Annotated in this window: 90 protein-coding genes, 6 tRNA genes, 2 rRNA genes and 2 pseudogenes (2 of these 100 cut by a window edge); 38 read left to right on the forward strand and 62 right to left on the reverse strand. The window is 54.1% G+C overall.

Annotation, left to right across the window (positions count from 1 at the left end; genetic code table 11):
* From AABA21_RS22945 to AABA21_RS22970, 6 genes are all read right to left on the reverse strand, one after another.
* On the reverse strand, positions 1-723 hold the 5' portion of the coding sequence (locus AABA21_RS22945; RefSeq protein ID WP_338253929.1) for an MEDS domain-containing protein. It extends 18 nt beyond the left edge of the window; the window shows 723 of its 741 coding nt (coding positions 1-723); it begins with the start codon at positions 721-723; its stop codon lies off the left edge, out of view.
* Complete coding sequence (locus AABA21_RS22950; protein ID WP_338253930.1) at positions 713-1,075, reverse strand: hypothetical protein; 363 nt, start codon at positions 1,073-1,075, stop codon at positions 713-715. Before AABA21_RS22950 ends, AABA21_RS22945 begins: the two co-directional genes overlap by 11 nt.
* A gap of 4 nt (positions 1,076-1,079) precedes the next feature.
* Positions 1,080-1,481 (reverse strand): NUDIX hydrolase, encoded by a 402-nt coding sequence (locus AABA21_RS22955; protein ID WP_338253931.1) that lies wholly within the window; start codon positions 1,479-1,481, stop codon positions 1,080-1,082.
* A gap of 541 nt (positions 1,482-2,022) precedes the next feature.
* Positions 2,023-3,012 (reverse strand): uroporphyrinogen decarboxylase family protein, encoded by a 990-nt coding sequence (locus AABA21_RS22960; protein WP_338253932.1) that lies wholly within the window; start codon positions 3,010-3,012, stop codon positions 2,023-2,025.
* A 17-nt stretch (positions 3,013-3,029) separates the two neighbouring features.
* Entirely contained in the window at positions 3,030-3,749 is a 720-nt protein-coding gene (locus tag AABA21_RS22965; protein WP_420917211.1) for a response regulator transcription factor, read from the reverse strand.
* Between the two features lie 2 nt (positions 3,750-3,751).
* Positions 3,752-5,341, reverse strand: a complete 1,590-nt coding sequence (locus AABA21_RS22970) for a sensor histidine kinase (RefSeq protein WP_338253934.1) — start codon at positions 5,339-5,341, stop codon at positions 3,752-3,754.
* 145 nt (positions 5,342-5,486) lie between these two features.
* Between AABA21_RS22970 and trmD the strand changes: the two genes are divergently transcribed.
* Both trmD and AABA21_RS22980 read left to right on the forward strand, forming a co-directional pair.
* Complete coding sequence (trmD, locus tag AABA21_RS22975) at positions 5,487-6,248, forward strand: tRNA (guanosine(37)-N1)-methyltransferase TrmD (RefSeq protein WP_338253935.1); 762 nt, start codon at positions 5,487-5,489, stop codon at positions 6,246-6,248.
* 185 nt (positions 6,249-6,433) lie between these two features.
* Positions 6,434-6,676 (forward strand): hypothetical protein, encoded by a 243-nt coding sequence (locus AABA21_RS22980; RefSeq protein WP_338253936.1) that lies wholly within the window; start codon positions 6,434-6,436, stop codon positions 6,674-6,676.
* Positions 6,677-6,785: 109 nt separating this feature from the next.
* On the opposite strand, the gene AABA21_RS22985 is transcribed toward AABA21_RS22980, so the two are convergent.
* Entirely contained in the window at positions 6,786-9,755 is a 2,970-nt protein-coding gene (locus AABA21_RS22985; RefSeq protein WP_338253937.1) for a DNA translocase FtsK, read from the reverse strand.
* 28 nt (positions 9,756-9,783) lie between these two features.
* Here AABA21_RS22985 and AABA21_RS22990 point away from each other — a divergent pair, with 28 nt between their 5' ends.
* On the forward strand, positions 9,784-10,029 hold the full coding sequence (locus tag AABA21_RS22990; protein ID WP_338253939.1) for a hypothetical protein: 246 nt from the start codon (positions 9,784-9,786) through the stop codon (positions 10,027-10,029).
* Positions 10,030-10,811: 782 nt separating this feature from the next.
* On the opposite strand, the pseudogene AABA21_RS22995 reads toward AABA21_RS22990, so the two are convergent.
* The 6 genes and pseudogenes from AABA21_RS22995 to AABA21_RS23025 all read right to left on the reverse strand — a co-directional run bounded on the left by AABA21_RS22995 (position 10,812) and on the right by AABA21_RS23025 (position 20,458).
* Positions 10,812-12,421: pseudogene (locus AABA21_RS22995) on the reverse strand (ribonuclease J).
* 414 nt (positions 12,422-12,835) lie between these two features.
* Entirely contained in the window at positions 12,836-13,360 is a 525-nt protein-coding gene (locus tag AABA21_RS23005; protein WP_338253943.1) for a hypothetical protein, read from the reverse strand.
* 54 nt (positions 13,361-13,414) lie between these two features.
* Positions 13,415-15,193 (reverse strand): phospholipase D-like domain-containing protein, encoded by a 1,779-nt coding sequence (locus tag AABA21_RS23010; protein ID WP_338253944.1) that lies wholly within the window; start codon positions 15,191-15,193, stop codon positions 13,415-13,417.
* Positions 15,194-15,213: 20 nt separating this feature from the next.
* A complete protein-coding gene (locus AABA21_RS23015) occupies positions 15,214-16,581 on the reverse strand; it encodes a CCA tRNA nucleotidyltransferase (RefSeq protein ID WP_338253945.1) in 1,368 nt (455 codons plus the stop codon).
* A gap of 268 nt (positions 16,582-16,849) precedes the next feature.
* On the reverse strand, positions 16,850-19,003 hold the full coding sequence (gene ppk1 / locus AABA21_RS23020; protein WP_338253946.1) for a polyphosphate kinase 1: 2,154 nt from the start codon (positions 19,001-19,003) through the stop codon (positions 16,850-16,852).
* Between the two features lie 201 nt (positions 19,004-19,204).
* Positions 19,205-20,458 (reverse strand): lactate racemase domain-containing protein, encoded by a 1,254-nt coding sequence (locus tag AABA21_RS23025; RefSeq protein WP_338253948.1) that lies wholly within the window; start codon positions 20,456-20,458, stop codon positions 19,205-19,207.
* A 288-nt stretch (positions 20,459-20,746) separates the two neighbouring features.
* Here AABA21_RS23025 and AABA21_RS23030 point away from each other — a divergent pair, with 288 nt between their 5' ends.
* Positions 20,747-21,142 carry a hypothetical protein gene (locus AABA21_RS23030; RefSeq protein ID WP_338253949.1) on the forward strand — a complete coding sequence of 132 codons (396 nt, stop codon included), beginning with the start codon at positions 20,747-20,749 and terminating at the stop codon, positions 21,140-21,142.
* A gap of 184 nt (positions 21,143-21,326) precedes the next feature.
* Here the strand turns inward: AABA21_RS23030 and AABA21_RS23035 are convergent, their stop codons facing one another.
* The 3 genes from AABA21_RS23035 to AABA21_RS23045 form a co-directional block, all read right to left on the reverse strand.
* Positions 21,327-22,520 carry an FIST signal transduction protein gene (locus AABA21_RS23035; protein WP_338253950.1) on the reverse strand — a complete coding sequence of 398 codons (1,194 nt, stop codon included), beginning with the start codon at positions 22,518-22,520 and terminating at the stop codon, positions 21,327-21,329.
* Between the two features lie 196 nt (positions 22,521-22,716).
* Complete coding sequence (locus AABA21_RS23040) at positions 22,717-24,525, reverse strand: M3 family oligoendopeptidase (protein ID WP_338253952.1); 1,809 nt, start codon at positions 24,523-24,525, stop codon at positions 22,717-22,719.
* 201 nt (positions 24,526-24,726) lie between these two features.
* Positions 24,727-25,191, reverse strand: a complete 465-nt coding sequence (locus AABA21_RS23045) for a hypothetical protein (RefSeq protein WP_338253953.1) — start codon at positions 25,189-25,191, stop codon at positions 24,727-24,729.
* A 319-nt stretch (positions 25,192-25,510) separates the two neighbouring features.
* On the opposite strand from AABA21_RS23045, the gene AABA21_RS23050 reads away from it, so the two are divergent.
* A complete protein-coding gene (locus AABA21_RS23050) occupies positions 25,511-26,038 on the forward strand; it encodes an NUDIX hydrolase (protein WP_338253954.1) in 528 nt (175 codons plus the stop codon).
* On the opposite strand, the gene AABA21_RS23055 is transcribed toward AABA21_RS23050, so the two are convergent.
* Together AABA21_RS23055 and AABA21_RS23060 are read right to left on the reverse strand one after the other, a co-directional pair.
* The gene (locus AABA21_RS23055) at positions 26,025-29,003 is read right to left on the reverse strand and encodes an ABC transporter permease (protein WP_338253955.1); all 2,979 of its coding nucleotides are present in this window, start codon (positions 29,001-29,003) and stop codon (positions 26,025-26,027) included. The two genes, AABA21_RS23050 and AABA21_RS23055, sit on opposite strands and share 14 nt — an antisense overlap.
* Positions 29,004-29,020: 17 nt before the next feature.
* Entirely contained in the window at positions 29,021-32,101 is a 3,081-nt protein-coding gene (locus tag AABA21_RS23060) for an ABC transporter permease (protein WP_338253956.1), read from the reverse strand.
* A gap of 500 nt (positions 32,102-32,601) precedes the next feature.
* Here AABA21_RS23060 and AABA21_RS23065 point away from each other — a divergent pair, with 500 nt between their 5' ends.
* The 6 genes from AABA21_RS23065 to AABA21_RS23090 all read left to right on the forward strand — a co-directional run bounded on the left by AABA21_RS23065 (position 32,602) and on the right by AABA21_RS23090 (position 42,889).
* Positions 32,602-33,243, forward strand: a complete 642-nt coding sequence (locus tag AABA21_RS23065; protein WP_338253957.1) for a helix-turn-helix domain-containing protein — start codon at positions 32,602-32,604, stop codon at positions 33,241-33,243.
* Positions 33,244-33,565: 322 nt separating this feature from the next.
* Positions 33,566-36,274 (forward strand): transglycosylase domain-containing protein, encoded by a 2,709-nt coding sequence (locus AABA21_RS23070; RefSeq protein ID WP_338253958.1) that lies wholly within the window; start codon positions 33,566-33,568, stop codon positions 36,272-36,274.
* 788 nt (positions 36,275-37,062) lie between these two features.
* A complete protein-coding gene (locus AABA21_RS23075; protein ID WP_338253959.1) occupies positions 37,063-39,354 on the forward strand; it encodes a transglycosylase domain-containing protein in 2,292 nt (763 codons plus the stop codon).
* Positions 39,355-39,666: 312 nt separating this feature from the next.
* A complete protein-coding gene (locus AABA21_RS23080) occupies positions 39,667-40,689 on the forward strand; it encodes a Gfo/Idh/MocA family protein (RefSeq protein WP_338253960.1) in 1,023 nt (340 codons plus the stop codon).
* A 46-nt stretch (positions 40,690-40,735) separates the two neighbouring features.
* Entirely contained in the window at positions 40,736-41,776 is a 1,041-nt protein-coding gene (locus AABA21_RS23085; protein ID WP_338253963.1) for a helix-turn-helix domain-containing protein, read from the forward strand.
* A gap of 111 nt (positions 41,777-41,887) precedes the next feature.
* The gene (locus AABA21_RS23090; RefSeq protein WP_338253965.1) at positions 41,888-42,889 is read left to right on the forward strand and encodes a Gfo/Idh/MocA family protein; all 1,002 of its coding nucleotides are present in this window, start codon (positions 41,888-41,890) and stop codon (positions 42,887-42,889) included.
* 63 nt (positions 42,890-42,952) lie between these two features.
* Here AABA21_RS23090 and AABA21_RS23095 read toward each other — a convergent pair whose 3' ends face one another.
* The 6 genes from AABA21_RS23095 to AABA21_RS23120 form a co-directional block, all read right to left on the reverse strand.
* Positions 42,953-43,633, reverse strand: a complete 681-nt coding sequence (locus tag AABA21_RS23095; RefSeq protein WP_338253967.1) for a response regulator — start codon at positions 43,631-43,633, stop codon at positions 42,953-42,955.
* 55 nt (positions 43,634-43,688) lie between these two features.
* The gene (locus tag AABA21_RS23100) at positions 43,689-45,119 is read right to left on the reverse strand and encodes a HAMP domain-containing sensor histidine kinase (RefSeq protein ID WP_338253968.1); all 1,431 of its coding nucleotides are present in this window, start codon (positions 45,117-45,119) and stop codon (positions 43,689-43,691) included.
* 126 nt (positions 45,120-45,245) lie between these two features.
* Positions 45,246-46,808 (reverse strand): response regulator, encoded by a 1,563-nt coding sequence (locus tag AABA21_RS23105; protein ID WP_338253969.1) that lies wholly within the window; start codon positions 46,806-46,808, stop codon positions 45,246-45,248.
* Entirely contained in the window at positions 46,805-47,866 is a 1,062-nt protein-coding gene (locus AABA21_RS23110; protein ID WP_338253971.1) for a sensor histidine kinase, read from the reverse strand. The genes AABA21_RS23105 and AABA21_RS23110 overlap by 4 nt, the downstream gene beginning before the upstream one ends.
* A 5-nt stretch (positions 47,867-47,871) precedes the next feature.
* On the reverse strand, positions 47,872-48,237 hold the full coding sequence (locus AABA21_RS23115; protein WP_338253973.1) for a response regulator transcription factor: 366 nt from the start codon (positions 48,235-48,237) through the stop codon (positions 47,872-47,874).
* Between the two features lie 2 nt (positions 48,238-48,239).
* Complete coding sequence (locus AABA21_RS23120; RefSeq protein ID WP_338253975.1) at positions 48,240-49,781, reverse strand: ATPase domain-containing protein; 1,542 nt, start codon at positions 49,779-49,781, stop codon at positions 48,240-48,242.
* Between the two features lie 474 nt (positions 49,782-50,255).
* Here AABA21_RS23120 and AABA21_RS23125 point away from each other — a divergent pair, with 474 nt between their 5' ends.
* The 4 genes from AABA21_RS23125 (at position 50,256) to AABA21_RS23140 (ending at position 54,463) form a co-directional block, all read left to right on the forward strand.
* Positions 50,256-50,969 carry a hypothetical protein gene (locus AABA21_RS23125; RefSeq protein WP_338253976.1) on the forward strand — a complete coding sequence of 238 codons (714 nt, stop codon included), beginning with the start codon at positions 50,256-50,258 and terminating at the stop codon, positions 50,967-50,969.
* Positions 50,970-51,004: 35 nt separating this feature from the next.
* A complete protein-coding gene (locus AABA21_RS23130) occupies positions 51,005-51,787 on the forward strand; it encodes an ABC transporter permease (RefSeq protein WP_338253978.1) in 783 nt (260 codons plus the stop codon).
* A gap of 140 nt (positions 51,788-51,927) precedes the next feature.
* Positions 51,928-52,803, forward strand: a complete 876-nt coding sequence (locus tag AABA21_RS23135) for an ABC transporter ATP-binding protein (RefSeq protein WP_338253979.1) — start codon at positions 51,928-51,930, stop codon at positions 52,801-52,803.
* A 631-nt stretch (positions 52,804-53,434) separates the two neighbouring features.
* Positions 53,435-54,463 (forward strand): helix-turn-helix domain-containing protein, encoded by a 1,029-nt coding sequence (locus tag AABA21_RS23140; RefSeq protein ID WP_338253980.1) that lies wholly within the window; start codon positions 53,435-53,437, stop codon positions 54,461-54,463.
* A gap of 37 nt (positions 54,464-54,500) precedes the next feature.
* On the opposite strand, the gene AABA21_RS23145 is transcribed toward AABA21_RS23140, so the two are convergent.
* The 5 genes from AABA21_RS23145 to AABA21_RS23165 form a co-directional block, all read right to left on the reverse strand.
* Positions 54,501-55,052, reverse strand: a complete 552-nt coding sequence (locus AABA21_RS23145) for a GNAT family N-acetyltransferase (protein ID WP_338253981.1) — start codon at positions 55,050-55,052, stop codon at positions 54,501-54,503.
* A 19-nt stretch (positions 55,053-55,071) separates the two neighbouring features.
* Positions 55,072-55,350, reverse strand: a complete 279-nt coding sequence (locus tag AABA21_RS23150; protein WP_338253982.1) for an Lrp/AsnC family transcriptional regulator — start codon at positions 55,348-55,350, stop codon at positions 55,072-55,074.
* A 289-nt stretch (positions 55,351-55,639) separates the two neighbouring features.
* On the reverse strand, positions 55,640-56,602 hold the full coding sequence (miaA, locus tag AABA21_RS23155) for a tRNA (adenosine(37)-N6)-dimethylallyltransferase MiaA (protein WP_338253983.1): 963 nt from the start codon (positions 56,600-56,602) through the stop codon (positions 55,640-55,642).
* A gap of 14 nt (positions 56,603-56,616) precedes the next feature.
* The gene (locus tag AABA21_RS23160) at positions 56,617-58,320 is read right to left on the reverse strand and encodes an MFS transporter (RefSeq protein WP_338253984.1); all 1,704 of its coding nucleotides are present in this window, start codon (positions 58,318-58,320) and stop codon (positions 56,617-56,619) included.
* Positions 58,317-58,928, reverse strand: a complete 612-nt coding sequence (locus AABA21_RS23165) for a serine/threonine protein kinase (RefSeq protein WP_338253985.1) — start codon at positions 58,926-58,928, stop codon at positions 58,317-58,319. The genes AABA21_RS23160 and AABA21_RS23165 overlap by 4 nt, the downstream gene beginning before the upstream one ends.
* 542 nt (positions 58,929-59,470) lie before the next feature.
* Here AABA21_RS23165 and AABA21_RS23170 point away from each other — a divergent pair.
* The 4 genes from AABA21_RS23170 (at position 59,471) to AABA21_RS23185 (ending at position 61,717) form a co-directional block, all read left to right on the forward strand.
* On the forward strand, positions 59,471-60,766 hold the full coding sequence (locus AABA21_RS23170; protein ID WP_338253986.1) for a hypothetical protein: 1,296 nt from the start codon (positions 59,471-59,473) through the stop codon (positions 60,764-60,766).
* A 61-nt stretch (positions 60,767-60,827) separates the two neighbouring features.
* A tRNA-Leu gene (locus tag AABA21_RS23175) sits at positions 60,828-60,907 on the forward strand.
* Positions 60,908-60,977: 70 nt separating this feature from the next.
* Positions 60,978-61,051, forward strand: a tRNA-Val gene (locus AABA21_RS23180).
* 294 nt (positions 61,052-61,345) lie between these two features.
* The gene (locus AABA21_RS23185; protein ID WP_338253987.1) at positions 61,346-61,717 is read left to right on the forward strand and encodes a response regulator; all 372 of its coding nucleotides are present in this window, start codon (positions 61,346-61,348) and stop codon (positions 61,715-61,717) included.
* 191 nt (positions 61,718-61,908) lie between these two features.
* On the opposite strand, the gene AABA21_RS23190 is transcribed toward AABA21_RS23185, so the two are convergent.
* From AABA21_RS23190 to AABA21_RS23205, 4 genes are all read right to left on the reverse strand, one after another.
* Positions 61,909-62,670 carry a methyl-accepting chemotaxis protein gene (locus tag AABA21_RS23190; RefSeq protein WP_338253988.1) on the reverse strand — a complete coding sequence of 254 codons (762 nt, stop codon included), beginning with the start codon at positions 62,668-62,670 and terminating at the stop codon, positions 61,909-61,911.
* A gap of 164 nt (positions 62,671-62,834) precedes the next feature.
* A complete protein-coding gene (locus tag AABA21_RS23195; protein ID WP_338253989.1) occupies positions 62,835-63,950 on the reverse strand; it encodes a sensor histidine kinase in 1,116 nt (371 codons plus the stop codon).
* A 246-nt stretch (positions 63,951-64,196) separates the two neighbouring features.
* Positions 64,197-64,787, reverse strand: a complete 591-nt coding sequence (locus tag AABA21_RS23200) for a LysR family transcriptional regulator substrate-binding protein (protein ID WP_338258467.1) — start codon at positions 64,785-64,787, stop codon at positions 64,197-64,199.
* Positions 64,684-65,106 carry a LysR family transcriptional regulator gene (locus AABA21_RS23205; protein WP_338253991.1) on the reverse strand — a complete coding sequence of 141 codons (423 nt, stop codon included), beginning with the start codon at positions 65,104-65,106 and terminating at the stop codon, positions 64,684-64,686. The genes AABA21_RS23200 and AABA21_RS23205 overlap by 104 nt, the downstream gene beginning before the upstream one ends.
* Positions 65,107-65,248: 142 nt before the next feature.
* Between AABA21_RS23205 and AABA21_RS23210 the strand changes: the two genes are divergently transcribed.
* The 4 genes from AABA21_RS23210 (at position 65,249) to AABA21_RS23225 (ending at position 68,521) form a co-directional block, all read left to right on the forward strand.
* Positions 65,249-66,544: a multidrug effflux MFS transporter gene (locus AABA21_RS23210; RefSeq protein ID WP_338253992.1), complete on the forward strand. Its 1,296-nt coding sequence runs from the start codon at positions 65,249-65,251 to the stop codon at positions 66,542-66,544.
* A gap of 262 nt (positions 66,545-66,806) precedes the next feature.
* Positions 66,807-67,226 carry a cytidine deaminase gene (locus tag AABA21_RS23215; RefSeq protein WP_338253993.1) on the forward strand — a complete coding sequence of 140 codons (420 nt, stop codon included), beginning with the start codon at positions 66,807-66,809 and terminating at the stop codon, positions 67,224-67,226.
* Between the two features lie 75 nt (positions 67,227-67,301).
* Complete coding sequence (locus tag AABA21_RS23220; protein WP_338253995.1) at positions 67,302-67,712, forward strand: RidA family protein; 411 nt, start codon at positions 67,302-67,304, stop codon at positions 67,710-67,712.
* Between the two features lie 86 nt (positions 67,713-67,798).
* Entirely contained in the window at positions 67,799-68,521 is a 723-nt protein-coding gene (locus AABA21_RS23225) for a class I SAM-dependent methyltransferase (RefSeq protein ID WP_338253997.1), read from the forward strand.
* A 1-nt stretch (position 68,522) separates the two neighbouring features.
* On the opposite strand, the gene AABA21_RS23230 is transcribed toward AABA21_RS23225, so the two are convergent.
* The 9 genes from AABA21_RS23230 to AABA21_RS23270 all read right to left on the reverse strand — a co-directional run bounded on the left by AABA21_RS23230 (position 68,523) and on the right by AABA21_RS23270 (position 76,714).
* Entirely contained in the window at positions 68,523-68,681 is a 159-nt protein-coding gene (locus tag AABA21_RS23230) for a hypothetical protein (RefSeq protein WP_338253998.1), read from the reverse strand.
* A gap of 170 nt (positions 68,682-68,851) precedes the next feature.
* Positions 68,852-69,025 carry a hypothetical protein gene (locus AABA21_RS23235; protein WP_338253999.1) on the reverse strand — a complete coding sequence of 58 codons (174 nt, stop codon included), beginning with the start codon at positions 69,023-69,025 and terminating at the stop codon, positions 68,852-68,854.
* 171 nt (positions 69,026-69,196) lie between these two features.
* Positions 69,197-69,403, reverse strand: coding sequence for a hypothetical protein (locus AABA21_RS23240; RefSeq protein ID WP_338254000.1), 207 nt, complete (start codon positions 69,401-69,403; stop codon positions 69,197-69,199).
* Between the two features lie 118 nt (positions 69,404-69,521).
* Positions 69,522-70,103: an RNA polymerase sigma factor gene (locus tag AABA21_RS23245; RefSeq protein ID WP_338254003.1), complete on the reverse strand. Its 582-nt coding sequence runs from the start codon at positions 70,101-70,103 to the stop codon at positions 69,522-69,524.
* Between the two features lie 864 nt (positions 70,104-70,967).
* Complete coding sequence (locus tag AABA21_RS23250) at positions 70,968-71,219, reverse strand: hypothetical protein (RefSeq protein WP_338254005.1); 252 nt, start codon at positions 71,217-71,219, stop codon at positions 70,968-70,970.
* Positions 71,220-71,341: 122 nt separating this feature from the next.
* The gene (locus AABA21_RS23255; RefSeq protein ID WP_338254006.1) at positions 71,342-73,954 is read right to left on the reverse strand and encodes an FAD-binding oxidoreductase; all 2,613 of its coding nucleotides are present in this window, start codon (positions 73,952-73,954) and stop codon (positions 71,342-71,344) included.
* Between the two features lie 345 nt (positions 73,955-74,299).
* A complete protein-coding gene (locus AABA21_RS23260; protein WP_338254008.1) occupies positions 74,300-75,496 on the reverse strand; it encodes a sensor histidine kinase in 1,197 nt (398 codons plus the stop codon).
* A 245-nt stretch (positions 75,497-75,741) separates the two neighbouring features.
* Entirely contained in the window at positions 75,742-76,194 is a 453-nt protein-coding gene (locus AABA21_RS23265; RefSeq protein ID WP_338254009.1) for a MaoC/PaaZ C-terminal domain-containing protein, read from the reverse strand.
* Positions 76,195-76,264: 70 nt separating this feature from the next.
* Positions 76,265-76,714 carry an FAS1-like dehydratase domain-containing protein gene (locus tag AABA21_RS23270; protein WP_338254010.1) on the reverse strand — a complete coding sequence of 150 codons (450 nt, stop codon included), beginning with the start codon at positions 76,712-76,714 and terminating at the stop codon, positions 76,265-76,267.
* A gap of 208 nt (positions 76,715-76,922) precedes the next feature.
* Here AABA21_RS23270 and accC point away from each other — a divergent pair, with 208 nt between their 5' ends.
* The 3 genes from accC (at position 76,923) to AABA21_RS23285 (ending at position 80,102) form a co-directional block, all read left to right on the forward strand.
* Complete coding sequence (gene accC, locus AABA21_RS23275) at positions 76,923-78,275, forward strand: acetyl-CoA carboxylase biotin carboxylase subunit (protein ID WP_338254012.1); 1,353 nt, start codon at positions 76,923-76,925, stop codon at positions 78,273-78,275.
* A gap of 108 nt (positions 78,276-78,383) precedes the next feature.
* Positions 78,384-79,622 carry a beta-ketoacyl-ACP synthase II gene (gene fabF, locus AABA21_RS23280; RefSeq protein WP_338254013.1) on the forward strand — a complete coding sequence of 413 codons (1,239 nt, stop codon included), beginning with the start codon at positions 78,384-78,386 and terminating at the stop codon, positions 79,620-79,622.
* Positions 79,623-79,628: 6 nt separating this feature from the next.
* Positions 79,629-80,102 (forward strand): acetyl-CoA carboxylase biotin carboxyl carrier protein, encoded by a 474-nt coding sequence (locus AABA21_RS23285; protein ID WP_338254014.1) that lies wholly within the window; start codon positions 79,629-79,631, stop codon positions 80,100-80,102.
* A gap of 111 nt (positions 80,103-80,213) precedes the next feature.
* Here AABA21_RS23285 and ilvA read toward each other — a convergent pair whose 3' ends face one another.
* The 10 genes from ilvA to AABA21_RS23335 all read right to left on the reverse strand — a co-directional run bounded on the left by ilvA (position 80,214) and on the right by AABA21_RS23335 (position 91,834).
* The gene (ilvA, locus tag AABA21_RS23290; protein WP_338254016.1) at positions 80,214-81,488 is read right to left on the reverse strand and encodes a threonine ammonia-lyase; all 1,275 of its coding nucleotides are present in this window, start codon (positions 81,486-81,488) and stop codon (positions 80,214-80,216) included.
* A gap of 496 nt (positions 81,489-81,984) precedes the next feature.
* Positions 81,985-83,898 (reverse strand): R3H domain-containing nucleic acid-binding protein, encoded by a 1,914-nt coding sequence (locus AABA21_RS23295; RefSeq protein ID WP_338254018.1) that lies wholly within the window; start codon positions 83,896-83,898, stop codon positions 81,985-81,987.
* A gap of 10 nt (positions 83,899-83,908) precedes the next feature.
* Entirely contained in the window at positions 83,909-84,982 is a 1,074-nt protein-coding gene (locus tag AABA21_RS23300; RefSeq protein ID WP_338254019.1) for a hypothetical protein, read from the reverse strand.
* 43 nt (positions 84,983-85,025) lie between these two features.
* Entirely contained in the window at positions 85,026-85,634 is a 609-nt protein-coding gene (gene pdxT / locus AABA21_RS23305) for a pyridoxal 5'-phosphate synthase glutaminase subunit PdxT (protein WP_338254020.1), read from the reverse strand.
* A gap of 33 nt (positions 85,635-85,667) precedes the next feature.
* Complete coding sequence (gene pdxS / locus AABA21_RS23310) at positions 85,668-86,555, reverse strand: pyridoxal 5'-phosphate synthase lyase subunit PdxS (protein WP_338254021.1); 888 nt, start codon at positions 86,553-86,555, stop codon at positions 85,668-85,670.
* Between the two features lie 391 nt (positions 86,556-86,946).
* Positions 86,947-87,366 (reverse strand): type II toxin-antitoxin system PemK/MazF family toxin, encoded by a 420-nt coding sequence (locus tag AABA21_RS23315; protein WP_338254023.1) that lies wholly within the window; start codon positions 87,364-87,366, stop codon positions 86,947-86,949.
* Entirely contained in the window at positions 87,363-87,689 is a 327-nt protein-coding gene (locus AABA21_RS23320) for a hypothetical protein (RefSeq protein ID WP_338254025.1), read from the reverse strand. Before AABA21_RS23320 ends, AABA21_RS23315 begins: the two co-directional genes overlap by 4 nt.
* Positions 87,690-87,846: 157 nt before the next feature.
* The gene (locus AABA21_RS23325) at positions 87,847-88,695 is read right to left on the reverse strand and encodes an ABC transporter permease (RefSeq protein WP_338254026.1); all 849 of its coding nucleotides are present in this window, start codon (positions 88,693-88,695) and stop codon (positions 87,847-87,849) included.
* Positions 88,695-90,452 (reverse strand): tetratricopeptide repeat protein, encoded by a 1,758-nt coding sequence (locus AABA21_RS23330; protein ID WP_338254029.1) that lies wholly within the window; start codon positions 90,450-90,452, stop codon positions 88,695-88,697. Before AABA21_RS23330 ends, AABA21_RS23325 begins: the two co-directional genes overlap by 1 nt.
* 179 nt (positions 90,453-90,631) lie before the next feature.
* The gene (locus AABA21_RS23335; RefSeq protein WP_338254031.1) at positions 90,632-91,834 is read right to left on the reverse strand and encodes a helix-turn-helix domain-containing protein; all 1,203 of its coding nucleotides are present in this window, start codon (positions 91,832-91,834) and stop codon (positions 90,632-90,634) included.
* Positions 91,835-92,493: 659 nt separating this feature from the next.
* Between AABA21_RS23335 and AABA21_RS23340 the strand changes: the two genes are divergently transcribed.
* The 9 genes and pseudogenes from AABA21_RS23340 (at position 92,494) to AABA21_RS23385 (ending at position 103,367) form a co-directional block, all read left to right on the forward strand.
* On the forward strand, positions 92,494-93,336 hold the full coding sequence (locus AABA21_RS23340; RefSeq protein WP_338254033.1) for a DUF4397 domain-containing protein: 843 nt from the start codon (positions 92,494-92,496) through the stop codon (positions 93,334-93,336).
* 158 nt (positions 93,337-93,494) lie between these two features.
* On the forward strand, positions 93,495-94,115 hold the full coding sequence (locus AABA21_RS23345) for a class F sortase (protein WP_338254035.1): 621 nt from the start codon (positions 93,495-93,497) through the stop codon (positions 94,113-94,115).
* A 94-nt stretch (positions 94,116-94,209) separates the two neighbouring features.
* Positions 94,210-95,808, forward strand: a complete 1,599-nt coding sequence (locus AABA21_RS23350; protein ID WP_338254037.1) for a serine/threonine protein kinase — start codon at positions 94,210-94,212, stop codon at positions 95,806-95,808.
* A 581-nt stretch (positions 95,809-96,389) separates the two neighbouring features.
* Positions 96,390-96,472 (forward strand) — tRNA-Leu (locus AABA21_RS23355).
* A 34-nt stretch (positions 96,473-96,506) separates the two neighbouring features.
* A tRNA-Gly gene (locus AABA21_RS23360) sits at positions 96,507-96,581 on the forward strand.
* Between the two features lie 338 nt (positions 96,582-96,919).
* A complete protein-coding gene (gene tig, locus AABA21_RS23365; protein ID WP_338254038.1) occupies positions 96,920-98,359 on the forward strand; it encodes a trigger factor in 1,440 nt (479 codons plus the stop codon).
* Positions 98,360-98,426: 67 nt separating this feature from the next.
* Positions 98,427-99,700 (forward strand): annotated as a pseudogene (gene clpX / locus AABA21_RS39485) (ATP-dependent Clp protease ATP-binding subunit ClpX).
* A 75-nt stretch (positions 99,701-99,775) separates the two neighbouring features.
* A complete protein-coding gene (gene lon / locus AABA21_RS23380) occupies positions 99,776-102,382 on the forward strand; it encodes an endopeptidase La (protein ID WP_338254042.1) in 2,607 nt (868 codons plus the stop codon).
* 319 nt (positions 102,383-102,701) lie between these two features.
* Positions 102,702-103,367: a DUF4870 domain-containing protein gene (locus tag AABA21_RS23385; RefSeq protein WP_338254044.1), complete on the forward strand. Its 666-nt coding sequence runs from the start codon at positions 102,702-102,704 to the stop codon at positions 103,365-103,367.
* A gap of 134 nt (positions 103,368-103,501) precedes the next feature.
* Here AABA21_RS23385 and rrf (AABA21_RS23390) read toward each other — a convergent pair.
* Both rrf (AABA21_RS23390) and larC read right to left on the reverse strand, forming a co-directional pair.
* Positions 103,502-103,618: ribosomal RNA gene (rrf, locus tag AABA21_RS23390) — 5S ribosomal RNA — on the reverse strand.
* A 93-nt stretch (positions 103,619-103,711) separates the two neighbouring features.
* Positions 103,712-104,500 carry a nickel pincer cofactor biosynthesis protein LarC gene (gene larC / locus AABA21_RS23395; protein WP_338254046.1) on the reverse strand — a complete coding sequence of 263 codons (789 nt, stop codon included), beginning with the start codon at positions 104,498-104,500 and terminating at the stop codon, positions 103,712-103,714.
* A gap of 347 nt (positions 104,501-104,847) precedes the next feature.
* On the opposite strand from larC, the gene AABA21_RS23400 reads away from it, so the two are divergent.
* On the forward strand, positions 104,848-107,571 hold the full coding sequence (locus tag AABA21_RS23400) for a family 78 glycoside hydrolase catalytic domain (protein ID WP_338254047.1): 2,724 nt from the start codon (positions 104,848-104,850) through the stop codon (positions 107,569-107,571).
* 75 nt (positions 107,572-107,646) lie between these two features.
* Here the strand turns inward: AABA21_RS23400 and AABA21_RS23405 are convergent, their stop codons facing one another.
* The 6 genes from AABA21_RS23405 to AABA21_RS23430 all read right to left on the reverse strand — a co-directional run bounded on the left by AABA21_RS23405 (position 107,647) and on the right by AABA21_RS23430 (position 112,104).
* Positions 107,647-107,934, reverse strand: a complete 288-nt coding sequence (locus AABA21_RS23405) for a GlsB/YeaQ/YmgE family stress response membrane protein (protein WP_338254048.1) — start codon at positions 107,932-107,934, stop codon at positions 107,647-107,649.
* 214 nt (positions 107,935-108,148) lie between these two features.
* Positions 108,149-109,036, reverse strand: a complete 888-nt coding sequence (locus tag AABA21_RS23410) for a sugar phosphate isomerase/epimerase family protein (RefSeq protein WP_338254049.1) — start codon at positions 109,034-109,036, stop codon at positions 108,149-108,151.
* A gap of 616 nt (positions 109,037-109,652) precedes the next feature.
* Positions 109,653-110,609 carry a metallophosphoesterase family protein gene (locus AABA21_RS23415; protein ID WP_338254050.1) on the reverse strand — a complete coding sequence of 319 codons (957 nt, stop codon included), beginning with the start codon at positions 110,607-110,609 and terminating at the stop codon, positions 109,653-109,655.
* Between the two features lie 327 nt (positions 110,610-110,936).
* The gene (locus AABA21_RS23420; RefSeq protein ID WP_338254052.1) at positions 110,937-111,188 is read right to left on the reverse strand and encodes a YtxH domain-containing protein; all 252 of its coding nucleotides are present in this window, start codon (positions 111,186-111,188) and stop codon (positions 110,937-110,939) included.
* 86 nt (positions 111,189-111,274) lie between these two features.
* A complete protein-coding gene (locus tag AABA21_RS23425) occupies positions 111,275-111,673 on the reverse strand; it encodes a response regulator (RefSeq protein ID WP_338254053.1) in 399 nt (132 codons plus the stop codon).
* Positions 111,674-112,032: 359 nt separating this feature from the next.
* A tRNA-Lys gene (locus AABA21_RS23430) sits at positions 112,033-112,104 on the reverse strand.
* Between the two features lie 592 nt (positions 112,105-112,696).
* Here AABA21_RS23430 and AABA21_RS23435 point away from each other — a divergent pair.
* Positions 112,697-113,098, forward strand: coding sequence for a PPOX class F420-dependent oxidoreductase (locus AABA21_RS23435; protein ID WP_338254054.1), 402 nt, complete (start codon positions 112,697-112,699; stop codon positions 113,096-113,098).
* A gap of 163 nt (positions 113,099-113,261) precedes the next feature.
* Here the strand turns inward: AABA21_RS23435 and AABA21_RS23440 are convergent.
* Positions 113,262-113,336: transfer RNA gene (locus AABA21_RS23440), tRNA-Gly, on the reverse strand.
* 26 nt (positions 113,337-113,362) lie between these two features.
* Positions 113,363-113,479 (reverse strand): 5S ribosomal RNA (gene rrf / locus AABA21_RS23445).
* Positions 113,480-114,000: 521 nt separating this feature from the next.
* Between rrf (AABA21_RS23445) and AABA21_RS23450 the strand changes: the two genes are divergently transcribed.
* Positions 114,001-115,343 carry the 5' end (the start) of a GAP1-N2 domain-containing protein gene (locus tag AABA21_RS23450; RefSeq protein WP_338254055.1) on the forward strand. The gene runs 3,226 nt beyond the window's last position, so the window shows 1,343 of its 4,569 coding nt (coding positions 1-1,343); it begins with the start codon at positions 114,001-114,003; its stop codon lies off the right edge, out of view.

Raw genomic sequence — 115,343 nt, forward strand, 5'->3', positions numbered from 1 at the left:
GGCACATAAAAAACAATCGCGGGCGCGAAGCGCCCGCCAGACCTGCAATGCGCAGAGCAATCCCCCATCACATGGCGGGATTGCTCTGCCCCCCTTATCCTTATTGATGCGCAAAATTTTGAGCATATATTGTTCTGAGTTGAGATAATAAGGGTTACGCTTGATATATTTACCCACCACCGAGATAGGATGCAGCTTCAGCATCTCCACCACCAGGCTGGGCAGCAATTTACTATGATCATAATGCATGAGAGCGATAATAGGGGCATTCTGGAAAGTAAACACAGCATCAGAGGCTGCTTCATATTTGAGAATCTGTTCTGGAGTCGCGATATCTTTAGCCAGCCAGGTCATATCCATTGATATACGCACCGCCTGCCAGCCCTCGCGCAATGCTTGCGCGATAAAAGTCTGGTGAGAAGAAAGCAAGAAATAGGGATCGAAGCGCTTCCCATTGGCCAGAAACGTTTCCCGCTCTTCACATAAAACAAGTTGACCGGACTTGACTAGCTCATCCACATCAACTTGCAGTTTCTCTAACTCTTCGCGCAACTCTTGCACCTGCGCCGGGGCGGCCGCAAAGAGGCATTTTTCATTGAGCGACAGACCCACACGCAGCAGGCGCGCGGTCACGCTGGGTATCTCTACCACTTTGCTATAGAGCTGGCAGATATGCGAGCCAGGGGGTATACGCTCAGATTTGCCTTCAACACTAAGATCCATACCTACCTCCGCTGAAATCGCTGGTCCCTGCAGATTTTTGTGCCCTCTGTCGCTGGAGTTGGAACAAGCGGGCCGAGCGATTGATCATAAAGACCACAAACCAGGCCATGAGACCAAAAATGACGATACCTCCAACAAATACCAGAAGGAGAATCAACCCTATTTTCTGCAAAGACGCATTGCTACTGAATAACGCCACGATCGGCAATGTGCCAATCAGGAGGGCAACCGGAAAAATGGTGGCCCATGAGACAATGACCCTCACTTCCTGTGCACGAGTCAAAGGCTCTTCACCGGTATAGGGGAAGAGTACACGTCTCGCGAATTTAAAGCGGGGCTGGTATTCTTGCATATTGCTACTTCTGCCCTTCCTGTTGCCGATATTGCAACCAGCGCTGTAGCATTTCTTGGGCCTGGGATAAAATATGCACTTCGTTCTGATACGTCAGGCGGCGACTGGCTTCCTGTAAGGAGAACCACTGTACAAGATCGTACTCTTGATCATGTAATGCGGTATCACCACCCACTGCTTCTAGTAAGAAATGCCGCACCTGTTTGTGATAGCGCACCTGCTCACGTACAAATGAATACGAGATACTCCCGATATAAGCAATCAATTGTACCTGCAGGCCTGTTTCTTCCTGTGCCTCGCGTACTGCCACCTGCTCGATTGTCTCGCCTGGCTGAGGCGTCCCCTTGGGTAAGGCCCAGATACCGGCGTGGCTACGCCCCACCAGCACTACTTCCATAGATACCATCTTATCGAATCCTTCACCGTTATACCCGGACTCGCTATGATTCTGTGTGAAGTCTCTGTCAGGAGAGAGCAGAGGAGCAAGGCGAAACACAACGCCACCTGCCGAATAGGCCCGCATTGTTCTATATCGCTCCATTGCTCGCGGTATACCCTCTCTATTACCACCAAAGTGCGGCGCGAGTGCACTTATTGTGTTGTTCACAGAAAGGTGGGGATACATGCACCTTGAGCGCTTTGAGCGCTCCGCCCCCTCCCCCGCCACTCCCGCTTTACAGCGCGATGTACGGCCTTCTCTGCTATTTATTAGATACTACTATACAACATTTTTCGCCCCCACTGTGGCATAATTCGCTACTGATTAGCCAGGATGGGGAAAAAATTCTATCTGCTCTCAGCTATCTCTAACCAGATCACGCCGCCAACGAGACGACTTCTCACTAGAGCAAATAGTAAGACAGGTTTCGAATTTTAAACCACGTACGCCACACGTCCAATTCACCGTTGAGAATTATGAGGAAGTATAACGAATGCATCAGCAAGTGTCAAGATAACGCACGGCGCACGGCTTCCAGGTTCTTAACGGGTGTTTCAGGCGCGATAGCACAGCCGGGCGCCAGCAGTAATCCTTGCCCCCCTGTCTGCTCTAGCACCGCGCCAATCTCATCCTGTATCTGGCCTGGCGTCCCCTGCTTGAGGGTGGTGCGCTCATTGATGCCACCCATAACCGCTTTGCCGCTGCGCAGACGGCCGTCGCGCAGATCAGGATTCCCCTCCAATTCGGGCGCCCAGCTGAGCACCTGCACAGGATAGGAAGACAGCAGGTCGAAGTAGATGTGCGATCCACAGTTGTGCAGGATGTTGAACTTGCTGCGACTCTTGATGGCGTCCAGGAACTCAAGATCATACTGCTCGCCAAATTCACGATACTGGTCTTGCGTGAGCAGTCCCTGACTGGCCCAACCATTGGTGGCGTAGAAGATGCCGCTCGCGCCCTGCTCCAGGCAGGCGATAGCATAGTTGATCAGGGTTTCGGTAATGGTGCGTAAAGCGGTATGCAGCGCGCGCCGATCTTCACGAATGGTTAAGAGCACGGGCTGATTGTTGTCACCGGCCAGGTAACGGGCGACGCCGAGGGGACAAAAGATGGTCTGGACAAAGTAGGCATCATAGCCAACTTCGTGGTTCACCAGTTGCAGGACCCGCAGTTGCTCGCCCAGCGCACCCTGGTCCGGCTCCAGCGGACGAATGCGCTTCCAGTCCGACGCACTCGTAATAGGTGTATATTCACAGATGGGTGGCTGAAACTTGTGGCCCGAGGATCGATACCTGGCCTTCCAGCCTTCAACCAGGTAGGAGGCCCGTGGATTTACCTTGACATAGTCCCAGTCATAGCGATTGAAGTTTTCGGCGACCGCTTCAGATAAGGATTGCACTCCCCATTCGCGCTCATAGTCGTGTCCCCATACACTGACGGGAACCCGGTCGACCTTTTCGCCACGCAGGACTGCATCTACGCGTTCCTTCTTGTTCATCAAGCAATGCTCTCCTGTTAATCATCTAAGGCTTTAAAGCGATATCCGACGCCACGCTCGGTCAGAATGTATTGTGGATGCGCGGGATCCTTCTCAAGCTTTTGACGCAAATAAGTAATATAGAGACGCAGGTAGTGCGACTCATCGCGATACTCGCGTCCCCAGACCTTTGATAGCAATGTTTCGTGTGTGAGCAGGCGGCCAGCATTGCTGACCAGGTGATAGAGGAGCCGGTATTCGGTTGGCCGCAGGACGACTTTCTGTCCACGCACAATGACTTCACGCCGAGCAAAATCGATCGTCAGGTCATCGTCAACCACGATCTCGGTTTTGCGCGATGGAGGAGCCATCAGGGAACGGCGCAGGAGCGCTCGGATACGCGATAAAAGCTCACGGGGACTGAAGGGCTTGGCGATATAGTCGTCGGCCCCCAGGTCGAGGCCACGGATGCGGTCCTGCTCGCTCTGCCGTACCGTCAGCATGATCACCGGGACGGTCGAGACTTCGCGAATGGCTTTGAGGGTTTCAAAACCGTCCATCTCCGGCATCATGACGTCCAGCACGACCAGGTCGGGCAGATTCTCGCGTAGCTCATCCAAAGCTTCTATACCGTTACTGGCCTCAAGCACACGATAGTGCTCCAGTTCAAGATTCATGCGCACAAGATCGCGGATGCGCGGCTCATCATCCACGATCAAAATAGTCATGTCACGCTGATCAAATACTTCCTGTTCCATCATCAAAAAACCACCATCGGCAACGGCGCTTTCTCCTCACGCGGTAAACTAAACGAAAAAGTTGAACCCTGACGCAGGGTGCTTTCGACCCAGATGCGCCCTCCATGTGCCTCAATAATCGCTTTACAGATGTACAGACCCAGACCCGCTCCGGGCGTCGCCTGGGAAAGTGGCTCTCCCACACGGTGAAAACGGTCAAAGATCTGCGCCTGCTCACGCAGCGAGATGCCCATGCCTGCGTCACTAACGCTGACAATCACTTCTTCTCCGGTTGCATAGCAGGCAACGGTAATCTCCGCCTCACCTGGTGAGTACTTGACGGCGTTATCCAGCAGATTCTGGAGCACTTCTTCGATCCGTTCGCGGTCGGCCATGACGGCCGGTAGATGCGGAGGGATCGCAAGCTCGATCTTGACCTCGGGATGTTTGGCGCGCAGGCGCCGGGCCATACTGCGAATCAGATTATCCAGGTCGAGTGTGGTGATGTCCATCTGCAATCCATGCGCCTGAATGCGCGAGGCATACAGCAGGTTTCCCACCAGCTTGTTCAGGCGGTCCGCCTCTTCTTCAATCGCCACCAGGCGCGAGCTAATGGTCTTGCTATCAAAGCGGGCATCGGCGCGCGCCAGCGTAGATGCGTACCCCTTGATGATGGCGATCGGCGTTTGCAATTCATGTGAAATAACAGAGATAAAGGTTGAGCGTTGCTCCTCCTGCTGTAGCTCACGCGTCAGGTCGTGCACGTTTAAGATACCATTCATAGGCTCTCCACGCGCGGAACGGACACAGGAGACAGTGATCGCGACCGTGAAGCGCTGCCCATCGCGGGCGCTGATAACCATCTCGCGATTGACCACCTCCTGGCCCGCGAACGCCTGCAGGACCGCCGAATCCTGCAATCCCAGGTCGTTGCCCTGCCGATCCTTTGGTCGCAGCACTTTAATATAGAACTGCCCCAGTACCTCTTCTTCGCGCCATCCGGTCAGACGTTCCATGGCGGGATTGAAATCGATGATGCGTAGAGCGTTATCAACCGTCAGGATACCTTCGGTACTATATTCAAAGATAGCAGCCAGGCGACCCTGCTCTTTTACCAGGGACTGAGAATGCAGGGCGAAGCGCAGGCTACCCGCGAGTTGAGTCGCGAACAGGTGGAGCGCCGATTGATCAGCATCTTCATCACCGCTGTAACGCTCAAAACACGAACGCCGCGTGGCCAGGCGCAAGAAATACAGAGTTCCAAGTGGGCCCGCTTCATCATACAGGGCCAGCGAGCAACATTCAATCCCCCGCCCCTCTACCACTTCTTCCGCCAATCCCAATTGCCTGGCAATCTCTGGTGGTATCGTCTCTACAACGAGAGGATGCAATGTGCTCGGCTGCATGCTCTCCTGCACATAGGCCAGTAGAAACGGCACGGCATCCTTATCTAAATGATACAGTGTATATTCAGCACTACTCTGTGGGTCAAACGCCTCGTTTGAGACCACAAACACACCCGACTCGCCACGCAGCAATTGTATCGCTCGACCCACCAGAACCGTCATTTGATCGAGAGGATCTTCTACGTGCTGCGGCTGGGACCAAGACATAACAGACTCCGCGGTGGAAAATTATCAACTGGTCTTTCCAGGAACGAGGTATACGTCCGAAAAGCTTTTTGCATCCAGGCCATAGACTTGCCAGTACGAGGCAACGGTGTTATTGTAACACATATACGTAGAGGTGAGTAGACACATGCATTTCGACATTTTCACGCTTTTCCCCGCCATGTTTCAGGGTCCATTTACGGAAAGTATTCTGAAACGAGCACAGGAGCGAGATCTCTTGAGTATCGCTCTGCACAATATTCGCGACGTGACGACCGACCGCCACCATGTGGTCGATGATTATCCCTATGGTGGGGGGGCCGGCATGGTTATGAAGCCCGATCCCATCTTCAATGCCATTGAGGCGGTCCACCAGGGTGGACCCATCATCTATTTGACGCCCCAGGGACGGCTGTTTAATCAGCAGATCGCCCGCGAACTGGCCCAGGAGCCGCGCATCACCCTCCTCTGCGGCCACTACGAAGGCATCGATGAACGTGTCTGCGAACACCTGGTAACCGATCAGATCTCCATCGGCGACTACGTATTGACCGGCGGCGAGCTGGCGGCCATGATCATTGTGGACGCCGTCAGCCGACTGCAGCCCGGAGTCCTGACCGAGGGCTCGGCCGCCGACGAATCCCACAGCAATAACCTGCTGGAATATCCCCAATATACGCGCCCGCCCATCTTCCGCGGCTGGGGCATCCCTGATGTGCTGCTCTCGGGCCACCACGCCAACATCGAGCGCTGGCGCCGCAAAGAAGCCATTCGCCGCACCCGCGAGCGCCGCCCCGATCTCTTCGCCAGGCTCGACCTCAGCAGCAAACAGGACAAAAAAATTCTCAAGGAATTAGAAGAAGAGGCCCGGGCATCCACCCCCACCAACCCAACACCATATGGCGTTTAATATGTGGATGAAAATCGGGGGTGCAGAGCACCCCCGATTTTCATCCACATATTAAAAACTTGCGACACAGTTGAGACATCTCTGCAATTAAATTCCAACATTTCCCTTTTACACTATTAATATCACGAGAAACAAAAACCAGACAGCCTGCGCGGCTGCCATTCAGGTAAAGGGAAATAAGAACTATGCAACTATATGAATTTCTGCCAACAACTAACTTACAGCATAAAGAACCCATTGTATACGGTATGGTCAGAAAACTGGCTGATCTACAACATACGGTGATCTCTCATCTGCCAACCCAGAAATTAGCGGATGCCGCCATACAGCCGCCCACCACCGATCAAGACGAGATAGACTATAATACGGCATTGAACCTCTCTTCAGTGCCCATGCTGTACTGGGAGCAGCAGTCACAACTGCGATAGAGAGCAAAAAAGCGGCGCGGTCCATTAGTGGTCTTTACATCCAGAAGCAAAAAGGAAGCTCACAGGGCGCCATGGCGCCCTGTGAGCTTCCTTTTTGCTTCTGGATTATCTACATGTCCATTTCGTCATCGTCGATGGGCGGTGGATTATGAGAGAAGCGCGAAGCCTGGTTGCGCAGGAACTCGTTGCGCGCCTTCTCCTCATCCATAATGTCGTCGGCCTCATCGGCCAGGCTATGTCCATCGCCTCCGCCACGTGCACCATGGTCATAGACTTCGCGCGCGCGTCCTCCATCGACCGATTGGCCGATGATGCCATGCTGCTCTAACAGGTCGATCAGGCGGGCGGCACGCGAGTAGCCGATCTTGAGCCGCCGCTGGAGCAGCGAGATAGAGGCCCGGCCCTGCTCACGCACAACATCTTCTGCCCGGTCCAGCAATTCATCCTCAAGTTCAAACTCGTCGGGATGCTCGACTTTGAGTTCCCAGCCGGGCTCGGCCTGCGATTGCTCGTTGGCGGCCTGGGGATCAACGCCCAGGGCCAGCGCATGCTGCACAATCTGCTGACGCCAGAAGTCGGCCAGGCGTTGGGCCTCATCATCGCTCAGGAACGCACCCTGAATGCGCTCAGGGCGTCCCGCGTCGGCGGGCAGGTATAACATATCTCCACGGCCCAGTAGCCGCTCAGCGCCTCCCATATCGATAATGGTGCGCGAGTCAACCGCTGAGCTGACCATGAATGAAATACGGGTCGGAATATTGGCTTTGATCAGGCCCGTGATGACATCGACCGATGGACGCTGGGTGGCGACCACCAGGTGAATGCCGGTGGCGCGGGCCAGCTGTGCCAGGCGACAGATCATGCCCTCAACCTCTTCCGGCGCCGCCATCATCAGGTCGGCCAGCTCGTCGATGATAATAACAATGGCAGGCAGATTGTTTAGACTGGTGTCGCCCTGCGTCAACTTCTGGGCGCGCAGCTTGCGATACCCTTCCAGATTGCGCACACCAAGCTGTGAGAAGAGCCGGTAGCGGCGCTCCATTTCAGCAATGGCGTTTTTGAGCAGGGAAACCACTTTCTCGACCTCTACTACGACCGGTGAGAGCAGATGGGGGATGCCATTGTACATATTTAATTCCACCATCTTGGGATCCACCATCAGCAGCCGCACGTCATCAGGTGTGGACTGCATCAGGATACTGGCGATAATAGCGTTGATCATCACGCTCTTACCGGCTCCCGTGGCACCCGCGATCAGCAGGTGCGGCATCTTGGCCAGGTCGCCCACCCTGACCTGGCCCGCGACGTCTTTGCCCAGGCCAATCGAAAGCTTGGACTTGGCATTAGCAGCCTGGAACTCTTTGCTCTCCAGTACCTCGCGCAACATGACCAGACGGCTATTCTTGTTGGGAATCTCAACGCCAACGTAAGGACGGCCAGGCACAGGTGCCTCCATACGAATGGTCTTGGCCTCCAGCACCAGGGCCAGATCGTTCTGCAAAGCCATGATGCGGCTGACCCGTGTACGCGTCTCGTATACGATCTGCCCCGAAGCGTCACGCACCGGCACCATCTTGCCGCTCATCTCATCCACGATCATCTGTGGTCGGCCCGTGGGACGAATACCAAAGCGAATAATGGTTGGGCCTATGCTGATATCTTCCTCGCGTACATCGGCCTCCACACGGAAACTGCGCAGCGTATCCTGAATCAATTTGGCCAGCGCCGCCGTATCCTCGGAGTAGATCTGCTGCTTGGCATTATCGGGCGCCTGTAACACATCCAGCTTCGGCGGCTGCCAGCTGGACTTGATATTCGGCGTATTCATGCTGGCCACGGCATTGGCCATCTTTTTCGAGCCAGACCTCGATTTGGGGGCGGGCGGAATCACGGGCATGGCTACGCTGGCCTGCCGCTGTACCGGGGCGGGCGCCACAACTGGTGGATTGGGCGCTACCTGGCGAATCTTTCTACCAGAGTCGCGGGGATTTGGCTCCAGCAATAAGGGCTCATTTCCCGGTGCTGGCTGGAGCACGATATCATCATCGATCACGGTTTGATCATTATGATCATCAAATGTCAATCCCTGATGGTCATCAAATGACAACGCCTGCTGGTGCGCTCCCCGCGTCGCCCCTGTATGATCTGTGATATCTAATGGCTGCGGATCATGAACGCCTCGCGGCACCATGCTAACATGGTGCTTATGCAAATTAATATCGTTTAGCGGATCCTCATCATCAAAGTAATAATTTTCGTCTTCGTACTCGTATTGCTCGGGCTCCATAGCGATTGTCTTATCGCTATAGTCATCGTAGCTGTTGAAACCGTCATCGTAATAAATCTCTTCGTCCACCAATGGGGCCGCCGGCTGTGGCTGCTTCGAGGCACGAGCCGCCTGGGGCGCCTTGCCGGCACGCGATGCCAGTTGCCGCCGCGAAGGCGTCGATGGCAGCTCCAGCTCAGCCTCGGGCTCATCCATATCCTCGGAATCATCCAGAGCCGCTCGACTGGCCGCGCTATAGCGGCTGAACTGTGGCCGCTGGCCCAGAAAACGCGATGGGGCCGCCTCGGACTCCTCATCGTAATCATCTTCGCCACGAGGGCTATCGCCGATAATGCGCTCGATAAAGCGATATACCATCATCACATGGGCAAAAGTAATGCGGAACGTAAAAATCGTCACCACCAGGATAAGTCCGATAACCAGTACATGCCCGACCGCTGGCGGCCAGCCCTGGAACGGCATAGCCAGCACATCAGCCAGCGCGCCGGCGGTGAGCGGACCCATAATCAAGCGGCTCTCCAGCAGCACCAGCAGGCATAGTACCACCAGGCCAAATACCATCGAATTGCGAATCAATTTCTCATTGCGCAAACTCTCGTACAGCCGCGTCACCGCGAACAGCACAAAGCCAAACGACAGCACATATGCCGACCAGCCAAGAAAGACCAGAAAGAACTTGCCGATATTGCTCCAAATCGGTGCCGAACTAAGAACAGTCAAAGACGAGAATAAAAGTAAAGATAATACAAGTAATAATGAACTAGAAATGCGCTGCTGTTGATTTGGAGACAAACTATTCCACTTATCCAGTATAAACTGGATGAATGATCCACCTCTGGCATCACTGGGTACTGAAGGAGTTCGTGAAGACCTGGATGAACGGGAAGATGACGACTTACCAGTGCTCTTTCCCCCCGGGCCCCAGCATCCTGGCGGCCGCGTACAGCTTGTCTTGACGCACCACCACTCCCACTACTGCGCGAACCCTGCTTTGACGACGCAGAGTTCGAACGCTGTTCAACCCGTTGCGAGCTTATTGAACCTTGTCCCCCAACAGCTCGGCTAGCGCGCGAGTAGCCACGATCGAGGCTTGGCACGACCCTATCGCCCTTACGCCTCGCTTCTGCTTTGCGATCGCTGGCTGCCATGTTGCTGGTTCCCTCCTTTTCTAAGAGTCAGACAAGTGTATAATAGCCCAAATGTTCCACAGAAGCAATAGAAGATAGCTCGGACGTTCGCTGACAGAACGATGTAGAATCTATTTATGACGCATAATTCCTTTGATATTTCCACCACCATGAACCTGTTTTTCCTATCAATGACCCACTTGCCGGGCGTAATACAACCTATAAATATAAACAGTCTCCAGCCTGACAAATTACTGATTACATCAGACTCTCTATTACTATACGGAAACACGGCCCGTTTCGATGGATATACTATATTCAAGCCGCAATTTCCCATTATAAATGCACTTTACTTCCATTATATAGTAAGGGATTACCTTTGTCTCTCCAGGTATGGGCGCTTCGCGCCCAATTAATTGCTGTGGGTGGTGAAAACTGTGCTGTCGCACAGTTTTCACCACCCACAGCAATTAATTTTCCGCCGCGCCTATGGCGCTCAATTATCTCTGCCCCACCTGTTAACTTAATTGAGTGGGTAGCACAAAACCGGGCGGCTGCTCCACCTGTTAACTTAATTGAGTGGGTAGCACAAAACCGGGCAACTGCCCGGTTTTGTGCTACCCACTCAATTAAAAAATGCGGGCGCGAAGCGCCCGCCCCTAAAGGGGCACCAAAAGCAAAAAGGCGGGGGCCGCACGCGGCCCCCGCCTTTTTGCTTTTCTTATACTTCCATCACCATGGGCAGGATCATTGGACGACGGCGAGTTTGTTCGTAGAGGAACTCACTGAGCGTATGCTTAATCTTGTCCTTGACGAAGGACCAGTCGGAACCGCTGTGAGGACGCTTATCAAAACCATTGAGCGCCTCAAGGACGCGCAGGCGGGAGTTCTCAAGCAGTTCTTCTGAGTCGCGCATGTACACAAAGCCACGCGAGACGATGTCGGGGCCAGCCAGTGGCTGCCCACTCTCTTTATCGATGGTGAGCACGACCATCAAGATGCCGTCCTGCGACAGCACTTTACGGTCACGCAGGACGATCTGTCCGACACCACCAACGCTGAGACCATCCACGAACACGTTACCGGATGACACATGCTCTTTCAGCTTAATGGAGTCTTCAGTGACATCGATGATGTCGCCGTCTTCAGCCACGATGATATTTTCTTCAGGTATGCCAAGTGAGTAGGCCAGTTTGGCGTGCAAGATCAGTTGGCGGTATTCACCATGCACCGGCACAAAGAAGCGCGGGCGCAATAGACTGAGCATGAGCTTCAGTTCTTCTTGCGCGCCATGCCCGGATACGTGCACATTTGAGATGCCCTGGTAGAGGACCTCGGCCCCCTGCCGGAACAGGCTATTGATAGTGCGATGCACCATCTTCTCATTGCCCGGAACCGGGGTCGCGGACAGAATGACGGTATCCCCTGGCTGGATGCGAATCTGGCGGTGGTCCTGGTTAGCGATACGTGTCAACGCCGAGGTTGGCTCGCCCTGGCTACCGGTACAGACAATCACCACCTGCTCCGGATTAAACTTATTGATGTCCTCGGGTCGGATCAACATGCCCTTGGGCATATTGAGGTATCCCAATTCGATGGCCATCTGCACGTTATTCTGCATGCTGCGACCCATAAAGGCCACAAAGCGCTCATAACGCTGCGCGGTATCCAGTACCTGTTGCACACGTGAAATCAGGGATGCAAAGGTAGCAATCAGAATGCGACCCGGCGCATTAGCGAAGATCTTATCAAACGAATCATTGATGACTCGCTCGGACGGTGTATAGCCTGGCGACTCAACGCGGGTGCTATCACCCATCATTACCAACACACCATCGTTACCGATCTTTCCCAGTAAACCCAGGTCGGCCGGTTTGCCATCCACAGGAGTATAATCAAACTTATAGTCGCCCGTATGAACGACGGCACCAATCGGCGTGTGAAGTACAATACCAATGGCATCAGGGATGCTATGGTTAACCCGGAAAAACTCTGCGAAACAGGAACCAAGCTCTACCTGGTCGCCAGGAGCGATAGCGGTCACGGACACTTTATCCAGTAAACGGTGCTCTTTCAGTTTCACATTGATCAACCCCTGGGTCAGGCGGGTTGCAAAGATGGGGGGAAATCGAGCATCGGCAAAACATATGGGAGGGCACCTACATGGTCTTCATGACCATGGGTGATCAGAATAGCACGAATACGGTCTTTTTTATCCGCCAGATAGCTTGTATCTGGGATTACCAGGTCAACCCCAAACATCTCCTCGTCTGGGAACATCACCCCTACATCCACAATGATGATGTCTTCACCATACTCTACGACCATCATATTTTTGCCAACTTCTCCCAGCCCACCGAGCGGGACAAGTCGAACTTTTTCTGTTGTCAAGGTATAAACAACCTCCTATCCACAACATTAAACAATAAAAAGTGCTTTTTTTATATCTATCTCCACTCCTGCCTCTACCACAGGAGTAAAAGCCATATTCAGGCAATACGTTGCCATTTGAAGTGTATCATAACAAGGATGTATGCACAAGTTTACGCCATTTTTTTTATTTATTATAACACGTCAAGGACTCACTTTATGCCCGAGGGATATTTATTGGTAAGAAATAATGTATCCCCGCCTGCGGCGGGGAGAGGGGAAGGGAGATTGGTGGGAGACGCCCCCACACCCCCGGCAAGAGGGCCTGGCCGGCCCTCGTGCACCTCCCCGCTTTATGCCAGCTTTATATGAAGATTAATGGCCGGTGGCGCGCCAGACAGCGAAAGCGATGATGAGGAGGATGATCAGGGCGGCGACGCCAGCGATCATCCAGTATACTCGTCGAGGACTGGTATCAATCTTGCCGCCGGGCAGGTTCCGTTTGACGTGGGCGAGCTGCTGCTGCCGGCGCTGCTTGATGCGTTCGACGCGCTTCTGACGCTGGCTCTGCGCGGTTTGGGCCCGATCCTCGTCATTATCATAGCCCATACGCTCCATGCGGCGGCGCATATCCCGGTTATAGCTATCGTACTGTTGCTGCTGGGGATTGCTGGACTCGGATATCTGCCGGGGCTGCATGGACCTGGCACCTGGCACAGCGGTACCACCGACCGCTGGCCGTGCCCCTCTATGCTGATGACCTTTGCGAGGCTTCCCCGTGGGTCGAGCGGCCGAAGGCGTCAGGTTATTATTCACCGCTGACGCCGGCGCATTCTGTATCCCGGACGTATTCTGCTTACCCGGTCCCTTTTTACCCCCCGATGTGTTATTATCTGCCATATAAAAAACCTCTTTCTTGCACTGTGGCTAACGTTGTCGGCTTCCTGTTTCTCTCTAGGGCGCCGGAACCTCTGCGGCCCGCTCTTCAGGCGTGTCATCAGGGTTGTTCTTCTCAAAAGGGATATCCCCGTCGTTTAGATGCGTGAGCCATCCGTTGGCGGCACCTACCTCTATCCCATATACCTCTGCTAAATCATGCCGGATATAAGGGACAATATGGCCTGAGAGCCGCTGGCGCGCACGTACAGCCTCTAAATTTTTTTGAGCCTGCCGAGCCAGTAACGCCATCGCATCCTCGGGCTCTCCCACCAGTTGTTGCAAACGCTGCCACTCTGCCTGCAAACTGGCGTCCATCTCTCTCAGTTGCTTGCTCGGATCGAGATGACCCATGGTTTCAACTACACGAAAAAGCGTGTCTTCGTGTGTCAGGCCGAGGTGTTCAGCCATCAGGAGAACGCGCAGCCCGCGCGCCATGGTCGGATGCAGCAGAGCAACGTTGAGCTCGGCGTCGTCCCTCATTCCCCGGTTGTTGAGGTTGGCCGATCCTATTGTAACCCATTGATCATCTATAATGGCAAGCTTGGCATGGATATAGATTGGACGATAATAAATCACTTCTTCTTTCTGGACCGATGAAGCCAGTGTGTATACCTGCAGTTTACCAGATGTCACCGCCTCCGGTGCAAGGTCCCACAAAAATTTCAGACCGTCATCGGTAAAGTCGCGGCCCACGTTGGGGTTGTCCGGCAGGAGCATAGTGACGCTGACACCACGGTTGAGGGCCTCGGCCAGCGAAGTAAATAACTGCTCCATCACCTCGGTGGGCAGGCTCACCAGGGGCGTCTCCAATCCCAGGTAGGTGCGGCGCCATAAATATTGATTCTCCAGGTAGATAGAGCGTTGCGCCTGGGCAAACGCATTCTGATAAATATCCAGGATGGTAGCAATCCCATCTGGCGCGAACGAGTAGGTGTCCCGGGGAATCGTGCGCACGACCTGCATCTGGATCTTCTCAACCCGCGCCGGGGGAAGCAGATCTTCAGGCGCGGCCGCGGGCAAAAGATCCATGAAGCCTGGATCGCGACGCTTGAGCACATCGTTCCAGCGCTGGCAGAAATTGGCCTCGACGTCCGCCACGGCTGGACCCTCAAAGGTCAGATGCATATCGTGCCAGCCATGGGAGAGCTTGCCATTTTTGCGTACTCGCAACAGGTTATCGTAGATATGGCCCTTGGTGTCCCAGCGGTCGTACTCACCGTCCTGCTCACTCATCAGATCGATGCCGCCCACAAAGGCAATGCGGCTATCGACCGTGATGGCCTTCTGATGCAGCGAAGCGATGGGATGCTTGATGGTCATGTGGCTATCATCAAGCAGGCATTGAACGCCAACCGCCTCTAGAGCCTCCCTCACCTGTTTGGGTCCGGCAAGAAAGGGGATAGAGAGGGCATCCCACAGTACTACCCTCACATCGACTCCTTTGGATACGGCATAGCCCAGAACATTGACCACGCTTAGCGTGTCGCATTTCTGCCAGAATTGGATATCGGCCTCGGATAAGCCTTTGCCACGTAACCAACTTAGAAGATCCTCTTGCTCAGGCGAGCCATCTTCTCCCGCCCGGTGATGTTTCCCCCTGACCATCGGCAAGTCGGGCGATAAACCCCAACTCGCGATGTAGATCGTCTTCTGCGCGCTGAGGAAGCGATGGCACATCTCCAGCATCGTCATGCGGCCATCAATTAAAAAGGCCAGGCGCTGCATTTCTCGTACCGGATAATCAGTGGAAGACCACCATCCGGGATGGGTTACGAAATCCGTTTCTACACGCATACTATTGTATAACCTTCGCTTTACTGTTGTTCATTCATAATTTTTTTGGCGATCCTGGTGGCTTCCTCTTTGTCGTCGGCCGCCAGGGCGCCGTCAATGACCAGGCTTAAGAGATGGTCCTTCAGGGGACGTAGCCAGGGGCCTGGCCCCCGGTCGAAAAGTTCCATCAGCTCATTGCCATCAAGAGGACTGCGCAGGGGGACGCGCTCGGCCTCTTCTTTCAGATGCTGGCAGCGCTCGGCGAGCTCCTGTACACGTGCGGCGGCCCGATTGACCTTATCGATACGGTAGCTGGTAATGTCTGCCCGCGAGAGGTCCAGTAGATCGGGTAAGATATCACTGCTATCCAGCATCAACCGGCGCACCGCGCCGTCCGTCCAATCGGATGCGTAAGCGTTGGCCCGCATATGCAGTTTGACTACCTGGCTGACATTATGGATGAATTCGCGGTCAAAGTGCAGACGCTTCAAAATGTCGCGCGCCATGTGCGCACCTACATCTTCATGGCCGAAGAAATGGACCTTATTATCTTCAACGACCTTGGTGCGTGGCTTGGCGATATCGTGGAGCAGTGCTCCCCAGCGTGCTACCGGGCGGGCGGAGGAGCGCTCAACCACACGTAGCACATGAATATACACATCTTTGCTGGCCCGGCCAGTCGTGGGACGCTGGCTGACGCCGCGCAACTCCATCACCTCTGGAATGATCCATTCCATCAAACCCAGTCCCACCAGCAGGTCGAGGCCTTTGGCGGGGTGTGGTGAAAGCAGCAACTTATTCATCTCATCGCGAATACGTTCCCGGCTAATCTTCTGCAGAGTGCTGGCCTGCCTTACAATCGCTGCTCGCGTCCCGCTGTCGATCTCAAAGTCGAGCTGCGCGGCGAAACGGACAGCACGCAATAACCGCAGCGGATCTTCATTGAAGCGCTTATCTGGCTCATCGCCGACGGCCCGTAGGACATGATTCTCCAGGTCTTGTTGACCATTAAACAGATCGATGATGCGACCAGTAAGCGGATCACACGCCAGGGCGTTGATAGTAAAATCCCGGCGCGCCAGGTCTTCTTCCAGGCTATCCCCGAAACAAACCTCGGGTTTACGCGACTCTGGATCATAGCGTTCGGAGCGAAATGTGGTGATTTCAATGATGCTGTTTTCATAGTGGAGACGCACGGTTCCAAACCGCTCTCCTACCAGGACAACGGCAGTTGGATGTGTTGGAGCCACCAGGCGCTTGATCTCCTCGGGCCGGGCGTCCGTTGCCAGGTCACCGTCGTTTGACTGCCCCCTTTGCAGCAGGCCATCACGTACGGTGCCTCCAACAATATAGAGTTGTTTATGCTGGGCGCGAAAAATTTCGGCCAGCATTTTAATAGTTTCAAGCATACTAAAATCTATGTATCCGCTTCGTTTCGTTCGCAACTGCTGTGCTGATTTAGTGCACAGTTAGCTACGGTCTTAAATCGAGTATGGTAGTAATCCCATCGCAAATCTTACAATGGGACTATTGTATCATGTTCAGATAGCTTCTTTAAAGTGGCTCCCTTGTTATATATATGGGCTGACGCAAAAAACGCGCGTTCAACGCGCGTTTTTTGCGTCAGCCCATATATATAACTTTTGAGCGCCGAAGGCGCGAAACACAGGCACCTGGTTAAGAACTGGAAGGAATAGCACTGATGGTAGGACTGGTCTGCTCACCTTCTTCATTCAATTCGAATAAGGGATGATCTAAGAACCATTTCTGGCTGTCGAAAAGCGGCTCGCCATCCTTGGGGCGGATGGCCTGGTAGTTGCCGTCGGACAGCAGTTCATGGGCGTTGGCGTTATCGGCGAGGATGGGAATAACCATGCGCTCCATCAGGGCTCGCTTCATGCTCTGCGATTGCATGGGGAAGAGCACTTCTACGCGGTTGTTCAGGTTGCGCTGCATCATGTCTGCGCTGCCCAGGAATATTTCGGGCTTGCCGTCGTTGCCGAAGTAGTAGATGCGGCTGTGCTCCAGGAAGCGTCCGATGAGGCTGCGTACACGAATGGTTTCGCTGACACCGGGTACGCCAGGCCGCAGGCTACAGACGCCGCGAATAATCAGTTCGATCTCCACGCCGGCCTGCGATGCCCTGTAGAGGTGATCGATCACTTCCGGATCCACCAGGGCGTTCATTTTAAAGATCAGCCGTCCGTTGCCGTTTGTTTTGTGGAACTCGATCTCGCGCTCGATGCGCTCGATGATTCCCCGGCGCAGGCTGACCGGCGCCACCAGCAATTTGCGATACTCCCCCTGCCGCGAATAGCCGGTCAGCGAGTTAAACAGCGAGGTTACATCCATGCCGATGTCGGAGCGGCTGGTAAACATACATAGATCTTCGTAAATTTTGGCGGTTGCGGCGTTGTAGTTGCCGGTGCCCAGGTGGATGTAGCGCCGCAGACCATCGTCCTCTTTGCGCACAACCATGGCAACCTTGGCGTGGGTCTTGAGTCCCACCAGACCATACACAACGTGTACGCCCGCTCGCTCCAATTCGCGTGCCCAACCGATGTTGTTCTCTTCGTCGAAGCGCGCCTTCAGCTCTACCAGTACCGCGACCTGCTTGCCATTCTCAACGGCGTGCAGCAGGGCATTGACGATGGGGGCATTCGCTCCCACGCGATAGAGGGTCTGCTTGATCGCCAGTACCTGGGGATCTTCAGCCGCGGCACGAATAAAATCGACCACCGGATTAAAGCTGTCATAGGGATGGTGGAGCAGGATGTCGTGCTTCAGGATGGCTTCGAAGATATTTTCACTGTTGCGAATAATGGGCGGAACGCGCGGCGTAAAGGGTACGTCCTTCAGATCTGGACGTGTGATGCTATGGAGCTCCAGGACATCGCCCATGCCCAATGGACCATCGATGATCGTCAGGTCGTCCTCGCTGATCTCCAGGTTCTCTAGCAACAGACTGCGAATGCGCATGGGCATCGAGGGATTAACCGCCAGGTCGACGACAACCCCGAAGCGACGCTCTCGTACCTCTTGTTCGATATATTCCAGCAGGTCGGCCGCCTCGTCTTCCTGTAGCTCAATATCGGCATCGCGCAGGACGCGGAAAGGATAAGCTTCCCAGATCTCAAAACCGGGGAAAAGCATCTGCAGGTTGGCGGCAATCACCTGCTCCAGCCACACAAACGCGACCGCCCTGGGCTCCTCAGATGAGACCGGTACTGGCAGGAGGCGCGGCAGAGCCGGAGGCACCTTGATGCGCGCGAACAGGTCCTCCTGATCCTCGTTGGTGGAGGCAATGACGACCGCCAGATTCAAGCTGCGGTTGGAGATGTGTGGAAATGGATGCCCTTTATCTACGGCCAGGGGCGTCAGAACGGGGAAGATCTCGTTCTCAAAGTAGCGACGCATGGCATCACGCTGCCTGGCGTCCAGCTGCTCGTAATCAAGAATATGAATATGCTCCTGCCCCAATAAAGGCAACAGGACCTGGCGCCAGTAACGGCGTACTTCCTGGACTAGCGGGGCCAGGCGCTGGCGTACAGCGGCCAGCTGCTGCTCGGCGGTTTTTCCATCGGGACTGCGCGGCGCGATACGTGAATCAATCTGGTCCTTCAAACCGGCCAGACGGATCATAATGAACTCATCGAGATTGGTTTCAAAGATGGAGATAAATTTGACTCGCTCCAGAAGTGGATGACGGGCGTCCTTGGCTTCCGCAAAGACGCGTCGATTGAATTCAATCCAGCTTAGTTCTCGGTTGATATAAAGATCAGGCCTCTCCAAAGGAGAAGTGGCCGAGCTGTTCACTATTTGTTGGTCCATAAGATATTCCCCGCTCTGTTGGCGCCTGTACCTGAAATATTTTATCATGTATTCCGAAAATGTGGCAAACAGGCCTCTTGCTGTCAGGCGTTCCTTTTGTAACCGCATCGCATAGAAGCTCCTACGTATATTTATTTTTTAATCGCCATTGAAAATGGTAGAGTCTTTTCGCGGTCCTACTCAAGAATACGTGCAGCGTGTCTATTTGGTGAGTCGATACAGTACTTCTCCCGCGTTTGGTACCAGTAAGACGCCCTCGTCCTCTCTCCCTTCCCAATCACGGGGATTCAGCGTGCGATAATCAAGATAGCCTAGATTGATGCGTCGGCAGCGCTCTTCAGGAATACCGGTAGCGAGCGTCACTTGAATGCGCGGCCGCTCAATACCGCTCTCCGCGTCATAGGTGCCCGAGCCTTTAACATGGGTGCTGTGGGCCAGGATACCGCCCGGGATATCTTTGAAGCGATCCCATTGCTTCAAGAAGTAGTCGCGTACATGATAACCAATCTGGTCGATCAACTTCCCATGGGTATAGGAAACCTCTGTGATATGAGGGGCATAGATAATGACCTCGCCACCGTCGGCGATGGCCGGCTCGGTCTTATACATAGCCTTGGCCGCCGTCCAGAGATCGTCGTAGTGCTCGGATGCCATCGAGAGCACGCGCTTAAATGGCCGCTCGGTGTAGACGATATTCAGCTTTCCGGACAGGTCGGCCGCCTGCTCAAAAGCCTCGCGATACGTTCCGCAATAGAGACCATGGAGCTCGGGTCCCTTGACCACCAGCGCCAGGCATAGCAGGGGTACGTTGACGAACTCGGCCGCCCGGTGTATGACGCGTCGTACATGGGTATCCTTCACACCAATAGTGGCCATGCTGGTCTTGCGCGCGCCCAACCAGTGGGAGAAGTTGATGATGTCGGCTCCGGCGATGCCGGGAAACAGGTATTTGGCGCCGCCCGAAAAGCCGGCCACCTCGTGCGGAAAAACAGGACCACAGATGAGCAGCTGATCGTAATCGAAGATCATGCGGTTGAGCGTTACCGGCACCTCATCGTTGAGGGTTCCATCGGTAAGCTGCCGCGCCTCATCCGGCGTAATCACACCGATCGTCTTCAGTGTCTCTGGATCCGACCATTGGTGGTTATATATCTTTGTTTTGGGAAAACTGCTGGCTCGCTCTTCAGCGGAGACCCCCACCAGTTGGGCGATCGCGTCTTCAGGCATGGGCTGGTGCGTACCGAGCGCGATCAGATAATCCAGTCGCGACACGCGCGGTCCTAACTGCTCATAAAGCGCGCGAAACATCAGAGGAATAGGGGCGGTACGCGTCCCATCCGGGATCAATACCAGCACCCGCTTGCCATCCAGGGCCATCTCCGCGAATGTGCGCGCCAGGATCTGCCGCACATCCTCAGCGGTTAAAATCTCTGTTACTGAACCGTGTCCATCCATAGTTAATAACCTTTTTATCTTCTTGCGGGCATCGGGCAGCATAGCACCTGATACACAGAAATCTTTCTCTTAACTGCAAGTGTAACATAAAAAGATCACAGGTTCTCTCTCATCCACATGAATGATGACGCTGGCAGGATGAGAAGGAACTTTTGGCAACGCTATAGCGTTACATCTAAGATATCAACAAGATATCAACAAAATACCAATACAGCCTTTCTGCCAGAAGCGTCTGGAGAGACCACTCGCTCGCTATAGACAGAACTTGAACAAACAGGAAGGTCATCAATGACGAAGTTATGGGGAAGTGTGGCTCTGATTGCGGCTCTCCTATTAGGTGTGAGCATTATCCATCTCTGCGTTCAGACAACACAGGCGGACTCGCCATGTGTGCAACACACGCAGTACACAGGGACCATCGATAACATCGATGGCGTCCATAATACGGTCAGCCTGTATGATCCACAGCAAAAGACGGTGGACCCGGTCATGGGCCGCGTCAACATGGTTGTACATACCAATGCGACAACGCATATCTATATAGCACACGGGAATACCTGTCAGAGCGTCAGCCTGAAAGATTTGAAGCCAGGTCAAAAGTTGGAGGTGTGGCCTCAGGGGCAGACCATCGTTCAGATGTTTCCTTTGCCGCTGCGTGCGGCCACCATCGTAGTCACCTCCTAGCGGGAGAGCCCTGGGTGCGGGCGCAAGCGCCCGCACCCTTTATTTTATGGTGCGTGTGCATGTGTGGTGGTCGCGCAGTGCGCGACCACCACACATGCACACGCACCACATCTTTTTGGGGGCGAAAACATTTTTCTATAGTGGTTGTGTTTCCGATGCGCGTTGCGCATCGGAAACACAACCACTAATTTTCTTTATTTTGGATGATGAGGCCGAGGCTGGCGGTGAGGCCGTGGAGGAAGGTGCGTTTGCCAATGGGTCCAATTTCGCCGTTGCAAAAGAGTCCGCTGAGGGGCATCTGGCCGAATTCACGGGCGATGACACTGGCGTCGTGGTCCGGTACGCCAAACATGCCGACACCACGACCATTGCAGGTGCAGAGAATTCCGGCAATAGGCTGGTTGTCGCCGAGCTTTATCCTGGCCTGCGCCAGCAGTTCGTGCAGGTCGAGATCGGCTGAGGTAGCGTCGCGTAGCTGGAATTGAATAGTCTGGCCTACGCGCGACTGCGTTCCAATGGCCAGCGCGCCGGTACTACGATCAACCCCGAATAACTGGCGTACCAGGAAGCTTCCTCGTCCATAGTTGTCCTGATATTCGTCGGCAGCCAGCCCGACCAGCAGATTGCGCTGGGCGCGCCGCTGCATGTCAGGACTCAGAGTCTGCAGGGTGTCCACCAGCATACGATAGGCTGAACGGTTGGAGATGCCATCGATCAGGCCACCATCCAGCACGCTGGTGATCGTCCAGGCCTCGCCGATGGGATCGCAACCCTGAGAGATCAGGGGCAGAACCGTGTAATCACCGCCGATCGCCAGGGCGATGGCGCCGTCTTCATGCACCTCATCATTGTAGAAGATATAGCTCTCGCGCTCCTCGATATCGCCGGATGCCAGTCCACCGATCGTGGGCAGGCCGGGATAGGCCTGGGAGAATTTCTCCACCAGCATGTCGCCATCCATGTGAAACGGATCGGCGAACATAAACCAGGCATTGACCTCGTCGAGGGACACACCAAGCTGCTGGCGAAGATCCTGTGGACCCCGGCTGGCCTCAAGCATCTCCTGTGTCAGGCGTACAAGGCGCATGTGCGCGCCGGGTAAGGAGAGCGCCAGCAGGGAAATCGCCGGGAGATCTTCCAGTTCCTGATCGGAGCCGACAATCCCTTGCCCCGAACAGCCGATCAGAATAGGGGCCCCGGTCGCGCGCCGGACAATGCGTAACATAGTAGGGAAGTACGGGGCGAACTCAATATTCGCGAACAGAAAAATGGCGTCGGCGGTAATATCCGTAATCTGCGCCAGGGCTTGCTCCAGCGCCTGCTCCCAATCTTCATCTATAACAAGCGCGCTCAATGCGGCTGGTTTGCGTGCATCCATGGTTACTCCTCTATCAACCAGTACAGCAGGTGGAGGAAAAGACAAAATGACAGACGAAAGGCACCGCCGTCAACGGTGCCTTTCGTCTGTCTTGCAGAGCGTCCTCACGCGCCGACATGCGTCCTTTATTGTAATCTATGCCTGATCAGAACATTTGTTACATGTAAGTATCGCATACGACATCGCCGGGCCGCAATTAACTTTCCGCCTGGGTGAGCTCGCAGAAGGTGTCGATATCGCGACGTACAATATCCAGGCTGGCTGTCCAGAACGCCTCGGAATGCAGGTCAATGCCGAAATGCCCGGCCAGCGTGGCGGCATCGGCCAGTCCGGTAGACGAGAGCAGTTCATCATACCCCTTTTTGAAGGTCTCGGGATCCTGCTGATAGCGCGCGTAGAGCCCCAGTCCGAAGAGCAGACCAAACATGTAAGGATAGTTGTAGTACGAGAGCTCGCTACTATAGTAGTGACCTTTGACAGCCCACATGTAGGGATGCAGCGTCTGCTGATCCAACCCCTCGCCGTAGGTATCGCGCTGGGCCTGCAGCATGATCTCATTCAGTTCTTCAACCGAGAGCTCGCGCTGCTTACGGCGCTCAAAGACGTTTTGCTCAAACTGGAAGCGGCTGGTGATATCTACCACCACCTGGCCAGCGCCCTGGATGGAGGCCTCCAGGATGGCGATGCGCTCCTGGCGACTGGCGTTTTTGAGCGCGGCCTGGTTGATGATGGTTTCGCAGAAGATGCTGGCCGTCTCCGCCAGGGTCATGGGCAGCGTGCGCTGCAGCTCGGTGCGATTGCCCAGATTGAAGTTGTGGTAGGCATGGCCCAGCTCATGCGCCAGGGTGGTCACGCCATCGAAGTTGGGCTTGTAGTTGGTGAAGACGCGCGACTCATCGGCGCGCAGTGGGGTACAATAGGCTCCATCGCGCTTGCCGGGTCGTGGCTCGGCATCGATCCAGCCCTCGCGGAACGCGCGGGCGGCGAAGCTGGATAGGCACTCCGAAAAGGTGCCAAACTGCTCAACGATAAACTGCTCCGTCTCATTAAAGGACCAGACGCGATCGGTGGTGCCCAGTGGAGCGAAGATATCGTACCAGGCCAACTGGGGAATCCCCAAAGCGTGGGCCTTGGCGTGCATGTAGCGGCGGAAGTCAGGGAAGGAGGCGCGGGCCGCACGCAGCATGGCATCTAACGTCTCGCGATCGATGCTGTTGGTGAACAAGGAAGCATCCAGCGCGCTATCCCAGTGACGACGTCGGGCCAGGGTATTAACCTCGCCTTTGATGCTGTTCAGAGCGGCGGCCAGGGGAACCGCCGTCTCCTTCCAAGCCGCCAGCTCCGCTTCATAGGCGCGGCGGCGCGTCTCGCGCTGCGCGCTGGAGGCCTGGTTGCGCACTACGCTCATCGGCACCTGCTGCCGCTGCCCATCCAGCTCAAGGGTGACGCTGAGCTGCGAGGTGACATTGCTATGCAGTTTTTCCCAGGCGCGGCCAGCGCTGGTGTTTAATTCAGCGGCCAGCGCCTCTTCGGCCGGAGCCATCATATGCACTGACTGCTCTTTGGCGCGACGCAAGATATAAGCATGCTCGCTGGCAACCGTTGAATGGGCGATCAGGCGTTCAACATCCAGCGAACCAAGCCAGGCCGTCAGGCGCGTATCTAACTGCGACAGCGTAACCAGCGCGTTCTCAAGCTCGCTGGCCCGCGCCTGTGCCACCTCATCGCGCGAATTGGTGCTCACAAAACAGCTGATATAGACATACACAGTCGTGATATGCGCCAGCACCGCGTTATAGCGATTGATAACCTGCTCAAAGGTATGCGTAAGCTGGTCGTCAACGTTCAGATCATCGCGCTTCTCAATCCCAGAAGCATCGAACAACTGAGCCATGGAATTGATCTCTGCAATAACTGCGGCAAAATCCTGCGCGAACTCAGGCGAATCCAGGCCCGGATAAACCACATCCATATTCCAATGTGGCAGTGATTGCGTTGTCGTCACGGAGCATTCTCCTTTTCTCTCTCAATAAAGCTAATGTTTGCATTGTAACATGCAGGCCATATCAATGAGAAATGTTCGCCCCCTCCATAGGCGCCGAGCTCGCCCCATAGGTGCTGAGCTTGCCTCGGCTTACTCGCGCAAAACGAAACATCCAACAAAAAAGGAGCACGCTTACGCGTGTTCCTTCTGATCCTTCTGGTCTTAATTCTGGTTCTTCTGACCTTGCTGCTGATTTTTATGATCCGGCTGTTGGTCTGGCTGATCTTGTTTTTGATTGACTTTATCGGGCGCGCGCGAGGTCATGGGATCGACGGGGGTATTTTCAATGCTGCTATGCTCACGCGGGCGATCCATGTCACCAATGCTATGATTCGCCTGCCCCGGTGAGCGCCCACCCAGCGCACCCTGCTGCGGCTGATCATTGGCGCTGGTGGCGCCTGGAGATGCGTGCGTTCCCGGCTCGGAATGCTCTTCCGGAGATGTAGTGGTATCGTTATCCACTCCACGCCCCTTGCTTTCCTCATCGGGTACACCTGATGGTTGATTAGAAGGATACGAGGAGGCTTTACTGGGAATATTCCCGCCCCCCGCGCTGCCCAGATCCCTATCATTATCAGCCCGGTTCGTGTCTACGGTAGAGCCTTGCTGTCTATCCTTTTCCATCATAGTCAATCCTTTCTCCTATATTTAGCACATCTCTATTTTCTATGTTTTATTAATCACGTCTCACAGGCGTGTGTCGCTATCAAGGTGTAACAATGTTTCTATCATAGCATCCAGTTCATGTGCGAAGTCAACAAATAAAGCACAACTATAACAAAGACTCATGAAAAATTAATCTATGTCCTGAGACATTTGTCATTTGAGACCAAAAATGTTTCTTTTTAACGTTTTAAATCGTAAAAAGTGATGCACATTTTTTATGGTTAGGTACCGTGCATCCAGAGGCAATTATCTATCTAATTAGATGGAAAGGGACGTACTTATGACCATTACCGACAACCCACGTACAATGATCAAGTTTAAGACCCCCAGTCATAAGTTTACCTATCGTGTGGGTGGAATCGCTATTCACGAGGGGCGTGTACTCTGTCAGAAGGCCACACTTGATCCCCGGGGTGTGTTCTGGTTTCTGCCCGGTGGGCGCGCCGAGCTGGGAGAGAGCTCGCGGGAGACGCTGCGGCGCGAGGTACAGGAGGAGTTGGGAGAACAGGCCCACGTCGGACGCCTGCTCTACATAGTCGAGAACTTTTTTTCCGATGGCATAGATAATCATGAGATGGGCCTCTATTTCGAGCTGGCATTTCCGCCTGATTCGTATCTCTACCAGCAGGCGGAACTGTTTGAGCGGCCAGAGGAGATGGAGAACCAGCCGCTGATCTTCGACTGGCTCCCCCTGGCGGAACTTCCCCATCAATTGTGGGTTCAGCCGCACTTCTTCTGTACCGCTCTGCAGTCGCTCCCGGCCCATACGCAGCATATAATATTGCCCGATGGAGTCAGTCCTCGTTAAGACGCAGGGTCATGGCCATCGAGGGGCTGGAGACGATGCGTACCATCATCCCCAGCGCCAGGATGCAGATGGCTACCAGCAGGGCCAGGCCGATCCCCAGCAACGTTGGGACGATGATCTGGATCGGCGGGATGTTCTGCGCGAAGAAGAACTCATCGCTGGTAAGCTGCTGCCCCGGCGCACTGGTAAAGAGCAGCGCCGGTACCACCATCCACGAGAGCAGGGCACCAAACAGCACGCCCAGGATAATGGCGGTGGCATAGATGATGCTCTGCTCCCAGGTCAAAGTACTGGCGATGTTGCGCGGCGAGGCCCCCAGGGCGCGCAGGAGCGCGAAGTTCGTCAGCCGGTCGCGGGCACTGAGCCAGGATGCCACCAGGTTGCCGATCAATATCAGCAACAGGGCGACCGCCGGTCCCAGGGCAAGGATCCCCATCACCTCCAGGTATAGCGGCTCTTTGTGCAGTGTATCGACCATCTGCCTGCGATCGCTCATATTCGCGGTCTGAGCCTGCAGCGTGGCGCGAATAGTCTGCAGATCAGCCGCGTCATCGCTGCTGCGCAGCCAGATGGTCGATAGCTGAAATGCCTGGCCGCCATTCTTATTGAGTTGCGCGTTATAGATCGCTCCATAGCTCTTCGCATCCACCAGCACACCGATAGGTGTGGTCTGTGTCGGTATCTGCTGCACCATAGCCATCACCTTGAAATAGAAGGGCGTATCGCTATTATCTGGAGCGGTCAGGGTGAACTTATCCCCTATCTTCAGCGGATACTTCTGCTCGAACGATTGATCCACGATGGCCGGAATCTCTTTTCTACTGACAGCGTCCGCCCGTTTGGTGCTCAGTTGCTGCATCAGCGCGGCCAGCGACTGGCTGCTGTTATCAGCGGGCCACTCGGCCGCCTGCGCGTAGCTGTCGGCGTCGACGGCCAGCAGATTGACCTCTCCCTGCTGCTCGCCCAACTGCATCGAACTATGGGTCCCGATCGTCACCCCACGAACGCCTGAGAGATGCTGGAAGGGAGCTAGCTTTTGCGAGAGCGTGTCCAGGGTCGCGTTCGAGGCCAGCGTCGCCTGGAAGTCGGCGCCCACCGTGTGCAGGGCGACGTCATTGGCACGCTGCACCTGCGAGGCGTAAAAGATCAGGGCGAACATCGAGAAGGCGGTGGCCAGTGAGAGCAGCATGGTCATGCGCACCGATTGACGCGGTGAGCGCGATAGCTGCGCCAGCGCCACCATGGACGACGCGCCGCGACTGCGCCTGGTAGCCAGCCAGGAGCCCAGCCGCAATAGCGAGGGGAAGAAGCGTAAAAAGACCAGGATGGCCGCCAGGATAGTACAGACGGTACGTGCCAGCACCAGTGGCGAGAGCAGGACCAGGCGCAATTTCGCGTCCAGCGCGTTGGTATTGGTCAGATAGGTTGAGATAAGATAGCCAACTAGCATTAAAATGATAGCCATGATATCCAGGTTCATGCGTAGCCAGAATGGACGCCGGGTCGCGCGACTGGATTCTCGCCGAATCGCCAGCACATCCAACGAGGTCATATGGTTGATGGCAAACACCAGCACGACCACAACCACCAGCACCGTCACCAGCGCATAGCCACTCACCGAGAGGAGCAAGGGCCAGGGATCGCGCAGAACCAGATCGATAACAACATAATCCTGCGTCGGCAACAGCAAACGTCCCAGCAGGCGGCTCATCGGCAAGGAGAGCAGCGGACCCAGAATTAAGGCGAGCAGCGCCAGACCACATCCCTGCAGTAAGAGCGAGCCAAAGACCTGGCTGCGGCTGGCACCACGGCTGCGCAGTATAGCCAGCGCAGCCGCCTGCCGTTCGACCAGCAGGTCAGTCATCAGCGAGACAAAGTACAGCAGTAGAAGAAAGATCACCAGCATCAAACCCGTTGAGGGCAGTTGAGCGATCGCGATCTGGTCTCGGTACTGACTTAAATTGTTCGTGGGCACGGTAGTCTGGACACTGTCGATGCCATACTGCTGACTGAGCGTGTTATTGGTGCCGCCGGTGCCCTGAAAGACATTCAATGTTGTGAGCAGTGAATCCACCTGGTTGCTTTGAATAGCATCAGGATTGAGGGCATAGAACCACGATACATGCAACGGGCTGGCAATGGTTGTAAGCATACTGCTATCGACGCTCTGGCTCGCTCCCGGCTTATCGGCCGGTGGGATAAACTGCGATAGGGTAGAGATCAAGGTTTGATTGGCGGCCAGAGCGTAATAATTAATGCGCCTGTCGGAACTGTTCTTATCCGGGCGAGACGGGTTAAATGATATGCCGCGCCAGTAAGGCGTATTTTCGGGCGATTGGACCACACCCACCACCTTGAGCGGCAGTGAGATCTCTTTCAGCAGCGCATAGCTGCGCGTGATATCGACCTCAACATGCAGTACCGATCCCAATTGCGTATGCAGGCTCCGCATGGTTTCTGGCGTGAGCACGACTTCAATGGTCTGATCCTTGTCACTGGGAGTTCTGATCACCGCCTGCGGTAGCCGTCCACTTAACAGCTGTAGATGCTGGCGTCCCGCCGCCAGATCGGCCCCATTGAGGGTCAGGTTATCGCCAGTGATCTTAAACTGGTCCTTACCTGACGAGCCAACCAGCATCGGCAACGGGTCAGAAGACACCGAAAAGCGAGCCTGCCGCCGATCCTGGTAGCGGCTCAGTAACGAACCGGCATTGCCCCCAATGACGTTAGTCGCCGCCTGGATGCGATCCAAAAAGGGACGAGCTGTCTGTCCCGCCACGGTGATATTCAAATTATCCTGGCTGGTTCTGAGCTCACTGCGAAGGCCCGCGGTCGCGGCGATCTGCGCGTAGATCGGGGCTACACAGACAAAGACGACCGCCGCCAGTACGCCCAGTCCCACAATACAGAGCAGCCACTTTGTTCTGCGCAATTGCCAGGCGGCCAATGTAAATACCGAAGACATGAATAACCTCTTCCTAGTTAATCTTCGTTGATACGCAGGGTCCCGGCCAGGGACGGCCTGGAGATGACGCGCAGCATCATACTCAACGCCAGCACGCACACGACAATCAGAATAGCCAGTCCCACTCCCAGCAGGGTGGGCACGATGATCTGAACCGGCGGGATGCTCTGGGCCTGGTAGAATTGATCCAGGCTGCTCTGCGTATTGGGCGCGCTGGTAAAGACCAGCGCTGGCACGGTCATCCAGGAGAGCACAGCGCCGAAGATCGCCCCTAGTACGATGGCGACGGCATAGACGATCGCCTGCTCCCAGGCCAGAATACCGGCGATGTTGCGTGGCGTCGCTCCCAACGCGCGCATAATGGCGAAGTTGACCAGTCGATCGCGCGCCTGCAACCATGAGGCGATCAGACTCCCCAGCAGCACCAGCAGCAGCGCGACCAGCGGTCCCAGCGCCAGGATACCGATCAACTGGATATAGAGTGGCTCACGACGCAGGTTCTCGGTCAACTGACGTCGATCGTTGAAGGAGGCCAGCTGGAGCTGATCGCCGCTGAGCAATTCATGGCGAATCCGCGCCAGGCTGGTCGGATCATCCGTGGTGCGCAGCCAGATCTGATTGATGGACAGAGGCTGGCTGCCCACCGGGTTCACGAGTTTGTCGTAGAGCTTTTGGTAGGCTCGCAGATCGACCAGCACGCTCCCAGGCGTTGAGACAGCGGGCAGATAGTTGACGATCGCAGCGACTTTAAACGGGACCAGGTTGGTGCCATCGGCGCTGGCCGAAAGGGAAAAATTACTGCCCACACTGAGATGTTCATCGCTGGCCATGGCCTGATCGATCAGGGCGGGCACAAACTGATCGTGATCCTCGGAGGTCCGTCCTCGCGCCAGCAGCTCCATCAATTCTGGCAAGGGCTGCGCCGCATTATGGGATGGCCAGTAGGCCACGTTCTTATACGTATCGGTATCGACCGCCTGAAAATTGACATAGGTCTGTTGCTGGCCCAGATTGAGCTTATCGACATAGCCGACCGTCACCCCCTGCACACCCTGCAAGCGACTATAGGCGTGAATCTGATCCGTCATAGCGGCGGCATCCGGTTGATAAAAGAAGGTGCCAGAGAAATCAGCCCCGACAGTATTGCTGGCCTGATCACCGGCACGCTGAAATTGTGAAGCGGAAAAGACCAGCGCGAAGAGCGCGAAGGCGGTTGCCAGGGCGAAGAGCAGCGCCATGCGCAGCGATTGACGCGGTGCCCGCGCCAGCTGCGCCAGAGCCAGCACCGAAGAGACGCCCCGGTTGCGCCGCGTCGCCCAGCGCGAACCCCAATCCAGTAGATAGGGAAAGAAACGCAGGAAGAGCAGCAGCGCCGCGATGATCGTGCAGACCGCCCGCCCCATCACCAGCGGCGACAGTAAGACCAGGCGCAACTGTGGGTCCAGCGTGCCTGAAGTGGTGAGATAGTACGAGACGCCATAGCCGACTATCATGACTATGACCACAATTAGATCGAGCCGGAAGCGCAGCCAGAGAGGTTTGCGCGTCGAGCGCCCCACCTCGCGTCGCAAAGCCAGCACATCCAGCGCCGTCGCCTGGTAGATGGCCATCATCAAGGCCAGCACCACTACGAGTACGGTAAGTAGCCCCAGACCACCCACCGACAGGATCACGTGCCCCCAATCGGACAACACCGTGCTGATGGCTGCATAATCGCTGGCAGGCAATTGCAGGTATCCCAGCAAGGCGGTCACAGGAACGGCCAGGAACAATCCCACCAGCAACGCCAGCAGGCTCACCACGATCCCCTGCACCAGCAGGGCACCAAAGATCTGGCCACGTGTCCCTCCACGACTGCGCACGATAGCTAGCGCCGGCGCCTGCCGTTCCACCAGTAATCCGGTGATCAACGTCACAAAATACAGCAAGAGGCTAAAGATCATGATCACCAGGCTCAGCGCCGGAATTTGAGATACCGCCATCTGACCCTGATAATTCGTCAGCGAGTCGATGGGAGCGAATGTATGGATCTTTGTCAGACCATAGGCCAGCAACATGCTGTCCGTTGGATAGCGCCGATACTGAAATTCATGCAGCTGCAGCAGTAGCTCACCAAGCTGATCATTAGAAATGGCATGTACATTCAGCGAATAATACCAGGTGATATTCAAGGGATCGAGCAGCGGATGTGAGGGTTGCTGAACGGGTGTAATATCGTTGGATTGAAATTCTATTGGATCATGACTCGGTATATCCGACTGTGGAATGAAGCGCGCCAGGGTACTGATCAGTTCCTCATTGGAGACCACCGCCTTGTACGCGAAAGGACCATCAGGACCTGAATTTGCAGAAAGGTTGGATTTCCCCAGGCTATCACCGTGCCAGAATGGATCCTTCCCATCCATGTCACGAAAGATACCAACAATCTTCAGGGGAACAACGTGCCAGCCAGTTTGCTGGCTATTCGCTGACTGAGCGGTCCCCAACCGCGTATAGAACTGTGAACCCAGAGCCAGATTCATAGAGCTAGCCGTATCAGCGCTGACAGCGATCTCAATTGTGCTATCAGGATCACTATACGCCTTGACACGCGTATCTGGCAACCTGCCCTGGAGCAGCGTGACATGCTTGCCGCCCTTCACCGCCTCTATATCGGTACCTTCCAGCGATAGCTGATCCTGTAAAACCTTGCTCTCTTTAGCCAGAGGAGACTTCAAATATACAGGGAGAGCCGTAGCCTCAGTGACCATCTGCTGCTTGCCCTCATACAGATGGGTGCGCACAAAAGATGGCATATACATGCTAAAGCTATCGGTCACAGGAGCCAGGCTATCCCAGGACGGGATATTGTCCTGGCTAACAATAGAGATGCTGGCATTGCCGGGTGTTGAGTCAAGGGCCTCCTGCAGGCCTGCCGTCATCGCTACCTGTGTATACAGGGGCGCCACACAGACGCAGATAACCGCCGCCAGCACTCCCAATCCCACCACCAGAAGCAATCCTTTCGTACGTCTCAACTGCCACCATGCCAGCGGCACCACCGATGGCAACCAGGCACGCTTCCCTGCAAACTGCGCCTTCTGGCCAGAGCGTGACATAACAAAACCTTTCTATCCCAATCAGACTTTTCTCTTGCTAGCGCGTAGCGCCACCGCGCCTACGGTGTTTGGGAGTCGGTTACGTGTGATGCGACAGGAGCACTAATGAGCTCCTGTCGCATCACACGTAACAAAACAGTAGAGGCGCCTGCATTCCCCAGGCCCCGAAGCATTCTCAAATAATGATGTCAGGAACGATAAGCGTCCGTATAATAATAGTGCATATAATATATAAGGCGTATCACACCAGAATCTCACACGGATTTCAAAACCAGGGCAACCGCCCTGGTTTTGAAATCCGTGTGAGCAACGCAGGCATTCATCTAATTGTGAAGGAGTTGGTGCACCCACCTGTTGTATTGCACCAGCTCCTTCACAATTAGCGCGGAAGAGTTTAATCGTAGACTTGACGATATGGTATGAATTCCATACAATTCAAGCTACATGTTGAGCATTTATTAATTGTCTGGATAGGCTCTATATTTGCAGGAGGTAACGTGGTGACATCGCACACAGGAGAGGAGTGGCTAAGTTTACGCGAGGCGGCAGAGTTGTTGGGCATGCATCCAGCCACGGTGCGTCTCTGGGCTGATCGCAATGAGATTCCCTCACGGCGAACCAGCGGCGGCCATCGCCGCTTCCGCCGCGCCGATATCGAGGCACGTTTGCGCCAGGAAACTGAGCCCAAGCCCGATCCAGCATCAGTACTGCTCGTCCAGAGCGTGCTGGGACGCGTACGCTTTGCCTTTACTGACGGCACCCTGGATACCTTTCCCTGGTATCAACACTTCAATACCGCCGCACGCGATGCCTATCGTCGGCTCGGCCGCCGCCTGCTCGATCTCATGTTGCGTTCACTTAATGATGAGACACATCTCGACGATTTAAAGAAAGAGGCGGTCGAGTTAGGAACTGAATACGGCTCTATCACTGGCAACTCCAACGTACCACTCGCTGATGCCGTACGGGCCTTCCTCTACTTCCAGACGTTGATCAATGAAGGCATTCTACAAATGGCGGAGATACGCAGCGGCCGTGATCACGATATCTTCTGGATCAAAAGCTTCCACCAGGTACAGGCCATTACAGGCGAGATCCTGCCCGCCCTGATCGAAGCCACGCAACACCGGGGCGGCAAATAAGCATCAGCCTATAACATTGGTCATCAACTTTTCCGCGTATCCTGCTATTCTGCTATCCAGAAAAGGGTACACCAAAACTGTGCCGCCAATAAAAATACTTCACAAAAACGATACATTTTTCGTTCTACAACGTCTAATAAAGAGAGCAGAGAAACATCCTGGCATAATTTGATCACATAAAAAGCCCATTACTGTGCATAACATATCATGCACCAGAACAGCATAGACCGCGAACACAAGGGACGGCAAACAAGCGATCGGGCAATTGGGCCGAACACGCGGATATTCCTCTTGTCGAATAAATAAGGGAGGGTAACCTCTTATGGCAGGCGAACAGCAAGACCCCGAGGCTAATAAATCGTCGCGACATCATCATGAGGCTCGAAGGCGCGTGCGTCGAAAAGCAAAGAATGCCCAGCCGCCCCCCTCTACTCCCAACACGCCGGTCCCTAATACGCCGTCGCTCCCACCACTGCCGGTGACGCCGCCGATAGACAGACAGAATGCCGATGCGAGCGTCACGCAACCACCATCTGCTCAACTTCCATTCTATTACGCGGCACGCCAGGAGCGCATCAAGCGCGCCCGGCATTATCTTGAGCAGAAGAGCAGGTGGGAGCAGCGTCACTCGCGTTCCCAGGAATCTCAAGATGCGCGCTATTTACCGGCTGAAACGAGCCAGCTCGCCCCCTCTTATGTGCCCATTGAATACACGCGGGCGTCCGGCCGTAGCAGACCCCGACGACCGCTACGGCGGCGCAGGCTGCTACGTCACATCTCGCGCAGACATCTGCGCAGTAACCGCAAGCAGACACGCCGTTCATTTAATCGCTTCTGGCTGGGTGTCCTCGGTACAATCGGAGCCATCATCTTGCTCATCTTTACCCTCGCGGGCGCGGGCACCTATGCTACCTACCGCTTCTATAGCAGCACCAGCAGCTCATATAACAATCAGCTTTTATCACTACACGACCTGACGCCACGCGATAACCTGAAGATATACGATAGCAAGGGGGTCCTGTTCTCCCAGCTCACCGACCAGGGCATACATACCGCCGTCACCCTCAACCAGGTTTCGCCACAGCTGATCAATGCGACCGTCGCCACGGAAGACAAAAACTTCTGGAAGAACTCTGGCATCGACGTCTTCCGTATCCTGCAGGCCGCCATCCAGAATCTTGAGCATGGCCGGGTCATCGAGGGGGGTAGCACCATCACGCAACAATTGATCAAAAACCTGATAGTCGGCAACGAGGCCAGCCTGATGCGCAAAATGCAGGAGGTAGTCCTCACACCCGAAATCAATAGCCTCTACAGCAAAAACGATATCTTAGGCATGTACCTGAACACCATCTACTATGGTCACCAGGCATACGGCATTGATGCCGCCGCCAGCATGTACTTTGGATTGCAGGATCAGCCGGGCAAGCCTGCTTCATCTCAGCTCGACCTGGCGCAATCCGCCATGCTGGCCGGCATGCCCAGCTCACCCTGGCTCTACGATCCCAGCCTGCATCCCCAAACCACGTTCGACCGCTTCAACACCGTGCTGGCCCTGATGATTCGTGAAGGCTATATCACCCCTCAACAGGCACAAGCGGCGATCAAGGAGGCCCACAAACCAGGATTCTTTAAGGGTCCAACCAATCTAACCGATCGGGCACCACACTTCAGCCAGTATGTGCTCAGTCAGCTTGAGCAGCAGCTCAAGCTCTCGCGCAGTCACCTCTCGCGCTCGGGACTAAAGGTATATACTACGCTCGATATCAGTCTGCAGGACAAGATCCAGAAGGTAATGCAGAAGCATATCGCGGAACTGGCGGGACACAATGTGACGAACGCGGCCGAGGTATTGATCGACTATCACAACGGCGCCATTCGCTCCTTACTGGGCAGCCTCGATTATAATAGCAAGACCATCGATGGCAAGTTTGATGTGGCGACGATGGGCTATCGTCAGCCAGGCTCCTCGTTTAAACCCTATGTCTATGCAACTGCGCTCGAACAGGGCTACACGCCCGCGCAGGCCATTGATGATGCGCCGCTGACGATTGTTCTGCCACCAGGATCAAATCCGCCGACCTATGCACCCAAAAACTATGACCTGCTCTATCATGGTCACGTCACCATGCGTTGCGCGCTACAGAACTCATTGAATATCCCGGCCGTCAAAACCCTGCAGCACGTCGGGATCACCAACGCATTGAAGACGGCCAGGGACATGGGCATCGAACATCCCAAAGGAGACGCGGGCTACTCGATGGTGCTGGGTGGCCTGGACGTCAATCTCTTGGAGCACACGACGGCCTTCGGCGCCTTCGCCAATAACGGCAAGACCTTCCAGCCATACGCGATCGATAAGATCGTCTATACCTACAATAATAAAGTTATCACCCATCATACGAACGCGGGCAAGCAGGCCATCAGTCCCCAGGTCGCCTACATGATGACCAGCATGCTCAGTGACAACGAATCGCGCCTGCCAGAGTTCTTTGACTGCAATCCCTTGCAGATGTACTCAAACTCAGAATCACAGTGCTGGTCCGGCAATCGCGGCACCGTGCGACCAGCGGCCGCCAAGACCGGTACCACCAATGACTTCCGTGATAACTGGACCATGGGCTATACCTCGGACTTCGTTATGGGCGTCTGGGCTGGTAACAACGACTACACCCCCATGATCGACGTCACCGGCGTACAGGGCGCGGCCCCCATCTGGCACGACTCCATGCTGCTGGCCGAAGAAGGACATCCTATCCAGGACTTTGTCAATCCCGGCGGCTTAGACAGGGGTGAGATGACCTATCCAGATGGCGTCCATACCACCGACTGGTATCTGCCCGGCCACTATCCCACCTTCACCCAGACGGCGCAAAGCATTGACCCAACCGTACCTACCGTCACAACAAAACATCATAAACACCATCACCACACGGACACGTCCGTCGCCTCGAGCCATCCCTATTGCAGCAATTTCAACTTTGTCGCCCCCCCACCCAGCACATCCGCCCCCCACATCGGCTGGTGGTAATCCTTTAGATGCAGGTTTATTGGCACTTAGCCTGACGATCGAGGATTCAAGGGCGACCAGCCTCTCTCCCGCGAGGATGCAAGCGAGCAAGACCAAGTGGTCAGCCCCTCTCCCGCGAGGATACAAGGGGCTGGTCGCCCCTTGACTGGGGGTCAGTTGTGCCCCCAACGCCTCCTCTTCTCCCGCGAGGACGCAAGGGGCTGGTCGCCCCTTGACTGGGGTTTGGGAGTTGTGCCCCCAACGCCTCCTCCTCTCCCGCAGGGATGCAAGGGGCGGTCAGCCCCTTGACTGGGAGTTTGGGGGCTGTGCCCCCAACGCCTCCCCCTCTCCCGCCGCCCGTAGGGCGGCATGGTGTGGTCCAGGGGCTGTGCCCCTGAAAACCTGCGAGTTACCATTGATTCGCTTACGGCGTTACTATGGCAGGTAACCGTTTTGGCGCTATCGTTTAGCTATGTCTGGAAACATCCTTCATAAGGATATCTACAAACAAAAATAAGATATCCGCAAGATTCTACCCGTTCATTAGTAGAATCTTATCCAGCGATTATAAGCGGCGCGTATAATTAAAAGTGAAGACATGCGCTTTCTTTGACAAGAAAGTCGACGCCATTGCTATTAATCCTATGTATATGCGTTGCTCCATCTATGTTTTTTTCTACTCCATAGACATAGCCAGGGATGCTCCACACGAACGACAGGTGGCCGCATCGAACGAGCGCACGGTGTTGTATGTATGGGCAAAGGATTGTAGTAGTGAGTGAAGATAGGTTGTAGAAAGAGGTTTGGCCATGCAGACCGATCAGCATGTCGGAGCGAATCCTCCTGAAGAGGACCCAGGATTACAAGGGGCGGATGGTGCGCAACCACGCCGCCGCATCCCCGCCAGTTTACCACCACATAGCCAGGCCGCGATCGCCCAGCGCATGAACGATGTCCCGCCGCGATCAACGCCGGGTGTATTCTATACCGGCTCGCATCAAAGTATCCATCCATCCGGCTGGCGCACGCGGCGGCATATTAAACGCAAGAATCTGCGCCAGACGTTACACACAATCTCTCTTAGTGAGCGTATCGGAACTGGCACGCTGCTACCGATGGCGGCCAGCGTGTTTTCGACCTTCCTGATCATGGTGCTTATCTTTGTGACAGTGGTTAGCTTTATCAACGCGACCCATGAGCGATTTGGGGACAAAATTACGACGTTTGAGGATATCCTGCCCAAAGATAGTACACGCATCTACGATGCTCATGGGAAGCAGATCTTTCAGATGATGGATCAGGGGAAGCAGACCAGCGAGCCACTCAGTAAAATCTCTCCCCACCTGGCCCATGCCGAGATCGCCATTGAGGATCAAAACTTCTATAAAAATCCTGGCTACGATATTACGGGTATCCTGCGTGCCGCCATCGCTGATATGACCAGCAACAAAGTGGTCTCCGGCGGCAGCACGATTACACAGCAGTTGATCAAGAACAGCATTGTGGGCAATCAGGCCACCATGTTGCGCAAGCTCCAGGAGGTGATTCTCGCTCCCGACATCTCACGCTACTATACCAAAGAGCAGATCCTGCAGATGTACCTGAATACAACCTACTATGGCGAACGTTCTTACGGGGCCGAGGAGGCGGCCCATACCTACTTCGGACTGATGGACACGCCAACGCAAACGGCGGCCCAGCAGTTAGATATCGCCCAGTCGGCGATGCTGGCCGGCATCCCCAGTTCACCGATCGCGCGCGACCCCTTCTTACATCCCAAAGCAGCCTCAACGCGCATGCAAGAGGTGCTGCAGCAGATGTATAACCAGGGGTATATCACGGCGCAAGAACGCGCCGACGCCGTAACCGAGTCCCTTAAACCTGACTTTATCAAGCATGGTACGCCTCTGAACAACAGGGCCGCGCCCCATTTCGTCAATTACACACTGCGTGAACTGGCCAGCGACCTGCATGTGAAGATCAGCGATCTCTCTCGCGCGGGACTGGTGGTCACGACCACGCTGGACCTGAATCTGCAAAACAAGGTACTCAAGGTGGCCCAGAAGCACATCGCCGAGATGGCGCGGCAACATAATATGTCCAATGCCGCCGTGGTGGTGCTGGACCAGCACACGGGCGCCATTCGCACCCTGCTGGGCAATATCGATCCCAACAATCCCAAATACGGTGACTTTGACGTGGCCTCACAGGGTTATCGCCAGCCGGGTTCCTCGTTCAAACCCTACATCTACGCGACCGCCTTTGACGAGGGGATCAGTCCAGGCGAGACTGTGGAGGATGGTCCACTCACGATCCAGATGTGCTGTGGTCTGCCCTCCTATTCGCCGCACAACTATGATCAGCGCTACCATGGCTGGGTCTCCTATCGCTATGCGCTGCAGAACTCGTTTAACATTCCCGCCGTCAAACTGCTGCTGCGTACCGGCGTCGATAAGGCATTAAATATCGCGCAGGGCATGGGCCTGAGTACCTACGAGGGTGTACCCAACTACACCATGGTGCTGGGCTCGCTGGCCATCCACCTGATCGATAACACATCAGGCTACGCGACCTTCGCCAATGGAGGCATACGCGTCCCCCCGCACGCGATCAATACCATCAAAGATCAAAACGGCAAGCTGATTCTGCAGATCAAGTCCCATCCGGCGCGGGTGCTGCGTAAAGAGACCGCCTTTATGATTACAGACGTGCTGAGCGACAACGACTCGCGTATCTACGAGTTCGGCAAATGTAGCTCACTGGTACTGTATGAGACAACCATGAACCAGTGCTACGCCGGCCATCCAGGACCCATCCGGCCCTCCGCGGCCAAAACGGGTACCTCCAATGACTTCCGCGACAACTGGACCATGGGCTACACCACAGACGTCACAGTAGGAGTCTGGGCGGGCAACAATGACAACTCACCGATGATCGACGTCACCGGTGTCGACGGCGCCGGCCCCATCTGGCACGACACCATGCTGCTGGCGGAACAGGGGCAGCCCATCCAACCCTTCCCTGGCCCACCCGACACGCTAATCAAGAAAACCCAAACCTATCCAGGCAAAACAACCACCGACTGGCACCTTATCAAATAAAAAACCAGTGAGTGGAGACACCACGGCCGCGACGCGGCCGTGGTGTCTCCACTCATGAGAAGGGCTCATCCACTAAAGCGGGGGGTGCAGGGTCCTCCCTGCCGGGGTGTGGACGAGCATGCTGGGAGCATGCTCAAGTCCCCAACAACTTCCTCCCCCTCTCCCGCCGCAGGCGGGGATGCATATAAATTGATGAGCTTGTCGTAATCTCACATATGTGTGTCGTCTCATAAGATTGCAAAAAACTCTATTGGGAATGTAGAATTAAACTAAACCTTTCGTTACTAGTCGCAATTTCAAAGGAGAAGGGTGATGATACGTGTTGCAATGCTAAGCTTCTGGCATGTCCATGCACGTGACTACACACGACAGGCGCTTGAGCATCCCGAAACCCAGATCGTAGCCGCCTGGGACGAAGAGCCAGCGCGGGGCCGCGCCAAAGCCGAGGAGCTAGGGGTCCGTTTTTACGATGACCTGAATGAGCTACTGAGCCAGACCGATATCGATGCGGTCATAGTCGATACCCCAACCAATATCCACCACGATATTATGATCGCCGCTGCCAAAGCGGGCAAACATATTTTCACAGAAAAAGTTATCGCCACCACGCTGCGCGAGTGCAATGAGATCATCGCTGCGATCGAGCAGGCCGGGGTAAAGTTGACCGTTTCGCTGCCTCGTCTCAATGCTGGCTATACACAGGCCGTTCGCGAGATCATGCGCCAGAAACAGCTGGGCGAAGCCACCCTGGTGCGTGTACGCCTCTCGCATAATGGCGCCGTCCCAACCACCGACAATCCCAACGGCTGGCTACCGGCCCATTTCTTTAATGCCGAGCAGTGCGGCGGCGGCGCCATGATTGATCTTGGCTGCCACCCAATGTATCTGACACGCCTGTTCCTGGGACTGCCGGAAAGCGTCAGCGCCACCTATGGCTATGTCACCGGCCGCGAGGTCGAGGATAACGCGCTGGTCACACTGCGCTATCCCAATGGTGCTATCGGTGTGGTTGAGGCTGGTTTTGTAAATCGCTTCTCGCCCTTTACGATTGAGGCGCATGGAACCGAGGGAAGTCTCTTCTACGGCACACCCGAGGCCCAGCTGATTATGCGCAGTACCCAACCGGGTACCCCCGGAAGCGACCGCTGGCATACCATCTCACAACTACCAGCCGAGCTACCGAGCGCCTTCCAGCAATGGGTCGGTCATATTCAGCAGGGCACAACCGCCACTGAAAATGTCCAGACCGCCATTGAGCTCACCATGTTAATGGAGGCTGCCAACATCTCTGCCCGCAGTAATCAACCTGTACGACTGGATTCGTTGCAACGCTAACCCGGACTAGCTGAGAGACAGACAGACAGACAGAGGAGACACGGTGATGACTGTCGCAAAGGATCTGAGTCGATCGCGCCACCATATTTCGCGGAGAAACATGGGACCTTCACAATTTCAACTTATGCAGGCGGATCCCCAGGCGCTTGATCGCCTGGATATCCGCTTCCGCTGGGGGCACTACGGTATTCAGGTGCTCCGTTGCCACCTGACATCGTTGAAGACCGGCCATATTATCCAGGCCCATAAACACCGGGATTTCGAGTTTCACTTTATTCCCAGTGGCACCGGCACGGTAGTGCTGGACGATGGAGCCTATCCCGTTCACGCTGGCATGTTCTTTTTGACGGGTCCACACGTGATCCATCAGCAGGAGGCCAGCCAATGGGAGCAGCTGGATGAGCTGTGCCTGCATGTCGATATCGTCAAGCTTGATGATGCCTCGACCACCTCACCATCCGCTACGCCCTGGGGTGAAGAATGGGAGGTCGCGGAGGCAGAAGAGTGCATGCGCCAGCTGCATACGATGCAGGCCCATCCAACCGTCGACCAGTATGACGCCATGAGCTGGTTTTTGACCGCTTACCGCGCCTGGCACGATCGCGAGCTGGGAGCGTTCTCAACCATCAGGCAGGCGGTCATCCAGATCATGTTGCGCACAGCCCGGGCCCACCATGTCACCCAGATCAATACGGCGTTACCTTCCAGAGATATGAATGCATATCGGTACAGTCTGGCCACGCAATATATTCGCGATAACTACGCGCACCCGCTGACGCTGGAAGAGGTAGCCGAAGAACTGCACATCTGTGGTCGCCAGTTACAAAGGATCCTGGATGAGCAGGCCGAAGAAACATTCAGTGGTTACCTGGAACGCTACCGCCTGACGCAGGTCTGCATGGCGCTCACGCATTCAGACCAGACCGTTGAGCAGTTAGCCGGCCAGCACGGCTTTTCCAGTGGTAGCTACCTGCATTATGTCTTTAAGAAACGCATGGGGATGACCCCCCAGCAATATCGTGAGCAACAACGACTCAATCAACCCATGGATGGAGCTAGCTCTTCTCGATCTACCCCATCTCACTGATTCTATATATCTGTGGTATTCCATCTGGATACCCGCGCCCTGCTATATAAGAGCTTTTCCTATATGGCACCTATTGCTTGCACCAACGCATACTCAAGGAGGAAGAACAGCATGACGATCAAAGTTGGACTCATCGGTTGCGGAGGCATTACGGGAACACATATCAGAGGCTATCTGCGCATCCCCGAGCAAGTTAAAGTCGCCGCGGTCAGCGATGTCGTGACGGCGAATGCAGAGAAGCGCGCGCAGGAAGTCGGCGGAGCAGAAATCTTTAGCGACTATAACGAGATGCTGGCGAAGGCGGACATCGACGCAGTCGACATCTGCTTACCCCATCATCTGCATAAAGACGCTATTGTAGCGGCCGCCAATGCGAAGAAGCACATTCTGTGTGAGAAGCCCCTCTGTCTGACGGTGCAGGAGGCCGAAGCGGTACAGCAGGCCGTCTCTCAAAACGGGGTCACCCTGATGTGCGCCCACAATCAGCTGACCATGCCTCCGGTCGCCCGCGTCAAACAGATGATCCAGGAAGGAACCTTCGGCAAGGTCTACGAGCTTCGCACCACCGATAGCTTCTTCAATAAGTTCGATCCTAAAAACATGGGCTGGCGCGCTCAGCGTGCAATGATCGGCGGAGGCGAGCTGATCGACACTGGCTATCATCCCACATATTTGTTGCTCTACCTGGCCAGCAGCGAACCTGTAGAGGTCACAGCCATGCTCAGCAAGCATCGCCTGGAGTTCATGGATGGTGAGGATTCCGCCCAGGTGTTGGTACGCTTCGCCGATGGATCGGTAGGAAACATCGTGACCAGCTGGGCCTACGTGCCCGCCTCCATCACCGAGAAGTTCTCGCTGGTGGCGGAAAAAGGCAGCGCCTACAGCTATGGCAGCGATCTGTTCTACAAACTGAATGGTGAAGAAGAGCAGAAAATCGAACTGAGCAGCGTCGATACCTTTGCGGAAGAGATCAAAGACTTTGTTACCTGCCTGCAGGAAGGCCGTCGCCCGGTCAACACCGAGGTCGAAGGCACCAATGTACTCAAAGTTATCCTGGGTGCCTATAAATCGGTAGAAGAGAAACGCACCATTTCTCTGGCCGACATGGCATAAACCCTACCTCCGATTATGGTTCGGAACCCGCCTCCGATTATAGTTCGGAGGCGGGCTCCGAACCTATGGGTGGGGGGATTGTTTGGGGTGGACGATGCCGTGCTCCCAGGCGTAGACGGCCGCCTGCGTGCGGTCAACCGTGTGCAGCTTGCCCAGGATATTGCTCACATGCCCCTTGACGGTCTTTTCGCTGATCACCAGCTTTTCGGCGATCTCGGCGTTGCTATGACCGGCGGCGATCAGACGCAGGACATCCAGTTCGCGCTCGCTCAGGTCGGACGCCAGGTTGCGCGCCTCTTTCTTGACACCCTGAATCTCCTGCACGACCCTGGCCGCCACGCGGGGATGCAGTACGGATTCCTCACGCGCCGCCTTGCGAATGGTATCAGCCAGCTCATCCGGTCCCACATCCTTAAGCACATAGGAGAGGGCTCCGGCCCGCAAAGCCGGAAAGATATATTCATCTTCATGAAATGAGGTCAGAATAATCACCTTTGTGCGCGGACATTGCTGCCTGATACGCCGCGTGGCCTCGATACCACTGATGTCAGGCAACATCATATCCATCAGAACGACCGCCGGTTGGAGAGCACGCGCCTTCTCTACCGCGGACTCCCCATTATCGGCCTCCTCCAGCACCTGGATATCGGGCTGCAACTCCAGAAATACGCGCACCCCCTGGCGCACCAGCCTGTGATCATCCACTAATAAGACAGTGATCGCGTTCTCTAGCGTCTCCTGCATGCCTGCCTCCTTTCGCCGCCCTGCGCGATAGCGATATACCTATCTACAAATATAATTATACCGGCGTGACGGCACATTCGATATAGATCTGCGTACCTTTGCCGCTGGCGCTCTCGATCGTGATCTGTCCATCCAGTTCGCGGATGCGTTCCTGCATGGACAGCAGGCCCACGCCATGCTTCTCACGCCTTTCCATGTGAAAACCCCTGCCGTTGTCGCTGATACGCAGCACGACCACCTCTTCTGAACAGCGCAGCTGTACCTGTACCTGCGTGGCGTTGCTATGGCGGGCAACGTTCGACAGCGCCTCCTGGCAGACGCGGAAGAGCGCCTCCTCCAGCGCTGGCGAGATGACGCAGGTTCCCTCAACCTCAATGCTGGCGGCGATCCAGGTCTGCTCCTGCCACTGCTTGATATATGTCTGCAGCGCCTGCGCCAGCGATCTACCTTCCAGGGCGACGGGACGCAGTTCGCGGATCAGCGCGCTAAGCTCTTTCTGCACATCGCGCACCAGCTGCTCCATATCGTCCAGGCGCTGGCGCGCGGCGGCCACGTCCTTTCCCATCAAGAGGCGGATCGCGCCTACCTGCATAGCGACTACAAAGACCTGCTGCTTGACGCTATCGTGCAGATCGCGCGCCAGGCGGTTGCGCTCCTCCAGCGTCGCCAGCTGCTGACGCGTACGCAGAAACTGCTGCAGCTGCTCGGCCATAGTATTCAGCTGACGCGTTAGCTGGCCCAACTCATCCTCAGAAGGATCGACGGCGCGCGCCAGAAAATCCCCCTGACTCCACTGATTGGCTGCCAGCGAGAGGCGCCTGAAGCGACGGGTAAAGCCGCGCGCCGTCAGGAAACCAGCCACGGCACCGGTCAGCGCAGCCAGGATCGTGATCACGATCACATTGAGAATAAGCAAAGGTAGCAGATTGTTGAAGTTGGCAGAGAAGACCGCGTTCGTCAACTGATCGGAGCGCAAAATGATAGCGCCCTCAACCCGTTGCCCATCCACAATAGGGGCCATCAGGACAGAGGTATGCGGACCATCTTGAAAGGCCAGTCCCTGCCCGGCGTTTTTCCCCTGCAAGAGACGCTGCAATTGCTGCTGCTCGTCTTGCGAGAGCACGCTGTGTAACTGTGGCTGCGCATCTCCCCCGTGAGCAATCAAGACGTTGCCCTGCTGATCTACCACAGCCAGGAAACTAGCGCGAGAGTGTGATGACAGATCGGTTGCACCATTGCTGGTAATCTGCAGCCATTTCGCCAGTTCCGCATGATCTGGACGTCCATTGACAAAGAATGGTACCGCCTGGGTAGCTAAACTCTGCACATTATTCAGCCAGACGCGATCAGGAAAGGCGAAAAAGTAGATCAAAATCACAACTACGGTGATCACTTCAATCAAACAGACGGTCACCACCGTAGTCAACAGAGACGAGAGCGTCAGCTTCCACTGCAGCCGCTGTCCCGGCCGTCTCAACAACTCCATGCCTCCTGCTCCAATAAAAAACACGACTCATCTATTAACGCTTTGTATTATAATACATTTCATTTAGGAAGAGACGAGAAGCGGCCGTAATATCCGCATGTATACCAGGTTTTTACCTGGTGAAAGCTATTGGTGGGCATCGAGCAGGGAGTGTATCTTATCCAGCAGCACATCCAGATCAAAAGGTTTTTGCAGGAAGTCGCTGTAGGGATCAAGCATATCTTTTTGCTGCAGCTGGATCTGTTGATAGCCGCTCATAACCAGCATCTTTGCTTCGGGTTGCCTGCGGCGTATCTGTTGCTGAAATTCTTTGCCTTGCATTTTCGGCATCATAATATCAGCTATGATCAGGCATATGGTAGCGCTATGTTCCTGAAATAGCTGCAGCCCTTCTTCTCCATCGCTGGCCACCAGAAGGGTATACCCATCTTCTCGCAGAACATCACAGATAACCTGTTGCACGTCTGGATCATCTTCCACCACCAGGATCGTCGCTTTTCCAGACGTCTTCACGGCCGTCATCACCTTCTCTGGTACTTCAATCTCGTTGAGCATCGTATCTTCCAGCGCAATCTGCTCTGCTACCGGCAAAAAGAGGGCAAAACAGGTTCCTTCACCTGGCTGGCTGGTTACCTCGATAAAGCCGTGATGTTGCTGAATGATGCCATAGACCACCGCGAGGCCAAGACCGGTACCCTGACCGACACCTTTGGTCGTAAAGAAGGGCTCGAAGAGACGGGATAATGTCTCAGGAGACATACCTTCACCGGTGTCTGTGATGGTGATCTGCACATAAGGCCCCGGTTGGGTAGTGAAACGGGCATCCTGTTTACTCTGGTGAAGCTGGAACGAATGGGTCTGGATAGTTAATGTTCCTCCGTGCGGCATAGCATCGCGCGCGTTAATGCACAGATTCATAAGCATCTGTTCCAGCTGGGTGGGATCGGCATACAGATCGACGATGTCGGGATCCGGGACAAACTCTATCTTGATCGTTGGCCCTAGCAGGGTGCTTAAAAATCCCAATGTCTGGGTGATCAAATCATTGGGCTGGATACGTATGGGCTCTAAACGGCTGCCGCGTGCGAAAGTCAACAACTGTCGGGTCATGCGTGCCCCTTGTTCGGCGCGGGTGAAAATATGTCGGAAATAGTCTGCCAGCTCTGGCCGGTCTGAAGCATGCTTTATACCTTGTTGAGCATAGCCCATCATGCCTGCTAACAAATTATTAAAGTCATGGGCCAGGCCACTAACCAGCAGACCCAGGCTCTCCATTTTCTGGGCCTGTTGAACCTGTTTTTGCAAAATTTCATGTTCGCTCTGCAACTGTTGCCGTTTGAAAAACTCTTTGATAGCCAGTGGGAGCCTGGGGAGATGGGTCTTGAGCACATAATCGCTCAGGCCAAGCTTCATAGCTTCAACCGCTATCTCTTCACTGCCGGTATCTGTAATCATGAACACTGGTAGATCGGGGCGGCATTTCGCTACGAATTTGAGCACCTCAATCCCGTTGGTCCACTTGATCTGGTAATCGGTCAGTACAAAATCAAAATCTGGCTGCTTCATAATATCTAGAAAAGCCTGCTGGTTCGTTACTTCCCGCCACTGAATAGCCGGCCAGATCTGTTCCATCTTATGTTTAATTAACTGACGATCAAAAGGATTGTCATCAATGAGAAGGACTTTCATGTCACTCCTTTCGTGACCGAGCGCAACTCCAGCCAGAATGTACTCCCCTGCCCTACTACTGAGCTCACCCCAACGTGCCCTCCCATCAGGTCAACCACTTTGCGTACGGTGGCCAGCCCCAGACCAAGACCTTCATATTCTTCAACGCCATGCAGCTGGGTAAATGGCTTGAATAGATTGGCTATATTTTGCGAAGAGATACCAATACCATGATCCTCTATCTCCAGCCGATAGCTACCATGCAGCTTTACCGCGCGGATCTGTATGTCAGGGCGGTCGCCTGGTTTGATAAATTTGAGCGCGTTAGATAGGAGATTGGTGATGGCCATACGTAACAGAAGTGGTTGCCCCTCTACAGTTGGCAAAGGGGGCTCGATCATAATGTGAGCCTCTTGCTGTTCTATCGTTGAGGAAAGGCACTGGATACATTGCTCGACTAACAACTGAAGATCCACTTCCTGCGGCTCTCCTTGCGTATGTCCCACTCTAGCGAAGGCAACCAGGCCATCAATAAATTCCCGCATCTGTATTGTAGATGTGTGGATATTGGAGAGGTACTCTCTGCCTTTATCCGTCAGTCGTTCGCCCTCTTCGCTGGCGAGAATTTCCGCAAAGCCTTTGATGGCGCGCAATGGAGCGCGCAGATCATGCGTCATCGCGTGAAAAAATGACTCCAGATCGCTGTTGCGCAATTTCAGGGAGAGAGAAAGCTCTCGGGTGCGTACCAATATCTCTACTCGTGCCTGCAGCTCTGTTTTTTCCACCGGCAAACGAATCAGATCATCGATGGTCTTCCAGAGGTGGCGTGTAATCAACCCCACCTCGCGATAGGAGGCCAGGAGTATCACCGGCAAGAAGATCGGATCTTCTCTGGACCTATGGGCTTGGATTTCAGCCCAGCGCCGATCTAAGGCTGGTCCATCAATCAAACAAACATCAAATGCCTCTGCCAGCGGCACGCCGGATTCCTGTTGCATAACCTGGTAGCGCTGAGAGAGCCAATTGGCCAGCAATGTACGGTTTTGCCTGTTTTCAAGCAGGAGCAAAAGGCGTGTCATATTAGTTATTCTTCCACAAGGCTCTGAATGATGCCTATAAGTTCCTTAATGATCAATGGTTTGACCATGACGCCCTTTGCTCCATGGGTCATGCTGGCCTGCTGAACAGCGGCGCTCTGGCGTGGAGAGATGACCAGGAAAGGAATTTTAGCCGCGCGCAATTGTTCACAGCGCGGCCATATTTGACTGTCAAAACCAGCAATGTCTACCAGCGCACCCTTTGGTGCTGGCTCCTGAATAATAGCCTGGTCAAAGGTAGGGTAGTCATAGGCGGCAATGGCATCGTATCCCTCTTTTTCAAGAACATCAACCAGCAACTGTAGATTGCGCTGATTACTATTAACCAGCAAGATGGGGGCTTTTGCAACCATGGCTAGCTCTCCCTGTTAGCTTGTTCGATGAAGTGCAAATTGCCGGTCAGAATACCCTGAATACCCGTTAAAGGTTTGCCCACCTTGATACCATAACGACCAATTTCAAGCTCACGAATAGTGCGCTCAAAGCTTGAGAGGCGCTTTTTCAGGACGCCGATGGCGCGCCGCATTTCACCTCTTAGTTCCAGGTAGCGCAAAAAGATGATATTATCCGCCAGATAGGAGAGGCCGAATTCTGAGACTTTGAACTCACCAACAACCGAGGTTACCTCATTGACTAAAAGCACCGCGACTCCCATATTCTGGAGATATTTACACAACGCATGTAAAGGTTCGACCAGGTCATGTCCTTTGAGGGAGAGGCTATAGCCAGAAACACTATCAAGCATAACGATGCGCGAGCCCTGTTGCTCTACTTCCTGGCGTACGATGCGCGCGAACTCATCAGGTGTAAAACGCAATGGTTCGACCTGGTTTATCGCAAGGGTACCACGCTCCTGCATGGTACGCACTGGAATATTGATAGCCTCACAGCGATTTAATAGCGTCTCCTTGGTTTCTTCGAATGTATAGACGACCGAGCGTTCTCCTCGACCAGCGGCCTCTTTCATGAATTGCAAACCCAGGGTGGTTTTGCCGACACCCGTTGGCCCGGTGATCATGCTGATGGCGCCGCGCTCAATGCCGCCGTGTAACAATTCGTCGATCTCAGGTACACCCGATGAAATTTTCTCCTGAACATAGCTCTGGATGTGCATTTGCGGCAGTAACTTTGGAAAGACGTGCATGCCTGTGTCCGTCAGGCGCATCACATGACTACCCGCTTGAAAGTCGGAACCGCGAAACTTACTAACACTGATCGCACGGCTCTCAGGGTTAAAGTGCAAATGAATCACGCCATCACTCATAAACTGTAGATCATCGTCAGGTGAAGATACACTTCCTTCTGAGGTAAAGACCACAGTTGCCCCTCGTTCCATCAGGAAGCGTAAGAAGGACAATACCTGCTTGCGGAACTGAAAATCGTCTGGATTAAGGAAGCGGAACTGGGTCATGGCATCGAGAAAGACGCGTTGTGGACGCAGTTCTTCAACACTGGACATAATCCGTTGCGTAATTGGTTCGCGCTCAACCTCGGCGGGCGAGAATATATCATAGCTTTGCATCTCGGTAAAAAATGAGGCACTAGGCGAGAGATCCAAAAAGTGAATTTTATCCAGAATACTGTCGAAGGCCCGGGCGTTCTGGCGAATTTCCGCTTCCGGTTCACCCATTGTGATAAACAGACAGGTCTCTCCCCGTTCTACGCCCGCAGCCAAAAAATGCATTCCCAGTGTCGTCTTGCCACTACCTGGTCCGCCACGCAAAAGGTAGGCACGGTGCGCAACCAGACCACCATCGAGAATTTCATCAAAGCCCGTAACGCCCGTTGAAAGGCGAGGAATAGTGGAGGGCGAACTCTGTCGCGAGGTGGATTCTACATCCGCAGAAGTAGTAAATGGCAATGTCTCTCCTGGGAAACGGTTTTTACTCCTGTTCATATCGTAACCTCTTTTGAGAAATGATCGGCAGTCAAATAAAGCGAGCAATCAACCATTACTTGATGCACCTTTATGGATGATCCTGTTGGCACCGAGCTAAAAATGCATATCTAGTTGAACCATTATGAGGATAAACCTACCTGTTCCAGGCTGTCCCGGAGAGCTCCTATCTTCCCCAAAATAACAATTTACATAAAAAATGGATGCGTTACAACTCGATAAATATCACTTCCTTTATTATTTATGTGTCATTGTATCGCATCGTAATAAAATTCTCAATGTCATCATTTATGCTGCTGAGCAGTGCGATGCCGCAGTATGGGCGCGTCCATAGACGATATAGAACAGGTCTGGAGACGCATAAAAAAGACGCGACTTCAGCCGCATCACAACATCCACTGTTTCTTTTATTCTTTAGGCATGACAAGAAACACAACATTGGTTACATGCTAAAAATATTAAAGGGAAACAGCTATGAATAGACAATTATTGCGTTATGAACTGCACCTGCTGGGGATGAAGGTTATTCTGCCACCGCTGCTGGTTATCATGCTATTCGGTGTACTGGCCATAGTGCTCCATATATTGGGCGTCAACACCTCCCGTGCTTTGATGTCGGGTCAGGAGATGTTTTTACCGCTCGCCATGGGCGCGATCATAGCCGCCACCGGACTGCACGATCCGGCGCTGGAGTTGCAGCTGACGATGCCCACCAGCTATCGGCGCACGGCCATGTACCGCTTTCTGCTGGTGCTGATCTGGGCAGCCATTGTTAGCTTCCTGACCAATACGATCCTGTTCAGCTTCAAGCTGGGCTACCAGCCACAACAGATACAATCCTGGGCCCTCGTCTGGCAGTTTCTGGTGGGACAACTGATCTGGCTGGCCCCACTGCTCTGGTTTATGAGCGTAGGCTTCTGCATCACGATCCTGACCCACAGCATCTCGGCCAGCGGAGCTATCCTGGGCGGCATCTGGATCTTGCAGGCCCTGTTCATCAAAAATCTGCTGGAGACCAACCCCTGGGTCCAATCCTTTGTGCTCTTTCCTACCACATTGATGCCCGATGCGCCGTTCTGGCTCACCAATCGCCTGGAATTGCTGGCCTTCGCCATCATCCTGATCCCGGTCAACTGGCTACTCTTACTCAACAATGAAAGCATGCTCAAAAGCGCGACCGCTGAATAATACAGAAATGCTATCGTCTGAAAGGAATATCAACCATGTCTCTGTTCGCAACGTTCCTGGGAGCTTTAAAATACGAATTCCGCATGCAGGTGCGCCGCCCCTGGCTGTGGATCACGATGGGTCTCATCCAGTTAATCATCCTGGGCTTTATGTTCAGAACACCAGGCGTCCTGACCATGATCCAGCACCTCAAGGGCGCGCCGATTGTGGCCACCACGGCCTACTGGACCAATATCGTCAACTACCTGCTGCCGGTGGCGGTCGCCATCTTGATCGCTGACCGGCTGCCCCGCGATAAGCGGACGCGCGTGCAGGAGATTCTGACGACGCTACCGGGCTCAGCGGCGGGCCGGCTATGGGGCAAGTACCTGGGCAGTACGCTGGCGACGCTGCTGCCAATCCTGATCTTCTACATCCTGGGTATCCTGGTCATCTTTGTACAGACGCTCAACGCCTATGTGTTCCTGGTGGCCATCGCTACCTTCGCTACTATCATCTTACCGGGCATGCTGCTGGTGGGGGCCGCCGCCATTGCCATACCGGCGCTGATCTGGGTGCCGCTGTTCCAGTTCCTGTTCGTCGGCTACTGGTTCTGGGGAAACCTCTACAAACCACATGGCATCCCCACGCTGAGCGATACCATCCTCACGCCGGCGGGCGGCTATATGAGCCGTGGCTTCTTCGGGGTCACCGTCTTCCCGGTCGATCGGGCCAGCGCCGGGCAAGGGCTGCTCAGTATGCTGGTGCTGCTCGGACTGGCCGCGTTGATCATGCTCGCCCTGAACGGTTATCAGCAGTGGCAGTTGCGACACCAATAAATCAGGTAGACCCGACTATGGACCTGTCCAATAAACGCGACCGCAGACGCATCACAAATGAAAGGTTAACGACTATGCTATACACATCAACACCGATCGAAAAACGCAATATAAATGACGAGAAGAAGGATACACAATCAATGAACATTCAAATTCAGCAGCTTAATAAAATATATCGCGGCAATGTGCAGGCATTAAACAACCTATCGCTGGAGATCCCTCACGGTATGTTTGGTCTGCTGGGACCCAACGGAGCTGGCAAAACGACGTTTATGCGTATCCTGGCCGGCATTCTGCAGCCGACCAGCGGAGCGATCCAGGTCGGTCCTTACGACGCGACCACCCCCCAGGGCCGGCAGCAGGTACAACAGATACTGGGCTACCTGCCCCAGGACCTGGGGATGTATCCCGATCTCAGCGCGCGCGAATTTTTGGATTATATAGCGATCCTGAAGGGTCAGAAAGAGCCCAAAGTACGGCAGCAGCGCGTCGAGGAGCTGCTGGAAATGGTAGCCCTCAAGCACGTGGCGCAACGCAAGATCAAGACCTACTCGGGTGGCATGAAACGCCGTGTCGGTATCGCGCAGGCCCTGCTTAATAATCCACGCTTCCTGATCGTCGACGAGCCGACCGCCGGCCTCGATCCCGAAGAGCGCATCCGCTTCCGCAATCTGCTCTCGGACCTGGCCGGGGAGCGTACGGTCCTGCTCTCAACCCATATCGTTGAGGATATCGCGCAGACCTGCCGCAATATCGCCATGATGAAGTCCGGCCAGGTCATCTTCCAGGGTACGATCGCGCAGATGCTTGAACAGACCCGCGGTCATGTCTGGCATATCACCACCGATGGCCCACGGCCCGAGGGCAACTTCAGCATCGTCTCGACCAATCAGATGAGTAGTTCAACACAGTACCGCGTAGTTGGTACGCCAGCCAATGGGCTGCAGGCCATCCCGGCTGAACCCGGCCTCGAAGATGGCTACGTATGGTTTATGCACAACCAGCCAGCACGCTAGCACACCAATAAACAGCCGGTGGCACACGTTGCGATGCCACCGGCTGTTTATTGCTATGTTAAAAGTGGGGTGTCATTCATGTTTTTGCCAAAGAGAAGGCGACAAGAAACACGAAACGTCCCAAAAATCGAAACATCCCTCAAAAAAAGGAACGCCCCTGTAGGGTCGACCTTCAACGGTCGACCGGGCCGCGAGCGCCAGCGATTGCGGCCCCTGTACCCCCACAACACCGCTTCCCATGGCATCCATGCTGGCCCACGTGGTTCCCGAACGTGAACGTTGCACAGGCGTACCCAAAAGCGAACGTTCCTCCTGAGGTACCACGTGGGGCGAGATATTTTCCACGAGAAGCCGAACCGGCCGGGCACGTGGGCTGCCGTCGCTGGCGCTGGCAGCCCGGTCGACCGTTGAAGGTCGACCCTACACGGGCGTTCCGGTTTTCGGGGGCGTTCCGGTTTTCGGGGGCGTTCCGGTTTTCGGGAGTGTTCCGGGTTTCGGGGGCGTTCCGGTTTTTGTTGCCTTCTCTTTGGCAAAAACATGAATGACACCCTCAAAAGGGGGAGGGAGATACGTTTCTTTATTGGAAATGGTATACTAGAGATAGATCAATGCAGGAACGCAGGTGTATAGGATGGAAACCTCGAAACAGAAAAACTTCGCTGAGATCGTGAAGTATCAGCGGGAGATGCGTGGCTGGTCTCAGGCCCGCATGGCTGAAGAACTGGGCACGACCCCCAATCGCATCAGTTCATGGGAACGCAACGTTTCTGTCCCTTCCGCGTACTTCCGCGAAAAGCTGTGCTCGCGGCTGGACATGAATGTCCATGAGCTCGGGTTGCTATCCGAACCACCACCAACCACTCCGTCTATCGACCTCTCTGAAGACCAGGACCAGGCTATGACATTCAACCCGCCCATGGAGATCGGCGAGGTAGCCTCGGAAATCTCACTCACCGGTCCACGACCAGCAGCGCGCAAACGCTTATTTATCCTTGTTCCGCTCATCGCACTGATAGTAGTGGTCAGCGCCGCCTTCATCGCCTTTAGCAGTGGTTTTATCAGCATCACGCCATCCGATCCTTATGCTCCCCATACCGGCCACCTGGTCCTTAACAGTACTCTGCAGCAGCAGGATCCAGCCATCAACTGGCAGGAAGGAACCAATGCGAGCGATGCACGCTGTACGTTCAAAAATAATACCTATGTCGCCTATCAGCCTCAGACTGGTCGCTTCCATGCGTGCATCGCTCAGAAGACCGATTATAGCAATTTCGCGTATGAAGTAGAGATGACTATCGAGCAGGGGGAATTCGGAGGCATCGTTTTCAGATCAGAGGATGGCATAGATGGACGCTTCTATCTTTTCCGCGTCCACACCGATGGCTCATACTGGTTCTATCGCTTCGCCGACAACAGCATCGACCATGCCACGCTGCTTGACCAGGGTACCAGCAAGGCCTTCAACCAGGGGTTGAACCAGCCCAACCTGATCGCGGTGGTGGCGCAGAATGATGTCCTGACACTCTACATCAACCAGAAAGAGATCTCATCGGTCCATGATGGGGGCTATACACACGGGCAGATTGGACTGCTCGCAGGCTCAATGACCATGGGGCCAGGGGAAGCTGCCTTTAAGAACGTGCGCGTCTGGACCCTATAGAGGCCATACTATTATCAGTACCACGGAAAAAGAACGCTCAAGAATGGGGACGCAGGCTCTGCCACTCGTGGTCCAGCATGGCATACTGCAGGGTATCCCACCAGCGGCCCTTCAACCACTCGCTCTCGAGCTGTGAGCCCTCATAGCGCATGCCGATCTTCTCCAGCACATGTGCTGAAGCGATATTCTCCGCCAGGCAATAGGCCCAGATACGATGCAGTTGTAATTGCTCAAAGCCAAACGCCAGCAGTGCCAGCGAAGCCTCCGTGGCGTATCCATGGCTCCAGTAGCGGTGATCCAGCTCATAACCCAGATCAGCCACCTCAGCATGCGCGTGATTCATACGCAGGCCACAATTGCCGATCAGCTGATTGTTCTCGCGCAAAACTATTGCCAGTTGATACTTTTTCCGTGGATGCTCACGACTCCAGTTGATAAACATCTTGATCAGAGAGCGAACATCCATCTCAGTGCGATGCGTCCAGGGATTAAAGCGCAAAAATTCGGGATCGGATTGATACTCTAGTGTTGGCTTCCAATCTCGCTCATCGAAATCACGCAGTATAAGTCGTTCAGTATGCAATATCATAAAAATCAGGTGGCTCTATTTATTCAACGCCTAAATCCCACGCCTGCTGTAGATCGGCGCGTGAAAACACCTTAAAGCCCATCAATGTATGTGTTTTGGTGATGGTCGTCAATTTTAACATATGGTCAGTTACCACACTGGCCAGGTTCTCATAATTCTGGAAACGTAGTAAAGCAACCAGATCATATTCGCCAGTCACTGAATAGACCTCCGCCACACCTTTCACCTCTAATAAGCGCTGTGCGGTCTCATTCACAGTGCCACGCTGCACATTGATCAAGACGAGTGCGGTAACCATTGCTCTATTCCCTTTCTTTTCGCCACATATAAAAAGCATCAAACAGAATAATTTCTCATTATTATATCCTATGCGTGCGGTGTGTGTCTGCGATCCCTGACGGGCGCGCCTGCGGGGCGCCCGAGGTTTTAGGGGGTCCCGTGTGAAAAACAGCGCGTCAAGCGCTGTTTTTCACACGGGACTTTAGAAAGGAGGGGCTTCCGATCCATCATTCAAAAGAAATGCCAGTAATGTATAGTGTGGCTGGAAACGGGGCGCAGCTGCGCCCCGTTTCCAGCCACACTATACATTACTGGCGCGCCGCAGGCGCACTCTCTTTGGGATGAGTAAGAAAAGCCCGCACGGCAGCGCTCGCCCGCGCGACCAGATCCCCCTCTGCCCCATCGAGCCAGAGGATACGCTGATCGCGTCTGAACCAGCTTAGCTGACGACGCGCGAAATCATGGGAGGCATATTTGAGGCGCTGCACCATCTCGGCTTCGCTGGCGAACTCTCCTCGGAGCCAGCGGCTCACAAAGCGATATTCGAGGCCAAAAGAATCCAGGCGTTCGTGGCTCAGGCCCTTCTCCAGCTGCTCCTGCACCTCCGCTACCAGTCCCTGCTGTAGTCGTTCGTCGATGCGGCTATCGATCCGCTGATAGAGGACCTCGCGTGGCCATTGGATGCCCAGCAAGAGGCAGCGATACAGGGGTCGGGCGATTCTACGCTGCTGTGAGAAGGGCTTGCCGGTGACCAGGCAGACCTCCAGCGCCCGAATGACGCGGCGTGGATTTTTTCGATCGACGCTGGCCGCGCTCTGTGGATCAAGCTGTTCCAGTTCACACAAGAGATCTTCCAGGGGGCGGGACTCGAGCTGCGCGCGCAACTCGGGCTGCGGCTCAACGGTGGGGATATCAAAGTTGTCCACCACGGTCTGGATGTAATGCGGTGAGCCTCCTACCAGCAGAGGAAGGTGTTCGCGGCGCAAGATCGCGTCAATCGTAGCGATCACCTCCCGCTGAAACTGGGCCACGCTATAGATCTCCTCTGGCTCAACCACATCCAGGAGATGATGAGGAACCAGGCTCCTCTCGTGCGGTGTCACCTTGGCGGTCCCGACATCCAGGCCCCGGTAGACCTGGCGCGAATCCGCGGAGACGATCTCTCCATTAAACTGCTGCGCCAGCGCGATACCCAGCGCACTCTTCCCCGAAGCGGTCGGACCCAGTACCACCACCAGGTCCGGTCGCGCGACGTCTGTTTCGTTCTCCACGGCAATCCTTCTAGTTACAGGCGTTTATACCTCACCAGGTAATCAATCCTCTCCACCAATCCCACCATAATGCCTATCGCTAACAGGATACCAAATACTGTAAAGAGGCTAAACTCGAAACCGAAAGTCAGGAAGATACCCAGGATAGCGCCGACCAGCAGGGCCAGGATGATCATCATCAAGCGCGACTGCTGCGTTGAGGTCTGAACGCCCTTAATCAGGGCAAAGATCCATTTGTGTGGAGGGGTATAGACACCCGTGGTAGCTCCGATGGCGGCGATCGACAGCATCACGATCAATTGCACCCAGACTGGCGAGGCGCGTACCCCGACCTGCCAGATCAGTTCGCCCAGGCCAAGCAGCACCAGGGAACTGACCATCCCCGTCAAGGAACGGTTATAGACGCCCTCCGCGCGCCAGCTGCGTTCATAGCGCAGTACCAGCGCGCCAAAGGTAGAGGCCGGAATAGCGATAAACAGGATCAATAAGAACAAGGGATTACTGTTGTGCGCCGATGCGCTCAGTGAGAGCGGACGCAGCGGCGCCAACCAGGTATACGCCAGGCTGGCCAGCATAAAGGAACACATCAGCGTCAACAGCAGCTGCCGCCAGCGGCGTAACCGGCTCCCCATCGGCCAGGGGTCCCAGTCATTCATATTGCGAGTACCGTATTTGAGGTCCGAGGCGGGCGTGGACAGTGCTGGCGGCGTCATCACCTGTGATCTATTAACACCTGTGACGATCGGGACATCGTCCTGGCTATCCAGTTCGTCATCATCGTAGTAATCCAGATCAGCCCCATTGGTGCGTCCCGGATGGCGCTGGTTGCGCACAATAAAGCCCTGCACCTCCGCCTCAACCTTCACAATCACTTCGCGCTGCACATCATCATCCACCATGATCACAATCGTGCCGCTATAGTGATTCTGGCGCGGAAGCTGCAAGCTATTGACGCGCACACTGATCTCGCTCAGAGGCGCATCAAACATCGTCTGGCTCAACTGAATCCAGGAATCTTCGGTATGGATGGTTCCACTCACATCTTCGGCCGACTCATCTCCGATGGTAATCTTCAACGGCGCCGAGAGGCCGGGATACACGGTACCAAAGTCCAGCACGCGCGGACTGACCGGGACAGGTATGTGTCCCTTCTGCGTCTGGCGCTGCCGTCCGCTGGTTGCCTGAGTCACGGGAGGGGGAGTATAGGCCCGCGACGTTGGATTGCGTACCTGTACATTGACGTTGCTCACCGTATTGTTTAAATTGAAGTCGGGCGGCAGCATATAGCGACCGGGCCCCGCCTTGCTATAAAGCACCGCCTCGACAAACTTCTCGATCGCATCGACCGGATCAGCAACCGTCTGCGCCAGGCGATGGGCAAGCTCCGACAACTCGTCTTCGCCCAGGTCTAATAACCACGACTCGATCTCCTGATCTACCAGGTACTCGGCCGCTTCCTCGGGATAGGTCGCGCACAGGCGAGCCAGCTCCTCAGGGGTCGAAGCCACATCGCCGGTGGCAAAACCAAAGGTACCCACACCCAGTAACGCATGGCGGAACATCTCCACACTCTCATAGCGCTCACTCGGCTTGATGCTGGTCGCCTTCTCCAGCGCGCGGGCCACCATCGGAGAGATGCGCGGATTAATCGCACGCACATCTTCCAGGCCAAAGCCCTCATCCGACAAAGTATTGGTCAACAGGTGGAAGATCGTCATCCCCAGCGCATAGATATCCGAGCGCTCGTCGGTCTGCGCCTTCCCGTATTGTTCAGGGGGGCGTAGCCAGGCGTCCCTAAAATCTGCGTATCAGGCGCATTGGAGGGGCGGAAGAAACGCGCAATGCCAAAATCGATCAACTTGATCTGCCCGCTGCGCGACAACATAATGTTTCCCGGTTTCATATCGCGGAAAATGATGGGGGGACTGTGACTGTGCAGATAGGCCAGCACATCGCACAACTGGCGCGCCCAATCCAGCACGCGCCTCTCAGGGAAGGGAGCCTGATTGCGCTCCAGCAGTTCCTCTAGCGTAGATCCATCAATATAATCCATGACCAGGAAGTAACGATCACCCTGGGTGAATACACCATGCACAGTGGGCAGGTTGGGATGGTGCAAGGACCACAACATTTTAGCCTCAACCTTGAAGTTGTGGATGGTTTGTGGCTGCTCATTTGGTGGGATCAAAGACAGGCTCATCTCCTTGATGGCGTAGAGTTGCCCCTGCTCTTTGATATCCTTCGCCAGATATACCGCACCCATGCCACCTTTTCCAATCACCCGTTGGATCTGGTAGCGCTTATGAAGAAAGGTGCCGCGGTCCAAAAGACCGGATTGGTTTTTCGATCGGCCGCTGATTGTGAGCCCCCCATCTTTTCACTGCATTTGTACGGGATACGATATGTGCCCTTCAGTATAGCATAACCCCCTTAGGACCTACTACCTACTAGGACGGTAGATTACACCCTAAATTCCTGAGGCCTGTTCCAATTCAATTGCTCACACCCCCACTACTTATATGACTGTTCCTGTTGAGAATCATACACATAATTTGACGTAAAATATTGTCACAAAGTAAAACCTGCACAAGCATAAGTACTATCATCCCTCTACATGCGGGAGGTGCAGGAGGTCGGCTAGCCCTCCTGCCGGGGGTGGGAACACCCCCGGCAGGGAGGACCCTGCACCCCGCTTCCTCCGGAGGAAGCGGGGTGCAGGCATATTATACACATACTCATATCTACTATCAACGAATTATATTACATTTCTCGTTCACGAAAATGCACTCCTGGCAAACTATTATTTTATGCATCTGTTTATAATATCTCTAGCAAATGTTTGTAGTAGAGTTAAGGTTGGTATTTCGTATGACAAGCTTAATCAGGCAACGTAGTCGGCAAAAAACTCATCTATTATTTGCGTTCAGTTCGTTCCTTATCGTAGCTGGTGGGATAACAGGATTCCTCTGGCAGACACTAGAGAACGGTAAGGCGGCGGATATACAGGTAACTGGAGGACCCTCGCTTTCGGCCGCCGCCGTAGATCATATTTTCGCGCAGGCGGGCAGCCCCATGGTGGGGACCGGAGCCCTCATCGAGCGCGCCTCACGCGCCACCCATATTGATGACGCCTTCGCCCTGGCGGTCTGGTGGGCCGAAACAAATGACGGCATGGCCGGCGTAGGATTGGGAGATCGCAATCCCGGTAGTGTGCGCGGCAACGGCACATATCCCGTGGCCTATGACGGCTACACCGTCTATCCATCCTATGCGGCAGCGATAACCGAATGGTTCAACCTGCTCCACAACCGGTATATCGGGCAGGGAGCCACCACCGTCTACAGCATCAGCGGCCCCTATGTTGGCACCTCTGGCTCTGGCAGCTGGGCCTACAAAGTGGTCACCCTGATGGCCCGCTATCGCAATGAAGCACCATCTCTACCAGATGCGCCGATACATCCCCAGGCCGCTCCCACTGCGCAGCCTACCCCCCAGACACGTGCCTACCTGCCAATCGGCAACGAACAGAACTGGGAGCAACGAGCCAGCGAAAAGCGCCACCACCCCTGGCTCGATCAAGAGGCAGAAACCAGCAATCAAACCAGCGGCCCACAGCGAGTTCCGCTACAGAACACTCGGGAAGTGATAAATCCAGTCATCCGGCCAGATGAGCCATCCGACCTGCAGCAACCGCTGCTCATTGGGGGCGTTATGCTGCTCTCCATTCTGCTGGCCTATTCCGGTCTCAGGCTGCGCCATCGCCGCATCATCGCCGTCTCAGGGACCAAACTCCGAACCAGTACCGCTCCAGTCGAGGTGTCACGCCATACCACCACCGAAAAACTAGTACCTGTGCCGCCCACACCCATGCTGATCAAACTAGAAGGAGTCCCACCCACACCCATGCTGGCCACCATCGGATCGGTCCCTCTCACACCATACCTGCCGAACCACGATGGCGCGGCGAGCTATCCATCGCGCGGAGAAAGCACCACCGAGAAGTTGCCATCAATAGCTATAGGAAACCCCAACGGCAGTACTACCGAAATGCTCAAGCTCATCCGAATCACTGCTATAACTCTGCCGGGTGGAGCCCCGGTAAAAGCCAGAAATAAAGAGGGAAGGTACCTGAAACGATTTGACGGCAACCCCGAAAATGCCTAAAAAAACTGTTGACAAAATAGCATCATCAGTGTTAATATAGTCCACGTAGTCGCGCAGTAATGCCCTCGTGGCGGAATGGTATACGCAGCAGCTTGAGGGGCTGTGCCGAGAGGCGTGGTGGTTCGAGTCCACTCGAGGGCACCTGATCAAACAACATCCGAAAAGAGCAATCAGATCGGATGCGCAATCTTTATCTGCGAGACTTACACACGGGCGATTAGCTCAGTTGGTTAGAGCGACTGTTTTACACACAGTAGGTCTGGGGTTCGAATCCCTAATCGCCCACCTGAATCCGCCTGGCAGGCCCATTCATAGCAAGCAACTAGAAAAGCTATGGGTGGGCTTTTTGCTATGTGAGAACGGCTGATTCGTCAAAACGACTGATTTTTTCTCCTTTATTGTACTGTATCAAGCAGGTGAAAGTAGTCATCGGCAAGGTGGTTGCATCTTCCTCAAGTTGTTAACGTGAATCTTCAACCAATGACTGTATCTATACGTGTTCAAATAATAAAGGTACATATATTGTAGAGCGATACACAGTCATTGGCTGAGAGAAAAACGATGAGGAAAAGAATACTCGTGATTGACGAAGCCCAATGCGTTCTCAAGTTGTTTCGCGAACTATTGGAAGATGAGGGGTATGAAGCCATTCTCTTGCCCTGCCCAATACAAAAAGCCCAGGATGTAGAGGTCATAAAACCAGACCTTATCATCATCGAGTTCATCTTTAATTGCAAAAATGTAGGGTGGTCAATGTTACAGATGCTCAAAACGCATTGTCCCACATCGTGCATTCCGGTTATCGTGTGTACTACAGATGCAATAGCAGTAGAAAGACAATACTTGTCTTTGCAAGGCATCCCAGTCGTGTATAAACCCTTTGATATAGACGACCTGATAGCAACAGTTAGGCAGGTATTTGCATTAAGTGAAGTAGCTCTACCCATGTAGAGGTATAAGATCCTTGCTGACCCACGCACAGTGTGTTTGGAACACAAAAACAGGGTCCTTGTAACTCGACGACTATGCCTGGCTACTTCCTCGTTGGCGAGGACACATCCTTATTTCTTGTCCCCTTCTTCTCGCAAAAATATGACGCACACTCCTCTATCTCATTTTCTATAAGAAAAGCCAATCTTTACTCATTTATTTAGCTCTATCAGTATAGCGTCGATGACGGTGCCGGTACGCCCTACATGGGGGACACGCCCGGTCATCTTAGCTTCGCGAATGGCCTGGATGACCAGGGGCATATTCTCACGAATGCGTTCAAGTTCCCTGGCCTCGCGCTGATAGCGTTGGAAGCGGGTAAGAAGATTGTTGAATGAGATGGCGACGGGCCGGAGGACATTGTTCTGCGTGATGGGGACGCGGACGGTAAAGTCTCCATTGGCGACCTGGCGCTGTGTATCGACCAGGTATTTAATGCTCTGCTCTAACTGGCGCTTCTGCATGGCATTGTTGCGCTCGTATTCAGCGATCTCATGCTCCATCGCGGCCAGCTTCTCCGCTTTATTCGCCCGTTTGAGCGCATTGTTGGCGCTCTGTACCCATTGATAGGTGCCAAGGGCCACCGCGATCTGCAGCAGGACGGGGCGGGAAATAACTACACCCCAGCCAGACATGGCGAGGTAGTGATTCAGGTCCGCCGCCCGCGCTCCAAATACGATATCCAGAATCATAAAGCTGCAATTAAACAGACAGACCAGAAATACAGAGACTGGATTGAGCAATGAGACGGCGATCAGCTCGGAGGCGATCATAATGTCGAACAGGGGTAGGTTGATCAGACCGAGGCCGCCCCTGACGGCTAAAGCTGTGACGACGTTACCACCATCGATGATAAGGAGCATAAGTAAGGCCGCCATCGTTACATCACCGCGGCGCAGAAGCCAGATCGTCACTCCCACTAAAACAACAATTGCATCAGTCTATCTCTTATAGAAAAACCAGGAAATGTAGAAGCGATAACCAATTATGTTGACTTTACAAGGAGTGGAAGATGAGGGGCGTGGAGCGGCAGGGTTGCTTCTTGAGGCAATTTATAAATTGGTCAATGCTATGACTTCTAATCTATTGCGGTGGCAATGGAAAAAAAAACCGAGAAGATCGATCCTTTCCCTTCTTCGCTTTGCACATTGATATATCCTCCATGGCGCTTCACGATGGATTCGCAGATATAGAGACCAATACCCAGGCCTGGAAAATTCAGGCACTGTTCATTGCTCACGCGATAAAAACGCTGAAAAATGTCGTGGTGATAGGCTCTGGCAATGCCCAGGCCAAAGTCCTGTACCCTGATGATCGCATTTCTCTGATCGGCATCGGTCTCGACGCATACGATCACCTGATTGGCATGGGGAGAATACTTGATAGCATTCGTGAGCAGATTCATTAAGACCTGTCCGATGCGATCTTTATCCCCAAACATCTGCACCTGGGCACTCTGCGTGACCGCGATGTGATGGGTGTGCGTCGTCTCCTGTACGATCTCTACTACTTCTTGCACCAGTGCATTTAAGAGGAAGGATTCTTTGTGATATTCAAGCTGGCCGTTCTCCATGATGGAGATGTCCAGCATCTCGTTGATGCGCTTGGTCAGTTTATTGAGTTGCACATCCATACGCGTCAACATGCGGAGACTCTCCGCATCGTTACGCTGCTTGAAGCGGCGCAGTAACACCTGGGTAAAACCTTTGAGGCTGGTAATAGGCGTCTTCAATTCATGGCTGGCCATGCTGATAAACATGTCCTTCTGCCTCTCTTCGGCTTTGCGTTTGCTGATATCGCGGGCAATTTTAGCACCCCCGATAATCTTTCCCTGGCTATCCTTCACCGGCGATATACTCAGAGAAACATCAATGCGCGTCTTGTCTTTGCGCACACGTACGGTTTCATAGTGCTGAATGGGGATACCGGCCTTGAGATTCTTAATAATTTCAACCTCTTCATGCTGTAATTCGGGAGGGACAATGATGAGGATAGATTTCCCGATAGCCTCCTCGGCGGTGTAGCCAAACAATTCCTCAGCCGCGTGATTCCAGCTCATAATGATGCTATCAAGCGTTTTGCTGACGATAGCATCATCAGAAGAATTAACAATTGCCGCCAGGAGCGCTTTCTCTTCTAACGCTTTGACTGAAGAATTCTCATTATTAGCAAGCTTTTTGGCCGGCGATGCCATACAGTTTCGTCCTTCTTAGGAATATCAATATCTATCAACGGTCAGCTAATCAGAGGCAGAATATTCACAGCATATAGATAATATGTCATCCTATACTAATCCTGCACGTATTGCCTCTCTATAATTTACTATTAATGCTGATATTATACATCTTTTAGAGGCGGATGACAGGTGTTGCAATGGGATTCAGTATTTCTTAATCAGCGATTCGACATTCTGCTGGTCATCAGTCTTTTTGTCCTTCAATCATACCATATTTCCCTCAAAAGACTCATTCTGCTTGTGTCCCCAGGCCCTGGCGGTCTGCAGAAACAGGGCGACCCCTGGTGCTACGGTTCTGGCCGATTTGATACCAAGCCCGATCTGAAGCGGTTGTGGTGGATCAAGCGGAAGCGAGACGACCCCTTCCAACTTTGTGGGTAGCATCTGTCTCGGGAGCAGCGTAATACCCAGCCCTTCCCTCACCATAGCCAGAATGGTCGCGCTATCACTGGCACGATAGCGAATATGCGGTCGGTTCTTGCTGGTGCCAAAGCCGACGCGCTGGAGTAGATGCACAGCGCACTGGCTCTTCTCAAGAATAAAGCCCTCTTCGCGTAACTCTTTAAAGGTTACAGCAGCCCGTCCGCATAGACGATGATCCGTTGGCACCAGTATACATAGTTCGTCTGTGGTAATCAGGCTACTCTCGATGTTAGGAGCTGGCAGAACCACAAAACCGATATCGACGACGCTATCCTCGATCCAGTCTCCAACTTCCTGCATGGCCCCCTCGAACAATACTACCTCCATGTCGGGATAGCTCTGTTGAAAACTGGTCAGTAGACTGGCAAGCAGATCGGGGGGGGATGATGGAGTTGATACTGCCCAACCGCACTTTTCCAGACGCCTTACCCTGAGCCACCCTGGCTTCCTGCTCGATAGACTCCGCCTGTGCCAGCAATGCCCGCACATGGGGGATGATTTTTTGTCCCGTCGCCGTAAGCGAGACCACGCCTTTGCGGTTGCGCTCAAGCAGCGTTACCCCAAGCTCGCTTTCTAGTGAGGCCAGGGCATGGCTGACCGCAGATTGCGTCAGATTGATGGTGTACGCGGCTTCGGTAAAGCTTCCGGTATCCGCCAGCGCCACCAGGCTTTGCAGTTGCGAGAAGTTCATATGAATTTCTTTCATTAATATATGACAAATATGATTTGCGCTCATTATAGCAACTCGACTATACTGCTGACAAGAGGGCACGCAAGAAGACAGCCCTCTCACAACGTCTCAACAAAAAGATAGTGAAGGATCAATCAATATCATGGCGACACACAACGTATCTACAGATCAATCTATCAATCAGAGAAATACAGCGAATGCGCTTAATGGATTCGATGAACAACAGGTCAGGGCGGATAGCCAGCGGTCGAGGAACAGGATTCGGCCGCTCGATGTGCTGATCCTGGGTGGTCTGGGAGCACTGGGCCCGCTGGCAAACGATATGTATGTGCCATCGCTGCCAGCCCTGAGCCATGATCTACTGGCCACAACCTCGCAGGCTCAGATGACGCTGAGCGCCTTCATCCTGGGCCTGGCGCTGGGTCAGATTGTGGCGGGGCCGATCAGCGATGCCAGAGGTAGACGCTGGCCTCTGATGATAGGGCTGGTCATCTATGTTATTGCCTCTCTGCTCTGCATGGTTACGCCCTCAATCACCATCCTTATCCTGCTGCGCTTCCTGCAGGGGATGGCGGGTGCGGCTGGAATCGCCATCGCGCTCGCCATCATCAGCGATAGCTATACCGGCGTCACCCAGGCGCGCTTCTTCTCGCTGCTAATGCAGATCAACGGCATTGCGCCCATGGTCGCACCCATTATCGGCGGGCAGATCCTCAGATTTACCTCGTGGCATGGCGTCTTCGGGATACTGGCGCTGTTTGGCACGTTAATGCTGCTGGCGGTATTCTTCGGTCTGAGGGAGACGCTCCCCGTCAGCCGGCGCCAGAGAGGTGGCATCACCACCACGCTGACGGCATTCCGCGGTCTATTGGCCGATCGCCGCTTCCTCGGCTACGCCCTCTCCTGCGGCTTCGCCTTCACCGCCTGCATCATCTATATCTCAGTCTCACCCTTCATCCTCCAGAACCTGTATGGCGTCTCACCACAACTGCTGGGCATCATCTTTGGCATCAACGCGCTTGGTATCGTCATCATGGCACAAATCAATTCCAGACTGATTGGCCGCTTCTCATCACAGACCCTGCTGACCTGGGGCTACGCCATCATCGCCGCCGGTGGCATCGCCACCTTCGTGGTCACCATCAGTGGTCTGGGGCTCATCGGTCTAATCCCAGCATTCCTTCTGCTGGCTTCTAGCCTGGGACTGATCATGCCGAACGCCACCACGCTGGCGCTCGCCAACACACGCGCCGCCGGGAGCGCCTCGGCTCTGCTGGGCGTGCTACAGTTCGCCATCGGCGCACTGGTTGCCCCCATCGTGGGACTCGGCGGCTCCGCCAGCGCGCTTCCGATGGGAGCCTCCATTGCCGCATTCGCGATCGCCACCCTCGTCACCTTCCTCATCCTCTGCCGGCCAATGCAATCAACAACACGCTAAATCAGTATGGTGGGAAGAAATGCTATTGATCTCAGATAGAGATTAACAGCATTTCTTCCTGGTTAAGAAATAGGGCGTTGACTTGCTTTATTTTTTCTCTTTCTATATACGAGAATGATCGTATAGATCAAAAAAAACCAACCGATTGCAATCAAGGAAAGCGCTCAATAAGAGCGTTATCAGCAATTGTCCCTCGTGATCATGGATGTTACAATGATTCTGGTTCAAATATAAAAATAGAATGATTGAGGTAAGATAAGATATGCAACTTGATCAGCGCCTGGTGGATGCGGCCATAGAGTTAATGAATAGCCGCTTTCCGCGCGATGAATGGGCCGGGGCAGCAGCTATGTATACCGAGGACGGCGAGATTCTGACCAGCGTCTCTCCCGATATTCCCAACGGGGCTGCGGCGCTCTGCCAGGAGACGGGCGCTATCTGCGAGGCATATAAACGGAATCAGAGGGTGACAGCCTCTGTCTGCGTCAGCAGAGAAGCCAATTCAGACGTTGTTCTGATTCTGGCGCCGTGTGGCATTTGCCAGGAACGGCTCTTTATGTGGGGCCCTGACGTTGAGGTGGCCGTTGCCCATCCACAGGATGCAACCCGGTGGGTAGCCAAAAAGCTAAGCGAGGTCCAGCCCTACTACTGGTATAAAGTCTTTGCTGGCGAACACAAATAGATGGTATGCAGCCAGCTGCCTTTACAGATTTGAAGATTGACCCATGCGATATCAAGAGCATGAAAGGGAAAAACGGTGAGCGATCAATCAGCGCAGACGCGCTTTATTAATCCCTCGACGCTGCCGGGAGCCGCTGGCTATAGCCATGTGGTTGAGATCACCGGTGGACGCACAATTCATATTTCGGGGCAGGTGGCGATAAACCAGGCGGGAGAAATTGTCGGTCGCAATGATTTCCACGCCCAGGCGCAACAGGTCTTTGAGAATATTAAGGCCGCCCTGGCCGCCGTTGGAGCCAACTTTACCCATGTCATCAAACTCAATATGTACGTCGTTGATATGACACAGGTACCCATTCTGCGCGAGGTACGCGACCGCTATGTGAACACACAGAATCCCCCAGCCAGCACGCTGGTCGAGATACGCAGACTGGTCCGAGAAGAATTTCTGGTTGAAATCGAGGCGACCGCACATCTTCCAGAGTAGGGACACACGTTCCCTACTCCCCCTTATTCCTCTTCACTCACCCACTTAGCAAGTGTAGTTTAGCCAAAAAAAGGATTTTATGTGCGATGCGAAGACATGAAGATGAAGTACAGGAATTACTCAAACGCGTGCGGGAGTGGTTCAATGCATCCGAGCAGGTGGAATACTATCAGCGTGAGGTCAAGCAGGGATTGACGGCTAGCGAGGCATGGCTGTTGCAGTCATTGCCTCCCCAGGGAAAGATACTTGATATCGGCTGTGGCGCTGGCCGCGCCTCAATTGAGGTAGCCAGGCGTGGACTGGATGTGGTTGGGGTCGATGTCAGCCCTGGTCTGGTTGATTCGGCCAGGGCGGCCGCTGTGGCGGCGAAAGTATCCGCGCAATTCCTCTGTATGGAAGATGGACGGACCTTGCCTTTCTCAAATAGCAGTTTTGATGCGGCTCTGGCGTTCAAGGTCTATTGCTACTTACCATCGCAGGCCAGTCGCCTGACCTATCTAGCAGAAGTATTCAGAGTGTTACGCCCCGGCGCATCACTCTTTCTGACCTCATATATCGTGCCAGACGACATGTTTTATTCTTATGTCGATGACGAAACGCACGCCCTCACCGCCGCATTGTTCGATAGCTTAGAACCTGGAGATACCTTCGCATCTGGTCAGGGCTACGTACACTGGTTCACGTCAGCAGGACTCAAAGAAGAGCTGTCCCGATCGCCTTTCCAGTTGGACCTGTTTCAGGATGATGAGGAGGTAGGAGGGAACGGATTACATCGATTGGTACGCTTAACCAGTCCCCCAACTTCATAAATCAGGAGCGGGCCTTGCGTAAACGGATCAGGCTGAAAACGGCGATGGCTACCAGAGCAACGGTCCAGACAGGCAGGTTAAAGATGGTCTCGCCAGTTTTGTCGTCTTTAATAAGCAGAACTGAGACTTTATTGGCCTTTTTTAATACATCCTGTATCATAATACATGCTTCCTTCTTTGCAATAAAATAGGCAGAGGGCATACATAAGTTAATAGTTAGAGTTGGTATAAACTGTAGCATATAGCAGGCCACAATACTACTTATTCTCGTGCTGCAGGGAATATTTTCTCATGTATGCTGCTTCAAATGCTGGAAGAAGTCAGGATGGCTTAATCTTGTTTGCGTGGGCGGGTCATAAAATAGGCAAGTATCACACCGGCGCCGATACCACCCACGGTCATATAGCTGGAGGTAGTGCCACCTGTCAGGGCAATAATGACCGCCGCCAGTATTAAGATGGCGCCGGCCAGCAAGACATAGGTTTGTAGGGCAATGTTTCGCATCAATCAATATTCTCCAGAAAAAAATCTTCCCCTAGTCTACACCGTCCCCTTCATCTAAGCAAGCCAACGGGGTAGGAAATCATAAAGACGACCATACGGGCACAAAAAAGGCGGGCCCCTGCGGGCCCGCTCTTCGTCATTCATATTCTTTGTCAAGATAGAGAAAGTGATCTATCGTGCAGCCGCCAATATCTCTAAATCAGACCATGGCGACACAGGCTTTTTAGTATAGGTAAGAGGAAGCTGGGAAACTGCCTGCATAATACGATCTACCATATCGACTGGCGGTTCGAACTGCTCGATCTGCTCAAACAGCTCATCAATATCCGCGCCGTTATCAAAATCGTTTTCCAACAGATTCAGTGATATGTTATTCATAAGAACTCCCTCTACGTTATTCATATGCGTCATCTGTTTTTAACACGAATAACATTAGAAAGAAGTTTCAGTTTTTCCAAGGTTTCTTATCAAAAATCCAGCTTTCACTTAAGAAAGATTAGAATACAGTCCCTTCAGCCTGCTCTGATTTCCAGTGTTTTGCCATGGCTGCCCGCAGTAATGGGCGCGCGCGCTGAAAATATGTTTTCGCGGTCGCCTCGGGCATGCTCAGGGTTTTGCCAATTTCCGAGAAGCTTAACTGGCTGGCATAACGCAGTAGTACTACAGAACGGAATTTAGGAGGCAGGGCATCGATCGCACTACGCAGGGCCTGCTGCAGATCACTGCGCTCAGCCATCTCATCTGGTAGCGGCTGGTTATCTGGCATAATATCTAGAGGAGAAAGATCGTCGTCGTCATGGTTGGCCTCAAGCTCTGAGAAATGGATCGAGCGTTTGCGGCGCAGTTCATCAAGACAACGGTTACGCGCGACCTGGAAGAGCCAGGCTTTTAATGGCTCACCCGTTCGTAGGGTTGGCATAGAGATGTAAAGCTGTAAAAAGACCTGTTGTGAAACGTCACATGCGAGATCATAATCACCCAGCAGATGGCAAATGAAATTGAAGAGTGGCGTATTATAGCGCTGCACTAATACTTCAAATGATTGCTGATCACCTGCAATTGTACGTGTAACCAACATTCCATCTGTAATTTCATTGGCGCTCTGAGTTTTTTGAGTTTTGGTACGTTCTTTAACTTGCATTATTAACAACCTCACTTTCTTTTGACGTCTATAGCATAGATTTTTCAGGTTGAAATTGCAAGTGTTTTTCGAGCTGATAAGCTCTACAGTAATGCACTCTAAGCGTAATTTTAGGAAATTAAAATAAGCTTGGTAAATGCTTAAGGGGGGATGAGATTATAGCTTTAATCTAGCTCTAATCTACTTCTTATCTTATTCTAAGCTTAAGGCCTTGCCGAGGTCAAAAGGTGAGGTTTGCTTAGAGAAGTTGTGTGTGTTTCTTAGATTACGGATCACAGCTGTCATTGTGATACAAATAGACACATCCTTAAGGTGAAAGAGGGCTAGCTTTTGTGCCTTCGGCAATGACTCTACGCGCCTTACGGCGCTCAGAGTAGATAATAACAGGTCTCGTCGCACATGCGCGTGCGCGCATGTGCGACGAGACCTGTTATTATCTACTGGGGTAAGCAAGAGGAAGCGTGGATACCATGCGCGCATGTGCGACGAGACCTGTTATTATCTACTGGGGTAAGCAAGAGGAAGCGTGAATACCATGCGCGTATATGCGACGAGGCCTGTTATTACTACTGGGGTAAGTAAGAGGAAGCGTGGATAATCGTATGTGCGACGAGGCCTGTTATTACCAGGTGAGGTGAGCGGGAAGGGATGTGGATAACTATGTGGACAAGTGTTCTAGAATGTGGATAACTATGTGGACAAGTGTTCTAGAATGTGGATAAGCTGGGAGATAGAAGTGATGAGGGCGGGGGCGCCAGTTGGCGCCCCCGCCCTCATCACTTCTATCTCCCAGCTTATCGTTTAGTCCTGGGGGACTTCATGGTTGGTGGACTGCTCTTGGGTTCCGTTTTTGGTGCCGGATGCATTAGGGGGGTTGTCTTTACGAACCCGGTCATCGGGCTTGATCTGCTGGCCCTGCGGTCCATGAGGATCAGGCTTGCCTTCGCTGTCGTATTGGCCCTGACCATACTGCCCTTCGTTCCCCTGAGCTCCATATATCTCTGCCGCGCTTGGCTGTTTGTCCTTATCTTTTTGCCCATACTGCTCAGACATAGCTGATGACCTCCTTTTTTACTATGAGTACATACAGATAAATTGGAAGAATCACAACCCCTCCTACTGTAGGGCACGCAGAAACAGCATAAAAAGATACAAAATGGTGATGGCGATAGGCGTCAATCCAGCACGAAAGCGGCCGGGTTGAGAATATGCCGGGGATCCCAGCGGGTCTTTAAACGGCGCATGACCTCCAGGCTGGATGGCTGATAGCCCCAGCGCTCTAGCTGCCCCTCAAGCGCGGCTGGCTGTGCTAACACGATCGCGTATCCATGCAGGGCTAAGGCCTGATGGCGGACAGCGTTCAGCCATGCCCGCGCCGCCTCGGCGCTTTCCACTTTATATATTGCATAGACGAAGCCACTGGCAAAATCAACCACATAGGAGGTATCCCGCAGCTGCCTGGAGATCCCTTCCAGGTAGATAGCCAGGTTCTTCACCGGCACGCCGATGCGCACAATCAGGGACCGCTGGTCCGCTTTTTGCATGCTGGATGTCCAGAGCTCGGTACCGCTCAGCGTCTCGGTAACAAACGGCGCTGGCGCATTGAGCCGTTGCAGAACCTCGGTAACCTGGGCCAGTTCGGCCTCAACATCTTCGGGCACTCCCTCTGCCGTATATGCCAGCAGATAGGCACCTGACGACTCACGCTCCTGGGTATTATCCTCGGTCAACACAATAGAGGAAGCGGTCAGCGCCAACTGCAGCATCTCCTGTCCCCAACGCAGGCCGCTACTGAGATCTTCCACGGGGAAGAGCAGTGTCTTGCGTGCGCGCGGTAGGGCGAAAATTTTTAGCGAGATATCAGCGAGCAGGCCAAGCGTGCCATGCGAGCCAATAAAAATCCTGGTCAGGTCGAAGCCGGCCACGTTCTTGACGATCGGGCGGCCGGTGCGGATCACCCGCCCATCCGCCAGCGCAACGGTCGCGCATAGCACCACGTCGCGTAGCGCCCCATAGCGCATGCGCAACGGCGCGTTCAGATTGGTCGCCACTAACGCTCCAATGCTCATATCCGGCCAGGGAGAGACCAGCGGTATATGCTGTCCACGCTCACGCAGGAAAGCCTGGATCTCGGACAACGGGGTGCCCGCCCCTACGGTGATATAGAGATCGTCGGGCGCGTAGGCCAGCACGCCACGTAGCGCGGAGGTGCTGATGCGCCCATCCTGCTCATCCAGTGGGGCGCTGGTGATGGTCACGCTTCTTCCAGCCTGAGAAAGCGCCTGCAACTGGCGGGCCGCCTCTTCAGCCGTCGTCGGGGTATAACCCTGCGCCGAAAGCTCCGCCGTCGCTGGAACTAGTTTTTCCAGCGGCGTATAGCCCGCATATGGTCCGCTCTCGTCCGCAGCTGGCAGTGGGAACACCTTGCCCGGATTCAACAGGAACTGCGGATCAAAGACCTGCTTGACATCCCACATCGCCAGCAGTTCTTCAGGCTTATGCATCAAAGGCATAAAGTCGCGCTTCTCGATGCCAACGCCATGCTCCCCGGTGATGCTGCCGCCCATAGCCACGCAGCAGAGGGCCATTTCGCGCCCACTTGCATGGATGCGGCCAATCAGGTCGCGATCATCCGGGTCGGTCACCAGGATCAGAGGATGAAGATTGCCGTCGCCAGCATGGAAAACGTGGCCCATGCGAATGTTGAATTTATCACCAATACGATTGGCCTCGGCCAGCATCTCGGCCAGGCGACTGCGCGGTACCGTGATATCCACGGTGTATTGGGCCGGGGCTTCACGAGCAATAGCGCCCGCCGCGCTCTTACGTGCCAACCAGATCTTGTAACGCTCCTCTTCATCGCGTGCGATACGCATATCCGTGCCACCATGGGAGCGCAGGATCTGTATAACCTCCTCTAGCTGATGATCCAGTCCTTCGGGATAACCATCGAACTCGATGATCAGGACAGCGCCCGCGTCTAAGGGCAGATTGGCGTGCGCGAACGGCTCAATAATACGTACAATACGCTGGTCCATCATCTCCATCGTCGCCGGTACCAGCCCCGAGGAGATAACAGCTGATACCGCCGTACCAGCTTGCTCCACCGAATCAAAGATCGCCAGCAACGTTTTCACCGCCGGTGGACGGCGCAGCAGGCGCAACGATAGCGAGGTGATCATTCCCAGCATACCTTCACTACCCGTGATCAGGCCACAAAAGTCATATTCGGGATAATCCATGGCCAGCCCGCCCGTGCGAATATGCTCGCTGGTTCCCAATACCACATCCATGCCGGTCACATAATTGGTCGTTACCCCATATTTAAAGCAATGGGGTCCTCCGGAGTTCTCGGCCACATTGCCACCCATAGTCGACGCACGCTGACTGGAAGGATCGGGCGGAAAATAAAGTCCCATCGTTTGCGCCCGCTCGTCCAGGCGCAGGTTGATCAGTGCCGGCTCAACCAGGGCGCTACGTCCCAGGGGATCAAGCTCTTTGAGACGATTCATGTGCGCGAACTCAACGATGATCCCGCCGCGATCGGCTACCGCGCCTCCTGAAAGACCTGTGCCAGCTCCTCGGGCGATCAACGGCACCCCATGGGCTGAAGCCCAGCGCATCACGTTCACCACATCATCGGTCGTGCGCGGAAAGACCACTCCCTCTGGCAACCCCTTATCCAGTCCCGCATCTACCTCATACGCCACCAGGCTGGCTCTATCGGTAAAGACCTGGCCCTGCGGCAAGATCTTTTTCAGGGTATACAGGACGTTCTCTTTTAACATCTCCCCCGACCTTTCTGTCATTGAAAAATAGTGGTAGTAAATATAGCCTTTTTATATGCGGTTGGTGCGCATTGCATTTTCTTTAAGAGTAGGTAGAAGTGGTTATCACATATGTGATTACCCATTATAACAGAGTATAGCATGCTTTTTTGCATTCTTCCTTGCCACCCTGCGGGCGGCGGAATGGAGGGATAGGAGGGCCAGGGGACACCCCTGGAACCCCGGCAGGAGGGCTCGTCGCCCTCCTGCACATCCCGCTTCCTTTTCATAAGGGTATGATGTGCCGCGAGGGGTCAGATGGCCACGGCCATCTGACCCCTCGCGGCACATCATACCCTTATTTTTTCAATTATTGATGGGGAGGGGAGAGCGGAACTGCTCAAAATCGACCAGCGAGGTCCGCGCATTCACCTTGGGATGCACAACACACGGCAAAGTAAAACAAAAAGTACTCCCTTTTCCCTCTATTCCTTCGCTTTCGACCCAGATGCGTCCATTCATGGCTTCGACAAATTGCTTGCTCAGGAAGAGGCCCAGGCCGGAACCACGCACACTGCCGGAGGAGTCGCGGCGCAAGCGGACGAATTGTCCGAACAACAGTGACATCTCGTTCGGAGGGATACCGGGACCCGCATCTTTGACGCAGATACAAATCTCCGGAGAGGCATGCAAAGGATGGACGACCATGCCATCCAGGGCGGCACTGATGGTGATGGGGGTACCAGCCGGGGCGTATTTAAAGGCATTTGAGATTAGATTGCGCAGAATCTGGCGCAGGTATTGCGCGTTGGCCAGGACCACGATGTAGTTGGGGATATCAACAGAGATATGGTGGCGTCGCACGCTCTGGGGGTCAAAACGCTCCAGCACTTCAAACAGGATATCGCGTACCACGATCTGCTCTATATAGAGCGATTGCCGCTGCTTCTCGACCCCCATCGTGTCCAGAACGTTATTCACAAGCAGTTGTAGTTCATCGCAGCTTTGCATGGCATGCTGTAAAAAAGCAGTGCGCATATCCTGGTCTAACTGATCCTCATGTTCCAACAACAGCTCCAGATATCCATAGATAGCAGTCAATGGGGTGCGCAGTTCGTGATTGACATTCTGCAGGAACTGGTCCTTGATCTCATTAAGCTTCCGCTGTTCCTCGCCGGCTATCACCAGCTGCTCCTGCGCCTCATCGGCCTGATCTGAGGCCTCGCGCTGCGCGCTCACCAATAATCCCAACGTGAACAGAATCAACACGCTAACGATGGTAGAGGTAATATCGGCATTGGAAGGCAACAGACTGCCGATCACCATGGAGTGAGAAAGCCAGAAAATCAAGAGGAGGGAGATGGTACAAAGATAGAGACCAGGTCGCCTGAACAACCAGGCCGAAAGCACAATGGGGACAACATAAATAATGGGGTTATGGCTTATCCACGGGGTACAGGTCAGGAGGAACGACGAAACAAGCGCTGACACAACGACCAGGCTTACCTGAAAGAATATTGAAATCTCAAGCAGGAAACGAGCAAAAGCATTTGGATAACGCACGCTCTCCTCCCCTTCATCGCGGCAGAGCTCGTCCAAAGCCCCTTCTACGTATTCTGAACCTCCCCCCAATCAGACCGCAGACTCAGCCGTTGCGTCTGTTCCCTCATCTGCATAATATTTTACCATGAGCATACCTTTCATTGACATAAATCAATCTTTTAGGCTATCCATGGTGATAAGATCAAGAGATTCCACAGAGGAATCTCTTGAGAAGTGGGTCATTTCTTGCTTTTTCGCGACTGGAGCTATGCGTTCCGGTGGGGGAGTTGTGCGGTGAAGGTGCCCGAGACTTTCAGGTCGCCATTCTGATCTTTGGCCTGTACTTTGCCGGTGATATACCCCTTACCGTCCTCCTCGTATTTGTTGGTCACGGTACCGGTACAGGTAATCACATCGTCCAGGTGGGTCATGCCTTTGAAGCGCACGCCAAACTTGCGCAGGGGCTGGGGTCCCACATAATCGCTGAGCATCTGGCCTACAAAGCCCATAATCAGCATGCCGTGAGCGATAATACCGCCGGTACCAATCTCCTCACCAACTTTGGGATCCGTGTGCAGAGGATTAAAGTCGCCGGAGGCGCCCGCGTAGCGGACCAGTTGCAGGTGTTTGACTGGAGCTTTCACCAGTTGGGGAATCTCTTCGCCAACCTCTACATCCTCGAAATAGCGCCTGGTTGGAGCTTCGGCAGGTGTCGTCATAACTGTTTCTCCTTATATACCATCAAAATATCGACCATCCATGACTGGCAGGGGGTGTCAGCAAACTGGACTACTCGCGCACGATAAACATGGTTTTCGCGCTCAACACATGCTGCTGATGCTGATTGGTATAGCGTGTCTCGGTCGTCAAGATATCCATCGACCCCTCGCGGGTGCGCCGTGTTTTGCCATCCACAATCGTGGTCACGCCGGTCAAGGTATCGTTGGCGGCGATGGGAGCGACGTACTCATATTCCTCTTCGCCATGGAGGACGCGCGCCACATTGATTCCCACACTGCTCAGCTGCTCCCACAGCTGCGTATTGCCCCAGAACGTAAATATAGTTGGGGCTGTCGGGGGTAGAGGAAGATCATCATAACCCGCAGCTTTAGCCGCCTCCAGATCATGATAAATAGGATTCTCGTCCCCGATGGCTAGCGCCAGCTCATGAATCTTGCCGCGCTCGATCATTATCATAAAGGCAGGAAAGCTGTATCCCACCTTCTCCTTATCAAACATAAGAAGCTACTCCTTCAAGTCACAATATGCTCCCCAAAAGGGTTTTGCATTTTCAGTATCAAGCCTGGCATTGATGATGTCAAGAGAAATCATCCTCCTCAATCTTTAGCCCTTGTGATATAATTGTCGACATCATACCCCTCACAAGGGCTTTAAGTGAGAGGAGCAAGGTGAAGCACCCGAAGTTGGTCGCTTTGTCTACATGCATATGTTTCGTAAGATTTTAATTGCAAACCGTGGTGAAATTGCTCTGCGTGTCATTCGCGCATGCCGCGAGATGGGGATACGTAGTGTCATTGCCCACTCCGAGGCTGATCGTGACTCACTTCCAGTACAAATGGCAGATGAGCGGATCTGTATTGGTCCCGGAGCCAGTGGCAAAAGCTATTTAAATATTCCAAATATTATTAGCGCTGCCTTTATCTCCAATGCCGAAGCAATTCACCCTGGCTATGGTTTCCTGTCAGAAAACACGAGCTTCGCTCAGATCTGCCAGGATGTAAATATCACTTTTATCGGTCCCTCGGCCGAAGTGATGGCGATTATGGGCGATAAGGTTTCCGCCCGTAAGGCTATGGTTGAAGCAGGCTTACCAACGCTGCCGGGCACCCGCGTCTTGCGCACATTAGCAGAGGCAACAGAGGCTGCTCGTGAGATCGGTTTTCCACTGATGCTCAAAGCGGTCGCTGGCGGCGGTGGACGTGGTATTCGCCTGATCAATCATGCGGACGAGTTTGAGCGCACGTTTACGGTGGCGCAGAATGAGGTCCGGGAGGCATTCCGCGACGATGGTATTTACCTGGAACGGTATCTGCCAAAGGCTCGCCACGTCGAAATTCAGGTTCTGGTCGACAATCATGGCAACGGCGTCCACCTGGGTGAGCGCAACTGTTCGTGCCAGCGCCGCAACCAGAAGGTTATTGAGGAGTCTCCAACCCCGATTCTGCCCCGCTCCTTATGCGATGAGATGGGTCAGCGCGCCATTAGCGCGGTGAAGGCGGTTGGTTATCGCAACGCCGGCACGCTGGAATTCCTGGTGGATGAGCAGAATCGCTATTATTTCATGGAAATGAATACGCGTTTACAGGTTGAGCATCCCGTTACCGAACTGGTAACAAGCCTGGACCTGGTCAAAGAGCAGCTCCATATCGCCTCGGGCGAACCTTTGCGTTTGCGCCAGGAGGATATCAAGTTGCGTGGACACGCGATCGAGTGCCGCATTACCGCTGAAGATGCGGACAAGGATTTCCGTCCCCAGACCGGTGTTGTCGAGAAGTATTTGCCGCCGGGTGGCCCTGGTGTGCGCGTCGATAGTCACCTGTACACGGGCTATGAGATCCCTCCTCACTACGATTCGCTGCTCGCCAAACTGATTGTTTGGGCCGAGGATCGCGACCAGGCCATCGCACGCATGCAGCGTGCTTTGGAAGAGTTTGTTATCGAGGGCGTCACAACGACAATACCGTTCCATCAGCGCTTACTGAAGCATGAGGGCTTTATTAGCGGCGATACCTATACGCGCTTCATCCAGGAGGAAGCGGGCGCGCTGGGTATCAAATAACCAGCATTCCTCATCGTAGCGGGCAGCACTGCGAGTGATATGGAACGTGAGAAATGAGCATCTCTACCAGGATGCTTTTAGATAAACGGACAAACGGGAGGTGACTTTATGTCTCGCGTAGTTGTAACCGGCCTGGGACTGGTTACCTCGTTGGGCAATGATCTGGCTTCATCATGGGAAGCGCTGATCCAGGGTAAGTCTGGTGTTGGTGAGATTACGGCCTATGATACCAGCAATTTTCGTGTTCACTTTGCTGGCGAGATCAAGAATTTTGATGCCACCAAATATATGGATCGCAAAGAACTCAGGCGCAACGATCCCTATGAACACCTGGCGATCGCGACCACCAAACAGGCACTGGAACAGGCAAAACTACAGATCACCGATGAGATCGCCCCTGATGTCGGTGTCTATATTGGTAGCGGCATCGGTGGCCTGGTGACCCTGCACGACCAGTTCAAGGTTCTGCATGAGAAGGGTCCAGACCGTATCAGTCCCTTCTTCATCAACATGATGATTATCGATGGCGCGCCCGGCATCGTCTCGATCATGACCGGCGCCAAGGGTCCCAACTGGGCCGCGGTCTCCGCCTGCGCCACCAGCGGCAACACCATTGGTGAGGCATGGGAGACCATTCGCCGTGGCGATGCGGTGGCGATGATCGCCGGTGGCTCCGAAAAAGCTGTCACGCCAATCGCGATGGCCGCCTTTGATAACATGCACGCGCTGTCACGCCATAACGAGAACTATCAGGAGGCGAGCCGTCCCTTTGACGCTCAGCGCGATGGCTTTGTGATGGGCGAGGGCTCAGCCGTGCTCATCCTGGAGGAACTCGAGTTCGCAAAAGCGCGTGGGGCAACGATTCTGGCCGAGCTGGTCGGCTACGGCAGCACCGGTGATGCCAGCCACGTGACCGCGCCCGCGCCAGGCGGTGAGGGTCTGGTTCGTGCCATGCGCCGCGCCTTGCAGAAAGCCGGCCTCAAACCTGAGCAGGTCGACTACATCAACGCCCACGGCACCAGCACAGAATTCAACGATAGCACCGAGACCCAGGCCATCAAAACGGTCTTTGGCGAGCATGCCTATCGACTCGCCGTTAGCTCGACGAAGTCCATGACAGGTCATACGCTGGGTGCGGCAGGAGCGATCGAAGCGGTCATTTCTATTCAGACGATTCTGAATGGTATTATTCCTCCAACGATCAATCTCCACCATCCAGATCCCGAATGTGATCTGGATTATGTGCCAAATGAAGCTCGTCATGCCAACGTCAATGTGGTGATGTCGAATTCGATGGGCTTTGGTGGCCATAATACAAGCTTGGTCTTCAAGCGCTACGAAGAGTAAAAGAACATGGATACAGAAAACAATTCATCCTGGCTCGAGCGGGTTGAAGAGATTGTCGATGTGCTCGAAGGCAGTACGGTTGGCGAGTTGACCTTAACCGAAGATGGGACAGAGATTACCATTCGCCGTAGTCCGGGGATGGTATTGACCGAGGCGCCTACAATGGTTATGGTCGCGGGCCAGCCGCAACCTGCCCCGAGTGCAGGCACGGCCGCCGCGCTCAAAAAGGTTGATAAGTCGCTACCGGTAACGGCGTCCCTGACCGGCGTTTATTATTCGTCCGCCTCGCCAACCTCGCCAGCATTCGTCAACGTCGGCGACGTCATCCACGTGGGACAGGTCGTGGCTTTGATCGAAGCCATGAAGGTCTTCAACGAGATCAACGCCGAGGTATCCGGCCGCGTAGTATCAATCAACGCCGTCAGCGGATCAGTCATCCAAAAAGGCGAAGCCATTATGCGCGTCGAACCCCTCTCGTAGGTTCGGGGCTTGCCCCCGATTTTTTGGGGCAAGCCCCCGATTTCGGACCTTGCGTCCGATTAAAACAAAACGCGCGGGACCAAAAATCCCGCGCGTTTGTTCATGCCCGAATTAGTAATCAAATGATTGCGCCTCTTCAACCATGTAGCCCTCATCGCGCAAGCGGTGCAGAAGCTTCTCGCACTGGCCACGATCACTGGTCTCCATAGTAATGGTCTCTTCACGCTGCATGATCGGGAGGCGGTTGGAAATGCGCTGGTGGCGCACGTCGATGACGTTGATGCGCATATCGGTGATGATCGAGAGCATGCGCATAAGCTCACCCGGCCGATCGGTAAGGCGGGTATGGATGACGAAGTAGCGGCCGGCACTGGCCAGTCCATGCTCGATGAAGCGTCCCACCAGGTTGATGTCGATGTTGCCGCCGGTCAAAGGGACCAGCACTTTCTTGCCTTTGAGCTGGACCTTTCCACTTAAGAGGGCCGCCAGACCGATGGCTCCCGCGCCCTCGACCATCATTTTGCAGCGCTCCATCAGCAGGAGGACTGCGTTGATCGTGGCTTCGTCATCGACCAGTACCACGTCGTCAACCAGTTTCTCGATGATCGAGAAGGTGAGCTCGCCGGGCCTTTTGACGGCGATGCCGTCCGCGATGGTGGTAATCGCCGGCAGCGCTGACAGCTTACCAGCATCCAGAGAAACACGGGTACTGGGCGCGCCGGATGCCTGCACACCGATGATGGTAATATCGGGCTTCAAGGCCCGGGCGGCAATGGCGATGCCCGAGATCAAACCACCCCCACCGATGGGGACGACGATGGCATCGGCGTCGGGCAGATCATTGAGCATCTCAAGTCCCAACGTGCCCTGTCCCGCGATAACTTTGGGATCATCAAAGGCATGGATAAAGGTGGCGCCGCTCTCTTGCTGCAATTCCAGACAATGCTGGTAGGCGTCATCGTAGGTCGCGCCGTATAACACAACGCGCGCACCATACCCTTCGGTGGCAGTAACTTTGGCCAGGGGAGCGCTTTCAGGCATGACGATCGTACAGGGGATATTGTGCTGGGCGGCAGAGATCGCTACCCCTTGCGCGTGATTGCCGGCCGAGGCCGCGATCACACCCGCCTGATACTGCTTCTCCGTGAGCGTCGAGATTTTATATCCAGCTCCACGTATCTTGAATGAGCCCGAGCGCTGCATATGTTCATACTTCAGATAGATATCGGCCCCCGTCAACTGGCTCATTGTCCGTGAAGACGATAGTGGAGTATGGTGGATCAACGGCTTAAGAAACTTGTACGCTTGCCAGATATCAGCTATTTTGACAGAACCGACTACCGTGGGGGTAGTGCCAGTGGTTAGATCGTTCTCTACAAGACGCATAGTACGACTCCTTCCAGTCCCACGTAGGACGCCCAGCCGTCATGGCTACATTGGTAGGCTCCGCTGCCTAAATGTTATGGGAAGGATTATAGCGCATGTGCGATCTGTCTGACAACTGTCCTATTTCCTTTTTTTTAAAATGTTATGCCTGCGGCGCCTTCTTTTCGCCGCCCCGCGGGCGGCAGGAGGAGAGGGGAGGCATTGGGGGCACAGCCCCCAAACCCCGTAGGTGCCGGGCTTGCCCCGGCTTGGGCTCGCCGCTTGATCATGCCCCCGGCATGCTCGCTTGCATCTCCGCTCACCCCAAATTCAATTGATGGCGCCTTCGGCGCACACAAAAAAGAAGAATGGTGTGTGCTATTGCGGCAAGGCGCAGCTGCGCCTTGCCGCAATAGCACACACCATTCTTCTTTAAAAAAGGGTATGCCAGAAAGGCGCGGATGCGCCTTTCTGGCATACCCTTTTGTGATTGGGGGCAAAGCCCCCAATCACGCTATTAATCACGGGAACGGAAGATTTTTACCCGCCGGTGAGGCTCCTTACCTCGGCTGCGCGAGATGAGGTTGTAGCGAGTAGCCATTTGATGTTGTAGGCGCCGTACGTAGGCGTTGGCCGGGGCCAGCTCCGCCGTCGTGAGGCCTTTGTTGAGGACCTGGTGGATGGCGTCTTCTGTCTCAAGCAACGCTTGCTTGGTCGGATCATCAAATTCACGCTCGTTTATACTCACCTGGGTGTCCGATGTATCAGCATCATCACCATCGGATGCGCTTTCAGGGATATCAAAGATGCGCGCCAGCGCGTGCTGCATCTGGGTAATAGTATTATTCTTCAGTATAATAATCAGTTTACGTTCTTGCTCCGCTTGCTGTAAGCGTTCGGGCTGCCGGCGATAATAATTCTTGAGCGTAATAACTGCGTCGGCTTCGCGCTCATTATTGGTGATCACGACCGGCACGCGCAACTGGCGCGCGGACTCCGAGAGTCGGTCACGATTAACACCAAATGGATAGACCTTGAGCGTCTTAGGCGGACGAACCTCTGTTGCGGGCTCGCTGGCCTGATAGATCCCTTCCGTGATCTCGGTCACGGGGCGGGGCTTGACCAGGACGGCCGCATGGCTCTCTCCGTCATTGGGCGCGGTCCCTGTAGGTGCCAGCGCCTGGACCTGTGGCGCGATATGTGCCGTGGTCTGGTTGCGACCACGTACGCGCTCACCGCCACCGCGCGGATCTATTGTAGGCGCGCCCGCGCCACGCAGCGAACTCAGATGGGTATGATTGCGATCAAGATGACCGCGATCATTGCGATCTGAGCGCTCGAACATGCTTGTCGTGAAACCCTGTCCCGGGCGAGCACCAGGACCACCGAGCCCGTTGCCCCAGCCTGGAACATCCATGCCACCCGTCGTCACTCGGCGGATCGAAACATGTCCAGTTTCCTCATCACGTGTACGCTCCTCGGCCACGATAGGCTGGCCGCGCAGCATATTATCAACCGTATCTGCCACATCACGATGCACTACAGCCTCATCCCAACTCTGTTGCTCCACCACCACTTCAAAGGTCGGGAGTGATTTACGCTCCTGAATACTCTTCTGGGTATGGCGTCGACGCGCCTCCTCATCACCCAGGGTGACGGTCTGAATACCACCCACCAGGTCTGAAAGAGTCGGGTTTACAAGCAAGTTTCCCAGCGAATTACCATGAGCCGTCGCGACCAACTGGACACCACGTTCAGCAATCGTGCGTGCCGCGGCCGCCTCCAACTCGGTACCAATCTCGTCAATAACGATCACCTGTGGCATATGGTTTTCCACAGCCTCGATCATCACAGCGTGCTGTTCCGCCGTACGCGCAACCTGCATACGTCGGGCACGCCCAATGCCAGGGTGGGGGATATCCCCATCGCCAGCGATTTCATTAGACGTATCCACCACAACCACGCGCTTATTCGCCTCGTCCGCCAGGACTCGAGCGATCTCGCGCAGGAGTGTTGTTTTACCCACGCCCGGACGACCAAGAATCAGGATGGATTGGCCCTGTTCGACAATATCACGGATCAGGGCAATACTGCCAAGCACCGCTCGACCAATACGGCAAGTTAAACCGACAATTCTCCCTTTCCGATTGCGCATCGCGCTAATACGGTGGAGCGTCCGCTCAATACCCGCTCGGTTGTCATCGCCAAATTCCCCAATACGTTCAACGACGTACTCGAGATCGGCATATGCCACCGGTGTCGTACTAAGGATCACTTCCCCCTCGGGGAACCGGCCCTCGGCCAGACGCCCAAGGTCCATTACGATCTCCAGCAGTTCGCTTCGGTTATCTAGCCGATTGACCGCGTCGTGGATGTCTGGCGGAAGAGTAGCCAGCAGAGCCTCCAGATCGTCAGTGATCACATGTTGCATAGGCAGTTTATCACCTCATAATTTTTTGGCGCGAATTGACCGTCCCCAGGCCTTTCAAGCCATAGACCGCGCGTTGCTCCAGCAGGGGGACCGTGCTCTGCCTCGTGGCCAGTAAGGCTACGTGTCGCACAAGCAGTACCTTGGCCAGGACCTGCTCAAATCCACTATTGCAAAGAGCGGTGTTAACAAAAGAATCGTACTCGCGCACCAGGCAATAAATGCGCCGTACGTCGGCATCCAGCAGGCGCTTGATGCCGAACTGAATCAACGGCTCGGCAAGCTCGGCGTGTTCTGGATGTACCATCAGCGAGATGCGGTGCGGCGTCGAGCCGTGACCTCGACAGAGCCGCATCCAGGCTCCCACACGAACACCTACGTCACATACATAATTCTCACTACCACGGCCAAAGAAGGAAGGTAGTGGTTGTAGTGACCCAACTTGAAGTTTGGCGTATTCTTCACTATTCTCGTAGAGCTCGGCCGTCAACACGCGTTGCGGCGTCACAGCACGATAGAGCTGGTATAATCCCCACACATAGTGGCGATTCCAGCGGCGTAGCGAAGGGAGCGCCGTCTCCGTCGCGACGTGTGTCGACCTGGATTTTTGCTGATATGGGTCATAGACATACGTCAGTTCACGTGCGTAGCGCTGGAAACCCGAACGTTGGAACATCTCCATCTCGGGCATTTCATCTTCAACCTTCGCAAAGATGCGGAGGATGCCATGGGTTGAGGCCATCTCCAATGCATATTCAAGCAAGGCCGTGAGTATATCATCACCGACCAGTTGCGCGCCATCTCGCTGCGTCATTGAGGCCAGGTAGGCGAGGTCCCATGCGGCATGAGACGGCCGTTCGCGTACCTGGGCAAAGCCTAACAGGCGCCAGTGGTCCTCACAGATCCACGTACGGACAGCTGGAGAAATGGGAAGAAGCTGCCTCAAAATAGGGGGCGAAGGAAGCGCACTCTCCACCGACTCGAGCCAGCAAACAAAATTTGCATAGTCGCGCTGGTTACCTCGAGCACGGTGGTCAATGGCGTAGATGATTCCCGGTAAATCTACATACAACACCGGTCTTATCATCCACTACTCCTGCGTCAGATAGAAGCTATGTGTCAAGCGACTTCTACCTCTTCACGCTCTGTACTATGCGGAGAAAGTATTGGTGAAAACGCGTATCTCCTGAAACTTCAGGATGAAATGCAGTGCCTAACAAGGGCCCTTCACGGACTGCGACGATGGTTCCATCGTCGAGCGTTGCCAGCACCTCCACCTCAGGGCCAACCTGGTCAACCTGTGGTCCCCGGATAAAGAAGGTGTGGAATGGCGCTTCGCCTAGTGCGGGCACTGACAGATCAGTTTCAAAGCTTTCCCGCTGACTGCCAAACGCATTACGGCGGACGCGAATGTCCATGCTGGCCAATAGTGGTTGACCGGCAAGAGCATTATCCGTCTCCTTCGCTAATAAAATGAGACCTGCACATGTCCCCCACATGGGGACGCCTTCACGAATCTTTCGTTGCAATACCTCGTGGAGATCGTAGGCAATCATCAGTTTACCGATTGTCGTACTTTCACCACCTGGTAGTATTATACCATCTATTTCGTCGAGATGCCTGGGGAGGCGAACAGCTTGCGCGTCCGCCCCTAATCCCTGCAACATCTTGATGTGTGCTTCAAAATCACCCTGTAATGCTAATACGCCGATACGGGGGGTTTGGTTGTATTTTTCCATGTGTTCTTCTTAATCAGTGTCAATCGAGTAGAATTACCAGCCGCGTCGTGCCATCTGCTCCTGGGCGGGCAGATTATCCAGGTTGATACCAACCATGGGATCTCCCAGGTTGCGCGAAACCTCGGCCAGAATTTCGGGATCCTGATAGTGGGTGGTCGCTTTGACGATAGCCTGGGCGCGTTTCTTGGGATCACCCGATTTGAAGATGCCGGAACCAACGAAGACACCCTCGGCACCCAGCCGCATCATCAGCGCCGCGTCAGCAGGCGTGGCGATACCACCGGCGGAGAAGTTAACAACCGGCAGTTTACCGGTGCGGGCAACTTCCAGCACCAGGTCATAGGGAGCGCCCAGTTCTTTGGCCTCGGCCATCAGCTCCTCTTCCGGCAACGATTGCAGACGGCGCACACCACCCATGATGGTACGCATATGACGTACAGCCTCGACCACATTTCCGGTACCGGCCTCGCCTTTGGTACGCAGCATGGCGGCACCCTCACCGACACGGCGCAGGGCCTCGCCCAGATCGCGAGCACCGCACACGAAGGGGATCGAGAACTCATGCTTATTGATGTGGAAGCGCTCATCGGCAGGTGTCAGCACCTCAGACTCATCGATACAATCGATGCCCAGCGACTGCAGAATCTCGGCCTCCACAAAGTGTCCGATACGGACCTTCGCCATCACCGGAATCGTCACGGCCTCTTTGATCTGCAAGATCAGCTCGGGATCACTCATACGAGCGACGCCACCCTGGGCACGAATATCGGCAGGCACGCGCTCTAGAGCCATTACAGCAGAGGCGCCGGCCTCTTCCGCGATCTTTGCCTGCTCCGCGTTCACCACATCGCAGATCACTCCGCCCTTTAACATCTCCGGAAAACTTCGTTTAACCTGTATAGTTCCAAGCTGCTTTTGCATATATTTACCTCTCCTGGCGTGCTTGCTTAACGGTATGAAGTATGTAGAAAGAAAATAAGTAACCTTATTTGGCAGAAATTCTAACACAAGAACATGGCTGACATCTACAGCCAATTCCCTAACTGGAAACCATCCAACCATACGTTCGGACCTCGCGTCCGATTTTATTTTCCTCATGCATAATCATACGTCGAGGGAAGAAGCGCCCGCAAGGGGCGCACCTACGGCGGTGGTATCGTACGTCGAAGGAGGAAGGGGGGCCAAATTGGCGGGCCCTCAAATATCTCTCTATATATTGTAACAAAAGGCAGGGGCGCATATATGCCCGGATAAACCCGGCAAAAAGAGGGGAATAGATATATAAAAATGTGAGGATGAAATAACGCCAGCCTTAATCTCGAATAAGATGAAGACTTAGGCGTAAAGCCTGGTCAACGCGATACAACTCCTCAGGGCTAATCGAGCCACGACGCCTGATAAGACGTGTCTTCTCAATCGTCATGATCTGCTCGCATTTTACATCCGTGTAATCACTCAAGCCATTATGTTGAGTAGGTGTAATGCGTACATGCAACGGAAGCTCTCGTTCCGTGCGGCTCATCGAGGCGACGATGGTTAAAGGGTAGGAAGAAGAGGAATTGCCTCGATCATTTTGTATCACTAACGCCGGTCGTGTTCCCTGTTGTTCTGCACCACGCCCGGGTGACCAATTCACATCCCAAATCTCACCACGTCGCGGATTTGGAATACTAGCATTCGCATCCTGCTGCTGCTTCAGGCTCGGCAAAGACTGCCTGGCCTCATTACTCATGCAAACATACCTTCACAACCAGCACTAAAACACAATTGAGCTTCATCCAGGGTTTCGGGAACAGTAGAGAGATAAGCGTAAGCTTCATCGAGAGAGTGGTTGAGTGAAGAGAGTTCACGCTCGCGTTTTTCCATAATCACTAACCTCAACTGCTGATAATCATCCTGTCGCATCAGATCCATAATAGCCTCCAGTACGTCTCCGAGTGAGGAATCAAGTTCCACAGCCAACGCCTTTAGCTCTTTATGCTGCGTCGAAGGGATCTGAATCGATTTTCGAACGAGGTTCTCATGACGATATAGGTCTGTATGTGCAACAGCCATGAAGTTGCCTCCTAGTCATAACACGACTTCATCTTTACTTATTGTACCGAGGCAGTTAGTAATTGTCAATGAAGATCGGGCCGTTTTCTTAGAATTCTTAGAAAACTTAGCCGGGATAAATGCCTATTTTTCGCCATGGATGTGCATTATATCGGGATTAAAGCCTATCTCTAGCGGATTTTTTTTCCTTTTTGTCCCGGCCGCGCTGACTTAGCCTTAAAGTCAGAAGGATGCCAAAGGAAACGGCCAGTAAAACGACGGCGAGGGCGATGGATTTGTCCAGGTCGCTCTCAGAAGCGATATACACGGCAATCGGCATGGTCTGGGTGACACCAGGAAAGTTGCCGGCAAAGGTGATGGTGGCCCCGAACTCGCCAAGCGCGCGCGCCCAGCACAGGCCGATGCCGGATAACAAGGCGGGACGCACCAGGGGCAGGGTGACACGGAAAAACGTGTAGAGCGGGGAGGCGCGCAGCGTATAGGCGGCCCGCTCGTAGCGCTGGTCCAGTTGCTCAAAGCCTGCCCTGGCGCTATTGATAAAAAAGGGGGCCGCGATAAAGGTCTGGGCCATCACGACGGCGGCCGTCGTAAAGGGAATGGTGACGTTAAAAAGAGCCAGGTAGCGGCCAAGCAGCCCCAGGCGTCCAAAGGTGAGCAGCAGGGCGACGCCAGCCACCACCGGGGGCAGTACGGTGGGCAAGGTAATCAGGGTTTCGAGCAGGCCACGCCCAAAGAAGCGCTGGCGCGCCAGCAGATAGGCGACAGGCAAGCCAAACACGACCGCCAGCAGCGTGCTCAGGGTCGTGGTGACCAGGCTGAGCTGCAGGGCCTGAAAGATGTCCGGTTGCAGGATCTCATTCCAGATGGTCGCTGGCGCCTCTCTGAAGAGCAGCCCCGCCAGCGGAATGCCCAGGAACAGAAAGAAGAGGCTGCTCAACAGCAGGGTCAGGATTCTGGCCAGCCATGCTCCATAGCCGCCGCTGGATAGGATATTTCTCTGCATCATCAGGCAAGATCGCGCGAAAGGGAGTGACGCGCCTGCTCAATGTCATGCTGAACAAGCGAGACCTGCGCGGGCATATGCAGACTTTGATAGGCGGTCAGGGCGGCCTCATAGCAAGCCAGGGCCCGGCGCATATTATGCTGTTGATCCCCCCGCGCCAGATCGGCATAGGCCAATCCCAATGTATGTTTGTTCTGTGCCCACTCCAGTGGCGTCGTCTCGCGCGTCTGAATCTGCAGAGCCTCCTCAAAACAGGCGATGGCGCGTTCCAGGTAATCCTGCCGCTCCGTTTTGGCCAGCGTCCAATAGGCCTGCCCGAGATTCCCCTGCGTGGTCGCCCACTCATCCTGCATATTCTCACGGGCATAAACGAGCAGGGCGGCCCTGTAGCATTCGATCGCCTGCTGCAGATAAGGATGGCGATTATCAAGCAAGCAATCCTTATACGCATTGCCGAGGTTGCTCTGGGTTTTAGCCCACTCATAGGGCGTATCTTTACGGCTATATACCTGCAGGGCCGACTCAAATGAGGTGATGGCCTTTTGAATATGGCTCTGCCACTCTTCCTCATCTACCGGCTCGATGAGCATATACACATGGCCCAGATTATAGTGCACATTGGCCCAGGCCAATGGATGCTGCACAAATGTATAGACTTCCAGGACGGCCTCGAAGCAGACAATCGCCTGGCGTAGCTGCTCCTGCCTGTTCCCATCTGGCATATCCAGGTAGGTCAGGCCCAGCATATTGTTGGTCTTGGCCCACTCGGCGGGATAGGTGTCGCGTGTATATACCGTCAGCGCCATGCGAAAGCAGGTTACAGCCTGCTCCAGACGGATCTGCTCGTTACCGCTCGACATCAAATTATAGGTGATGCCCAGGTTGTTATAGACGGACGCCCAATCCAGGGGGGCATCCTCTTTTGAATAGACGCTGAGGGCGGCCTGATAGCAATCTACCGCGTGGTGCAGGCTGGTCTCGCTCTCGTCGCCGGGCATGTTGCGATACGCGTTGCCCATACTCTGCATGGTGTTGGCCCACAGCTCTGGATGCCGGTCGAAGGTATTGACCTGCAGGGCCGCCTGGTAATGGATGATCGAGCGTTCCAGATTCGTCTGGCGTTCGCCACCGGGCAGAAAGGCATAGACATTGGCCAGGCTAAACTGCGCCATTGCCCATTCCTGGGGTGTGGTCTCACAGGTATAGACACGTAACGAGGCCTCATAGCAAAGGATGGCTTTACGTAACGTCGAGTAGCGATCATCGGAGGGAAGCAGACAATAGACATTGCCCAGATTATATTGGATGCTGGCCCATTGCTCGGGAAAAGCTTCGAGCGTATATACCTCAAGGCATGCCTGCAGACAGCCCAACGCTTTAAAGAGCGCCGGTCGGCGATTGCCGCTGGGAAGATACAAATAGGTCAAAGCCAGCTCATACTGGACCTGCGCCCAATCGAGGGGATGTTCTTCACTGGTGAACACTTCCAATGAAGATTGCAGAGCGGCCAGCGCTTTATTTAAATACTGCTGGCGTTCAGGGCCAGCGGTTGAATTGCGATATGCGATGCCTAGCTGTTGCTGCGTCCGGGCCCATTCGATGGGCGAGCTTTGTAAAGAATAGAGACTCAGCGCTTTCTGGAAGCAAGTAATGGCTTGCTTCAGGTTGGCCTGTTGATCTCCCGTGGAAATGTTACGATATTTTATGCCCAATGCGTATTGGGCATCAGCGGCTATACGCCACTCGTTGTCGTCTTTCATTCCAAAATAACATCCTGCATGTGACGAAAAGGAGGAGCCCCTCCAGGCGCGTTATATGCATAAAACTAAAAACTTCTCATATGGATTGTATGTTGTGCCTTGCTGCTTGTCAACTATGCTCTCTTTGCTCAGGGTGAGTTTTTTTTGTGCCACCCGTGCTGAGAATAAAGGATTTTGGCTCAACTCTGAAAAAGGACAGCCAGCGCCTTCACGCGTGATTCCTGTCCCCAGATGGCCAGCATGTGTTGATAGAGCGCGTAGATTTCGCCGAATACAAGCTCGCTATTGATAGCGCGCGCGGCCCTGGCTGCGGCCTCAAGATAGATGCAGGACTGGATCATATTGCCGAGCACCAGCGAGGTATAGGCACGATACTTTAAAAACTCGGCGCGCATGCGTTCACAGGGTACCGGTTTGAGCTCATCTACCAGGGAAAACGCCTCCCATGCCACTTTGGGCTGCCCCAGTCTGAGGAAGACCAATCCCTGATACAGATACAGCATGGAGCGGTCGCAGCGAGCATAGGCGGCGCAGGCATCCTCTTCTGGCTTCTCTGGGAAGACCGCCAGCGCCAGCTTTAAAAACTGCAGGGCCTCCGTCTCGCGTCCCATGGTGGCCTGTATCTCGGCCAGCCCGGCGAAGATCCAGCTATGGAGCATTGGGGAGATGCTATCGTTGTTGGTGTTGATCCGATGCAGAGCGTTATTATATGCGTTAAGCGCCGAGCCAACACGCTTGCGTGCCGAAAAGATGGTCGCCAGGCGAATCTGCGCCGCGACGTAGAGATTCCAATCCCTGGCCAGCTGGCTATACACCAGGGACTGGGTTCCGTTCGCCTCGGCGGACGCGAAATCGCCACGCTGTAGATCCAGTAGCGCGATCAATTGATAGGCCTGCGCGGTCAAGTTAGCGGCTTTTTTTTGCGCGGGGCCGGGGGTCAGGGTCGGCTTCAATAAACGCGTCAGATAGGTTGGGAGCAATCGCTCCAGTTCTCGCTGGCCTCCACCCATATACCTTTCCCAGCAAGAGGCCAGCCCGGCGGACCACGTCTCTAAAGAGGCCGGGAGATCCTCTTCAGAGATCTCGGCCGCATCATCTTCATTTATCTCCTCTATGCCGTCCGCGCTCAGCGTAGAGGAAGGACTGGTGGGCTTGTCCAGCGTATGCGCCTGCCTGATACGATGCGCCATAAACCCCAGTTCCGCGGGCGACATAGCAAAAACCTTGCACAGGGCATCTAACGAGGCATGGCGTGGCTTCTGAGCGCCAGATTCCCACCGAATATATGTACTTCGACTCACACCCACCAACCCACTGACGAACTCTGGTGTCCACGCTCTCTGCATGCGAGCAGATTTGAGCATGCGGTTCTGTTTCTCCATAGTATCCTCGCCCAACACATTTTACCTGGTCTTGTTATAAGCCCATGACTCATGATACGTCAAATATAAAACTTAAAATATAGCCAGCAGACAGTCAAGGTTAGTTTATTCGCTGGCCACGGCCAGCATTAGGAATATATTGTATATGACTCATTTTGGGTCACATAACAAAATTCTATTGTACCTATTCGGCACTCTTGCGCTCAAACGCCCATGCTCTGCTGCGCAGAGCACAAACAATTCTACTTGTGGTGTTGCGGAACATGGGCGGCCTGGCCGCCCATGTTCCGCAACACCACAAGTAGAATTCTGGTTGATGCCGCAGGCATCAATCAGACCTGAATAGGTATATTCCATTTATAAATATCGTCCAATCAAAGCAACAAATCGAGAAAAAGTCCATGGTGTATGAATGTAACAGCTTCTCAGCACGCGGTTGAGGAATGAAAGGTAAAATCGGGAAAGTATTACTTTTTCGTAACCGAATTGATACCATTGGTAGCTACTATTTTAAACATTTCTGCGACATACTTAGAAAAGCGTCACACCGTTTTACGTGTCCTCATTGTATTTCAAATGACCATACACCTCATCTATACCATTGTTTTCATAGCTATCTCAATCAAGCGAATTGATACATTGAGAAAAGAGAATGTAGAATGAAGGGTTCACTGTACCCTATCAGGCTGCTCCGCCGTGGCGGCCTTCTGGTGGGTATCATGTTTTTGATGGGATTTTTTGGCCTGGGTAGCCTGTCAACGCACACCGCATTGGCTGATACGAATACATCGTATGTGCGTGTCATTCATGCCTCGCCTTTTGTGGGCACAGCCGATGTTTTTGTGGATGGGAAAGCGTTCCTCAATAGCTTTCAATTTGCGTCGGTCACAGATTACGCGGCTCTTCCGGCTGGCAACCACAAGGTACAGATCTCGCTGGTAGGCAAGGGGGTCGGCGCGGCGGCCCTGACCAAAACGCTGCCGGTTGAGACTGGCAAGGCATATACCGTGGCGGCCATCGGTGCGACACCCCAAACACTGGATCTGCAGGTGTTTGTTGATGACAATAAAGTGTCGGTCAACCAGGCCAGGGTGCGCGTATACCATCTGATTCCTGACGCGGGACAGATCAACGCAACCATCGGGGAAGACAATACCATCCAAAATATGGGCTATCGGGATGACAGCTCTTATATCGATATGAATACTGGCCCCTGCGACTTCAAGGTGACGGTACCGCTCGTCAATCAAACACTTTCGGTTCCCAAAACACTAGCGCCCAATACCATTACCAGCGTCTTCGCCGTCGGTATGGTCAAAGGCAATCCAAAGGCTCAATTGGTTACGGCAACCACACCTGGAATACCAGGTCTGCCGCAGACGGGCGCTGTTCCGGTCTTGCCCGATACCGCGACACCAGGGGTCCCCCTGCTGCAGCTCACCATGGTATTGCTGCTGGCCACCGGCTTTGGGGTAATACGCCACTTCTGGCGGCACGCCTAGCCGATAACTACCAGCACTCTCCTTCATAGTAAGGGCCATCTGGACCAGGCAACGGAAAACGTCCTATGCACCCTTCATTATAAGGAGAGTGCTCTTGTTTTAGCAAGCTAGCCGCCAATCTGTGCGCGGATTAGCAGAATCGTGAAAGGGGAGCACACATGCGAAAAAAGACCATCGGCTTTATCTGGCTGAGCTGCTGTGTGCTGCTCCTGTTAAGCGGCTGTGGGCAGGCGACCTTGCCGACGCCATCTTCATTGACGACGCAGCCGCGAAAACAGCCAGTGCACGCCATCGTCACTCCGCGGCCCACGCCAACTCCTAAGCCGGTTATCGCCACCCCGATCCACATTCGTATTCCCGCCATCAGTGTCGATGCGAACGTTGAGCCGGTCAGTATCCTCTCCAACAGCGATCTGGATACACCTCATCAGGATCCTTGGGATAGCACCGGATGGTATAAGGACGGGCCGGCCCCCGGTCAGATGGGGAGCGCGGTCATCGATGGGCATGTCGACCGTCCGGGAGGCGGGCCGGCGGTCTTCTGGAATCTGCGCAACCTTAATGCCGGTGATCAAGTCATTGTCACTACCAGCGATAACCATCAACTCATCTTCCATGTTACAGCCAGAGTCGCCTACCCTGTCCACGAAGCCCCGCTGCAAAACATCTTTGGAGACAACAGTGGCCGATATCTGAATCTGATTACCTGCGATGGCTATTGGATCCCCAGCGAACAACAAACCTCTGCCAGGATGGTGGTTTTTACCCGTTTAGGGTAGAATATGTATCTGATGCGTACATCTGCTTAGTGTATATACATATAAAGGACGCAAGGGATATCGTACCCATTGTTCTGAATCTGCGAGGTATTGTGTGCTCCAGGACCAGTTAACGCTTCCGATCGGAGCGACCATACAGGATAGCGAGGGTGAACGCTACCTCATTGAAGACTTGCTTGGGCAGGGAGGCTTTAGCGCCGTCTACCTGGTGCGCGAACGGCGTGCAAGACACACACGCTATGCGCTGAAAGAGGTAATCGATCCGGATCATCATGAGCGCAGCCAGCTGAGCTTTGAAGCCGGCTTGCTGCGGCGTCTCTCGCATCGCGCTCTACCATGGGTGTACCAGGTTTTTGAGGATACCCAGCTCAACCGCATCTACATGCTCATGGATTATATCCAGGGGAAAGACCTGGAACAGCTGCGCCGCGAACAACCGGAGAAACGCTTCTCCCTCGCCCTGACCCTGACTCTGCTGACACCCATCGTTGATGCATTGACATATTTGCATACAAGAGAGGCGCCGATTATACATCGCGATATCAAGCCTTCGAATATCATTATCCCGATCAACACCGGTGAGGCCATGCTGGTAGACTTCGGGCTGGCGAAAGAGTATGTTGAAGATAAAACGACCAGCGTCTTTCGCTACGGAACGCCCGGCTACGCGGCCCCAGAGCAGTATGGTCAGGGGACCAATAGTCGCACCGACATCTACGCTCTGGGTGCGACTATTTACACCTTACTGACGGGCAAGGTCCCAACCGATGCGCTGACGCGCACCATGGATCAGAGGCAGATCGATCCCTTAAAGTCCGCGCACGCAATCTGCCCCGCGATCAGCCCCAATATTTCTAACGTGATCGCGAAGGCCATGAGTCTGCGTGTAGAGGACCGTTATGCCTCGATCGAGGCGTTCTGGCAGGCGCTGAGCATCGCGATCATAGCGCCCGATCCTACCGTAGCGGACCCGAGCACAAAGATGTTGGACTCCACCCGGCTTGAACTCTCCCAGCAGGACATCGCCGTTTTGTCTACGGCGAAACAGCTGGTCGGCACGCAGAGACCCACAGCCAATGCGCGTCCATTGCCCAGACTCAGGGTGCGCAGAACCTATGGTCATGTAAATAAGAAGGCGCCCACACGCAAGAAAATCCTGCTCGTCCTGCTGGCCCTGATCCTGATTGCCGGGCTCACGGACCTCTTGCTGGCTACCCACATCTGGAAGCGTCAGAGTCATCCTGTCGTCAGTACGCCGATCATCCAGCGTGTCCAACCAACCGCCACGCCATCGCCGGTATTTGCCTGTAAAAGTCAGTATGCCATTTCGCCTGCTGCCAACGATGGTACCATCCTGGCTTCCTGCTATACCGGAACCATGAACCATGTCGGTCTGAGCCTGGGCAACCGATCCTTCCAATTCCTGTACATCAAAGAAACGCCCAGCGGCCAGATCTCAGGCCAATTCGTTACAGATGGGCAGCGGGGTCCATTCACCGGCACGGTCAGTAAAGCAGGCAACATCGACATCACAGTCGCCCTGACCTCGGGCCAGATCATCAAATTCCTGGGCACCACCAACACAGGAGATCAGCTCGCGGGCAGAAGCTTTAGTATCTATAATAATAGCGCCACCCAGTCCAATCCCCAGGACTATGGGGATTGGACGGCTATGCCCTATCAAGGGAAGTAGCACTGGCGCTGGGCAGGCGCTCGAAGAGCGTGCATTGGTGCCTCCGGCTCCTGACTCTACGCGCCTACGGCGCTCAGAAGGTTTTTATTTGTGTGGCGGTGCAATCGGTGCGCAAAGCGCACCGATTGCACCGCCACACAAATAAAAATGCTGGGGCTACTCGTGCGGTGGCATTCGCTCCTATCCGTGATGTTGCACGCACGCCTCAAAAAAGGCGCGGTCATTAGGTGTGCCTGGCCCTAGCCGCCATTGTGCCCTCGCTCGTCACAGGTTAAATGTTGGGTGCGGCAGGCGCGTCTAGCGCCTGCCGCACCCAACAAAAAATAAAAGTGCGGCCGCGCATGCGGCCGCCCGTGCGGGGGCGCCCACCTCTCCGGCACACCTGCACCATCCTCCTTCATTTATAAGGAAAGGAAAGAACATATAAAGATAGAAGAATCTTGGGGCCACGGGTTACAGCGGCAATGCGCCGGAATAAGAGTAATCCGAACGGAATACAGCCAAAATTATCTTGACATCAGGTGAGCTACTGATGTATTATCCACAAGTGGAGACCATTGTCTCTTATCCGTTAAGTACATGGGCGGTTGCTGAAACTGGTAGACAGGGCAGACTTAGGATCTGTTGGTGATGAACCGTGAGAGTTCGAGTCTCTCACCGCCCACTTGCAAATGTATTATAATGGTAAACGCAGTTAAGCGGGAGTGGCTCAGTGGTAGAGCACTTCCTTGCCAAGGAAGATGTCGCGGGTTCGAATCCCGTCTCCCGCTCCAACTTATCTATGACAGAGGGCATCCGCAAGGCTGCCCTCTATGGTAAGCGCACATGCAACCTGCATCAGACGTAGAATACAACGCGTTTGTAACGTATACAGATAGTTGGTGAATGCGGTTTTATGCAAGCTTCTGCTGTGGGGTGGTCTATGGTAGTGATTCCCCCCTGCGCTTCCCGTAGTCTATTTTCAATGTGCTTTTCCTACTCTCAAATGCGTGACACATGCATGATGCTTGTATAGTCGGTGTGGCGGAGCAGAAGTGAAAAGCAGCTTTGCAGCAAAGTTAAACACTGTCAAGTGACACGAATACAATAAAGAAAACCTGTTGGAGGAAATGTGAAGGTCTCTGTAGAAAAGTTACCAACAAGTGAGGCCGTCCTGAATGTAGATGTGACATGGGACGAGATGCAAAAGGCTTCCGATAAAGCATATCGCAAATTGGTTAAGCAAGTTGATATACAAGGCTTCCGCCGTGGCAAAGCACCCCGCGCCATTCTGGAACGCCGTGTAGGTAAAGAGTATATCTATCAAGAGGGTCTGGATGACCTGATCTCAGAGGCCTATCGTAACGCTCTGAAAGAAAATGATCTCACTCCGATCACCCAGCCGAAACTGGATGCCCCGGTCTTCGAGATGGGCCAGGACTACCACTTCAGCCTGACAGTCCCCATCATTACCCCGGTCAAGTTGCCCGATTATAAATCCATGCATTTTGACCGCGAAGAGGCCGCAGTAACCTCAGAAGAGGTTGAGCAGGAGATCGAGTCATTTCAGAATCGCCTGGCCGAGTGGGAGAGCGTTGAACGCCCTGTAGAATACGGCGATCGCATTAAGGCTGACCTGAAGCTGACCTCGGGTGATCAGCAGATCTCGGATCTCAAAGATAACACCTTTGAGATTACCAATGATGAGCGCCACGGCCTGTTTTCCGGCATGGACGAGCATCTCATCGGCATGAAGGCCGGCGAGAGCAAATCTTTTACCACCACCATCCCTGAGGATTACAGCAACGAGAAGCTGGCTGGAAAAGAAGCGAACTACGAAGTAACCGTCAATACGGTTGAGGCCAAGCAGGTTCCCGCACTGGATGACGAGTTCGCGAAAAAAGTAAGCGACGACCAGTTCGATAACATGGAGGACCTGCGTAAAGCGGTCAGCGACAACACCCTGGAGCGCAAGAAACGCACAATTAACGAGGAACTGCGCGAGACCGCCATGAAGGCCATTGTTGATCAGACCGAGTTTTCGATCCACCCGGTACTGATCGATGAGGAAGTAGCCGAGATGGAGCACCAGTTTGGTCACATGCTCGAGCAGCAGCACCTCAACATGGCCCAGTACCTGAAGATGGTCAACAAAACTCCTGAGGAATATCGTCAGGAGCTGCGCCCTGAGGCTGAAGATCGCATCAAGCGCCAGCTGGTCCAGGAGCAGATCGCTAACGAAGAAAATATCACGGTTGAGCCTTCTGAGATTGAGGCACTATTCAACGCCTACGAGCAGATCGGCCAGCCGCTACCACAGACAGAAGATCAGATTCGTTCACTGATGCTGAGCTTCCGCCGCGAAAAGACGCTTTCCCGCCTGATCGAGCTAACCACCGATCCCGATCCCGATGCGGAAATCGAGGAAGAAGAGGCGGCAGAGGATGCGGCAGTAGCCAACGCTGAGGCGGCGGCACTGGCAAGCGAGACCGAGGCCACTGACAGCAGTGCCGAGGAGGCCGCTGCGGCAACACCTCTACCCGGCGACCAGACAACGGAGACAGTAGAGTAGAAATGCAACCATTTGGTGCTGTGTTGTACATGCAGGAAAGGTAACAGACGTGGCAAACTCAAAGAATATGCGTACGACATACCGATGCTCTTTTTGCGGTAAAAGCCAGGACCAGGTTCAGCGTTTAATCGCTGGCCCTGGTGGTGTCTATATCTGTGATGAGTGTATCGACCTCTGTCGAGAAATCATCGAGGAAGAGCAAGCCACTGTTGCCAAGCCTCGCCTCCAGACGGGCAAATTACCCACGCCGAAGAAGATCTACGAGCAGCTCAGCCAGTATGTGATCGGGCAGGAACGCGCCAAGAAGGCGTTGTCGGTAGCGGTCTATAACCACTACAAACGCGTTGGCGTTGGGATGCAGGTTGATGACGTCGAGCTAGGCAAGAGTAACATCTTGATGATTGGTCCTACCGGTAGCGGTAAGACCCTCCTGGCGCAGACGCTCGCCAAGGTCCTGGATGTGCCGTTCTGTATCGCCGATGCCACCGCCTTGACTGAGGCCGGCTATGTCGGTGAGGACGTAGAGAACATCCTGTTGCGCCTGATCCAGATGGCTGACTTCGATGTAGCTCGGGCTGAACGTGGAATAGTCTATATCGACGAAATCGACAAGATTGCTCGCAAGTCCGACAATCCTTCGATTACGCGCGATGTCTCTGGCGAAGGCGTGCAGCAGGCTTTGCTGAAGATCATTGAGGGCACGGTCGCCAACGTTCCACCTCAGGGTGGCCGTAAGCATCCGCATCAAGACTTCATCCAGATCAATACAGCCAATATCCTGTTTATCTGCGGTGGTGCGTTTGAAGGACTGGACAAGATTGTCGAGCAACGCCTGGGCAGCAATAAGGCCATGGGCTTCCGCAACGCGGATAAAAAAGAAAAAACCCGAAGGTAAAGGAAAGCAGCGAGACCGTGTTGGCGCAGCTCATCCCCGATGACCTGCTCAAATATGGCTTGATCCCTGAGTTTGTGGGACGCCTTCCAGTCGAGGTCGCCCTCGACAGCCTGGATAAAGAAGCACTGATCCGTATTTTGACGGAGCCGAAAAACGCTATTGTCAAACAATATCAGAAATTCTTACAACTCGATCGCGTTGAACTTGTTTTCACGAACGATGCCCTGGAGGCCGCAGCCGAATGCGCCCTGCGTCAAAAGACAGGCGCTCGCGGATTGCGTACGATTATCGAGGACGTACTGTTAGATATTATGTACGAGATACCCTCTCGTGCCGATGTGAAAAAAGTGATTATTAATGGAGATGTGATAAACATCCATAATAAACCGCTACTGGTAACGCGTGGTGAAAGAAATACAACCTATTCTGAAGATGAGTCTGCGTAAAGCAGACTCTTCTGCTTTTTGCGGTATAGTTGTGTTATCTCTGTGGTTGATCAGTTAGAAGATAGGTGGAAACCAATGAGTGAGCAAGAACGCCTGGATGTGGTACAAAATAGAGACAACGCGTATCCTCTGGTTGCGTTAAAAAGCATCGTTGCGTTTCCTCACAATCGTCAGGCACTCCCCATCGCTCGTGAGAAGACCATACGTGCTATTGAAGAAGCTATGTTACGCCCTGAGCATATCCTTGTGGCCGCGACCCAGCGTAGCGTCGACATCGATGATCCTCAGGCCAAAGATATCTACCCCACCGGCACACTGATCGAGATCGTGACCATGCACCGGCAGCAGGATGGTAGCCTGCAGGTGCTGATTCGTGGCATTAACCGGGTCACGATCGATGAATTTTTGGACCATGAACCGTTTATCCGCGTACACGTGACCGAGCAGACTGAGCCCGAACAAAAGGGGCCAACAGCCGATGCCCTGGTCCGCCATACGACCAGCCTCTTTGAACGCTATGCGCAGCTCAATCGACGCTTTTCCGTTGAGGATATTAACTCGATTGTGGCGCTTAAGAAGCCCGCACTCCTCTCCGATACACTCGCGGCCCACCTGGTGACAGATATGCAGCAGCAACAGGATCTGCTGGAGACACTGGATCCGATGGAGCGACTGGAGAAGATCTGCGTGATCATGGGCAACGAGATCGAGATCCTGGAGCTGGAAACGACCATCCGCAGCCGCGTCCGGTCACAGGTGGATCGTTCGCAAAAAGAGTTCTATCTGCGTGAGCAGCTGCGCGCCATTCAGGAAGAGTTGGGCATGGAGACCTCTTCGGAGGCCGATGAGCTGCGCCACAAGCTGGCTGAGAAGCAGTTGCCGACAGAGGCCGCCAGTAAAGTGCGCAAGGAGATCGATCGCCTGGAACGCACCCCTTCACAGTCGGCGGAGCTCACGGTGATCCGCTCATACATCGATTGGGTACTGGCCCTGCCATGGAATGAGCGTAGCGAAGAAGTGTTCGACATCGAGAATGCGCGTAATATCCTTGACGAGGACCACTATGGCCTGGAAGGCATTAAAGAGCGCATCCTTGAGTTCCTGGCGGTGCGGCAGTTGCGTATTCAGGCCGCGCAGCGTAGTGGCCAGCCGAGAAATATGAGCCAGGGTCAGATCCTGTGTCTGATCGGCCCTCCCGGTGTGGGTAAAACGACCCTGGGACAATCGATCGCCAGGGCGCTGAACCGCAAATTCGCGCGCATCTCGCTGGGTGGCGTGCATGATGAAGCGGAGATCCGTGGACATCGCCGCACCTACGTTGGCGCCCTGCCCGGCCGCATCATCCAGAGCATGAAAACCGTCGGGGTACGCAATCCCGTCTTCTTGCTCGATGAGATCGATAAGCTCTCTTCCGAGTATCGCGGTGATCCGGCTGCCGCCTTGCTTGAGGTACTTGATCCCGAGCAGAATCAGGCCTTTACAGACCATTACCTGGAGATGCCGTTCGACCTGTCCGAGGTATTCTTCATCTGTACCGGCAATATCAAGTATCAGATCCCTCGTCCACTGGCCGATAGGATGGATATCATTGATCTGCCCGGCTATATGCTTGAAGAAAAAGTCAATATTGGGATGAGGCACCTGCTGCCCAAAGTTCTGCAAGAACATGGCCTCACGCCCGAACAGTTGAAAATTCCACAGACCGTGATGCAGCGTATCGTGACGGACTATACACGTGAGGCCGGGGTGCGCAATCTTGATCGCATGCTGGCCAATATCTGCCGCAAGGTAGCCAGGCGTGTACTGGAGAAGCCAGATACCCATGTGCGTCTAACAGTAAATAAGCTGGAACAGTACCTGGGACCACCACGCTATACCAGCGCTCCCCCACTGATGCGTACACAGATCGGGGCCGCGATGGGTCTGGCCTGGACCGAGATGGGCGGCATCCTCTTGCCGGTTGAGGTCGTTACCATGAATGGAAAGGGCGAGCTACTGGTCACAGGACAGCTGGGCGATGTCATGCGCGAGTCGGTAATGGCGGCGCTCTCGTACATCCGTACCAGGGCCGATGAGTTGGAGATTGACTCCAACTTCCAGGACACGACCGACCTGCATATCCACCTGCCCGAGAACGCCATTCCAAAGGATGGTCCCTCGGCTGGCATTACTATTGCTACCGCGCTTGTCTCCGCGCTCACCCATCGACCGATTCGCACGGACCTGGCGATGACGGGCGAGGTCACGCTGCTGGGTAGCGTGCTGGCTATCGGCGGTCTCAAAGAAAAGGTGCTGGCCGCGCAGCAGGCCAATATCCATAATCTGATCATTCCAGCCGTAAACCAGAAAGATCTGCAGGAGATTCCAGCCAAGATTCGCCAGCAGATCAACTTCATCCTGGTCGATAATATGGACCAGGTTATCGATACGGCCCTAATGGAAGCTCCTCCCGAAGAGTTATCGTCCAGAAATGGCAATGAGCCAATCACGATCCTGCGAGATGAGCAGACGGCGATCTCCCCCGATAAAAATATGCGCCGCACTGGCTTACCGCAGCAGGAAGAGCCCGGTGATGAAGATCAGTCTGATTCGTCGAACTTCATGGTTCCCCCTACGGATCAGAAATCACAAAATCATTATTCTTCCGCGCACACAAAAAGAAATGACAAAACGATTGGATAAATCTCATCCTCGTGCGTTATACTAGTAGTGAAAGCTTGAATATGAAGAGGCAGCCTGTGTATTGCCTCTTCATACGCTACTATGCTTGACACTGACGCATCCCTTTTCATCTATGTTCTTATCTATGCAACAGGTTTGTACTTATGGAATTATCGACAAAGGCAAATCTAACAGCCGGATGACCGAGTAGCAGCCGCTGCAAAACTGGCATCCAAAAGTCTCGGCGAGCAAGCGTTTACAGTGTTAAGAATGCTGGGTTATTTTTACCCATCTACGTATAGCGCAAGCGAGTTACGCATATAAAGAGAGGGTTGGCATCATGAGTTACCAAGATCCTAATCAGTCAGGTCAGTATCCCGGTTCCGGTCAGTACGGCGGCTACAATCCGAATCAGCCGCAGCAACCACAACCAACCGATCCTTACAGCGGCCAGCAGTATAATCAATCTGGCGGTTACCCTCCCTATGAGGGGCAGGGGCAGCAGCCCGGCTACGGTCAGCAGCCTGGCCAGCAGCAACCCGGTTATGGTCAGCAGGGCTATGGTCAGCAGCAGACCCCATACGGCCAGCAGGCTCCATATGGCCAGCAGAATCCTTACGGCGCCAACGCTCCTGGCCGCGAAGGCTCGACCATGAACATGGATCCCAACATCGCCAGTGGCCTGAGCTATCTGATTTTCGGCTGGATCGGTGGGTTGATCTTCTTCCTCATGGAAAAGAAGAATCGCCTGGTCCGCTTCCATGCCATGCAATCCATCTTTCTCACAGGTGGCTGGACAGTCCTCAGCATTGTTCTTGGTATCGTATCACGTTATCTAGGTGCTGCAGGCCTGGCTGTGAGCTGCTTGACCAGCATCGTAGGTCTGGCTGTCTTTGTAGCCTGGATTGTCTGTATGGTTAACGCCTTCCAGGGCAAATACTTCAAATTGCCTGTTATTGGCGACTATGCGGAGAAATACGCCAACCAGGGCACCAGCACCTTCTAACCACCACATCACACCACGACAAAGTCCCGGCGCGTACTGGCGCCGGGACTCCACTTTTATCCATAAGTTCGGACCTCGCGTCCGATTAGCTTTGTACCACAGCAACCATAAAAAAACACCCGTGTGGGCGGGTGAAACGGCGATTTCCTATTTTCCCACGCAGTTGCCCACGCAGTATCATCGGGGAGGAAGAGCTTAACTTCCGTGTTCGGGATGGGAACGGGTGTACCCTCTTCGCGATTATCACCGGTTCACCTGCACATACAGGTGTTCGTTTCAACAACATAAACAATATTACCATAAGCCGGACCAAAAGTCAAGTCTTTTTGGCCCGGCTTTGTTTTTCAGGAGTGGGTATGCCCATGGGAATGTTCGTGATGGTTGTGATGGTTGTGGTCTTGAGAAAGACCATAGGTTTCTCCCAGGCAGGCACGCAGGCAGTTGGGCCAGATGACGCGTTTTTTGCCGAAGCCGTAGCCGACGCGTTCGATGGCGATGGCCGGCATCTCAAAGCGCGCCAGGGTAGCCAGGATGGCGGCTCCCGTGGGGGTGACGAATTCACCCTCTAGCTGCGTCGGAACCCAGGGGGCCTTGACGGCGCTGAGGATCTCCAGCGTCGCGGGGGCCGGCACGGGCATCAATCCATGCGCCATGCGCAGGTGTCCACGTGTCAGGGGCAGCGGCGAGGCATAGAGCTGCGTAATGCCCAGCATCTCTATCGCCAGCGTATTGCCGACGATATCAACGATGGCGTCGACCGCGCCCACTTCGTGGAAGTGGATCTCTTCCAGGGACACGCCATGCACAGCCGCCTCGGCCTCTCCCAGGCGACGAAAGATGGCCGTGGCGGTATCGCGCACCCACGGCGAGAGCTGAGACGATGCCAGCAGGGCAGCGATATCGGTAAAGCTGCGCGTGGGCTGATCCTGCTCCGCCAATATAACCTCAAAGCGTGAGCCCGTGATACCCTGATCCGCGTACGGCGAAAGCCTGAGCTCATAGCCCTCAACGGGCAGCGCCTGCAGCTCGCCGCGCAACCTGTCCAGCGATAGACCCGCGTCCAGGAACGCGCCCAACAACATATCTCCACTCGCACCAGAATGACAATCCAGATAAGCGATCTTTTGCGACATAGCTTCCTTTTTATTTCTACCAACCAATGAATGCGCCATCCCCCAATGATGTCTAACAAACAAAAGCAGGTATAAAGTGGGGAGGTGCAGGGGGGGCGAGCCCCTCCTGCCGGGGTTTGGGGTGTCCCCAAACAACTCACTACTCTTCCCGCCTGCGGCGGGAAGTTCTCCCTTTAGCTTATGCCGGAATGACTGGAGATGCAAGCGAATGACTTATAATTGACCACTTCTCAAATAAATTCAGGAAAAGCTTGACAATTACGCGACCCATATGTTAACCAATTGAAAGGCTCCGAAACAAAATGAATGATGACGACTATTTCTCGCACGGAAGGAAAAACAACGTCATGACGACAACAATCACACCGGCACGGCTGCGTTGTGAATATCTGGACAATCCATCTGGTATCGATACCACACAGCCCCGATTGAGCTGGCAGCTGGAGGCTACCTCTCCCGAGCAGCGTTCACTGAAACAAACAGCCTATCAGATTCTGGTTAGCAGTACTGAACCCGGCCTGGCACAGGGACAGGGAGATCTCTGGGACAGCGGCAAGGTCTCATCACAGCAGAGTAGCCAGATCCTGTATGCCGGGAGCGCGCTTACTTCGGGCCAGCAGTGCTGGTGGCAGGTACGCGTCTGGGATGCGCGGGATGAGGCATCGGACTTCAGCGCCAGCGCCAGATGGGAGATGGGTCTGTTGAACGATGGCGACTGGCAGGGAAAGTGGATCGGGCTACAGTCGTCCATGCCGGCCTACGATGCCGTCGATGTGGAGCCGATGCAAAAGCTGCCCGGCCTGCAGTCAAGTCCCTACCTGCGCACCATCGCCACGTTACCCCGCGCTGTACGTAAGGCGCGCCTCTATGTGACGGCGAAAGGGGTCTACGAGGTTCACATCAACGGCCAGCGCGTCGGGGATGCCTATTTCGCGCCAGGCTGGACCGATTACCAGCAGCGCATCCAGTATCAAACCTACGATATCACGACACAACTCCAACAGGGTGAGAATAGCGTCGCGGCCATACTGGGCACCGGCTGGTATTGTGGGCACGTTGGCTTCGGGATGGGGGGGCAAAACAGCAACTATCAGCATTACGGCTCTGCTCCTCGCCTCCTGCTGCAGATGCAGATTGAATATACCGATGGTAACAGTCAGACAATCGTCTCGGACGAAAACTGGCAGGGAGCCCTGGGTCCCATCGTCTACTCGGACTTCCTGGCCGGTGAAACCTATGATGCCCGCCACGAGCTGGGGGACTGGGGCCAGCCGACCTTTCAGCCCGATGGTCGCTGGCAGCCGGTCCTGGTTGAGGAGCGCGACACCGCCGTACAGCTGGTGGCCGAGCCGGATCAGCCGATCCGCGTCACGCAGACCCTGACCCCGCAGAGCGTAACAGAGATCTCGCCAGGGGTCTTTATTTATGATATGGGACAAAACATGGTCGGCTGGGTACGTCTACAGGTCGCAGGAGAGGCCGGTACACGCGTGCAGTTGCGCTTCGTTGAGATGCTCAACCCGGACGGCACTATCTATGCCACCAATCTGCGCAGCGCGCGCCAGACCGATACCTACATCCTCAAGGGGCAGGGGCAAGAGGTCTTTGAGCCCCACTTTACCTTCCATGGCTTCCGCTACGTCGAGATCAGCGGCTATCCAGGCCAGCCAACACTGGATGCCCTGACCGGCATGGTAGCCCACTCGGATACCCCGCCCACCGGCAGCTTCGAATGCTCCAATCCCATGGTGAACCAGCTACAGAAGAATATCGTCTGGGGCCAGCGTGGCAATTTTATCAGCGTGCCAACCGATTGTCCCCAGCGCGACGAGCGCCTGGGCTGGATGGGCGATGCCCAGATCTTCGTGCGTACCGCCTGCTATAACATGGATGTGGCCGCCTTCTTCACCAAGTGGATGCGCGACGTAGTGGATGCGCAGGCGCCCGATGGTGGCTTCCCTGACGTAGCCCCGCGCGTGGTCTTGAAGACCAATGGCGCGCCCGCCTGGGGTGACGCGGGCATCATCGTACCCTGGACCATCTATCAGATGTATGGGGATACACGCATCCTGGAGGAGCACTACGACGCCATGGCGCGCTGGCTGGCGTATCTGCACGAAGCCAATCCAGAACTGCTGTGGAAAAATAAGCGCCACAACGACTTTGGTGACTGGCTCTCGATCGAGGCCGATACCCCCAAAGAGGTGCTGGCTACCGCCTACTTTGGCTATGACGCCCTGCTGATGTCTCACATCGCCCGTGCCCTGGGACGCGAGGAGGATGCGGAAAAGTATCAGCGCCTCTTCAAGGGCATCGGCGAGGCGTTTACACGGGCCTATGTCGATGAAGAGGGCCATATCAGCGGCGGCACCCAGACCTGCTACGTAGTCGCGCTACAGATGCAGCTACTGCCGGAACATCTGCGTCCCCTGGCCGCCCGGCACCTGGTCAAAGAGATCGAGAAAAAGAATGGCCATCTCTCAACCGGCTTTGTAGGCGTCGGCTATCTCTGCCCCGTCCTCACCAATTCCGGCTACAGCGAGGTTGCCTTCCAGCTACTCAAAAACGACACCTTCCCATCGTGGGGCTACTCGATTAAACACGGCGCTACCACGATCTGGGAGCGTTGGGATGGCTGGACCACCGATAAAGGCTTCCAGGACCCAGGCATGAACTCGTTCAATCATTATTCGCTGGGTTCGGTGGGACAGTGGCTCTTCCAATACGTGGCGGGCATCAGTACCGACCAGCAGCGGCCCGGCTATCAGCATATCCAGCTGCGCCCCTATCCTGGGGACGATCTCACCTATGCCAAAGCCGAGTTTATGTCGATCCATGGTCGCATCGCCAGCGCCTGGCAAAAAGAGGGGGGCGCGCTGACCTTCACGGTCACGATTCCGGCCAATACTACGGCCACCATCGCCCTGCCGGCAACCGGCGACACACAGATATTAGAAGGTGGCACCCCGGCTGAAGAGGCCGACGGCGTAACCTTTGTACAGGAAGAGGAGGAACGCAGGCTGTTTGAGCTTGGCTCAGGCACCTATTCCTTCCGCGTGCGCGCCAGCTAGCGAGCATACGCCAAACAAAAAGATGCTCCAAGGGAGAAACCCTTGGAGCATCTTTTTGTTTGGCGTGAGAGCCGCTTATACCGCTCTGCGTCCCGTCACAGCGTGCAGGATCCCAACCAGGATACAGGCGCCGATAAGGGCTACCAACAGGCTACCCCAGAAACCAAACGAGGCATCGGGAGCAACCAGGTTAACAATCAAGCCACCAATAAAAGCGCCAACCAGACCCAGAATCAGGTCACCGATAATACCATAGCCTTTGCCCGGCATGATCATGCCAGCCAGCCAGCCGGCAACCAGACCGATAACAATCCAGGCAATAAGGCCACCAGGGTTAAGTGCTGCACCAAGAACAAGACTCATAATGCTTTCACCCCTTAAACTAAGCTTGCTAAAGAAACTCTATCATGATAACTATGTGCGTCAATATGACGACAATTATTATACGATCCACAAGCCAAAAGAGATGAGATTACCTGGACAGTTTATAAAAAGGAGATGGGCAACTTCATGGGCGCGGATGCGCCCATGAAGTTGCCCATCTCCTTTTCTGAAAAAAACTTATATAAAAAACAATTTACCTGGTAATGGTGACGTTCTGCCAGGAGCGCTCCTGGGGATGGATCAGCGGATTAAGCACATGCCAGCCACGATCCAGTCCTTCATCAAATTTATCGTTCCAGTAGACGGGATCTTCGTGCTCGATGGCGATATCGCCGGTATAGCCGATTTCATCCAAAGCCGAGATAAACTGCGGCCAGTTGATTTCGCCGTAGCCGGGGATGCGGAAGCGGAAATAATCGCCGTTGACGCCACCTCTGTAACGACGCTCTGGCAGCATCTCGGTATCCTTGGCATGCACGTGATAGATGCGATCCTTAAACTCATGGAGCGCGCGAATATGATCGATTCCCTGCCAGTAGAGGTGGGACGGGTCGAACTCAAGGCCCAGCGCGCGTGAGGGGACCGCCTTAAACATCGCGTCCCAGGTATCAGGCGAGCCACCAATATTCACCGGCTTAAATGGCAGACGTCCATGGACCGACATCCAGTTCTCGAAGGCGATCTTGACGCCGCGCTTCTCCGCAGCCTCAGCCACAGGACCAAAACGATCCGCGAACAGCTGGATATTGCCATTCCAATCTTTGCTGGCATCAAAGCCACCCATGCTCGCCACCACATCCAGTTCCAGCGCCTCCAAGGCATCAAAGACACGCTCGTAAGCTGGGAGCGCCAGGTCAGGGTTCTCGTTGTACTGCCGCCCCGAGACATCGTAGAACGCCACTGAATGAATGCCCACATGATATTTGTTGGCCAGCTGGCGCGCATTGGCGATCGCGTCTTTATCGAGAGGACCATTGGCCGGATTGCCGAAGGCTCGTATATTTAGCTCAATGCCATCAAAACCGAGCTTCGCCGCTTTTTCTAAGTCGTTCACGTTCGCAGTGAGAAAACTAAGCTTCATAGGGCTCCTTCCATCTCTCTCTGCCGGAGAGGTCCGTCTAGTCTAAGTGTAAGCCTTACTTTCGTCATCGTGGGGCAAGTGAGCGCCCCCACACGCGCGTCCGCTGCGCGGCCGCACTGTTTTTTTATGTAGGTGCATGGAGTGCGCGGATGCGCACTCCATGCACCTACATAAAATTGACTTCTGAGCACCGCAGGTGCGAACACGTGAGTGCGTACACACTGTGTGTTTCATGGAAGTGCATAGAGAGCGCGGATGCGCACCATGCACCTACATAAAATTGACTTTTGAGCACCGCAGATGCGAACACGTGAGCGCCTCCGCACTGTGGTTTGTTTCATGGAAGTGCATAGGGCGCGCGGATGCGCACCATGCACCTCCATAAAACAAACTTCTGAGCACCGCTGATACGAACACGCGAGCGCGTACACACTGTGGTTATTATGTTGGTGCATAGGGTGCGCGAATGCGCACCCTATGCACCAACATAATAACCTTTTGAGCACCGCAGGTGCGAAATATGATCGATCATGTGATCGATCATGATAAAACAGTACCCGACTAGCCGTAGCTTTGTCAAGGTGCATACGTACCGAGAAAACGCCTGTATTGTCCTTTAATGGCTCGTTAAAGGAACCTCCCATGACTTGAGCCAGGTGCGGGATCTGTGCTCTCGAACACGAATCAGGGCGTGGTCCGCGAACAGATGGAAGGAGAAGCTGGGCACGATATCGGGATCATCCGGGATGTAGCGCATCGATTGCCGATCGTCGCTCAGGCGTGAGCCGGTGTGTGTCCCGGTGTACCAGGGAGACATCAGGTTCACGAAGGTCACAGGATGGTCGCCAGCCTGCTCGGTTAACACCAGGTTGGGGGCCTCCCAGCCAGAATGGGTGTGGCCGCTGATAAACAGGCAACTGTTCTGCTGGCGCACCAGTACCGCGCGCACCTCGGCGGAATTCTCTGGCGCGAAGAAATGCTGCAGCGAATTATAGTCACGATGCTTCTCCACATCGCGATCCAGAACAGTGTTATGCAGAGGGCAATGAAGAAAAATCACCGCCGGCTGGCCCGCGTGCTCCTGCAACGTCTGCTCCAAGAAGGCCAGTGTCTGCGGCGAAATATAGACGCGCTGCGGATCTTCCAGCGTCATCGGATCGGGATAATCCAGCATTATAAAGACCATTCCCTGCTCCTGCCAGCTATAGCGCAGCGGCCTGCCCCATACAGAGGTAAAGGTCTCGCCCATGCGCGCGGGATCCTCTCCATCGGGTCCATGATATTCATGGTTGCCGACGCCTGGATAAAAAGGAAGCGCGCCAAATTGGACCTGCAATGAGTCGCGGGCGACCTGGTAATTTTCCAGCGCGCACGTATCCACGATGTCTCCCGGCGAAACACAGAAGGCGGGGTGCCCCTCCTGCTGCCACAGCTCTCGTACATCCTCAAACAGCGCGGTCAGCCGCTGCGTATGAATCTGGTGCCAGGCCGGAATGGCGCGATAGTGCAGGTCGCCGATCGCCCAGAAAGTACAGATGGGCTCCCGAATATGTTCATCTTGCAAAGAAAGCATAGCTTATAACCACTTTCTGCTGTTGAAACTGGACTATACATTATCAGCTATTGTAATAGCTTATTATTAAGCAACTGTTATTAATATATGACTCGGGCGCTGACGAGCCCGACCAGGGTTTTATGGTGTGGTGGTGTAGTAGCTCCGCGCTCTGCGCGGAGCTACTACACCACCACACTACTAAACTTGAGTGCCGCAAGGGCTCCTACTACATCACCACACCATAAAATTTGAGTGCCGCAGGCACTACGGAAAAGCATTGGGGTAAAAAAAGGTCTGCCACTCTTTTAGAGTGGCAGACCTTTTTTGGGTGCGAAATAACAGCTATTAGAAGTTGCTGTTTTTGGCGCGGGTATAGCGATCATTTAATTCTGTTTTGGTGCGCGAATAGAGTTCGCGGCCCTGAACCAGCGCCTCTTGAGCACGAGCGCGGATCTCATCGTTGAATGCGCCACCGCTCAGCTGAATGCCCTGCTCATTTAATTGGGCACGCGTCGCTTCACCGGATTGGGGAGCCAGTAACAGGCCAGCTGCTATGCCCAGGCCAAATCCGAAGACCATTCCTAATACAAATTTCATTCGCGATTCCTTTCTGTTTGTTTCTTATACGTTTAGTATACAGATACCCTGCTATGTCCAGCCACTCATACGTTCATAAATGGTACTTATACGTGTCCGGGGTTCTCCAGCAATTCTTCGACCTTATCCAGTAGGGCGGTAAGTTCGAAAGGTTTGCGCAATAGATGGACGTCATTATAAAACTTTGGTTGACTCTCGATCGACCTGGACACTTCCTCAGCCTCAAGGACTGCGGCGGTATAGACGATTACAGGAATATCGGCAGTGGTTGTATCACTTTTTATCTGCTTTAATACCTCTTGCCCGGACATGTCACCCAGTTTCAGGTCGAGAATCAGTAGGTCAGGGATCATGCTCTTGACGGTCGCGAAGGCATCTTTCCCCTCTTGCAAAATCGAAACCTGATACTGCTCATCTTCCAGCACACGACGCATCAGGTGGAGTAATTCATTTCTGTCATCGACAACAAGTATGCGTTTTGTCACATCCAATCAGCACCACAAATCCGCGCAACTGCCCGGTGGCACTGCCTCCTGTTAAGTGCTGCCACTTCATACTTCAGGTTGTTCAAAACGTATGTCATGCAACAGCATTTCATTCTTGAGTACTGCGAGTAAGTGTATCACGATACAGGTCATCAAAACAAGGGTAGTAGTAGACTATACCCATGGCAAATATCTGGCACACCCGAGCTCTGTATGTATTACGTTTTACAAAATCGACACGTTGACAGTACACGGACAAATAAAAAAACTACACTTGGACTTTGTTGTGCTTGCAAGCACAATCACCAACCAGACTGTATAGGTGAACCAGGTTGGAAAGCCAGTGTAGCAAAAAAAGGTGAGCGTGGTGGGGATCGAACCCACGGCAACCCGATTAAAAGTCGGATACTCTACCACTGAGTTACACGCTCATCAACGTTTGACGTTGCCTATTATAGTGCATCTGCCCGAGCAATGCAAGGGGGTTTGAGACTAAATTTGCCTTTTTTTATGGATTTGCCAGAAATCTATTGTGCTGACCCTGCTCCAGCAGCCTATTCAAACTATTTGTTAGGAATGGGTGTGACTCTGTCACCCTGGAGGTAGGTGGGCGCCCCCGATGCAACAACATATAAAAAAGCGAGGAGTTTGCAGAAGTTGGTGCTTCTAGCTACCCTGTCCCTACCTGGTCGAGCGTCCTGTATGTAAATAGGGTGCAGTTCATATTTTTGCCAAAAGAAACCGTAACAAGAAAAAGAAACGTACACGTAGGTTCGGCCGCAAGGGCCAATACATTCAACATAACATACTGGCGCCCCTTTGAGAGGGGAGATGGTATCGTTGGTGGAACGTGCGCGCCCGGGTACGGGGCCGCTTCGCGGCAAGCGCCCGCAAGGGGCGCACCTACGAGCACATGTCCGTTTTTTTTTGTTACGGTTTCTTTTGGCAAAATATGGAATGACACTCGTGTAAATATCAATTGCTATAATATTATCTTATCCATCGAAAGGATTGACAGCCGTTATGAGCATTCACAAGACTTCATCCGCCGAGCCGGCCACCTTTGATTATCTGGCCAGGGAAGGCTTTATCCAGCTAACGACGTTCCGCAAATCGGGGCAGCGGGTCCCCACGCCGGTCTGGTTCGCGCTGGAGCAGGGCAAACTATACGTTACGACCGTCAAGGGGGCGGCCAAGGTTAAACGCATCCGCAACAATGGACAGGTGCGCCTGGCGCCATGTAATCGTAGAGGTGTTGTGCAGGGACCAGAGGCAGAGGGACAGGCCCGCGAGCTGCCAGTTGAAGAACAGCATATCGGCAAGGAGGCGCTGGTCCGCAAATATGGCATGATGTATCGCATCTTCATGGGGATCGGCAGGCTGCGCAAAGCCCAGCAAACCATCATCGAAATCCAGCCTGCTTGATCGCCCTTCCCCGCACGAAATGGATACGCGCCCATACGTTCGGACCTCGCGTCCGATTTCCTCTCGACGCACGATCACACTGCGGGCCATACTTTAGGACCTCGCGTCCGATTTCTTTCCTTCGGGAAAAGAAAGAGGCACCACCTCTTTGAGTTGGTGCCTATGGAGCGGGAGACGGGATTCGAACCCGCGACATCTTCCTTGGCAAGGAAGTGCTCTACCACTGAGCCACTCCCGCGATCGATTCGCCCGTGTGGGCAGGTGAAACGGCGATGTCTTATTTTCCCACGCAGTTGCCCACGCAGTATCATCAGGGCTGAAGAGCTTAACTTCCGTGTTCGGGATGGGAACGGGTGTGCCCTCTTCGCTACAATCACCGGTTCGCCTGCACATACAAGCGGTTCGTTTCGACGTGGTTTATAATAGCATGAGCTGTGTGATCTGTCAACACTTTTTCAAACAATGTTTGAAAAAGTGTTGACAGATCACACAGCTCATGCTGATAGGTGGCTGGGTGGGACTTGTGGGTAGGGGTGGTTGTGTGTTTCAGGGTATTTCATGATTTGGCAGTACTTATCCTTCTGAGCCATTGAGGTGGTTGAAGTATGGGGAAAGGCGTTATTGCGCTAAGGGTTGTCTTGTAATATATTTCTATCTATATTATACTGGATCCATATTTCAAGCTTCTTTAAGGGTCTAGTTCTTATCTAATTCACTAGAATCCAGGGCTATTGAAAATCGTTATATATTTATCAAAATGACGATAAACCGCATCGCTGTCAAGATTCTCTTCTATAGATCCTGCAAATTAAGCATTAACAGAATAATCACTTTAATTATATTATGAGCTGATAGAGAGACGAGAAGTTTTTATAAGATAAGTGAGGCAAAGGCGGTAGTACATGAAGACGGAGAGTGAACAGCTCTGGTATACCTGGTCGACCAGGGGCTTTGGAGGCGCAGGATTCCAGATCCGTGCGGCATCACCAGGTTTCCTGGAGGGTGACAACTCGCTTGTGCCAGAGAATGGCCGTATACAGGCTTTGCTGGCGCATGCTCGCTATGTGCCTCCCGCGAACACTAAAGATTCGGGCGATATCCCTCCTCAACACCTCCCTGTTTCGCTGGCCTTTATCAAGGTAAAGCAAGAATATGTGTTGCTGCATAAGTGCTATTGTCCCCCCGACGATATGAATGCCAGCAGCAATTTTTTTAGCCATATGATCACTGATCTACCAGAGGTTTCGTCGCCCGCCGGGCCGCTGGCGTTTACGGCTCGTGAGGCGGTGGCGACCTGGGGTTCAAGCTTCTGGAAGATGAAGGATGAGCTACCGGAGACGCAGAAAGAATTGCTCCCGGTGACGTTCCCTTCGCTGCAGGAGCCCGGCACGCGGGTCACCATCGAGAATGAGAAGATGCGCGGTGGGACCCTGGACCGCGATGATTTGAAGAAGCTGAAGCGTGAGCACCTGGAGTTTATCGTGCGCGCTTTCCTTATGCGCCAGCCGGGACAGCGCATCTATGTCGCCGCGCCACCGGAACAGGTTGCCTACCTGCTCTGGGGTCTGACCCACTGCCTGCCGCGCACGCTGGAGAGCATGCGCGATCTCACCTTCACCACCTACGAGCGCTTAGAGATGGAGCGCGTCTCCCCTTTCTATGGGCTGAAGGATGAGGCGCAGAATTATCCGGTCATCACCGGCACGTGCTGGATGGGCTCCTCTACCAGCGACCTGCCTGCGATGTATTATCAGGATCAAGGGGTCAATGGCTTCGCCCTCAATTGCTATAGCGGTCGCAGCACGCCATTAATGCTCGATGGGGTACTGGCACGCTTTGTCCTCTTCGCCGTAGATTGCTTGCTCGATGAGAATAACCATACGTATCGTGAGCTCCTCGAAATTCTGAAGCAGGCCGAGCGGGAACATTGCCAGGATCTGACGCATTTTATGCGTGTCTATATTTCTTACCAGGAGACGTTGTCACAAAATGATGTGCAGGAGTTGATCGATATTATCAAGCACAGGCTGGATAATATCGTTGATGAAGAGAAGATGCTGCTGGCCGACCTGGAGCGGCTGCGGCGTCCGAATGTACAGAGCTCGATCTTGCAATGGATCGTGCGGAACCGGAGCTGGTGGGAGAATACGTGCCGCCAGGACCTGGTCAGCTTCTTTGCCTGCCTGGATAAGTACGCCCACTATCCGTTGCCATCCAACATTCAGCTTGTGATCGATACCCTGTA

It is taken from the genome of Dictyobacter halimunensis (assembly GCF_036245075.1).

Bases quoted from the DNA above. Each gene is read 5' to 3' on its own strand.
- AABA21_RS22950 (WP_338253930.1), bottom strand. From the start codon at position 1,075: ATGCAAGAATACCAGCCCCGCTTTAAATTCGCGAGACGTGTACTCTTC.
- AABA21_RS22955 (WP_338253931.1), bottom strand. From the start codon at position 1,481: ATGGTATCTATGGAAGTAGTGCTGGTGGGGCGTAGCCACGCCGGTATC.
- AABA21_RS22960 (WP_338253932.1), bottom strand. From the start codon at position 3,012: ATGAACAAGAAGGAACGCGTAGATGCAGTCCTGCGTGGCGAAAAGGTC.
- AABA21_RS22965 (WP_420917211.1), bottom strand. From the start codon at position 3,749: ATGGAACAGGAAGTATTTGATCAGCGTGACATGACTATTTTGATCGTG.
- AABA21_RS22970 (WP_338253934.1), bottom strand. From the start codon at position 5,341: ATGTCTTGGTCCCAGCCGCAGCACGTAGAAGATCCTCTCGATCAAATG.
- trmD (WP_338253935.1), top strand. From the start codon at position 5,487: ATGCATTTCGACATTTTCACGCTTTTCCCCGCCATGTTTCAGGGTCCA.
- AABA21_RS22980 (WP_338253936.1), top strand. From the start codon at position 6,434: ATGCAACTATATGAATTTCTGCCAACAACTAACTTACAGCATAAAGAA.
- AABA21_RS22990 (WP_338253939.1), top strand. From the start codon at position 9,784: ATGAATGATCCACCTCTGGCATCACTGGGTACTGAAGGAGTTCGTGAA.
- AABA21_RS23005 (WP_338253943.1), bottom strand. From the start codon at position 13,360: ATGGCAGATAATAACACATCGGGGGGTAAAAAGGGACCGGGTAAGCAG.
- AABA21_RS23010 (WP_338253944.1), bottom strand. From the start codon at position 15,193: ATGCGTGTAGAAACGGATTTCGTAACCCATCCCGGATGGTGGTCTTCC.
- AABA21_RS23015 (WP_338253945.1), bottom strand. From the start codon at position 16,581: ATGCTTGAAACTATTAAAATGCTGGCCGAAATTTTTCGCGCCCAGCAT.
- ppk1 (WP_338253946.1), bottom strand. From the start codon at position 19,003: ATGGACCAACAAATAGTGAACAGCTCGGCCACTTCTCCTTTGGAGAGG.
- AABA21_RS23025 (WP_338253948.1), bottom strand. From the start codon at position 20,458: ATGGATGGACACGGTTCAGTAACAGAGATTTTAACCGCTGAGGATGTG.
- AABA21_RS23030 (WP_338253949.1), top strand. From the start codon at position 20,747: ATGACGAAGTTATGGGGAAGTGTGGCTCTGATTGCGGCTCTCCTATTA.
- AABA21_RS23035 (WP_338253950.1), bottom strand. From the start codon at position 22,520: ATGGATGCACGCAAACCAGCCGCATTGAGCGCGCTTGTTATAGATGAA.
- AABA21_RS23045 (WP_338253953.1), bottom strand. From the start codon at position 25,191: ATGATGGAAAAGGATAGACAGCAAGGCTCTACCGTAGACACGAACCGG.
- AABA21_RS23050 (WP_338253954.1), top strand. From the start codon at position 25,511: ATGACCATTACCGACAACCCACGTACAATGATCAAGTTTAAGACCCCC.
- AABA21_RS23055 (WP_338253955.1), bottom strand. From the start codon at position 29,003: ATGTCTTCGGTATTTACATTGGCCGCCTGGCAATTGCGCAGAACAAAG.
- AABA21_RS23060 (WP_338253956.1), bottom strand. From the start codon at position 32,101: ATGTCACGCTCTGGCCAGAAGGCGCAGTTTGCAGGGAAGCGTGCCTGG.
- AABA21_RS23070 (WP_338253958.1), top strand. From the start codon at position 33,566: ATGGCAGGCGAACAGCAAGACCCCGAGGCTAATAAATCGTCGCGACAT.
- AABA21_RS23075 (WP_338253959.1), top strand. From the start codon at position 37,063: ATGCAGACCGATCAGCATGTCGGAGCGAATCCTCCTGAAGAGGACCCA.
- AABA21_RS23080 (WP_338253960.1), top strand. From the start codon at position 39,667: ATGATACGTGTTGCAATGCTAAGCTTCTGGCATGTCCATGCACGTGAC.
- AABA21_RS23085 (WP_338253963.1), top strand. From the start codon at position 40,736: ATGACTGTCGCAAAGGATCTGAGTCGATCGCGCCACCATATTTCGCGG.
- AABA21_RS23090 (WP_338253965.1), top strand. From the start codon at position 41,888: ATGACGATCAAAGTTGGACTCATCGGTTGCGGAGGCATTACGGGAACA.
- AABA21_RS23095 (WP_338253967.1), bottom strand. From the start codon at position 43,633: ATGCAGGAGACGCTAGAGAACGCGATCACTGTCTTATTAGTGGATGAT.
- AABA21_RS23100 (WP_338253968.1), bottom strand. From the start codon at position 45,119: ATGGAGTTGTTGAGACGGCCGGGACAGCGGCTGCAGTGGAAGCTGACG.
- AABA21_RS23105 (WP_338253969.1), bottom strand. From the start codon at position 46,808: ATGAAAGTCCTTCTCATTGATGACAATCCTTTTGATCGTCAGTTAATT.
- AABA21_RS23110 (WP_338253971.1), bottom strand. From the start codon at position 47,866: ATGACACGCCTTTTGCTCCTGCTTGAAAACAGGCAAAACCGTACATTG.
- AABA21_RS23115 (WP_338253973.1), bottom strand. From the start codon at position 48,237: ATGGTTGCAAAAGCCCCCATCTTGCTGGTTAATAGTAATCAGCGCAAT.
- AABA21_RS23120 (WP_338253975.1), bottom strand. From the start codon at position 49,781: ATGAACAGGAGTAAAAACCGTTTCCCAGGAGAGACATTGCCATTTACT.
- AABA21_RS23125 (WP_338253976.1), top strand. From the start codon at position 50,256: ATGAATAGACAATTATTGCGTTATGAACTGCACCTGCTGGGGATGAAG.
- AABA21_RS23130 (WP_338253978.1), top strand. From the start codon at position 51,005: ATGTCTCTGTTCGCAACGTTCCTGGGAGCTTTAAAATACGAATTCCGC.
- AABA21_RS23135 (WP_338253979.1), top strand. From the start codon at position 51,928: ATGAACATTCAAATTCAGCAGCTTAATAAAATATATCGCGGCAATGTG.
- AABA21_RS23140 (WP_338253980.1), top strand. From the start codon at position 53,435: ATGGAAACCTCGAAACAGAAAAACTTCGCTGAGATCGTGAAGTATCAG.
- AABA21_RS23145 (WP_338253981.1), bottom strand. From the start codon at position 55,052: ATGATATTGCATACTGAACGACTTATACTGCGTGATTTCGATGAGCGA.
- AABA21_RS23150 (WP_338253982.1), bottom strand. From the start codon at position 55,350: ATGGTTACCGCACTCGTCTTGATCAATGTGCAGCGTGGCACTGTGAAT.
- AABA21_RS23160 (WP_338253984.1), bottom strand. From the start codon at position 58,320: ATGACGATCTTCCACCTGTTGACCAATACTTTGTCGGATGAGGGCTTT.
- AABA21_RS23170 (WP_338253986.1), top strand. From the start codon at position 59,471: ATGACAAGCTTAATCAGGCAACGTAGTCGGCAAAAAACTCATCTATTA.
- AABA21_RS23195 (WP_338253989.1), bottom strand. From the start codon at position 63,950: ATGGCATCGCCGGCCAAAAAGCTTGCTAATAATGAGAATTCTTCAGTC.
- AABA21_RS23205 (WP_338253991.1), bottom strand. From the start codon at position 65,106: ATGAACTTCTCGCAACTGCAAAGCCTGGTGGCGCTGGCGGATACCGGA.
- AABA21_RS23210 (WP_338253992.1), top strand. From the start codon at position 65,249: ATGGCGACACACAACGTATCTACAGATCAATCTATCAATCAGAGAAAT.
- AABA21_RS23215 (WP_338253993.1), top strand. From the start codon at position 66,807: ATGCAACTTGATCAGCGCCTGGTGGATGCGGCCATAGAGTTAATGAAT.
- AABA21_RS23225 (WP_338253997.1), top strand. From the start codon at position 67,799: ATGCGAAGACATGAAGATGAAGTACAGGAATTACTCAAACGCGTGCGG.
- AABA21_RS23230 (WP_338253998.1), bottom strand. From the start codon at position 68,681: ATGATACAGGATGTATTAAAAAAGGCCAATAAAGTCTCAGTTCTGCTT.
- AABA21_RS23235 (WP_338253999.1), bottom strand. From the start codon at position 69,025: ATGCGAAACATTGCCCTACAAACCTATGTCTTGCTGGCCGGCGCCATC.
- AABA21_RS23240 (WP_338254000.1), bottom strand. From the start codon at position 69,403: ATGAATAACATATCACTGAATCTGTTGGAAAACGATTTTGATAACGGC.
- AABA21_RS23245 (WP_338254003.1), bottom strand. From the start codon at position 70,103: ATGTTGGTTACACGTACAATTGCAGGTGATCAGCAATCATTTGAAGTA.
- AABA21_RS23250 (WP_338254005.1), bottom strand. From the start codon at position 71,219: ATGTCTGAGCAGTATGGGCAAAAAGATAAGGACAAACAGCCAAGCGCG.
- AABA21_RS23255 (WP_338254006.1), bottom strand. From the start codon at position 73,954: ATGTTAAAAGAGAACGTCCTGTATACCCTGAAAAAGATCTTGCCGCAG.
- AABA21_RS23265 (WP_338254009.1), bottom strand. From the start codon at position 76,194: ATGACGACACCTGCCGAAGCTCCAACCAGGCGCTATTTCGAGGATGTA.
- AABA21_RS23270 (WP_338254010.1), bottom strand. From the start codon at position 76,714: ATGTTTGATAAGGAGAAGGTGGGATACAGCTTTCCTGCCTTTATGATA.
- accC (WP_338254012.1), top strand. From the start codon at position 76,923: ATGTTTCGTAAGATTTTAATTGCAAACCGTGGTGAAATTGCTCTGCGT.
- fabF (WP_338254013.1), top strand. From the start codon at position 78,384: ATGTCTCGCGTAGTTGTAACCGGCCTGGGACTGGTTACCTCGTTGGGC.
- AABA21_RS23285 (WP_338254014.1), top strand. From the start codon at position 79,629: ATGGATACAGAAAACAATTCATCCTGGCTCGAGCGGGTTGAAGAGATT.
- ilvA (WP_338254016.1), bottom strand. From the start codon at position 81,488: ATGCGTCTTGTAGAGAACGATCTAACCACTGGCACTACCCCCACGGTA.
- AABA21_RS23295 (WP_338254018.1), bottom strand. From the start codon at position 83,898: ATGCAACATGTGATCACTGACGATCTGGAGGCTCTGCTGGCTACTCTT.
- AABA21_RS23300 (WP_338254019.1), bottom strand. From the start codon at position 84,982: ATGATAAGACCGGTGTTGTATGTAGATTTACCGGGAATCATCTACGCC.
- pdxT (WP_338254020.1), bottom strand. From the start codon at position 85,634: ATGGAAAAATACAACCAAACCCCCCGTATCGGCGTATTAGCATTACAG.
- pdxS (WP_338254021.1), bottom strand. From the start codon at position 86,555: ATGCAAAAGCAGCTTGGAACTATACAGGTTAAACGAAGTTTTCCGGAG.
- AABA21_RS23315 (WP_338254023.1), bottom strand. From the start codon at position 87,366: ATGAGTAATGAGGCCAGGCAGTCTTTGCCGAGCCTGAAGCAGCAGCAG.
- AABA21_RS23320 (WP_338254025.1), bottom strand. From the start codon at position 87,689: ATGGCTGTTGCACATACAGACCTATATCGTCATGAGAACCTCGTTCGA.
- AABA21_RS23325 (WP_338254026.1), bottom strand. From the start codon at position 88,695: ATGATGCAGAGAAATATCCTATCCAGCGGCGGCTATGGAGCATGGCTG.
- AABA21_RS23330 (WP_338254029.1), bottom strand. From the start codon at position 90,452: ATGAAAGACGACAACGAGTGGCGTATAGCCGCTGATGCCCAATACGCA.
- AABA21_RS23335 (WP_338254031.1), bottom strand. From the start codon at position 91,834: ATGGAGAAACAGAACCGCATGCTCAAATCTGCTCGCATGCAGAGAGCG.
- AABA21_RS23340 (WP_338254033.1), top strand. From the start codon at position 92,494: ATGAAGGGTTCACTGTACCCTATCAGGCTGCTCCGCCGTGGCGGCCTT.
- AABA21_RS23345 (WP_338254035.1), top strand. From the start codon at position 93,495: ATGCGAAAAAAGACCATCGGCTTTATCTGGCTGAGCTGCTGTGTGCTG.
- lon (WP_338254042.1), top strand. From the start codon at position 99,776: ATGAGTGAGCAAGAACGCCTGGATGTGGTACAAAATAGAGACAACGCG.
- AABA21_RS23385 (WP_338254044.1), top strand. From the start codon at position 102,702: ATGAGTTACCAAGATCCTAATCAGTCAGGTCAGTATCCCGGTTCCGGT.
- larC (WP_338254046.1), bottom strand. From the start codon at position 104,500: ATGTCGCAAAAGATCGCTTATCTGGATTGTCATTCTGGTGCGAGTGGA.
- AABA21_RS23400 (WP_338254047.1), top strand. From the start codon at position 104,848: ATGACGACAACAATCACACCGGCACGGCTGCGTTGTGAATATCTGGAC.
- AABA21_RS23405 (WP_338254048.1), bottom strand. From the start codon at position 107,934: ATGAGTCTTGTTCTTGGTGCAGCACTTAACCCTGGTGGCCTTATTGCC.
- AABA21_RS23410 (WP_338254049.1), bottom strand. From the start codon at position 109,036: ATGAAGCTTAGTTTTCTCACTGCGAACGTGAACGACTTAGAAAAAGCG.
- AABA21_RS23415 (WP_338254050.1), bottom strand. From the start codon at position 110,609: ATGCTTTCTTTGCAAGATGAACATATTCGGGAGCCCATCTGTACTTTC.
- AABA21_RS23420 (WP_338254052.1), bottom strand. From the start codon at position 111,188: ATGAAATTTGTATTAGGAATGGTCTTCGGATTTGGCCTGGGCATAGCA.
- AABA21_RS23435 (WP_338254054.1), top strand. From the start codon at position 112,697: ATGAGCATTCACAAGACTTCATCCGCCGAGCCGGCCACCTTTGATTAT.